Source organism: Thalassorhabdus alkalitolerans (genome assembly GCF_042656525.1).
Taxonomy (GTDB): Bacteria; Bacillota; Bacilli; order Bacillales; family Marinococcaceae; genus Thalassorhabdus; species Thalassorhabdus alkalitolerans.
Genome location: NZ_JBHSOZ010000005.1, coordinates 1 through 114,264 on the forward strand (window position 1 = coordinate 1; position 114,264 = coordinate 114,264).

A 114,264-nucleotide genomic window follows, 5' to 3' on the forward strand; every position below is an offset into this window, starting at 1 on the left:
GCGGTTACAACGACCTTCACCGTTCGGGACTTTAACCCTAGAGTTTATACCCATGCCGGGCACACAATAAAAAAAGACAGTGATGCTCATCACTGTCTTTGCGATTATGTAATTAAATCATCATTATAATTGGCGCGCCTACCAGGATTCGAACCTGGAATACGAGAACCGGAATCTCGCGTGATATCCCTTTCACCATAGGCGCAGATTTTTTAAGACAATGACAATTGTATCTAATTCTCTTTGTTGTGTCAATCATTGTTTTTAAGGTGAAAAGGACTGGCACCTATACCAGCCCTTTTCCGGTCATTCTTTTTCTGCTGTCGCAGTGTCTTCTTCTAACATTTCTTTAAACCTTGCCCCAATTTCCTCATCATTATAACCAGCATCATGAAGACGCTTTGTGAAATGCTGGGCATATAGCTTAGTACGTTTGGCCATACGCTTGTATTTCTTTTGTTCCTTTGTCGTATCAGCATGTTTGGCTCTATTTTGGGCGTTGGACATAATACTTTCAACAACAAATAGAGCTTTCCAGACATCTTCCTCAGATAAATCTGCAGATTCTTTATCCAAATATTCGAGTACCTGCTGATAATATTCATTAAACTCTTTAAAGTCAATTTCTTCTTCCATATTAAGGTATTCTTGAACTTGTGCGTAAAATTTATCCATCAAATTTCATCCTTTGTTAACAGTCCTTATACGTTTTTTGGCGATTACAAGTTCTCATCGAAAGCTTTTTCCAGCTTTTGAACAACATGAATAGGTTCATGTCCTTCGATTTCATGGCGCTCAACCATGGTTTTGATTTCTCCGTCCTTAATTAAAGCAAAGGAAGGGGAAGAAGGAGCATAACCAGTAAAGAAAGAACGGGCTTTTTCAGTCGCTTCCTTATCCTGGCCAGCGAAAACTGTTACATAACGATCAGGCTGCTTTTCGTAATTTCTCATATAGGCTGCTGCAGGACGAGCAATGCCTCCGGCACAACCGCAAACAGAGTTTACCATAACAAGTGTGCTGCCTTGCTTTGATAAAGTCTCCTCTACTTCTTCAGCAGATGTTAATTGTTCATAACCTGCCTCATCCATATCCTTTCTCGCTGCCTGAACTACATCATTTATCATAAAATTAAAATCCATCTCTAACCATCCTTTCTTTTCCTAAACCCATGTACTACTTCTATTGTAAACAATACCAGAGTGTATTCACAAGTAAACCAGCTTCTTTTTATTTTTAAAAGAGCCAACAACTTTATCTTCAAGGAGCCTGAATGAACACCTTTTTCTATTCACTTATTACTTTGAAAACAAGTGAATAGCTCTGGCTTTGTTAGTACAAGGACTCGCTCTCCGGATCAAAAGACTCCAGGCGCGTTTTAATACTTGAAAGAAAACGTCCGCATACTAATCCATCCAGCACCCTATGATCTAAAGACAGGCACAAGTTGACCATGTGGCGTATCGCAATCATGTCACCTTCCATCACCACAGGCTTTTTCACAATGGATTCTACGGAAAGGATAGCTGCCTGAGGGTGGTTAATAATAGGCATCGACTGAACTGAGCCAAAGGATCCTGTGTTGTTTATCGTAAAGGTTCCTCCTTGCATTTCTTCACCTTTCAACGTGCCATTTCTCACTTTACCCGCCAAGTCCTGAACAGACCTGGCAAGTCCTTTTATGCTTTTTTCATCAGCATGCTTTACCACAGGAACAAACAGAGCATCCTCCGTGGCAACTGCAATAGACAAATTGATGTCTTTCTTGCGGATGATCTTATCTCCTGCCCACGTAGAATTAAGCTCTGGGTATTCTTTTAATGCCTCCACAACAGCTTTCATAAAAAATGGGAAGAAGGTAAGACTGATGCCTTCTTTTTCTTTAAATTTCTTTTTGTTTGCTTCCCTGAACTTTGCAATGTTTGTAACATCCACTTCAACCATCGTCCAGGCATGAGGGATTTCATGTTTGCTTCTTACCATGTTAACGGCTATCGCTTTTCTAACTCCGCTCACAGGTATTTCTTGATCACCAGACTCACTTTTCTGCTTCTCTTCGATCTGTTGCTTCTGTTCAATGGAGGGAGCTCTCTTCTTTGGTTCTTCATAAGTATCATGCTTTTCTTCCCTTGCAGGTTTTGCACCTTTGTTTACAAGAGAAAGTACATCTTTCCGGGTAATTCGGCCTCCTCTCCCGCTTCCTTGCACAGTGGATAGATCAATGTCATTTTCCTGAGCAAGGCGGAGAACGGCTGGCGAATAGCGCGTTTTCATTGACTGGGCCGAAGAGTCTGTACTTTGCTTTTCTTCTTCTTTTGGAGGTTGAACATTTTCTTTACTGCGTTGATCAGTGCTGCCTTTTCCTTCAACCTCCATATAGCATATTAGATCGCCTACCTGGATTGTCTCATCTTCCCCTGCTACTAATTCGGTTATTGTCCCTGTAAAAGAAGAGGGGACTTCTGCATTCACTTTATCTGTCATTACCTCGGCAATAGGATCATATTTATTTACCTTGTCGCCAGGCTTTACAAGCCATTTACTGATCGTCCCTTCTGTTACACTTTCTCCGAGCTGGGGCATTGTAATTTTTTCAGCCATGAACAAACACCTCCTTTAAAATTCTGCTAAATCTTTTATCGCAGCCTCTACTTTTTCCGGGTTAACCATAAAGTGCTTTTCCATTGTAGGGGCGTAAGGCATGGCTGGAACATCTGGACCTGCCAATCTTTGAACAGGAGCATCAAGGTCAAATAAACAATTCTCGCTGATGATTGCAGACACTTCACTCATGATGCTTCCTTCTTTGTTGGCCTCAGTTATTAAGAGAACCTTACCTGTTTTGCTGGCTGCTTCAATTATTGCTTCTTTATCAAGGGGATACACCGTCCTCAAATCAAGTATATGAGCAGAAATCCCTTCTCCGGCAAGCTTTTCAGCGGCTTGCAGAGCAAAATGAACACAAAGGCCATAGGTAATGACGGTCACATCTTCCCCTTCTCTTTTTATATCTGCTTTCCCAATTGGAAGGGTGTAGTCTTCTTCGGGAACCTCACCTTTAATGAGGCGGTATGCTCGTTTATGTTCAAAAAACAAGACTGGGTCTTCATCACGGATCGCCGCTTTTAATAGCCCTTTTACATCATAAGGAGTTGATGGCATTACAATTTTCAAGCCAGGTACGTTTGCAAATAGAGCTTCTACGGACTGAGAATGATACAATGCACCGTGAACACCTCCGCCGTAAGGCGCACGAATCGTTATCGGGCAGCTCCAATCGTTATTTGAGCGGTAGCGGATTTTTGCGGCTTCAGAAACAATTTGATTGACTGCCGGCATAATAAAGTCAGCAAACTGCATTTCGGCAACAGGCCTCATGCCATACATCGCTGCTCCAATCCCCACACCGGCAATAGCTGATTCTGCAAGAGGCGTGTCAAGAACCCTCTCTTCACCGAACTCCTCATAGAGTCCTTCGGTAGCTCGGAATACTCCACCTCTTGCCCCCACATCTTCTCCTAAAATAAACACTTTTTCATCCCGCTGCATTTCTTCTCTCAGCGCACGTGTTACTGCTTGTATATAGGACATCATTGTCAATGTTCTTCACCCCTTTCTATTGTTCTTTATATACATGTTTAAAAAGATCATCCGGATCAGCATAAGCCGCTTCTTCAGCAGCATCAGTAGCTTCATCTACTATGCGTTTGATTTTTTCAAGGAGCACATTTTCTTCTTCCTCTGTCATTACGTTATTTTCTTTTAAATAAGTGCTGAAAGTAAAGATAGAGTCCCGCTTTTTTGCTTCCTCTACCTCCTCTCTTGATCTGTAAGAACGGTCATCATCATCACTTGAATGAGGGGTGAGTCTGTAGGACACTGTTTCTATCAAGGTAGGCCCCTCACCCTTCCTTGCACGATCCGCTGCATTTTTCACTGCTTCATAAACAGCAAGGGGATCATTTCCATCTACCGTAAAGCCAGGCATCCCGTACCCTATCGCCCGATCGGAAACCTTTTCACACGCTAGCTGTTTTTCTATAGGAACGGAAATAGCATATTTGTTATTTTCGCACATTAAAATGACAGGAAGCTTATGAACACCGGCAAAGTTTGCTCCTTCATGAAAATCGCCCTGGTTGGAAGAGCCTTCTCCAAAGGTCGTGAAGGTAACGAAATCTTTCTTTTCCATTTTGGCTGCCAAAGCAATCCCAACGGCATGCGGCACCTGGGTTGTTACAGGGGATGAACCAGTTACAATCCGATTTTTCTTCTGTCCAAAATGCCCTGGCATTTGTCGTCCGCCTGAATTTGGATCCTCTGCTTTAGCAAATCCTGACATCATTAAATCCTTTGCCGTCATCCCAAAGGCAAGGACCACTCCCATATCACGGTAATACGGGAGCGCATAATCCTTTTCACGATCTAACGCCATGGCTGCTCCGACTTGAGCGGCCTCCTGTCCTTGACAAGAGATCACAAAAGGTATTTTTCCAGCACGATTTAAGAGCCACATTCGCTCATCGATCTTACGGGCCATAAGCATTTGTTCATACATTTCAATTACCTGCTCTTTTGAGAGCCCTAATTCTTCATGTCGTAGTACGGCCATACATATCCCCCCTAGTTATTATGAATGTATCGCTTTTCCATCCACTGCCAGAGCAGCTTCACCAATGATCTCAGATAATGTTGGATGCGGGTGAATCGCCTCAGCCACTTCAAAGCTTGCTGCATCCAGGAGCTTGGCAACGGCTGCCTCTGAGATAAGGTCTGTTACATGCGACCCGACCATATGAACACCTAGTAGATCATCAGTTTCTTTGTCAGCAATAAATTTAACGAACCCTGATGCGTCTCCATTCACTAAGGCTTTTCCTATTGCCTTAAATGGGAATGTACCTATTTTGGTATCATAGCCTTCTTCTCTGGCCTGCTCTTCTGTCAAGCCGATACTGGCCACTTCGGGACGACTGTAGGTGCAGCGGGCAACAAGAGAAAAATCTAATGGGTGAGGGTGGTTTTCTGTCATATGCTCAACGGCTATGATTCCTTCGTGAGAAGCAACATGAGCAAGCTGCATTCCTCCGATAACATCACCGATCGCATAAATGTGAGACTCTTTCGTCTGCTGCCACTTATTTGTTTGGACAAAACCTTTTTCCACCACAATATCCGTATTTTGAAGTCCAATGTCTTCCGTATTTGCTTTGCGCCCTACAGAGAGGAGAACAGATTTGGCCTGGTAAGCCTGCTCTTTCTCACCTTCCAGAGCGTATATTGTTACGTCTGTTTCCCTTTTTGTTTTCTCAGGGAGCACTTTAGCATTTGTAACGATCTTGACGCCCCTTTTTTTCAGCTGACTGGCTATTTCTTTGGATACCTCTTCATCCTCACCAGGAAGAATTCGCCTGCTGTATTCCAACACTGTTACTTCCACTCCAAAGTCAGAGAGCATTGAAGCCCATTCAATCCCAATGACGCCTCCTCCAATGATAATAATGGAAGAAGGCAGGTTTTCTAATTCCAACGCTTCGTCAGAGGTGAGAATTTGTTTCCCATCTGGATCCATCCCAGGAAGAGTATTGGGCCTGGACCCTGTAGCAATAATAACGTTTTTTGGTATAAGCATTTCATTTTCTTCTCCGCTGTCCATTTCTACAGAGATCGTACCCGGACTTGGGGAAAAAATAGAAGGACCCAGTATTCGCCCATGTCCTTTATAGACATGAATATCCCCTTTGTTCAACAAGTACTGAACACCTTTGTACAACTGGTTTACTATATTATCCTTACGTGACTGCACCTTATTGAAATCAAGAGATACCCCTTCTGTATTCACCCCGAAATCTTCGCTCGTTTTTGCTGTATGATACACTTCTGCACTGCGCAAAAAAGCTTTGCTTGGTATACAGCCTTTATGTAAACACGTGCCTCCAAGCTTCTCCTTTTCAACTACGGCCACTTTCAATCCTAATTGCGCTGCACGGATAGCTGCCACGTACCCGCCTGTTCCCCCGCCAAGGATCACTAAATCATATTCTTCTGCCATTTCTATCCCTCCTTATAACCGTAAATCTTCGGTTCTTCTTCCTTCTTTAAGACACGAAGAGCCCCTTCGGCAAGGGAACGAAGCTCATCTTCGCCCGGATACACGATCACATCTGAGATCCAGCTTACCATCTTAATAATTTCTCCAGTCAGCCATTCACTATGAGCCAGGCCTCCGGTCAAAATAATAGCATCTACTTTTCCACTTAAACAAACACTTCGGGCTCCAATTTCTTTTCCGATCTGGTAAGCCATAGCCCTCATTACTTCCTCAGCTTCATGATTGCCTTGTACTATTTGAGCTTCAACTTCCTCAGCATTATTGGTGCCAAAATAGCTTACCAGCCCTCCTTGTCCAGCGGCCTTTTTCATCATCTCTGATATGGTGTAACGCCCGGAAAAACACATGCTAATGACATCAGCAACAGGAAGCGTACCCGACCTTTCAGGAGAAAAGGGACCGTCTCCATTTAAGCCATTGTTTACATCTGCAACTTTCCCATCTTTATGGGCACCGACAGTAATTCCGCCTCCTAAGTGTACAACAATCAAATTGGCTTCTTCATAAGGTTTTCCAATTTCATCTGCAGCCTTCCTTGCGGCAGACTTTTGATTCAGTGCATGAAAAATACTTTTTCTTTTTATTTCTTTTAAACCGGTCAGTCTGGCTTCAGGCATTAATTCATCCACTACCACAGGGTCAACGATATAAGAAGGAATATTTAACTGCGTTGAGATCTCAAAGGCTATCAATGCACCTAAGTTTGAAGCATGCTCTCCATATTTCCCTTCTCTCAAATCCTTAATCATCGCTCCCGATATTTCATAAGTACCGCTTTCAATCGGGCGAAGAAGTCCCCCTCTGCCGACAACAGCGTCAATTTTTGACAAGCTGATCCCTTCCACATCCAGTGACTCCAGTATTGCCTGTTTTCTAAATTGATATTGGTCAACTATGTTTGAATACGCCTTAATGTCTTCTTGACGATGACGGACGACCTTTGAAAATAAGGATGCTTTATTTTCAAATACGCCAACCTTTGTAGAGGTTGATCCTGGGTTTAACACAAGAATCCGGTGGCTTGATATTTGCTTCAAGGGCTCTGCCTCCTATTCCTGCCGCGGAAGATAAACTATCTTCTACGGCTTAAAATATGATGTTCATTACGCAAAAACTGCTTTCTTGAATTTTTCATTTTTCTGATCCGTTCCTCCGCCATGCGGTCAGCAGCTGCATAAGTCGGGATATTATCTCTTTTAGAAATGCTGATTACTTTCTCTATGTTTTGGTAAACCCCTTCCACCTTCTTTAAAGCACGCTCACTGTTATAGCCGTTCAGCTCATCAGCCACGTTAATCACTCCGCCAGCGTTGATTACATAATCGGGTGCGTAGACGATTTCTCTTTCATGGAGCATATCACCGTGCTTGTTTTCTTTTAATTGATTGTTTGCAGCGCCGGCTATCACTTTTGCTTTAATAGAAGGAATGGTTTCGTCATTTAACCCAGCTCCAAGAGCACACGGGCTGAAAATATCACATTCTGTTTTATAAATGTCCCTTGGATCCACTGCTTTTGCATTGAAATCGCTTACAGCTCTGTAGACTGCATCTTTATTGATATCGGTTACAATCAAAGTAGCTCCCTCTTCATACAGGTGCTTGCAAAGATTATAAGAAACGTTCCCGACTCCTTGCACCGCCACTTTTTTCCCGGCAAGCTCATCTGATCCAAAGGCTTCTTTTGCTGCCGCTTTCATCCCTACATAGACCCCGTAAGCTGTGACAGGCGAAGGATTGCCACTCGATCCAAAAGCAGGTGAGATTCCTGTGACAAAGTCGGTTTCTTCATAAATAATATCCATATCTTCAACCGTTGTACCTACATCTTCAGCTGTAATGTAGCGTCCGTTCAAGCCCTGAATATACCTTCCAAACGCCCGGAACATTTCTTCATTTTTGTCCTTACGTGGGTCACCGATAATTACTGTTTTGCCTCCCCCAAGGTTCAAGCCGGCTGCAGCATTTTTGTAAGTCATGCCTTTAGCCAGGCGGAGAGCATCTTCAAAGGCCGCTTCCTCAGACTCATACTTCCACATTCTTGTCCCCCCTAATGCAGGGCCAAGAGTTGTATCATGAATAGCAATGATAGCTTTTAGGCCTGATTCAGCATCCTGACAGACCACCACTTGCTCGTAATCGTATCTTTCCATATATTTGAATAATTCCATAACCTTACCTCCTTAAGCTAAGGTGCTCTGATATTCGCTGACATGACAAGCGATCGCAATAGAGTAGAGCTTACTCGCTGCAGTGTCAGCTCTTGATGTTAAAATGATTGGAGCCTTGGCCCCGGCTATAATTCCTCCTACTTTCGCTCCTGCAAAGTAGACGAGTGATTTATATAAAATGTTTCCTGTCTCCACAGTTGGAACTAGAAGAATGTCAGCTCTGCCAGCCACTTCTCCTCCTACCCCTTTATAGTTAGCAGCATCAACAGATATTGCATTATCCAGTGCTAGTGGCCCATCTATTACACAATGATTAATCTGCCCCCTTTTATTCATTTGGCTGAGAGCAGCCGCATCAATGGTAGCAGACATATCAGGGTTAACTACTTCCACCGCTGAAATAGGGGCTACTTTTGGATTTATTACCCCCATCGATCTTGCCACTTCAACAGAGTTATTTGTGATTTCCACCTTCTGTTGTAAATCAGGGGCTATATTCATGGCTGAATCAGAGACAAAAAACAAGCGCTTAAAACCTGGCACCTCAAAGGCTGCTACATGAGATAAAACCTTCCCTTTCCGCAAACCGTACTCCCTGTTTAATACCGCTTTCATCAATACACTGGTGGGAATCATACCCTTCATTAATAAATCTGCTTTGCCCTCACGGACAGACATGACAGACAATCTTGCAGATTCTTTCACATCCCTTGCCGGAATGACTTTGATAGAGCTCATTTCACTTAACCCTTTAGATGTAAGGAATGAACGAATGACTTCCTCATTCCCGTATAACCTGAATTCACCGAGCTGATTGTTTATTGCTTCCTTGACCATATCAATTACTCGTTCGTCATCTGCCGCCGCAATCGCTATGGTTTTCTTCTTATAAGCAGATGCATTTTCCATTATTTCTTGTAAGTTCATTACAATGACTCCTTCGTGACGGACTACTTATACTTTAATGCAAATATCATGCCAATTTCAAACCACACTGTGAAAGGTTTTTCTCTTCTTTCATAACGAAACACCGTGAAATATTTTTCACGGTGTGCAATTTATTGCATGCTACTTTCTTCAATACCATGTTTTTTTAACTTGTAGTACAAATTCCGAATGGAAACCCCCAGTTGTTTGGCTGTTTTTGTTTTGTTTCCTTCGTGCTCCTTCAATGCGTTCAACAACACCCGTTTTTCAAAGTTCTCTACCTGCTCTTGCAACGTTATAGTCTGTTGATGCAGATCAGTTGCAAAAGAAGGTAACTGGCTGTTAGGAGCGGTTTTGGCAACCTCCAAAGGTGGAAGATCCTTACTGTCAATAAGTGTTTGGGAAAGGGGCATTGTAATTACCGCTCTTCCCAAAACATTTTCAAGCTCTCTTACATTTCCTGGCCAGGAATAAGCTTTAAGCATTGCTATGGCCTCTTCTGTAATGCCTTCTACTGTTCTTCCAAAATCCTGGTTTATTTTTTCAATCATTCTGTTGCTAAGAACTGCTATATCTTCTCTTCTTTCCCTTAACGGAGGAATAAAGATAGGGAGTTTATTAATCCGGTAATAAAGATCTTCTCGAAACACTTTTTTGTGAATCGCTTTTTCAAGATTGACATTTGTGGCAGCAATCACTCTTACATCAACCTGAACAGCTCTTGTGCCGCCTACTCTTACGATCTCTCCCTCCTGAAGCACACGAAGAAGCTTCGCCTGTGTAGATAATGTCATTTCTCCAATTTCATCCAGAAATATGCTTCCTTTGTCAGCTTCTTCAAAAAGCCCCTTTTTCCCTCCTCGTTTCGCTCCAGAAAAAGCGCCCTCTTCATAGCCAAATAATTCACTTTCTAAGAGAGATTCAGATAATGCAGCGCAATTAACGCGAATGAATTTATTGAACTTTCTGTTGCTTTCATTGTGAATGGCGTGAGCAAACAACTCCTTTCCTGTGCCTGATTCACCTCGCAGAAGAACAGACATCGGAGCAGCCGCACTTACTTTCGCTTGTTGAATGGCCAAAAGAAACTCTTTAGAATGTCCGGCAATATCGTCAAATGTATATTTTGCTTCAAGGGTGCGTATGATCTGCCTTGCTCTTTTTAACTCCTCGGTTAACGTTTTAATTTCAGACATATCGTGGATAACCCCTACGCTTCCTTTAAGCTTTCCATCCACAATAACAGGCGCCACATTTACGATCACATCTCTTTTATTAGGGCCAACTTTCAGCCTCACCCCTCGAACGGCTTTTCGTGTTCTTAGGACTTTCAAATGCATGCTCTCTCCTTCAGAAATGTCTGCTGTAGCAGGCTCTCCAATCACATTTTCCTGCCTTAATCCCGTAATTTTTGTGTAGGCTGGATTAATCATCATTCCCCTGCCGTTTTCATCCACTACAGAGATTGCTTCCTCGGAAGATTGAATAATCGCTTCCAGCATTTTTTGAATGCTTTTTAAGTTTGTGACTTCCTCAGCCATCCGCTCAATCTCAGTAACATCTCTGAAAACAGCAAACGCACCTACACGAATATTTTCGAGCCATAATGGAATTCTGGTACTGAGTATTGAACGTCCGTTAGCAAAAGTCAGCGGCTGGTTTTCTTCCGCTTCTCCTTTATGAAGAACCCTTGGCAGCTCACTTCCTGGAATCACATCTTTTATGTACCGGCCTAACACCATTTGTTCTTTTAGATCCGTCATCTCTTCTGCAGACCGGTTAAATAAGATAATTTTTTCTTCATCATCAATTGCAATCATTCCATCATGTGTGGCATTTAATATCATACTTTGAAACTGGTCATGGGCTTTCACTTCCTCAATCAGCTGCTCTTTATCCACGAGCAGCTCATAAAGAATACCGGCTGCCTGTCCAGGAACAACTGCTGTTTCTGCCTTGGCAAATGTCTGTATTTCATGATAAACCTCTTTTTTCCCTGTAACCTCTATAATGATATCAGGTTCAGTGGAGAGCAGCGTTTTCCAATCAGCTGCTGTCTGTATGCCATGCTCCAAGGCAAGCTTCATACCGGGAGCTTCTTTATTTATATCAGCCAGTCCGGCAACCTTCATTCTCTCGTTTTCCACGAGCATTCTTAACAATGAAACTCCGCCCTTGCCTCCACCAACAATGACAGCTTTTTTCATTTTTTCCCCTCCCGTTACTCTCTCCTTACACTATCTATGAAAAACTCGTGACATTCAACCAGAACCTTTGGAAATCTTACAAAAAATAAAGTACAATGTAACTTGGAAGAAAACCATATCTGTTAGTAAATATATCGTTCCATAGTATCACTTTTATTCACATCAGCTTGTTCAAAAGAGAGGTGCAGAACATGCGCACAGTTGCTTTGATGATGCTTGTCATCCCCGGTGTGATTGCCGGCCTTGGGATAAAATTAATGAGAGACTTATTTTTTAATATTCTACACCCCCCATTTCCTTTTTTATGGGTGCAGTTTCTTGTTGGCCTTATTATCTTTGTAATGGGAATTGCCTTTATCGCCGGATTTGTCCTTCATAGAGACAGAAAGAATAATAAAGTAGGGCCCCGTTTTCAAAAGAAACAGAAAAAAGAAGTCCCCGCTGAGTAGCAGGGGCTTATTTTTTTGCTATTCCCCAACTGTCTATTCTGGAGAGGAAAGGAGAAGCCGCTATTGCCGACGTCAAGGAATGTCTTTCTGCATAAATGGTAAAAAAAAGCAGTAATCCAGAAACAACCGCTTGTAGAGCCAGGGGAGCATAGACAGCGGTTAAATAAAACAAAAGACCCCCTGATGCAGCTGCTCCATTATCCCCAAGCATCCCTTCTTCAGCAGCCTCAATATAAAACCAGACCACCATAATCAAGAGAAGAGAAGTGGTAACCGTTACTTCCTCCCTTATTACATACAACAAAAGAATCCCATAAACAAAAAATACTTTCCAAACACGAAGAGGCCTGGTATCAAGTAGATTAAACATATGGGGCCCTAGAACCAATAAGCTAAACGTAAAAAAGAGCGCCAGTGGATGTTCAAAAGGATATGCCATGGCAGCAAAGAAAGCAGCAACAACAGTAACAGTAAGCTTTAAAAGCCCGGTAGTCATTTCACCTGATTTAAAAAAATGATTTATATGCCCCTTGATTCCTTTGGGAAACGGCTTACCATAACGATCATCCAGCCAGCCTGCTATCCAAACAGCCACCAGGTAAATCATCCCGCTGATAAAGGGCAGGGTTACTTCACCCGGGACCCAGATAAAAACAAGGAAGCTAAGCACCAGCCACATCCCTGCTGTATATGGAGTCTGCTTTCCTTTAAAATTGGATACCGTCCATCCTTTATAAAACGAAAAATAAAAGATACCTTTCCATAGTCCATATAAAAAAAAGAGAATTAGTGCTGCTTTCCATAATTCCATAAGCACCGCTCCACTTCCAGCCACTGCTTTCCCCGGTGCCATGATCCCTTGACGGCTTTTCCATATTCCTTATGAGTGAATGGAAGCTCTATCTCAAGAATCTGCAGGCCATTGTTTAAAGCCTGGAGAGTCATGACCGTTTCTATGCCAAAACCAGTGGACCTCATAGATTGAAACAAAGGAAGGTGTGCTCTTTTAAAGGCTCTTTGGCCTGAAAGAGGATATTGTATATGTCTCCCTGTTTTCTTATAAATTTGAGCTTGAACCCTTTTTTTGAAAATCCCCCGGCCGCTTTGCCTTCCGGCAGGAACATTTGCAATCACCATATCTGAATCATTTTCCACAAGTGAGGTATAAAGCCTTTGACTAAAAACAGCGCTCCCTCTAAGATCTCCATCCAGACACATGATAATATCTCCTTTGCTATTTTCCCATCCTGCCTGGAGAGCTGCTGATTTTCCGGTATTCTTTTTAAAATGAATCACTTGGTCGCAGTATTTTTCCATTACCTTTCCCGTTTCATCTTTACTTCCATCGTTTACCCCAATGATTTCTTCGATCCAGTCTTCTTCATACAGGGCCTGAAGCGTCTTTTCAATGCTCTCCCCTTCATTAAATGCCGGGATAATTACGCTTGTTTTCATTTTCACCCACCTTTTTCTTCCTGGAGCATGTCCCCGTCTGCTTTCCACTTTATTCTCCTCTTAGCCCGGTGTACAAGCGGCCTTATATGATTAACAATTTTTTCAATATTGAAAGCCGGTAAAGGACTTTCTTTTAAGTAATGTATACCTTTCAAGTCTGTGACTTGACAGCCAGCCCACATTCTTAGTAAAAGTGAGGACCCCATTCCCTTTCTTCCCTTGCAAAGGTATTCTTCCATCCCTCGATGTCCGCCTACGATATATAACCTGGCTGCTTCTTCTTTGCAAGCCCATGCGATCGCGGCATCTTCACTCATACCGATAAAAGGAAGACTTTCATAAGCAACTTTCATTTCATCGAGTCTTTTCTTTCCAGGTGACTCCCCGTTTACTCTGCAATGCACCAATATTCGGGATACCTTTCTACAAGCTTGTTCACTCACAGAATCCATGTCTCCTATTAACAAGTCAGGACGAAGACTATGTTTGAACATTCCATCCGCTGCTCCATCAACAGCTATTTTATATAGCTTTTTTTTCTTCACCCATCTTTTAATAGCCTGGAGGTCTTTTTCGTAATCAGTTCCCCTTATTACTAAAAGAACTTCTTTCCCCCTTATTTCACCCTGACTCTTCCAATCGAACAAAGAATCAAGCATAGGAGAGAGATCTTTATCAGCATGGTACAAGGAGTTTTTTGCGAAGCGCCGGAATTCATTTTCATGCCGGCACAAAGCTTTCCGTTTCAAATGTGCCAATCGATCCTCGTCATAATAACGAGCTTCCCCTCCAAAGTTCCATTGGCCGTCACCAAAGGTCAAGCACTGATTATTTTCTATCTTAATTGGAAAGAAGTTTTCGACAGCTTTTCTTTTCCATTCAATATCAAACACGGGAATGTTTCTGTTTAACAAAACTCTTACTCCATCATGTTGAAATTTCCCACTCATGGAAGGCTCCACATTCACTACCGCTTGTATTTTCCGTTCCGCTAAACTTTCAGCAGCAAGAGGGTCTATATCCTGATGAGATAAAAAAGCAATATCACCGGGTTTTAATTGGGGGATTAAATGTTTAGTTTTGGCATGATACCTAGCCATGCCTTCTATTTTTGGATGTATCATAAACATCCCTCCCTTTTCCTGGTAGTATGCCCACCAAGAAAAAATAATACCCTCTTCGAATAACTGAAGAAAGTAAGAGAGATAGTATAGGTAACTTGGAAGGAGGAATCAGCATGTTTCGCTTTATTGAATCCAGACATGGATATGACGTCTATCAAGCAAATTATAATGGCCGCCATTACGTCATTCAATTTAATCCTCGTTTAAATCGCATTGAACAAATGAGACCTGCTGTAGATGGAGGAAGCGGAATAGTCAGCCACTTATTCCAATCCTACCTCTCCAGCCTTCCTGAAGAGTAGATAGAAGGTTTAATACAAAGGCTTTTTTACATTTTGTTACTGATTTTGATTACAGATCGCTTGCACCTAAAGGTACAATTGAGACATCCATTCACCCTTCACTACATTTCGCGTTCACAATGTCTTCGATGCCTCGATTTCTTAGGAAACCCATGCTTTAGGATCTTCAGCTCATGGGATCTCCATAAGTAACAAAAAACAAGCCCTCCTTTCCAGGGCTTGTTTTTTGAGATGCCATTTTTATGTTTTACATAAGGGTAAAGTGATAGTAAAGGTCGTACCTATCCCTTCGGCACTGTCTACTTTAATGGATCCATGATGCTCTTCTACAATTTTATGACAAATGAAAAGACCTAAGCCTGTTCCCTTTTCTTTTGTAGTAAAAAATGGCGTTCCTATTTTTTCTACAATGGCAGGACTCATCCCTTTTCCTTCATCTACAACTTGTATGATCGTCTGTGATAAATGTCTGGCCGCTTTAATGGTGATCCTGCCTTTATCCATTGTTTCCATGGAGTTTTTTATGAGGTTAATAAAAACTTGTTTAATTTTTGAATCCTCACAAATAATATGCATCTCTTCCTCTTTGAACTCAGATAGAATTTCTACACCAATTAATGAAGCTTGGGGTTGAAGCAGTTTAATAATACTGTCAATGATGGTCGTGATATTATGTTTTTTCAGAGCATCAGAGTGAGGCTTAGCCAGAATCAGAAGTTCTCCTGATATTTGTTCAATTTTAGTCAGTTCATCTTCGATTATTTTATAGTAGGCCTCTTCTGCCTCATGGTGTCTTAACAATTGAAAAAAACCTTTAATTGCTGTTAAAGGGTTCCTAATCTCATGTGCGATTCCTGCAGCCAGCTGGCCTGCAATCGTCAGCTTTTCCGAACGTACCATTAACCTTTCATTTATTTTTTGCTGTGTTAAGTCAACTAAAACATGAAGTTTTGCCTGGTCTCCTTGAAACCAAATCGGAATGCTTTTAATTTCAAAAGGAGTGATCTCTTCACTTTCCAACATTAACTCCATTTCTATTTTTCTTATTAAACGATTTTCATTTACCTTTTTTGTATGATCTTCTAGTTTTGACCGGGATTCGGGCGGTGCAAAATCGAGAAAACACCTTCCCTGAAAGGAATGGCCACTATTCACTTTGAAATTAATGAAAGCCTGTTTGTTTGCATAAACGATTGTATTATCTATTGTAATAACCATTGCCGTAGGAATTTCGTTTAAAAGAGTTCGGTATATTTTTTCTCTTTCTTCTATAGTTTTCTTTTGTTCATGAATTAACTTCTTTTGTACCGCCAGCTCTTTGTTTCGGCTTTTTAGTATTTTATTTTCCATCTCAATCTTTATTAATCTCTGCTGCTCTGTATAGGTTAAACTTTCCGCATGCTGTTTTTCATAAAAAGGGGAAAAAGAAACTCGATCATCCATCATTAAATACTCATGTGTTCTCATCATTTCACTTTGAATGTAAGCGGATGTTGTAAGACCATTATAGGCACAAACTACAATGAGGCGTTCTCCAAAAATTCTTTTGTCACACTGACATTCATACACTCTCAGCTGGTGCAAAACGGCTTTATCCTCCGGCCATATCACATGACCCCATACGCGAATCACTTTGTCTTTTTCCACTAACTGGTCCACTACGTCTTCGAGCTTTGCTGAATTACTTTCTGCATTAAATAAATTGTTAGGCATATAATGATATGTGTTATTAATGAAGAAAATATGATTGATTTCCTGAGATGAGTAGCCATTTTGCAAAAGCTTATTGACCAGTTTATTGAATAGTTTGTCTTCATCAATGAATACGACATGGTGGTTTTTGTCCAGACCTTCTTTAACAAAAGCAAAAGCATTTTCAATGTATTTACTTTCTTCATTGAAACTATATAGTATATGGGCTCCCTTTTTAACTTCTTCACTATTTGTAAGATCGGTGAGGGAAAATGCCCTTTCTCCTATTTTCACTCACAACTCCCCCTTGCCTTGAAAGTAAAAAACCCAATAAGCCACTTAACGCTTATTGGGAGAGGTACCATCTGTGACTGTCCATCTACCTTTAAAAGTCATACCTTTAGTAATAACGTTGGTCAGCTTACTTTATGTTCAAGACGGAGCTTGTCCGCAACCATTGCGATAAATTCACTATTTGTCGGCTTGGCTTTTGAAATGTTAACGGTATAGCCGAACATTTTGGAAATAGAGTCTATGTTTCCACGGCTCCAGGCTACTTCAATCGCATGGCGGATGGCGCGCTCTACACGGCTTGATGTTGTATTAAATTTCTTGGCGATATCCGGATAAAGGACCTTGGTGATCGACCCTAACAACTCAATGTCATTATAAACCATCGATATCGCTTCCCGCAGGTACATGTAGCCTTTTATGTGGGCAGGAACACCAATCTCATGAATAATATTGGTAATGCTCTGGTTCAGGTTAATAGGCTCAGGCTCTTTCTTAGCACGGGAAGGCATTGGGGACTGGAGAACCGCTGACTGACTTCCACTGATTTCTCTTATATTTCCTATTAACGTTTCCATATCAAAAGGTTTCAGTACATAGTATGAAGCACCCAGGTTAACAGCTTTTTTTGTTACATCTTCCTGTCCAAAAGCAGTAAGCATAATAATTTTCGGACGCTTTGTGACCGCCCCATTATTGATTTTTTCCAGAACAGCAAGACCGTCCAAGTGAGGCATAATGATGTCCAAAACGAGAACGTCCGGCTCCTTTTCTTCCACAACAGATAAACATTCTTGTCCATTAAAAGCGTAACCGGTGACTTCCATGTCCTCTTGAGAGCTAATGTATTCATTAAGCAAATTAACTAATTCACGATTATCGTCAGCCACACACACTTTAATATTTTCCACACCTGTTCCCCCTCGTTAAGTTATTCCCAAGGTATCATTTCGACGCATTCAGTGAGAGTCCTGTTCTACAACCAAATATTCCTCTCAAAGACCCAATTACTTCTCATGTATCATTAGAACTTGACAAACTACTACAATCTGTGATTTGTCGAAAAATATTGGATATTGACTAAAAAAAGAAACACGTTATGTTAAAACCCGTGTCACATTCCTTTCTTATTTTGAGCTTATCATAATTTTCAAAAATGGAAAAGACTACAAACAACAATTATTATGTAAATAACGAAAGGCATAGTCGTTAACTTGCCTTTCGTTTTTCAATGTGTGTCTCAACACCTGCTTCTTCAAGCATCCATTCAATGTGACATGCATATCCTGACGTTGCATCATTTACAAAAACATGCGTGACAGCACCAATGATTTTTCCATTTTGTATGATTGGGCTTCCGCTCATCCCTTGAACAATTCCGCCCGTTTTCTCAAGCAGTTTTGGGTCTGTAACTTTAATAACCATTCCTTTTGTGGCAGGATGTGATTGAGGAAAAGATTTTACGACTTCAATACCAAACTTTTCCACCTTCTCCCCTTCCACTACCGTAAGAATTTCTGCTGGACCTTCTTTGATTTCTTCTGCAAAAGCCACCGGTAGAGATTCATCCATAACATTATTTTTTAATTGGTGGTCATTATTTAACACTCCAAAAATACCGAATGAACTATTTTTGTTAATATTCCCTAATATTTTGCGATCTTCTGTCATTCGTGCTAATTTTTCACCTGGATCGCCATTGGCTCCTTTTTCGATGGAAGTGACTGATGATCGAACAATTTCTCCATCATGAACAACAATTGGCTTTTTCGTGTCAGTATCAGAAATAACATGACCTAAGGCACCATATTTCCCTGATTCTGGTTCGTAAAAGGTCATGGTCCCTACTCCTGCCGCGGAATCGCGTACGTATAACCCCATACGATATCCTTCGCCTTCCTCATCTTTTACTACCTTCATTTTCTTTTCAATTGTTTCCTGGCCTCTTTTAATCGTCAGGAAAATTTCTTGTTTATCATCCGCTGCTTTCTGAACAGCGTCAGCTACTTCTCCCATATGCTGGACTGTTTTATCGTTAATTTTTTTAATAACATCTCCGACTTCAATGCCTGCCTCTTTCCCAGGAGAAATTTTGCCTTTTCCCGTAGGAATTTGATGGTGGCCAACGACCATCACTCCCTCGGAATTTAATTTCACCCCAATGGATTGACCTCCTGGAACCACTTCAATATCAGGAATCACTCGGACATCCACTTTCTTTACTGGAAAGGAAGCTGCTGTGATTGTAAGTGGGATACTTTCACCAGCAGTTGTCAAATCATCTTCTGTGACTTCTAGTGATAAACCTTCTAAATCCAGTTGTTTTAAAGCTGCCTGGACCGGGCCGCCTGCTTCAGAAAATTCTTTCTCATATATAAATAAACTGTCAGGGAGCTGGATATACTTTTGAACAGATTCATTTACGCCTATGCCTATTAGCAAAATCAAAAGAAGTATCCCAATCATTCTTCGGGTTAATTGATAATTCATGTAATGTTTTCACACTCCTCGCCCCACCTCGCACCTCTCTTTCTTACTTATAATGTTGCCTTGGAGAAGAACAAATATAAGTACCAACAACTAAAAAAGCTGACCTAATTTGGTCAGCTTTTCATACTTTGGGTTTCATTTTTCCGGCCATCGTCACTAATTCTTTAGCATGATCCTTTGTGAGCTCCGTCACTTCAACGCCTGAGATCATTCTGGCAATTTCATCCACTTTCTCCTCTTCTGCCAATGGAGCAACCGAAGTAGTGACTCTCCCTTCTGATTCTCCTTTTTTAATGTACAAATGAGTATCAGCCATGGCGGCTACCTGAGGAAGATGAGTAATACACAACACTTGAGAATCGATGGAAACATGATGAATTTTTTCTGCGATTGCCTGAGCTACTCTTCCGCTTACCCCTGTATCCACTTCATCAAAAATAAGGGAAGTCATATGTTGAAATCCAGACAATATTGTTTTCATAGCGAGCATGATACGAGAGATCTCCCCTCCTGAGGCTACTTTAGCCAAAGGTTTTAGAGGTTCACCTGCATTTGGTGATAACATGAATTCAACACGGTCCGTCCCTTGCTCCGTAAATATGACTTCCTTGCTGTTAACCGTATACCTTTCTCCTTTTTGCGGGGTTCCAATTTCCACAAACAGTTCTGCCTTTTCCATATATAAGGCTTTAAGTTCTTGTTTCACCTCATAAGCAAGCTTTTCTGCCGCCTGCTTACGAAGGTCGGTTAATGTTTCAGCTTCAGCAAGCAAGTCAAGAGAAAGATCTTCAAGCTGCTTCTCATATTGCTGAATTCTTTCATCTTTATTTTCAAGAGAATCTTTTTCTTCCTCAATACGTGAAGCATATTCCAAAATTTCCGTGACGCTGTTTCCATATTTCCGTTTTAATTGCTGAATTTCGTCCAGTCTTCCTTCTATAACGTTTAACCGGTCCGGATCAAATTCTAGGGAATCAACATGATCACGTAGTGAGTAGGATGCTTCTTCGAGCATAAAGTAACAGTTATTTATCGTCTCTGATAAGCTTTGCAAGTCAGGGTCAATCGAGGCAGCTTCTTCTCCATGATTCATGGCAAGTCCTGCCCAGTCCAGTCCCCTGCCTTCCCCATGCAGACTTTCATATGCTTCTTTTAAAGATCGGAAAAGCTTTTCACTATTAGCCAATTTATACTTTTCCTTTTCAAGCTCTTCGTCTTCTCCTGGCTGTAGCTGCGCTTCTTCTATTTCTTTTAGCTGATATTCAATAAAATCCAGACGATGAGCAACCTCCTGATCGTTTTCTCGGAGCTGCTTGACCTTTTTTTCAACACTTCGAAAAGTAGTATAAATGGTTTGATATTCCCGAAGGGCCTCCTGGAGTTTTTTTCCTGCAAATCGATCCAGCATACCCGCATGTTTTTCAGCTTGCATTAGTTCCTGGTTATCATGCTGTCCTTGTATATCAACGAGACTTTGGCCAACCTCACGGAGAATTGCCAGAGTGACAAGCTTGCCGTTTATACGACAGATGCTCTTGCCCTGCTTCGTAATTTCTCTTCGAAGAACAATCATCCCTTCTTCGATATCAATGCCAGCCGATTCGACCTTTTCTTTTGCAATTTGTCCAGCGTCTATATGAAACAACCCTTCAATTTCTGCCCGTTTTGCTCCATGCCTTACATATTCAACAGAGCCGCGTCCGCCAATTAATAAACCAATGGCATCAATGATTATGGATTTCCCGGCACCAGTCTCTCCAGTCAGCACAGTTAATCCGCTTTCAAAAGACACTGATAATTGTTCTATGATAGCAAAGTTTGTAATTGAAAGTTCTGCAAGCATGAAAACACCTTCCTGCCATGAAAATGTAATTACAGCATATCAAGAAATCGGTCAGAAATGTGTGAAGTTTGTTCTTTCTCACGGCAAATAAGGAGGATCGTATCGTCCCCGCAAATGGTTCCCATAACTTCCGGCCAATCTAAATTATCAATCAGAATTCCAATCGCATCTGCGTTACCCGGGAGCGTTTTCATAACAATCATGTTTTCAGCATGATCAATGCTCACAAAAGAGTCAACCAGAGCTCTTCTCAGCTTCTGGAGCGGGTTAAAGCGCTGGTCAGCAGGCAGGCTGTATTTGTACCTTCCATCTGCCGTTGGTACTTTTACAAGATGAAGTTCTTTGATATCTCTTGAAACGGTTGCCTGAGTTACATTAAAGCCAGCATTCTTCAAGCGGTCAACTAATTCATCCTGCGTTTCAATTTCATTATTCGTAATAATTTCTCGTATCTTTATATGACGTTGTCCTTTGGTCATTTTGATCCTCCTAAAAACACAGTAAACATTCTCTGGCACTTAAAAAAGATACACAGAGCTGGCATGTTTTGTTTTCTATTGTTAAACAAATTTCTACAAATATCATAACTGATTTTCAATATTCATACAAACGTATTTATAAATTAATAATGAGAAACCCTTGTGAATTTAAGTGTTTATGACTTGTCTTCACTTTCACCTTCACTTTTTTTGAATAAAAACCCCTTAGTTTATTCAGCTTCCTAACGAAAAAAGGGTGTCCCAAAAAAGTCTGTTTTTGGTGACACCCTCACGTCATCTCTAGCTATGTAAAAAAACCGGTCTCCTCTTCGCAATGAACCAGGCGGTCTTTGGAGACCCTACACGTTCTACATATGGTGATGTGCATTATAAACGATTTGTTCAATTTTCTCCTCATTTATCTCCCGGCTTGCGGCAGCCCCTTGATCCCAAAGAAGATGAAGTAAAAACTCAATGTTCCCTTCTCCTCCTTTAACTGGTGAGTAATCAAGGCCAGACGGATGATACCCGATACCTTCAGCAAACTCAACAATGTCTTGAATCACCTTCTTGTGAATGGATGGCTCTCTCACAATCCCCTTTTTCCCAACTTCATCCCGTCCCGCTTCAAATTGGGGTTTAATTAACACACATACATTGCTTTCCGGCTGTAGAATCTCCTTTAAAACCGGGAGGATAAGACGAAGAGAAATAAATGAAACGTCTGCCGTTGCAAAATCAGGAGCTCCTTGTGAAAAATCTTCCTTTGTGACGTAACGGAAATTAGTTCTTTCCATAACGACAACACGCTCGTCGTTTCTCAGCTTCCAGGCCAGCTGATTATAGCCTACATCCAAAGCATACACAAGCTTGGCTCCGTTTTGAAGAGCACAGTCTGTAAAGCCTCCTGTAGATGAACCAATATCAAGCATCACTTTATCTTTTACCTCAAGATTAAATGAACTCAATGCCTTCTCGAGCTTTAAACCTCCTCTGCTTACATAAGGGAGAAGCTCCCCTTTAACTCGAAGGGGAGCTTGTACATCCACTTTCATGCCAGGTTTGTCCACCCGTTCATCATTTACGTAAACAAGCCCGGCCATAATGGAACGCTTGGCTCTTTCCCGGGATTCGAAAAAGCCCTGCTCCACTAATAAAACATCTAATCTCTCTTTTTTCATACGTTTACGCCCTTTGTCTCTTTCTTGGAACCATTGTTAGTACCTTATCCCTGACTCTTGCAGGTGTCAGCCCGATTTCTTCGTACAATTCAGGCACGCTTCCATGCTCAATATAACGATCAGGAATTCCCATTCTCTCAATGATCATTCCATGGCTGTCATGGTCATGATAATACTCGAGCACTGCGCTTCCGAAGCTCCCTTGAAGAGCAGCTTCCTCCAAAGTCAGTATTGGTTTTCCTTCTTCCTTTAATTCCTCGAGAAGCGATTCATCAAGAGGCTTGGCAGAGGTTGCATTTACCACTCGGACAGAGACCCCTTGGCTTTCAAGTGATTCGGCTGCTTCCATGGCTACTGGAATCATCGTCCCAAAAGTGAGGATGGTTAATTCACCGCCGTCACGCAGAACTTCCCACTTTCCAATCGTAAGTTCTTTTAACTCTTTATCCATCTTAATACCATAACCGTTTCCTCTAGGATAACGGACTGCTACTGGCCCATCATCATGCTGTACTGCTGTAAAAATCATATGCTGAAGCTCATTTTCGTCTTTCGGCATTAATATTTTCATATTCGGCAGGTGGCGCAAATAAGCAATATCAAATACACCTTGGTGGGTTTCTCCATCAGCCCCTACCAGGCCTGCTCTGTCAATTGCAAAGATAACATTTAAATTCTGACGGCATACGTCATGAACCAGCTGATCGTAGCCCCGCTGCAAGAATGTGGAATACACCGCAAACACAGGCTTCATCCCTTGGGTTGCAAGTCCGCCAGCCATAGTTGTTGCATGTTGCTCTGCAATCCCCACATCAAACATTCGGTCAGGAAATTCAGCTGCAAATTGATCAAGTTTCGTTCCTCCAGGCATAGCTGCAGTAATACCCACCACCCTTTGATCGTCCCGGGCAATTCTGCGCAAGGTATTACTAAAGACACCGCTGTAGCTGGGAGGTCCTGGTTTTTTTACAACTTCACCAGATTCGATCTTATATGGCCCAAGCCCATGCCATGTCCCCTTTGCATCATTCTCAGCAGGGGCATACCCTTTTCCTTTTTTGGTAATAACATGAACCAGCATCGGGCCTTTTGTTTTCTTGGCATAGTTGATGTTTTCAATTAAGTCATCATAATCATGGCCATCTACCGGGCCTAAATACGTAAAGCCCATTTCCTCAAAAAACATGCCGGAAACAAGCAGATACTTGAGACTGTCTTTCACACGTTCAGCGGTTGTTGCAAGTCTTCCACCAAAGGCAGGAATTTTTTTGATTAGATACTCAAGTTCTTCCTTGGCCTTCTGATATTTCCCGGCAGTCCTCATTCTGCCCAGCATGCTGTGAAGGGCTCCGACATTGGGGGCAATCGACATTTCATTATCATTTAAAATAATCGTCAGATCCGTTTGCTCATGTCCAATATGGTTAAGAGCCTCAAGAGCCATACCGCCTGTTAAAGCACCATCCCCGATTACCGCCACAACGCTCTCATCCGTCTTTTTTAAGTCGCGAGCCAGTGCCATCCCCATCGCAGCAGAAAGAGATGTTGAGCTGTGGCCAGTTTCCCATACATCGTGGTCGCTCTCACTCCGTTTAGGAAACCCGCACAACCCCTGGTATTTGCGGAGCTGGTCAAATTGGCCGGCACGTCCTGTTACTATTTTATGCACGTAGGCCTGGTGTCCCACATCCCAAATAATTTTATCCTTAGGGCTTTCATACAAGCTATGAAGAATTAATGTCAGCTCCACAACACCTAGATTGGGACCCAGGTGTCCTCCTGTAACTGATAATCGCTGGATTAAAAAATGGCGGATATCCTCTGCCAGCTTTTCCATTTCTTCACGGGAACAGCTTTGAAGAAACCCGGGGTCCTTTATCGTTTCCAAATCCATCTAAAGTGCCCTCACTTTCTCACTGGTGATTTTTACTTTTCGTTTTTTTCTTGCTTTTTCGTTTTCCGTTGTCAGGAAACACCTTTATTTTTAATTTTACTTCTAAAACATACAAAATTCTACCGACATGGTAAATGATCGGTGTGGAAAAGTGAATAGCTAACGTTTTCCCGATGGATTTACCCCCGACTGTTAATGCTGCTATCACACTGGTAAATACAACCGATACGACAAATTGTACTAGGCTTCCTTCTCCATGTCCAAAGGATAACGCTAATTGAAGGACAACAAACGCGGAAGCGGTTCCACTTATTATCCCGGAAATATCGCCAATTACATCATTACAAAAGCTGGCAAACCGGTCAGCGTTTCTTGTAATCAACATCGCATGCCTTGCCCCAGGGAGCTTCTTGGCAGACATGGAATGGAAGGGTGTTTCGTCAGCAGCGGTAGCAGCGACCCCGATTGTGTCAAAAAATATCCCCATGAACACAATAATAAAAACAATAAGCATCCCTATGGCCCAGCCAACACCAGCCAGGATCCACGTTGATATAATTGAAAAAATAGCCGCTAACACCAAGGTGATAACGGCAATTGTTAAGCTGAAATTTATTGATTTCTTCCAAGAATTCCTCATCTATTATCATCGACACCTTGTTTTTCATTCCGTCCACTCATATGTAAGTCGAGTGGTCATTTAAAGAGTAAACATTGTGGCATAGGTCCAGTAGGATTTCCCAGCCGGCTGCCAGAGCGTCGCCGCCCTGGCGGTTTCCCTTTAAAGCCGGCTTAGCGCCGTCACCGGACGCTAGACTGGATTACCACTTAGCGCACACCGTAATCCCCTTTAAATGTCCAAACGAGGAACAGTCTAGGAGTTTTCCTCAGCGGTCCCTTGCCATTCTCTTAGCCTCTTTTGCAGAGCAGGTTTCAGATGGATAAGAATTGCCGTTGGCCGACGGCTCATTCTCCAGAAATCATCTTCCCCGCTGCTCCACTCAAGGCAGGCTACGCTGCAGACAAGATCCCTTAGGCTTGTCGTGCAGGTCTTACCCTGTCTCTCTCTTGCCGTACGTCGCCGGCAAGGAAAGAACAGGGCCTCCGCGGCGGGAGGGTCAACGCCCACATGCCATTGTGGATCGCCCCCACCGCCTTAACTCCCAGCTTTGACCCAGGGCTGGGCGCCTCGAGCCAAAACCAGGAACTTCATCGATGTGCCCTTCAGCGGATTTTTAGGCCCGCCCTCGAGAATGGAGAACCGACTAGAATACTGCACCACTCGGTAATGTAAGCTTATTATATCATAGAGAATTCAAGATCAGCAATATTAACACTTTGGGTTAACTACTAATTTCAACCTCTAATGGTCACGTTCGACAATGTAATCAGTAAGCTCATTTAACAGTGCCATATTGCCGCTTACTTTCGACAAGGTTTCCTTTGCTTCTTGAGCATGATAGGCAAGTTTCTTCTTTGCTCCCTCTAATGTTAAGAGGCTTGGATAAGTGCTCTTGTCTTTGTCATCATCGCTGCCAACCGGCTTCCCAATTAAAGAAGCATCTCCCTCGACGTCAAGAATATCATCTTTAATTTGAAAGACCAGTCCCAAAGCTTTTGCAAAGCTTCGAAGCTTTTCGATGTCCTGCTCAGGGGCATTTGCCATAATTGCTCCAGCTACTATGGAATAAGTAAGCAAGTCCCCTGTTTTATGATGATGAATGTACTCCAACTCCTCCAGGGACAAGCTCTTTCCTTCTCCGTTTAAATCAGCAGCCTGGCCTCCCACCATACCTTCGGGACCTGATGCTTTTACGAATTCTGATATTAAACGAATTTTCACCTCGGGAGAGAGGCTGTTTGTTTCAGAAGCCATTATTTCAATGCTTCTTGTAAATAAAGCATCTCCTGCAAGGATCGCTATGGCCTCTCCAAATACTTTGTGATTGGTCGGCTTCCCTCTGCGAACATCATCATCATCCATAGCAGGAAGGTCATCATGGATAAGAGAATATGTATGCACCATTTCAGCAGCGCATGCAATATCATAAGCATCGTCAAACAACGAGTCATACGCTTTTAACACAGCAAGCATAAGAAGGGGCCTTATCCTTTTACCGCCGGCGTTTAAGGAATAAATCATAGATTCTTTTAAGTTAGGAGGTGTCTCTAATGAATCAATAAGCTCTGGCAGGCGCTTATCAATGATGTCTTTGTATTTCTGAATAAAAGCTTGCAATGATTCTTCGGTCACTCTTCTTCCTCCTTAACTTTTAAAAGTTCTATTTCCCCATCCTCGCTCATCATTTGATCCATTTGTTTTTCAACTCTTACAAGCTTGTCATGGCAAACCTTGGACAAATTCATGCCTTCTTGATACATCTCAATAGCCTTTTCCAAGGGCACGTCGCCCTCTTCAAGTTTTTCTACAATGCCCTCCAGCTCTTCCATTGCCTTTTCAAACGTTATCTGTCTGTCCTGCTCTTCAGCCATCAGCTTCTCCTCCTTTACTTTGCACACTTTCTGTTTTCACCAATGAAGGACCGGTACTTTCAACCTGGCAGTTGATGCTGCCGTTTTTCACCTGTATAGATACCCGGTCTCCAGCTTCAACGTCTTCCACTCGCTGAACGAGCTTTTGATTCTCATCATACGTCACATTATATCCTCTGTTCATTACTTGAAGTGGATTTAATAAATTAAGCTTAGAGATATTGTTTTGGAGTTCTTCCTGCTTTTTGGCCAAGATTCTTAAGATCTCTTTCTTAAGGGCTGCATCCCCTTGCTCCAGGCGTGTACGGCTTCTTTCAGCCAGTTGAGAAGGGTGGGACCTAAGAAGGCGTGCATACAGTCTCTCAGCTTGTTCAGCAGATTTATGCAGCGATCTTGTCGATCCTTTAGAAAGTCGTTCTATCAGCCTGTCTAGTTCTTGTTCCTTTTGTCTGAGAAGCTGCTCCGGATATTTAAACGCATAGGATTTCTTTAATCGCTCAAGCCTTTCTCTTTCAGAAGCAACTCTTCCTCCGGCTGCTTTAATAAGACGGTCACTAGCCCGCCTTAAGCGTCCTTCCACTTCAACGATATCTGGAACAATTAGTTCTGCCGCCGCAGTAGGGGTGGCTGCTCTGACGTCTGCTACAAAATCGGCAATGGTAAAGTCAGTTTCATGACCAACTGCAGAAACAACCGGCACGCTGAGTTCAAACAGAGCTCTAGCAACAATCTCTTCATTAAACGCCCACAGGTCTTCAATTGATCCTCCGCCGCGCCCTACGATTAAGACATCAAACATTGACGTTTCATCCGCTTGTTTTATCGCGTTTGCTATACTAGGTGCTGCGTCCCTGCCTTGAACAAGCACAGGAAAAAGTGTGACACGAGCAAGGGGGAAGCGTCTTTTTAAAGTAGTAAGGATATCTCTGATCGCCGCTCCGGTTGGTGAAGTGACAACGCCGATTTCTCTGGGCATTTTAGGCAGCTGTTTTTTAATCTCTGGTCTAAAGAGCCCTTCTGTTTCAAGCTGTTTCTTTAATTGTTCAAACCTTAAGTATAACTGCCCAATACCATCTGGTTCCATTTCCCTCACGTACAGCTGGTATTGGCCAAAGGGTTCATAAACAGAAACCTGCCCTTTAATCAGGACCTTCATTCCGTTTTCAGGCTCAAAAGATAACTGTCTGTTATTACCCGCAAACATAACAGCTGATATTCTTGATTTATCATCCTTTAAGGTGAAATACATGTGACCCCGGGAATGCTTCTTAAAATTTGATATTTCTCCCCGCAGCCAAACATGCTGCAGGCCGTCATCCATTTCCAGTGCAGCTTTTATCTGCCTGGTTAACTGTGATACGGAAATCCACCGGCTTTCGAGCCCGTTCATTAGGATGATGCTCCTTCTAGCGTCCGTTTAGCTGATTCTACTGTATTATATAGAAGCATTGTAATCGTCATTGGTCCAACACCGCCAGGAACCGGGGTAATGTAAGAAGCCTTTTCAGCTGCTTCCTCAAATAAGACGTCTCCGTATAATTTTCCGTCTTCCTTTCTGTTTACACCGACATCAATCACTACTGCATCTTCTTTTATGTAATCTTTCCCAATAAATCCGGCTCTTCCAACTGCTACTATCAATATGTCCCCCTGCGTAGTGATCTCTTGCATATTTGCCGTTTTGGAATGGCAATATGTAACTGTCGCATTTTCATTAAGTAAAAGCTGCCCTACCGGCTTCCCGACAATATTGCTTCTTCCTACAATGACAGCATGTTTGCCTGATAGAGATATTCCCTGGGATTGAATCATTTTGATAATTCCATGGGGCGTACATGGAAGAAAGGCTTTCTGGCCGGTCATCATTCGTCCAATGTTTACCGGATGGAAGCCATCTACATCTTTTTCTGGTGAGATGGTTTCAATCACTTTTGTCTCTGATATATGGTCAGGGAGAGGAAGCTGAACAAGGATACCATGAATGGTCGGATCGTTATTCAAATTCTCGATTCTTTGAAGAAGTTCCCTTTCCGATACTTCGCTTGTGAGCCTTGTAACACTGGAAAAGATGCCCGTCTCATTACATGCTTTTTCCTTTCCACGTACATAGGAGTGAGATGCTGGATCATCACCTACTAAAAGGACAGCTAAACCCGGAGTAATTCCTTGTTCCTTTACATTTTTCACTTCTCCTTTGAGTTCTTCTCTAATTTGCGCAGCGACTTCCTTCCCGCTGATAACTTTGGCTGTCATATGAAATCCTCCCCTTTACAGTCTTTTACAGTCTTCCAGTACTTTTGATAATACTCCGTTGACAAACTTCCCGGCCTCCTGGCCGCCAAATGATTTAGCCAGTTCGATAGCTTCGTTCACACTTACATGAAGAGGAATTTCTTCCACGAACAGCATTTCATACACAGACTCACGCATAATAGCACGGTCTACATTACCTACCCTTTCTAACGTCCAGTTTTGCAAATGGTTTTTTAGATGGGAATCGATCTCGTCTTTGTGGTCAAGTGTCCCTTTGACCGTTTCTGTTAAAAAGGCATCTGCCTCTTCCCCTTCATCCAGGGTGTTTTCTATCGCTTCTTTCCATCCAGCGTCTGTAAGATCCACCTGGTATAGAGCCTGTACTGCCCTTAGTCTCGCTAGTCTCCGATTCATGGTCTTTTCTCCTTTGTTTCAATCTATCACTGATCATAGCATATATAAATTGCTTAAAACAGTATGATCCTCGTGCTCTTGATCACATTAAACGATACAAACAGTCTTTCCTCTTTATTGGTAATTTACCACTATTATTAGGGGTTTCTATTGCTTTTAGTAATAAAAAATAAAAGATGCTTGAGGACTACCCCAAGCATGGTCTTTTATTCTATTTCTTCTTTTTCTGCTTCTTCCATGTTTTCAAACTGAATACCTACAACATGGACATTAATAGCTTCAAGATCAATCGATGTCATTGTTTGAAGCGTCTGCTGAATATTTGTCTGCACCTGTTTAGCGGTTTCAATGACTGATGCTCCATAAAGAATAACAATGGAAATCTCAATGGTAACCCCATCTTCACTAAGTTCCACCTTCACGCCTTTTCCGTGGTTTTTCCTTCCTAGAAATTCCCCCACGCCTGAAGCAAAATTCCCACGAAGAGTTGCTACCCCTTCCACCTCAGAAGTGGCAATTCCCGCTATCACTTCAATCACTTCAGGAGATATCTCAATACGTCCCAATTCATTCTTTTGTTCTTCAATATCTAATACTTGGTTTTCGTTCATTTACTCCACCTCCGAGTTAACTATTCATATCTATGACTATTCCTCGTTAATTTCTCTTATCCTTCATTTTCTTCTTTAGAGACATAATCATTTTTGTATTGACGAAAAACAGGAAACTCAGAAAGATTATCCGGTATCTTGCCATTTTCAAGAAGGATAATCTTTACGATATTTTTGTTGCGAGCCATATGATATCGTTCACCGTACTCATTGTGCTGGGTAAATTTCTTGAGATTTTGGTAATCCTCCTCCTGAATGGACACCGTATAGCCGCTTTCTTCATCCCCGAATCTCTGTTCATAGCCAACCTCAAATTCAACAATTTGAATTTGGTCGTTTTTTAAATTTCTTGTTTGTTCCAGGACCGCCTTGGCCCCTTCTGTCAGATCATTCCATTCCATGTATGACAACTCCTTATTCCGTGCATTCCAGCATACGAAAAATGCTTTAGATACTTGTTGATTATACCATGAGTGCCTTTATTTTTCATTACGATCTCATATTCCTGTGATAAATACGGTAACTTTCCCATGATTTTCTTCATCTAGCTTATCATTTACCAAACGAAAGAAGAATATAGATAAAGCTTCAAAAAAACTCTGCGAGCCTAAAAATAAAAAAAAGCAAATGAAAAATCATTTGCTTTAAGGTGCTACATGATAACCAACAGCTATGTCTTTCTTTCCTAAGTGTTCTGCTGCCAGCTTATTTATTTCTACAACTTCTTGTTCAGTTAATTTTTCAGCCTGGACAATGATCTTTACCTGGTCCTCTTCTGTAATGACTAATGCGTCTTCGTACCCTTGAGACTGAATTAATGTTTCAAGCATACTTTCTTGCTGTGCTGTTTTTTGAAGATTTTCCTTTTTTTCATGTGCATCATTTTTTTCAGCAGCTGACATGTCTTCTGAAGCTATAGTATTCGTATAGTCCTCTCTTAAGCGGCTTCTTGTTTCTTCTCTTTCCAGCCTGAGCGCACTGAACATACCTTCTGCTGCTGCAGGTGCAGCAATAGTAGAAGCTTCTTCTGCTTCTGTTTCCTGCATTTGAGCTGGGGCTTCCTCTTCCTCTTGCTCTTGCCCTTCCTCAGCTTCCTCTCCGCCTGCTTCTCCCTCTTCTTCTCCACCTTCTTCTCCCTCTTCTTTCCCTGGTGTTTCCTCTTCTGCCGACGGCACTTCTTCACCCGGCTCCTGTTCGTCAATTAAAATGTCAACTTGTCCGTCCTCAAGCCATTCCACCCATTCCTCATCGGTGAGTTCTGTACCTGGAACCTCTTCTTCTTGAGAGGCCTGTTCCACTGCCGGAGGTGCAGTCATATAGTACACTCCAAGTACCACTATTAAACTTACCATCGTTACCAGCCAAACGGTTTGTTTTTTCAGCACCATCTACTCATCTTCCTCCTTCATTTTCTTGGGAAGGACAGAAACACGGTGTGGAGGCACATCCAGTACTCTTGTCACAGCCTCTACCACCCATTCCTTAACCTTCATATTTTCCACTCCTTGAGCAACTACCAGGACTCCTCGCACTTCAGGCTTTTCTGTTTTCACGATTAATGGCTCTTCTTGATCTCCCTGACGGATAATAACCACTTGCTCCTCACTGCTTCCATCCTCAACCTTTCGCTTTCCGCCCTCGCGATCAGTTTCATCGGTAATCTGCTGGCGAATGGTTCTATTCTTTTCAATAACCTTGTTCTCTGTCGCGTCAAGGTTGACCATTATTGTTACGTCAGAAACCCCCGTGATGGCCTCAAGAGACTCGCGCAGCTGGTTTTCGTAAAGTTCCTCATACTTAGAAATGCTTCCTGGTTCTTTTTTGTCTTCACCTTTAAATGCCTCCTCTGCAGGCTGACTTTCACTATAAGCAGGCTGAGAAGCGTCCTCCTTTTCGTTTCCTGCCGTGCCTAAAAACATAAGGGAAACACCAACTATCAGAACTCCTCCCACATACACCATGGAGATTTTTTTCTTGTCTTTTGTTTCATTCTTACGCAGCCATTTTTTAAAGCTTTCTTTTAAGCTTTCATTTTTATTTTCTGTTATGGGAACCGCCCCCCTTCCATTTCTATGGAGAGGTTTTGTTCCTCAACCTCCCAGTTAGAGGCTAAGAACCTTTCGATTTCACGAAGGCTCGATGGAGGGGATGATTGTTCATTCTCGGACTCTGTTTGTATATGAACTGGGGCGATGGCTTCTACGGCTCCCTCCTGCTTTTTTTCATTTAATGTGACATGTACAAAAAAAGCCTGACTAGGATCAATAGTGTCTGCGTTAACGTCTTCCAAAAATTCCACCTCCACTCTGCTCAATTCCATATTCCATTTCTTCTCTACTTCCTCTGCTACTTGCAGTTCCATTTGTTCAGCCATCTGTTCTGAAATATATGCATCTTGTCCGGCTTGTATTTCTGTTTTCTTTTGAATCATTTTTTCTTCCATCCATTCAGCTGAGACAATCTCTCCTTCGTAATATTCAGGGAGAAAAGAATGAATATCTCTTTGAAATAAATCGAATAAAGGCTGGAGAATAATTACCATTAATGTAAGGGACAGACAAAGACGAATATACCGCTGAAATTTTGAGGAAGGCATCAGCATCTCTATAAGAACAGCTACCAGGATAAAAACAATCAATGTGGTAACCCAGTCGGTCAAATACTCCATAATTGCTCCCTCCTTACCTGACCATTAGTGATAAATTCCCAGACGCAACTACCATCGTTATAGCTAAGAAAAACATTAATCCTACAATTGCCAGGGCTGCGAACATATATAAAACTGTACGTCCAAGAGTGGATAATGCCTCCAGAAGTTCACCAGCACCTAAAGGCTGCAAGACAGCAGCTGCTGCATGAAATATAAGAGCAATAGAGAGAACTTTAATAGCTGGAAAAGCACATATCATAAACAATACCGCCACTCCTGCCATACCTACTGTATTTTTTAATAGTAAAGAAGCCCCCATCACTGTATCCGCTGCATCTGTAAATACTCGTCCCACAACTGGGACAAAGTTACCCGCAATGAACTTTGCCGTTTTTACAGCTACTCCATCAGTTACGGCCGCAGTCGCTCCCTGAACAGAGATCACTCCTAAAAATATTGTAAGAAATACCCCGAGTGCCCATAGCGCAATGGAGCGAAGAAGAGTAGCCAGCTTCGTTACCTGGATGTACTCACTTAGAGAACTTACGATGCTTAACAGGGCTGAAAAGAAAAGAAGAGGGAGAACAAAATACTGAATCATCAGTCCGCTCGTATTTACAAGAAACATGATCAGCGGATGAAATAAGGCAACGGTAGTAACGGCTCCCATAGATGCAAGGAGGGCCATAAGCAAAGGAAAAAGGGCAATCATAAAATGAACCATATTTGAGACGGATTCCTGCACATAGATCATCGCAACGTAAAAACTGTTAAGTGCAATCACTATAAGAACGATAAATGTAATACTATAGGCAACCCGGCTGACCGCATCATGTTCAAAAGCGTTTTGCAAGGCTCTTAACATCGTGCTGAAAATAGAAAGGAGAATTAAAGTTCCGAGGAGCTTTCCGTTTGCAATGAGTTCGTGAAATAAAAAATTTAGAAAAGCATATCCCCATTCTTTAGGAGAAAATGTTTTTTCTCCTTTTACAAACTCAAGCAAGGATCCTTTTTGACTTTCCGGCAAAAACGCTCCATAGTCCTGCGAAATCTCCTCCCAAAACTGATGTATATCCTCGAGTCCTAATTTATCCAGTTGATATTCAGCTATCTCACGCTGTTCTAATCCAGGTTCTTCTTCCGCAAGTACTGGCTGTGCTGCCCAGAGGAAAGCAAGGATAATCAAACATATAGCTGCCGCGGCTTGTCCTTTTTTAATAGCCCATCACCTCTTTTCACCCTGGTATGAGGGACAACACTGTTTCCACTAGCACGTTAAATATAGGAATGGCCATTACTACAATCAGCACTTTTCCGGCAAGCTCTATTTTTGAAGCCATCGCTCCCTGTCCGGCATCCTTTGCAATCTGTGATCCAAATTCAGCAATATAAGCAATCCCGATAATTTTTAAAATCGTATGCAGGTATATCATATTAATACTTGCCTGACCGGCTAAATTTTCAATTAACTGGATGGCTGTACGAATATGTTCAAGTAAAAAAAGAAAAATGACGGCTCCTACGAACAATGTCAGTAAAAAAGCAAAGACCGGTTTCTGCTCTTTCACCACAAGCGCAAGAAATGTGGCGATGAGTCCGAAACCGACGATTTGGACGATTTCGATAATTCATCGCCTCCTTTCATCCTTGAAACAGGAACACGCTTCTTATTTTTTGAAAGAGGTCGTCCACTATCGTTGCGACCATATATAAAACCACGACAAATCCTATCAATGTTACCCAATGGGCCCAGTCTTCTTTCCCCATTTGTTTTAAAACGGTATGAATCATTGCGACAATAATACCTATACCAGCAATTTGAAAAATCGTGTTAACATCATAGCCCATTACTCACCCCCCTTTACGTTTAGATCATGAGCACGATGACAAGCATACCTGTTAAAAACCCAAGAGATTTTGCCATGCTTTCAAACCGTTTTTGACTTTCCTTTGCATCCTGCTCCTCTCTTGCAAGGTGAGAAAGGGCCAGTCTTATCTGCTTTTGCTGTTGAATCCGGTCATGCTGTCCCAGCGTAGCGCCAAATTGTTTCATTACTTCAAGTTCATTTTGCTGAAGAGCGGTAAGAGGCCACGTATCTGATAAACAAGCATCCCAGGCCTTTTCTGCGCTCTCTTCCCCTTTTTGTAAATAATAGGCAAATTGAGCAAACATATAAGATATGGGCTTTGGAATTTGCCTGCTTAATTTCAAGCTCGCTTCCATCAGTGGAGTCAGCCCATACATCATTTCAGCCTCGAATGACTGAAGAGCTGAAACGAGCATTCGAAGCTGGCGGGGCCTGTCACTTAAACGGCGGGCAAAAGCGAAACCTGCCCAAGTACAAGCAGAAAGAATCAATATTGCCCCAAGCCACTTCATCGTTCTTTCACCCGAAACCGGTCAGTTAAGTAACTAACTTTTCCTTTCCGACCGCCCCTGCCTTCAGAACTGATTTCCAAAATGCATTCGAAGATTCCCTCACTGACAAGCTGTGTAATCATCGGTCTCTTCAGTACCTCTTCTTTGCTCCTTCCATGGGCAGTTGCAAACACAGTAACCCCCGCATGAATTGCTTCAAAAATCGCTTCTGCGTCTTCCTTTCGACCAATTTCATCCACTACAAGAACTTCAGGACTCATAGAACGAATCATCATCATCATCCCCTCTGCTTTCGGGCAGCTGTCAAGAACGTCTGTCCTTACTCCTACTTCATGACGTGGAATGCCTGACCGGCAGGCAGCAATTTCTGATCTTTCATCAATAATCCCCACTTTGGAAGAAGGTATATTTTCCTCTGGTTCCCCAGAGCTTGCAATTCTAGCTAGATCACGCAAAAAAGTGGTTTTGCCCGCTTGTGGCGGCCCGATAATTAAGGTGGTAAGCCAACGCCTGTCATATAGGTACTTTACGTATGGACGAGCTACTCCCTGTTTTGCCGAAGCTATTCGAACGTTGAAGAAGCTTACTCCGGTTATCGTCCTTACTTTTCCGTTTTCTACAAGGACCTTGCCTCCCACCCCGACACGGTGTCCACCTTCTAATGTGATAAACCCTTGACGCAGTTCTTCTTCAAATGCATAAATGGAATAATGGCTTAGTTGATTCAATACGTAACGAGCATCCTCTTTCGTAAATTCAACTGCTTCTCCAGTTTTTTTTGTAAGAAACAGCGGTCCTGCACGAAATAGCAATTCAACGGGCATCCCCACCCGCAGCCGGATTTCTTCAAGGTCGTTTTTTGTGTCAAGGAAAGATCGGACGATTGATTGAAGGGGCTGGGGAAGTATCGAAAATACAGGCAAGGCAGTGTCCCCCTTTTTTTCAAGCTTTATCCCTTATTAAAGCCATAGTTCATAAGGCAAATGCCGCCAAGAAGACATACAAGCTGACGAAAGGATAAACGATCAGAGATAGAAACAAGTCCAATGCTCATGGTTATGAGTGACACGACTGGCCCTGCGACTGAGGGAATAACGTTTTAGATAAGTATTTGCCCCATCTTTTGCACTTTTGCCATGAGCAGGGCTATAGCATTTCTTCATAGCACCCTCCCATTGATACTTGTTTGTACAACCTTATTCACCAGCAGGAAGTTTAGAACTAAGGGGGACAAAAGCTTCCGCGTTCTTGACGCAAAAAAACCTCTGGCACGCAGCCAGAGGTCATTCTTTCTTAATATACCTATCTCTTATAGAGGGTGGAATTTTAACAGGGAAAATCATTTAAAGAGGTTCTTTCAGGTCACATATCCTTAAAAAAAGAGGTGCACCTAAGCTTTTAGCACCCTCTCTCATAACTTTTCAATTACGCCCGGGATACATACTCTCCCTTACGAGTATCAATAATTAACCTTTCCCCTTCATTAACGAAAAACGGAACTTGCACGGTTAATCCTGTTTCAAGGGTAGCCGGCTTCGAACCTCCGGAAGCAGTGTCCCCTTTAATTCCAGGTTCAGTTTCGGTAACTTCCAATTCTACTGTATTCGGCACCTCAACACCGAGAGTTTCACTTCCGTAAGTCATGATTTGAACTTCCATGTTTTCTTTAAGAAAGTTAAGTTCATATTCAATTTGCTTTCCATCTAATTCAAGCTGATCAAAAGTTTCATTATCCATGAAAGTATGTACGTTCCCGCTTGCGTATAAATATTGCATCCGTCTTTTTTCAATGTGCGCTTTTTCTACTTTCTCACCAGCTCTGAACGTCTTCTCCTGTATCGCTCCTGTGCGAAGGTTACGCAGCTTAGAACGAACGAAAGCCGCCCCTTTTCCAGGCTTGACATGCTGAAAATCAACAACCTGCCATATTCCATTATCCACTTCAATTGTTAGTCCTGTTTTAAAATCATTAACTGAAATCATCTATGAATTCCTCCATGTTTAAATATTCGCTTATTGCATAATATACTACATAACCTTTGTTACTCTCCTAATATAATCAGTTCTTTTGGGGAATGGGTAAGAGAACGGTTTCCATTCTCCGTGATTACTATATCATCTTCAATGCGTGTGCCCCCAAGACCAGCCACATATATACCAGGCTCCACTGTGACAACCATACCTGGTGTTAATTCCTTATTGCCTTTAGGAGATAGTCTGGGCTCTTCGTGAACCTCCATCCCTAGTCCATGGCCGAGCCCATGACCAAATTTGTCTCCAAACCCATTTTTCTTTATATGCTCTCGTGCAACAGAATCGGCTTCGACACCTGTCATGCCCGGTTTGATCTCTTCCATTGCCTTCAGCTGGGCTTCATAGACTGTCTGATATATTTTCTTTAACTCCTCATCAGGCTCACCGACAGCAACTGTTCTGGTGATATCTGAACAATAGCCTTTGTAATAAGCACCAAAGTCTAATGTAACAAGCTCTCCACTTTGAATTTTCTTTTCGCTTGCTACACCGTGGGGCAGAGCACTTCTTTCACCTGAAGCAACAATGATGTCAAAAGAAGAGGAATCGGCACCTTTTTTCCGCATAAAGAATTCTAATTCGTTGCTTACCTCTATCTCTGTAACTCCAGGCCTTATGTAAGTAGTAATATGATCAAAAGCAGCGTCGGCAATGTTAGCTGCTTCTGCTAAAATGTTCAGCTCTTCTTCGTTTTTATTTAAGCGAAGTTCTTCTATGATACCTGAAACCGGGACTAACGTTCTGCTTACTTTGCTTTTATACAGCTCATATTCTTGATATGTGGTTTGATGTTTTTCGAAACCCAGCTTTTTAATACCTAATTCGTTTGCCTTTTCTCCGATCATTTCAGGCATGGAAGCCTTATGCTCGACTATATCATACCCTTTCACTTGAGCCTGGGCCTGTTCAGTGTACCTGAAGTCAGTAATAAAGACAGCGCCCTTTTCAGAAATCAACACTGCTCCGGCTGTTCCTGTAAATCCTGTTAGATAACGTCTGTTTACAGCACTCGTTACTAACAAGCCATCGATTTCTTGTGCCTGCAGGCCTTTTCTTACCTTTTCCAATCTTTTCATTATTGTCCTCCTCTGCTATAGCCGCCATGCCAGCCGACCGTGAAGAATATGATGTAGCTGCAGTTATAATAAGGAAACAAATCTTATGAATTAATAAATAGAATTAGGAAGCCGTTAATTCAGCTAAGGGTATCCGCTGCGTATGATTTGTAGGCAGACTCACGCCATGCCAGTGCTCAGTGAACACCCTTTATTCTATCACAGGGTTTATTATTTGAATAGATGTCAGGAGCTCTCCTTCATCGTTGTATATTCATAAGAGATTGAATAACCGATAAACACTCCATACAGAATGTACAGGCATATATTGGTGGCTATCGTATTAAAATCTAATAAGGGAAGCGGCTTTAGACCAGGAAACAGAGGATTTAAAATATAAAAAACTAAAAGCCATAATACAAAACCATATATCATGCCTGGTATGAGAGAATCCCATTTTTGAAAGATCACCTTATAAAGGTAAGCACTTAGTATAGAGAGTAATCCGATCACGAGAATACCAATCCACTGACCAAGATACCCATTTTTCCAATCCCCTAATGCCCATGGCATTAAAACAAGCGCAGGGCCTACACGGGAGAAATTTAAAAAGAAGGCTATGTAGCCTATGATGCTCCATATGATCCCACCGCATATCCCGATAAGAGCTACTTTACTCATGTAAGATAGAGACTCATCTGTGTCATTGTTTCTTGTTTTCTGCGCATTTGCCATTTCTATCACCTCTCCCTGTAGTATTGCTTACAGTTCATTCTTTCATTCTAAAAAGAGCAGGAATGTAAAAGGAATTAATGGTGTATTTTCATGAGAATAGGGAAAGATAATTTGTAAGGTTCATTATATTTTGCTCCCTGTATATCAAAGCAATAGAAACATAGGTAATGCCGCTTATTAATATAGAGGAATCAGAATTAATGATGTAGAATATAAACTATAAGAACTTCCCTTCAAACTTTTTTCCAGTTGTATATGTACTTAATGTTGATTTATTTCCTTTAACCCACTATTTTTCATAAGTTCTTCTTTTAATTTTCAGGCAAAACGGGAAGTGAAATATAAGAATCAGTTTAAGAATAGAAATGTAAACTTTGATGTTCTTTATAACATGTGAATATTTTCCTTACACTGTCTCCATTATATAAATACAAGAGGTTTCCTGCTTCCAAAAATTACCGCTAGCAGTATTAATATTTCCGGAGGTGATGAAAGGTGTCCAGACTTACTGCCCATCCTGTCTTAATTGTTATCTTTGGTCTCGCTGCCCTGGGTCTTGGTTATCAACTTATCACTAATCCTTTAGGCTTACTTACCTACCTCCTCGTTGGTGCAGCCGTAGCAGTGGGTATCTACTTCCTATTTACCAGAGTCATCCTTAAACGGATGAGCATGAATCAATATCAAGCTCAAGCCCGACCCAGCGCGTACGGCGGTAAATCAGCAGCTGGTGCAAAAGGCAAAGGGGCTCCTAATAACCGCCCTACACCCATTAAACAAAAATCGCAAAAAAAACGACCTGCCCGTGCGGTAAACAAACGGCGAAATGACCATAACTTAAAGGTGATTGAGGGGAAAAAGAACAGAAAAAAGAATCGGGCACTCTTTTAACAAAGTGCCCGATTCTTTTTTCTTATGTTTATGGTTTTGCAAAATAGTTAATATATCCAAAGCGTCTTAGAAAAAGTAAGAATTGTACTTGTGTCGGGGAGGAGGAGTCGGCATGCTACAGGTAGAAGCAACGGTATCAGAATGGTTTCAGCAATTGCAAAATCCAGTCTTTGACTGGTTGACATCTGTAATATCTTTACTGGCAAGTGAATGGTTTTACGTATTAATCATACCGCTTATATTCTGGATGTTTGATAAACACCTGGGGTTTCGGCTGCTTTACGTGTATTCTTTTTCCATGTACTTGCATGTGTTTCTTAACCAGATTATTATAATCGACCGTCCTGCCGCTGGAATTCAAGGGAACGGGCTTTCCACGTTTCCAAGCGGGCCTGTTCAGGCTGCTACGACATTTTGGGGGTATCTTATTCCAGAAGTCGCCAGGCGCTCGTTTTCTCTGCTGGCAGTCCTTATGATAGGCATCATCTCTTTTGTCACCTTATACACGGGAGCACACCTGCTTTTTGACGTACTCGGTGCTGTCTTGATTGGTTCCTTTATTGTCTACGCCGCTTATCGGTCTCTTGATTGGGTTGGGGGAATGCCTGATCCTTTCCGTTTTTCTTTTTCTCTTGTATTGCCATGTGCTCTCTTGCTTTTATTTCCTGAATCTGCTCACTATGCGGGGCTATTGCTTGGAACAGGCATTGGTTTTTCATTTGAACAGGTTAAAGTGAGAATGCTGATTTCTCCTCACTGGTCCAGGAAGTTTCTAGCAGCCATAGTTGGATTGACTGGTTTGTTTCTAATCGTGTACATTGGCACTTTCCTCTCACCAACTGTGCTTATCCACTTTCTTCATTTTACTTTTTTAGGGCTTTGGATCACTTTAATAGCACCGTATCTTTTTGTGCGTCTCCGCCTATTTGAACAGGATGGAAAGATTTATATGGATTCCTGAAATGGAGTAACGCAGCCAGCCCCCTCACTGATGAGGGGGCTATATCCATTCCTTGAGAAACAATTTCGTTTTCATCTTTCCTGCCTCCATTAATTTCTTTTTCATAATTTCATCAATGTGAAAGTCAGTAGCCTTTATTTGATGAACCGGAATGAAAACAATATTTTTTGCATGAGTTTTCGTGATATACCGCATGTCGTGAGCATTTCTCATTGTTTCAAAAAGAGACTGGTACATATCAAAGGCATTGCGGATTTTTTTCTCCCGAATTTCTTCCAGACTTGGTGTCAGCTGAAACCCTATTACCGGGCGAACGGGTTTGTCTCCTGCTTTTTTTATAAATATCCAGATAGGGAAATTACTAAGTAACCCTCCGTCCACTACTATACTGGGTTCTCTGCCCTTCCCGTAAAGCTTAACCGGTTTAAAAAAGTATGGGAGACTGCAGCTCATCCTCACTGCACGAGCTACTGAAAATGTTTCAGGAATAACTCCATAAAGTGGGAGGTCATCCGGCAGAACCAGCAGGCGTCCTTTTGTCAGATCAGAGGCAATGATTTTTAAGCTGCCATCCGGCAGGTCTCCAAACGTTTTTATGCCTTTTGCTTCTAAGCATCTATCAATCCACTTCTCCAATTCGTCTCCTTTATATAGGCCGAGTTTCCAGTAAACTGATATCCACTTCCATAAGGGTACCTTATTTTGTAACCAGGTTTCATCCAAAAACGTCTTCAAGTCCACGCTATTTAGAAGCTGTAAAATTTCTTCGCTTGTATAACCTGCTTTAATGAAGCTGGCTGTAATAGCGCCTGCACTTGTGCCGGCAAGCCGCTGAAAACAATATCCCCGTTCTTCAACAACCTGGATCGCGCCAATAAAAGCAAAGGCTTTTGCTCCTCCGCCTGCAAAGACACCGTCGATATTCATTCTTCCCCCCTCCTCTCAACAATCCTATGCAAAGGTAAGGGGAAGAAGTACGAAATTCATCGTATTTCTTACCTGTTTGTCCTTTCTTGTCTCTTTAAATTGCCCTGCTTTCCTCTAGAGCCTCCCCTGACAGAACAAAAAAGTGAGCAGCCTGGTTATATAGCTGCTCACTTTAGATTACTCGTTTTCTTCACTTATTTCGTTCTTGCGCTGGACTTCCCTTAATGCTTCTATCCTTGTCTGCTGCTCTTGAAAATACTGAACCAAGTCACCGATGCGGTCAATAGCATCCCAGCTTAAATGATGTTCAATGCCTTCTACATCAGTATAAATATTTTCCCCTTCTACCCCTATAATCCTGAGAAAATCTTCCAATAACTCGTGTCGGTACACCAGACGCTTGCCTACTTTTTTTCCTTTTGGGGTTAATACAAGCCCTCTATACTTTTCATAAATTAAATATTCTTTTTTATCAAGCTTTTGTACCATTTTCGTTACCGAAGAAGGGTGTACTTCCAGGTTATCGGCTATATCAGAAACCCGGGCATATCCTTTTTCCTCGATCAGCTGGTATATTCTTTCTAAGTAATCTTCCATACTTGGTGTAGGCATAAAATATCCTCCAATGCTCGACCTGGCGTTATGCGAAAAAAAATTGCACTATGATTATTGTACACCATCTACTTTTCTTTCACAATACAAGCAGAGCCTTGAAAATAGAAGCAGTTCTATTGTTTCCCAAGGGAAACATTTTTTCCAAAAAAGAAGCCGGGGATCACCCCAGCTTCCTTACAATCCACATTTCAGTTGCGCTCCACAGTTGGTGCACGTGTTGCATCCCCCTACATCCTCAACGGTACCTTCCCGGCATACAGGACAAGTATCTCCTATTTCATTTCCGATGTTCACTGTAGTTGAACGCACGTCCTTGATGGTATCCACAAGAACGACTTTGCCTTCATTTTCTTTTTTCTCGTTTTCATTCTCTTTGTCAAATGTATTCTCTTCTGCTTTCAAGGAAAGAACTTGAGCATCACGGCTGCCGTCTACATAGACTGTGCCGCCTTTTGCTCCGCCTTTGTAAAGTCTTTCATACACTTTTTGAACCTGTTCGACAGTGTAACCTCTTGGCGCGTTAACCGTTTTAGAAAGAGAACTGTCCACCCACCTTTGGATCACACACTGAACATCCGCATGAGCTTCAGGCTCAAGCTCCATTGCTGACACGAAGAAATCCGGCAGGTCAGTTGAATCAGCATCAGGATTACGATCCAAGTACTCTTGCACTATCTCCGCATTCACCTCTATAAACTTGCCAAGACGCCCGCTGCGGTAATATTTAAAAGAGAAATAAGGCTCTAATCCTGTGCTTACTCCTACCATCGTTCCTGTGCTTCCTGTAGGAGCTACAGTGAGAAGGTGTGAGTTTCGTATACCGTGCTCCAGAACGCCCTGCCTGATATCTTCAGGCATATTCTTCATGTACCCTGTATTGATAAAGGCTGTGCGCAATTGTTTTGTCTGCTCTTCTGTTTCACCAACAAGGTAAGGAAAGCTGCCTTTTTCCTTTGCTAATTCGATGCTTGTACGATAGGCGGTAGTAGCAATGGTTTCAAAAATCTGATCAATCAGCTGGTTTCCTTCTTCTGATCCATAAACGGTCTCCGCATAGATCAAGAGGTCATGAAGACCCATGACACCAAGCCCGATTCGTCTTTCTCCCTTTGCCTGCCTAGTATTCTCTTCAAGAAAGTAAGGTGTGGCATCTATGACGTTATCCTGCATTCGTACACCGGTTTCCACCGTTTCTTTAAGCTTGGCAAAGTCAACTTTGCTGTTTTCTTTATCTGCCATTTCCGCAAGATTAACAGCTGCCAGGTTACAGACAGAGTAAGGGGCAAGGGGCTGTTCTCCGCAAGGATTTGTCGCCACAACTTTCTGTCCATAGCTTTGGGCATTTGTCTGTTCATTTGCATTATCGATAAAGAAAATTCCCGGCTCAGCTGAGTAAGTCGCACAAATGTTAATCAGCTTCCATAATTCTCTGGCTTTGATGGTGCGGTAGGACTTTACGTTGTGACCCATTTTTTCCCATTCTCTTACATCACCGATGCTTTGCCAGTTCTCATTGTAAGCCGCCATTTCTTCCTCATTATAGTTTTCAACGTCAGGAAAGCGCAGGGTATAGGTGCTGTCACTTTCAACAGCTTCCATAAACTCCTTTGTCAAGCATACTGAAATGTTTGCACCCGTAAGAAATTCTGGGTTATTTACACTGTATGTTCCCCCAGTATGCAGCTTTTCTTCTGCTTCCTGGATAACCTTATTATCGAACCCGCCTTGGCCAGGAATACTTTTATAATTGAGAATACTTTGGTACATCGCATCTTCAACTTCTGTAAGCGGGGTAAATTTAAGCTTTTCTTTTACCAGGCTCTGTATCTGCTCATCCTCTGTATGTTCAAGCAAGAAACGTAAAATACGAGGATTTTGCATTTTTGAAATAATGAATTCCAAAATATCAGGATGCCAATCTGAAAGCATGATCATCTGAGCGCCTCGTCTTGATCCTCCCTGCTCTACTAAGTGAGTGAGCTTAGCGATATCATCAAGCCATGATACAGATCCGGAAGACTTCCCATTTACTCCCCGGGCGAGTGTATTTCTTGGACGAAGGGTAGAACCATTCGTTCCAACTCCGCCGCCGCGGCTCATGATCTCCATTACTTGCTTACGATGCTCTGATATCCCTTCACGAGAGTCCTCCATAAATGGCATAACATAGCAATTAAAATAAGTAACATCCGTTTCTGCCCCAGCTCCATACAGGACCCGTCCAGCCGGAATAAAATTCATATGAACTAACTGTTTATAAAAGTCTTGGAATGATTTCTTTTTCTTTTCTTCTGTTGTTTCTACTGAAGCAAGGCCTGTAGCATTACGTTTAGCAATTTGTTCGTAGAATATTTCTAAAGGCTTTTCAATAGAATCCAGAGACCTGCTGACTATTCCTGTCTCCGCCTCTTCCCCGTCCAGTACCCCAAGGAATTCTTTGTCTACCTGTATCTTCGCTTTATGGGCTTCCCAATCAAGCTCTTCAACAAATCCAAACCCTCTGGCCGGAAACTTAGGATCTTCTTTCACGGTTAAGACAACAAAGTCCCCTGTCTTGAGCGTTTTTTTCTCTGTATCTTTAAATGTATATCTGTCTAGCATGACAAGGCGGGAAACTCCCTTTTTTGTCATCGTCATGTCATTAGTTATCTTGTGTACTTGTGGAAACTGTTCGATGTCTTCATTTAATTTCTTTACATCAATTTTCCTTACATCCTGCATTGTTGTTGCCATGTGCAGTCCTCCTCTTCCCTTCTAAGGATTCGACAAAATCTCCCCATTACTTTCTCTCGTTCAGGAATTGAATTCTGTTTTCCTACTTTACCATACAAACAGCCGAATTCCAATATATTGTGTACAGTTTTTCTTATTCCCCACTATATATGGTAAATAAACAAAAAAAAGAAACCTTTGTCAACTAGGGAAGAAAGAGAAAAACAAAGCAAAAAAGAGGAATCATAGAGGAAATTGTCAAAATCCGCGGAATTTCATTTTTTTATTTTAAGTTTTATTTATGATTACAGTACTGTTCTTTCAGCTTCGCCCTGTAAATACGGGCTGTTTGCTGCCAAGCTGACATCATCATTCAATCGCTGTCCTTACAAAGCCTTGTATGCATCATTCAAACCGGCTCTATCACATTTTTTTTAAATGAATCCATTGTTTTTGTTTATTAAAAAAATGGTAAACTATAAGTTGTAAAGGAGGTTTTCATATGACCTATGTAATCATACAAGATGAACTTGTCCATCGACAAGATGCGACTATCTCTTTTGACGACCGGGGCTACTATTTTGGCGATGGGATCTACGAAGTCATCCCTGTTTATAATGGCCGGCCCTTTGCGTTAAATGAACACTTTCAACGTTTTTTAGAAAGTGCTCAAAAGATCGACATGCCCCTGGCTGCTCCTGTCGATAAAATTAAAAGCCTGGCTTGTTCTCTGATTGAACAAAACAATCTGGACAATGGGTATGTCTACATACAAATGACGCGAGGTGTAGCGGAACGCAACCATTTATATGAGCGTGATCTGACGTCGTTTCTGACGGGTTTTACTAAAGAAATGACCTTTCCAAGGGACAAGCACAACGGCATCTCTTTATATGCAACCGAAGACATCCGCTGGCTGCGCTGCGATATCAAAACCCTCAATCTCCTGGGCAATATCATGGCCAAAAGAAAAGCTGCTGATCACAACTGTGAGGAAGCACTGCAGCACCGCGGTGATGTCGTGACTGAAGGCTCTTCGAGCAATATCTTTATGGTAAAAAACAAAAATATTTACACTCATCCAGCAAATAACTTTATTTTAAATGGCATCACACGCCAGGTTGTCATCAGCCTGGCTGGAGACCTTAAATATAATGTTATTGAAGAAGCTTTTTCCCTCGATGATATCGAACAGGCTGATGAGGTATTTATCACTAGCACAAGTGCCGAAGTTACACCGGTCAGTAAAATTCAGGGAACGATTGAAAGTTCCTACCTTGTCGGCCCGGTCGCCAAAACGCTTCAAGAAGCATTTTACCGGACAACAAACTTATAAATGGGAAAAGAAAGAGAGGCTTAAAAAGAAGCCTCCATTTCTTTTTATTTACGAAATGTCCAATCATCTGATTTATATTTCTCTGCAAGCTCTAATACTTCCTGATGCTCTTCACTGCTTAATTTATAAGGCTCTAGGTTGATTTGTAAGCCTTTTTCAAAGCCATATTTAAAGGCCTTGCTAACTTCCTCCAGGGTAACAGGTTCATCTTTTAGTTCGTTGATTGCTACTGCCTTTTTCTTAAACGCCTTTTGCATACGCTCTCTTACACGCTCGCTAGGATAATTGAATACATCGAAAAGCATATCTTCATCATAGTCCAGAATAATGGAGCCGTGCTGTAAGATGACACCTTTTTGCCTTGTTTGGGCGCTTCCGGCAATCTTTCTTCCTTCCACCACCAGCTCGTACCAGGAAGGGGCGTCAAAACAAACAGCTGAACGAGGACTTTTTAATTCCTCTTCTTCTGCTTTTGTGCGGGGCACTGCAAAATAAGCTTCTAGCCCAAGTCTTTTAAATCCTTGAAGAATGCCTTCTGAAATCACGCGATAGGCTTCAGTTACCGTAGCAGGCATTTCAGGATGCTCCTCTGAAACAATTACACTGTATGTTAATTCTTTATCATGAAGCACACCACGTCCGCCCGTAGGACGGCGAACCAATCCCAGGTTATGATGTCTTACTGCTTCCAGGTTAATTTCTTTATGTACCTTTTGAAAATAGCCAACAGATAGCGTTGGAGGATCCCATTCATAAAAACGGACAACCGGAGGAATCTTGCCACTGCTGTGCCATTGAAGAAGCTTTTCGTCCAGAGCCATATTATAAGAAGGGGATTGCTTGCCAGAATCTATAAAGTACCATGTTTCTTTTTCCATTATATACCCTCTTCCTTTCAATTAACCTGCAAAACATAGTCTATCAAAAGCGCCAAAAAAACAAAAGAATGTTTAATCAGTGGTACAAATTGCAAATTTTGTTTTGCGTAAAGGAACAATCCTTATTATAATACATCATGTAACCTTGTCTAGGGCAAAAGGGGTGAAAAAATGATTACGTGGATTTTATGGGGGGTTTTACTAGGTATCCTTGCTTTTATGCTGGGACGCCGCTTAGTCAGCCCTAAATATTTAACGGAGCTCGATCAGGAAGAATTCCGCAGCGGTTACCGTAAAGCTCAGCTGATTGACGTGCGGGAACCGAAAGAATATAACGGTGGCCATATTCTTGGGGCTAGAAATATACCTCTCTCTCAGTTAAAGCACCGTATTACAGAAATTCGTACAGACCAGCCTGTTTACCTGTATTGTCAGTCTGGAAGCCGCAGCAGACAAGCAGCACGGACAATTCGCAAGCAAAGAGACATGAAGGACCTTTACCACTTGAAAAAAGGCTTCAGAAAATGGACAGGAAAGATCAAAAAGAAAAATTAATAAATAAAGAGTATATACAGTCAGTGTAAAAAACCCTATTGTCAGTCTTCCTTTGACAATAGGGTTTCTTTACATGCGCCTGGCTCTTTACTCGTTGAATGAAACCAGCCTCTTTTTAAATTTGATAACTCAATAACCCTACATGTTTTTCTCGTACCGAAGGATAGGTGTTCTTGCAGCCCTCGTTTCATCTAAACGGTTGACCACAGTATTAAACGGTGCTTCCTGAACTTTTTCTGGTTCCTCTTTTACTTCATTTGCGATTTGAATCATGGCTTCTGCAAATTCATCTAACGTTTCTTTCGCTTCTGTTTCCGTCGGTTCTATCATCATGCATTCTTCCACATTGATTGGAAAATAAATCGTCGGCGGGTGATAGCCAAAATCCAGAAGACGCTTGGCTATATCCAGTGTACGCACTCCCAGCTTTTTTTGAGACCTTCCCGACAAAACAAATTCATGCATGCAGTGGCGATTATAAGGAAGGTCAAAATGAGGCTCAAGCTTTCTCATTAAGTAGTTTGCATTTAATACCGCATATTCAGAAACCTTCCTTAGACCCTCTGCCCCCATCGTGCGAATATAAGCATAAGCTCGTACGTTGATCCCGAAATTCCCGTAATAAGGTTTAACTCTTCCAATCGCATCCGGTCGGTTATACTCCCAGGTGTAATGATCTTCTTCTTTTATGAGAAGAGGCTTAGGGAGGTATGGCACCAGGTCTTCTTTTACACCTACCGGTCCGCTTCCAGGACCGCCTCCGCCATGAGGGCCGGTAAATGTCTTGTGGAGATTCAAATGCACCACATCAAATCCCATGTCTCCAGGTCTGGCAATTCCCAAAATGGCATTTGAATTTGCTCCGTCATAATACAGCTTCCCGCCGGCTTCGTGAACTACTCTTGCCATTTCTTCAATATTTTCTTCAAATAGGCCCAGGGTGTTTGGATTCGTCAGCATAAGAGCAGCTGTATCTTCACCCGTCACTTCTCGAAGATGCTCAAGGTCAACAAGACCTCTTTCATCCGTCTTTACTGTGACAGCTTCAAATCCTGCTACTGTCGCTGATGCCGGGTTTGTTCCATGGGCTGAATCTGGCACTATCACTTTATTACGATGAGCTTCTCCCTTTGCTTCATGATAAGCCCTGATCATCATTAAGCCCGTCCATTCCCCGTGAGCACCGGCAGCTGGCTGCAGGGTCACTTCATCCATTCCGGTAATTTCAGCTAATGATGTTTGAAGGTTATACATGAGCTCCATAGCTCCCTGCACCTGTTCTACTGGCTGATATGGATGAATGTGAGCAAAACCAGGATAACGGGCCACGTCCTCGTTAATTTTCGGGTTATATTTCATCGTACATGATCCTAAGGGATAAAACCCTGAATCCACGCCATGATTTCTTGTAGACAATGCAGTATAGTGTCTCATGAGCTGAAGTTCAGAAACCTCTGGAAGCCCTGGTTCTTCTTTACGAATACATTCATCAGCTAAAATATCCTCCACAGGAACCTCTGGGATATCAAGCTCTGGCAGTGCATGTCCTATTCTTCCGTCCTGACTCAGTTCGAAGATTAGCTTTTGTTCGGGCTGTCTCATGATACAAACGCCTCCAACTCTTTAACAAATTGATCAATTTCCTCTTTCGTTCTCTCCTCTGTAACACATAGGAGCATCTGTCCCTTTCTTTCCTCGCTGACCAGACCTAAATCATAGCCCCCGATAAATCCTTTTTGCAGAAGCTTTTTATTTATTTCTGCCACAGGCTTATTTATTCGGATAACAAATTCATTAAAGACAGGCTGTTCATCCATAAGTTCGATACCTGATTTTTTTAATTTCTGCTTGGCGTAATGAGCTTTACGGAGATTTTGTACGGCCATTTCCTTTACTCCGTGTTTGCCAATTGCACTCATCGCAACAGAAGCTGCCAGAGCGTTTAATGCCTGGTTTGAGCAAATATTTGACGTAGCTTTATCACGGCGAATGTGCTGCTCACGAGCCTGGAGCGTCAGGACAAATCCTCGTTTTCCATCTTCATCAACCGTCTGCCCGACAAGGCGACCAGGCACCTTCCTCATCAATTTCTTTGTTGTAGCAAAATATCCGCAATGAGGCCCACCCATCTGGGCTGGGATACCGAAAGGCTGAGCATCCCCGACTACGATATCTGCGCCAAAATCCCCAGGAGGGGTAAGAACTCCTAAAGAAAGAGGATTACTGGAAACAACAAACATGGCTTTCTTTGAGTGAGCGATGCTTTCTATTTCTTTAAGATCTTCTATGTTCCCGTAGAAGTTAGGATACTGGACAATGACACAAGCTGTTTCCTCATCTACTGCTTCTTTTAAGGCAGCTCCATCCGTGCGCCCTTCTTTTAGTTCAATTTCTTTTACTTCAAGACCCGGACCGCTGACATAGGTTTTCAGCACATCAAGGGCTTCAGGGTGTATTCCTTTGGATACAACTACCTTTTTCTTTTTCATGCGGCTGTGGCCGTAGCTCATCATGGCTGCTTCTGCCAAGGATGTTGGCCCGTCATACATAGAAGAGTTTGCAATATCCATACCTGTGAGTTCACAAATCATGGTCTGAAATTCAAAGATTGCCTGAAGTTCTCCTTGTGATATCTCAGGCTGGTAAGGGGTGTATGCGGTGTAAAATTCTGACCGTCGAATAACGTGATCCACCACAGAAGGGATATAATGATCATACACGCCCGCTCCGAGGAACGATGCATGACTCTTTAGGTTCACATTTCTTTCTTCAAGCTTTTTAAATTCCTTAATCAACGCTGGTTCAGAAAGAGGAGCCGGCAGATTCATTTCTCCATTAAATCTTATTGAGGAAGGAATATTTGAAAACAGCTCCTCCACAGATTCTGCACCGATGGTGTGAAGCATATCCGTTTGGTCTTTTTCTGTCATTGGCAAGTACCGAAATTTCATAATTCTCTTTCCTCCCTTTACGATTTAGACCGCCTGTAAAAAGGCGTTTTGATGACTTTTGCTTTCAAGCGTTTTTTTCTTATTTGGACATAAAGAGTGGTGCCTACCTCTGCCCATTCTGCATTTATAAGACCGAGCCCTACGTTTTTCTTTAAGGTTGGAGACTGGGTACCGCTGGTAATATGGCCAATCTGTTCATGATTTTCATTAAAAATCTCATATCCGGTCCTCGGGATGCCCTTTTCTATCATTTCAAGACCTGCAAGCTTACGGGTCGGTCCATTCTCTTTTTCCTCTTGTAAGGATTTCTTTCCAATAAAATCCTCTTCCTTATTCACTTTAACTGCAAATCCGAGCCCTGCTTCCAGCGGGCTGATCGTTTCGTCAATCTCCTGGCCGTATAACGGGAGACGTGCTTCAAAACGAAGAGTGTCTCTTGCACCAAGACCACAAGGCAAGAGCCCGTCTTGCTCGCCAGCTTTCATAAGTGTTTTCCAAAGTGCTTGCGCATCTTCAGAGGAACAATAAATCTCAAATCCATCTTCCCCTGTATAACCAGTCCTTGACAGGAGAGCTTTGACTCCTCCCAGGTCTGCCTGGTGAAGAAAACGGAAAAAGGATATATCCGAAACATTAATTTCTGTTATAGACTGTACTATTTTTTCTGCCTTAGGGCCTTGAATGGCAAGGAGGGAGTATTCGTTTGAAACATCTGTTACTGTCACTGTGTTATCAGCAAACTTATGTAACCACTTAATATCTTTGTCTGTGTTAGCTGCGTTCAAAACAAGGAAGTAGTGATCTTCAGCAAGCATATAAATCAGTAAATCATCGACTGTGCCTCCATTTTCGTAACACATGAGAGTGTACTGGGCCTTTCCTGGAGAGAGCTTGGAAACATCATTGGTTGCTATTTTCTGCAGCAGTGAAAGGGCCCCCTTGCCTTTCACCTCAGCTTCTCCCATATGAGAGACATCAAAGAGACCAGCATGTTCCCTGACAGCAAAGTGTTCTTCTTTGATACTGGAGAATTGGACAGGCATATCCCAGCCCCCGAAATTTACAGTCTTTGCGCCATATTCAGAATACAAAGGATACAAGGCTGTTCGTTTTAATTGACTCATAACTCATCCTCCTTTTATTTGCTCTTAAGTAAGTATTACCTTTTTAACGGAGAGGCTGGTTTTTAGCAGTGTACCAGTGAACCGATCAAACGGTGCTTTAAGGGTCTTTCAAGTTCCCTTCCTCCCTGATATTGTCCTTTCTCGCACTCTTACGAAAATTCAGCTTACTTCTTGGAACTAAAAAAGGACAGATGGATTCCAGCTGTCAGCTGAAAATCCCTCTGTCCTGTAACCAGAAAGTTTCTTCCTTGCCTGCCCTGGCAAGGAATGTCTTCGTGGGTGGTCTTGGCAATTGCCAGACACTCTCCAGAGACGCGTCAAGCAAAAGTCTGTTTGCCTGAGAGATTCATACCTCTTTGGTACTTGCTCCTTCGGCGCCGCCTTTCGCGGTCTCTCCCTTTGCCTTCATCCGCTTACCTTATTCTTATACTCTTGTATAAGGTGGTATATGTATGTTGAATACTAGTAACAGATCTATTTTACCATTAGTGAACTTTCTTTGACAATGCTTTTATTATGGAAAGGGCGAACAATATGTATATTGATATTCACTTCCCTTCGGATTGGGAACAAGAGTGGAACAATAAAATGCAGGAAAACAAGGGATGGTCCTCATGGGAACAATTTCAACTTGCATTTAAATCCGAACAACACACGATCGTTTCCTCCTTTTCCGGTCTCGTATCACCACCTCACCTTCCTCACTTGCAGTTTCATTCCTATCAGGTGGAAACTGCTCAACGAGTTATTGAAGAGATGAACGGAAAAGCAATTCTTGCTGATGAGGTAGGGTTGGGTAAGACAATAGAAGCGGGTTTAATTTTAAAAGAGTATATGATCCGGGGGCTCGTGAAAAAAGCTTTAATCTTAGCTCCCGCTTCTTTAGTAAATCAATGGGCCCGAGAATTAAACGAAAAGTTTTTTATTCCCGCAGTTCCACAAAAAAAAACATATGTATGGGAACAATGTGACGTGGTAGTGGCATCGATTGATACAGCAAAAAGAGCCCCTCACCGAGAGATTGTGCTTAATCAGGATTACGATATTGTTATCATTGATGAAGCTCATAAACTTAAAAACGCAAAAACAAAAAATTATCAGTTTGCCAAGGAACTGAAAAAAAGATTCTGTCTGCTGCTTACTGCCACCCCTGTCCAAAACAAAATAGATGAAGTCTTTCATCTCGTTTCCCTGCTCAAACCTGGTCACCTTGGTAACGAAGAATCCTTTAAAGGAATGATGAAACAGGCAGAACAGGAAGACCTTGCTCACATTCAAGCCCTTATTAAAATGGTGATGGTTCGAAACAAAAGAAAAGAAACAGGCCTGAATTGGACAAAAAGGAAGATTTCCTCGATCTCTATTGAGTTTAACAAAGAAGAACGAGAATTATATGAGGCCATTTCTTTGTTAAAGAAAAGAAAGGATAACACGATGCACGGTTTCTTAACCACCACCCTCCAGCGTGAAGCATGCAGCAGCCGCGAGGCAGTCTTTATGACCCTTCAAGGATTGGCAAAACGTGAAGGAGAACTGAGCCCAGGCCTGGAAAACGTGAAGTCGAAGATTGAAAATATTACCCAAAACAGCAAAGCTGAAAAAGCTCTGGAAATTATCAAGGAACATGATGATAAAGTAGTTATTTTCACCGAGTACAGAGCGACCCAGCTCTACCTTCAGTGGTTTCTCGGTCAGCACGGCATTAAGTCTGTACCTTTTCGCGGGGGTTTTAAAAGAGGGAAAAAGGACTGGATGCAGCAGCTCTTCAAGCAAAATGCCCAGGTTCTCATTGCCACAGAAGCCGGCGGGGAAGGAATCAACCTTCAGTTTTGCAACAAAATCATTAACTATGACCTCCCTTGGAATCCTATGAGAATCGAGCAGAGAATCGGCCGTCTTCATAGATTGGGCCAGGAGAGGGATGTTCTTATATATAATTTTGCTGTCAACAACACGATTGAAGAACATATTCTTTCTCTTTTATATAACAAAATTAACCTTTTTGAAAATGTAATTGGCGAACTTGACGAAATATTAGAAAGGCTCTCTTTATCCTCTGTGGAAGAGTATGTTGAAGACGCTGTTCAGAATTCTGAAAGCGAAGGTGAAGTTCAGCTAAAGCTCCGTCACTTATCTGAGATGATTGAAATGGAAAAAAATGAGGAGAAAGGAGATGACTTATTTGCAGCAACATGAAATCCATCACTTCTTAAAAAGATACTTCACCTCTAACGGCTGCTCTTTAGTAGAAGATGAGATGGAAAAGCTTTCTGTACAGCTGAATATTGAAATGGACAAGGAACTTATGAACCGCCCCTTTTACTGGCACTATTTAGAAAAAACAGGGGGAACTCCTAGACCGATGTCCTTAACCTTTTTAACCAGAGGGCAAAAAAATGATCCCAAAGAAAAAGGAGAAGTTATTCATTTTGGAGCTCCGCGGCTTCACCAGATTTTCCATTCGGCCAGAAACAAAGGAAGAATGACAAAATTATATGAAGAAATTCCCGGACTGGTTCGGTCTGCCCCATTATACCCTTGGCTTGTTTTGAATATAAAAGTTTCCTGCCAGGCTCATCAAAGAAAAGACAAGATCTTTTCCTTTGGCCTTCAGCTCATTAACGGCCAAATTGTTGAAAATTTTATGAGCAAGCTTTCAGATAAAACCATTCATTCCTCTATTCCTGATCTTACCTTTACGATGGCTGCTTTAATTAAACCAGAAACAGGAATTCAAAGAATCAAAAAAATCGTGCTGCAGGATATTCAGATGCAAGAACATAAGTGGGCTGAAGAGGCTGTTGAACGCATGAACGCAGACCTGGATCTTTTAGAAAAATTTTATGAAAACAACGAGGATAAACCAGCTAGTTATGAAGCAGAGCGAGAAGCCATCAAAATGCAATACTCCCCTTCCATTTCTATTACGATCATTAATGGAGGTCTTTTTTACCTTCAAGACCAGTTCTTTTAAGGGCATTGCTTTGCACGAGTCCTGAGTAAATCACGAACATTTACCTTTCACATAGCTACTTGTAAAGAAAAATAAAAACCGACGCCAATGGCATCGGTTTTTATTCTTTTCTTATGCTGGAGCCCCGCTGACGAAAATGGTCATAACAGAGAACCATCCAAATACAGCTAGCGAAAGAGCAGCAAAGGCTACGCCAAAGAAATTACGACGTTTTGTTTCCCGGATGACAGCAAGTAGTGACAAAATAGCTACAAACAATAGTGTAATACCTAAAGCCATGGTAAACTCCCTCCTTTTATGTATGATTCATTCTTGAAAAAAAGGGCCATTCCTGGTGGTCTTGTACATTGTACAATTGACTGTAAGAATGAGAACAAAAATATTTTCCGACCCTTATTATACCCTTGTTTTCAATGAAATGCATCTTCATTTTCGAAACCTATTTGAACTTTTGAAAATAACGGTTTCATTTTACCTTTATTCTTCCTTTTTGTCGAGTTTCTATCTCTCATTATTCTTTCCTTTCATTTGTTGTCTTTTCAATTTTTCTCAGTGTAAAATGAAAGGATGAATACAGTAAGGAGGAATTAATGTGGAATGGAAACAGATGCCTCTTGGTCCTTTACAGACAAATGCCTATATTCTTATCAATACAAAAAAAGAAGCTGTTATATTTGATCCTGGCGGGGAAGGCGCTTCCTTGAATGACTGGCTTCAAAAACAACAAATCACTCCGGTAGCTATATTATTAACACATGCCCACTTCGATCACATTGGAGCAGTTGACGAAGTCAGGGATGAATGGTCTATTGATGTCTATCTTCACGATAATGAAAAGGATTGGCTGTCTGATGGGACTAAAAATGGTTCTTCCTTTTTTATGAGCGGACAGACAATTACTGCTCGTCCTGCCGAACAATTGATAACAGAGGAAGGAACACTCCAGATAGGTGATTTCACCTTTTCGGTATTCGAAACACCTGGTCATTCCCCAGGCAGCATCTCTTTTTATCACAAGGAAACGAACACTGTGTTTTCCGGTGATGCTCTTTTTGCCGGAAGCATTGGACGGACAGACCTCCCTGGAGGAAGCCAGGAAGTGCTGCTACAAAACATTCACGATAAGCTGCTGGAGCTTCCAGAGAATACTCAAGTGGCATGCGGGCATGGTCCTGTGACTTCCATTGGCAAAGAGATGGACAGCAACCCTTTCCTAAGCGGCTTTTAAACATAACTTATAAAGCCCCAGGCGCTTATTTACGCCTGGGGCTTTATAAATTGCGACAAAAAAAATAGACCTCCCGGGGGAGGAGGCCTAACAAGGGGAGTAAATCGTATTGAAAAATGAACTATGAGGGGGAGGGGGACTCCCTATCATCATTGTTCTAACAATATACGTAAAGTATATTATCCTTTTAACACTATGTCAATAGTATTAACATTTTTTCCTATCTAAAGCATGCAATAAAAAAACAATGAGGAGCCCTCCTCATTGTTTTTTTCGTCTATGTAAGACGCCGGGTATTTCTTAGTGACCCCCGAATTCTGGAACCATCAAGAAAGTTGTGTAGTATGTGAAACCTACCATAAATAAAGTTAAGTAAGCGCCAAAGATATAAATATACATGCGTTCTGTCAATTTCATATACCCTAAAGCCAAGAACGCAGCTGTTTGTGCAAAGAACAATAGCGCCATGTTAAACATGTCCCCTACGAAAAACAAGACAGCAAAAATACCAGTCCAAAAACTAATCATTCGATACATGCGATCCATTTACTTTTCCCCCCTCTTCTACGGATGTCATTTTCTGCTTCACATTATTAGACAAAAAAAAGCAGACAGAAAAAGCGATAAAATAGACATAAGGCCTTAAACCATACTACCCCTATTATATAGAGGGTGATTATGCTTGTAAATGCTTAAGGTCATCTTTCCTTTCTATGTTAACACAATGTTCAACTTAATTGGACTGCAGTATAGGAGCATGAAGAATTTCTGCTCCCATCCATTAAGGATTGCTCTGTAAAGCTGACGTCTTGAAACACCCCTTCAAACATGCCTTTCATTAAGGCATGATGCATCTTGCACAGGGATCCGGAATGTGAAGGCAGCAATTCTTTAAACGGACAATTATAAATTTGAAAGTGAATCACTTTTTCTTCAGCATCATACGACAGTTCAGGATTTAACCCCTGCTGTGCAGCCACCATCTCCACGACATTCATCTTCTCTGAAAGGTCCAGTGACTCCCCAATTGTATTTGTGTCTTTTAAATAGGAAAGGACTGCTTCTTTTCCAAAAGAGTGCCCGAGACGATTTAATGCAAGCTGCCCTTCTTCTCCAAACGAAGCCAGAGACTCCATCGCCAAGACAGCCAGCCGGTGATAATCCCGAAATGGAAACTGTATGTGAACACCTTGATCCGAAATATAATAACAACGGCTTGGTCTTCCACCCTTGCCCGTCTTTTTTGTCTCAGATGCAAGCAGAGACACACTTTCTAACTTTGTAAGGTGAAGCCTGGCTACGTTTACATGAATGTCAAAAACCTCTGCCACTTCTTGTACAGTAACTTCCCTGTGCTGTTTTGCAACGTATTGGTAAATTGAAAAACGTGTAGGATCTGCCAGGACACTAGTAACTTTCAATGTATTTTGTTCCATAGGCATTCCCTCCTCGCCTGAACTCTGTATACTGATCTATTATAATACAGCTTCGGTAAGGAATAAATGCTTTTCTTTTTATTAAGGTCTATTGTTCGTCTACGCTCTATGACACACTATTTATGTGGTTCTTCTTAAACGCCTTTTTTGTTTCTGAAAAGTCACCTTTATGGCTGTAGGCAAAAGGCCAAACCAGCGAAAAAGCAGTGGGGGCCTTTCTTCCTTCCTCTTTATCTTTCTTTGTTTCCTCGTGTCTTCCGGTTCTTCGATTGCTTCTACAAAACGTTCAATAAGATATTGAATAAACGGGTTAGGCTGCATGGTCATCCCTCCTGTCTTTATTCTGGTCAAATAAAGACAACTTTACTCAGTTTTATAATATGTAAGGAAAAGTCTTTCTCATAAAAACACAAAAAAAGCTGGGACAAAACCCAGCTAACGAGAAGAACCCTCGTCATCGGTAAGAGCTCTTTTTTGTCTCCAGTATGTCGTTGCTTGTTCAAAAATACTCACTTGTACCTGAAGGCACAAGTGCGACATCCGCTCATGCTTCATTTCATTCGCTTTCACGGTGTCTTCTATGCACCTAAAGGGACAAGTGCGCCATCCGTTCAAGATCATTTCATTCGCTTTCACGGTGTCTTCTATGCCGCTGGCAAGGCATCAGCTAACCAGCGAGGATCGTCCTCATGGATCTAAAAATAAGGCTCCAATTATCGTCATTTGATAATTGGAGCCTTATTTACTTAGCTGAGGCCGTTTTGTCCCAGTTTCCTTTCTACTCTGATCCTAACTCTCAATCATAGCCTTTGCTTCTGCTGCTTTTTCAGCTTCTTCTTTAAACCTTTTTACTGCATCCTGGGCCGCTTGAGTTAAACTGATGCTGGCACCTACACGCAGGCATTCCCGGACAAATTCTTCATCGCTGTCCCTGGCAGGAAGCCCCTGAGAATGGAGACGCCAATGAACCAGCTCATGGAGAAGAGTAGCAAGCACCTCTTCTTTTTTTCTTCCGCTGTTTCTTTTCTTGCTCATTCGGATAAAACGTTCCTCTGTCCCTCTGTCATAAATAAAACAACCATTTCTTGCTGCCCAGTTTCTACTAACAAGTTCAATTCTACCTGTATATGTTATTCCCCAATGCTCCATGCACAGTCTGTTTGCGTGCTCATAAAGCTCTTCGAGACTTAAATTACCGTCCTTTACCATCCATGTCCCTCTCCCATCCGGCTTTCTTTGCCAGCACTAATGATGCATTATTTATGCCTATGTCCTTTTCGACTTTCCTATTCCGTAAAAGCAGCCCTTTCTCATTAGAAAAAGCCAGCTTATGTGACCCCATAAAAAATGTTAATTCTTTCATTATTTGTATTATGCATAATTCGACAAAATATTTCAATATGTTTTTCCTTCGTTGTATCCTTCATTGCGTTAACGCTGGGATATGTTACACATTTTATCACATTTTTCATGTTTCCAGAAAGTACATTATGGGTAAAGAAGAGAATTATACTTGTGTTATTTTTTGGATCGCAGTGAAGAATGATTATTGATGGGGCCTCCTGCATTCATTGCTGGGGCTGTTTAATCTTTAGTTGCTGTCTTTAAGCTTACCTTCAGAAACTCCATACTCGTTCTAAGCGATTTCGTTCTCATAGTAAGCACACACGTATATGATTATATGTTTTACAGTTGGGTTGGATCATAAGCTAGAGGTGAGGACATGAATACGACGAATATAGAAGCCCTTCAGGAATATTTAGAGAATCAAGCAGGACACATTGTGACTGAATGGCAGCAGATCGCCAGCAAAAAGTCTGGTACAGGGGAGATATTTTCTAATCACGAAAAGGATTTTTACAAAAACGATGAAGAATTTGTACGCACAGCGAGCCAAGGACTGCTTGAAGAAACCAATTTTAAAGACTGGACTGAGCGTACTGCAGCTAAAAGGATTAAATTAGGAACACCCTTATATCACTCCATTCAGAAGTTTAAAACCTTTCGTATGCTTATGAATAAGAAGGTTCAAGACTTTGTGTCTGTCTATTCTTCTGAGGTTAATCCAATAGAAGTGCTGACTTGGATACAGAGGCTGGATCAAACACTTGATGAAGCAGCAGAACTTTTTATTCGCAAGTACCAGGAGTTTGACACAGAAAAAACAGAAGCTCAACAGCAGGTCATTTTGGATTTGAGTGTACCCATTATACCAATATCAGACAGTATAGGGGTTCTTCCTATTATTGGGGAAATCGATACATATCGAGCAAAAATTATTCAGGAACAAGCTTTAAAGAAAAGTTCTGACCTGGAAATTGAGCATTTAATTATTGATGTTTCTGGTGTTCCATTTATGGATACGATGGTTGCCCATGAAATTTTCCAGCTTCATAAAACTCTCACCATACTCGGTATAGAAACAATTATTACAGGAATCAGGCCAGAAATAGCCCAGACAGCAGTCCATCTTGGGATTAAATTTAACGGCTTAACAACCTATGCTCATTTAAAACAAGCAGTATTCACGTTGTTAGAAGAAAAAAATAAATAACAAACTGTGCCTCTTCAGAAGGGGCACAGTTTTTCTGGTTTTATGGCTCCGTATCAGGCAAGTGATAAAATATATAGTGCTGACGTTCCTGACCGCTGTCTGTTTTTGCAACCCAGCGAACATGGACAAGAGAAGAGGTAAGCTCAGTGCTTTCATACGTGATACTGCCTGCAGGGTAAGTGATTGTTTTTTGTACCACTTTCTGCTTTGGGTCCCACTCTTCCCACCAGTCCCTTTCTCCTTCTATAATCATTCGGTCAAGTAAAAACGAGGAGCCTGTCTCTTTCATCATCATTTTCTCATTTCCAAATAACAACAGGTGATGTACAATCACCCCTCCCAGCAAAAGAGAGAAGAATAATACGGCTGGCATTACTGCCCCCTGCTGATCCATCCTTCATGCACTCCCTTCTCAAACTGAGATGGTCCAATATGAACAAAGCCGGAAGCCCCGCTTTCTGCTGTAACTACGACTTTTGCCCCCTCTCCAACCATTTCAGCTTCAAAGTCAGAAACATGTTGAAGGACAATCTCATACCCCTTTTGATTTACCTTTCGTACAATATTGGTCCCTATTAGTTCATAGGTGATTATCTCTGTTTCTTCCTCAAGTTCAATTCTTTGCACTCCAGTAGTTATCATGCCAGTATATTTTGTATCAAGTCGCAGTTGCTGAAAAAAAATATCTTTCTCCTGTTCACTTTTCATTCTTTCAATAGAGCCGGTACCGTCTAAGGAAGAAATGGCCAGGGGAAGAAAGGCAGCGATGGCGGTTACAATCACAAGACTTATCAATGTCTCTATTAAGGTAAATCCTTTATTTAAAATAGGCACAATGCTCACCGGGCCTCTGTTTTACATTTAGCCAACTGATACAAATTTCATTCCAGTCTTTTCCTTCTTTTGTCTCAATGAAAAATTCATTGTCCCCCAGCCACCTTGTTTTCTCATGATCAAAAGTAGAGGCTGCCTCATCAATAAAATACATTTCTTCCTCAAGAATAGAGAGTGCTGCTCTTTCCTGGGCGATCACTTGTCTCTCTGTCTGAACAAGAGTATAAACGGGGACAAGAACAGCTGCGATTACTGTAATGATGCTTAAGGCCCCTACGACCTCTATTAATGTAAAGCCATTAGTATTCTTGAATATAAAACCTCCCCCTACCAAGCAAAAATACTATTCGGTATTGTTTATCGCCTGCTCTTAGAAAAATAGTTCCCGGTTTAAAAATATTTCCATTCGCTAAATACCTGATTTCATCTGCATTTATCGTATGAAAGGTAAACTGAACGTCTTCCGGGATAGATCTTACTTCAAGCACCTCGCTGTATGTTCGTATTTGATATTCATTCCGGTGAGGATAAATGCGCAGAAGCACTGTTTTGTCTGTAACTAGAGCAGTCTGTTGCACTCTGAGTAAGTCGTTCTCTAGCTGTTCAATAAACTCTTTACTTTTTACCGAAGATTGAATAGTCGAAAAGTATAAGAAGGGAAGTGATAAAGCAACAGAAAGGATCGATAGAACCAAAAGCATTTCAATTAATGTATGACCTTTTTGGTTTATTGCATGAGGGAAATTACGAGGAGCCATTTCTTACAACAGTACCATTAGACAAAGTGAGAGAAGAGCCATCTGGACAAGTAATCCGATCTACATACCCCTCTTCAAGTAGATTATTTAAAGAAGAAGGTCTATCTCCATGTTCAACTTCATAGGTTGCTACTTGAGTTTGAAGCAGATCTACCGTCGCCTCGCACCCTTTTGACTGGGCAACAGAGTTATTTTTGACCATATTAGGAACAGCTATTAACAGTAAGACTGTAATGATGAGCAATACAATCATCATCTCAATCAGTGTGAAGCCTTTTTGATTTTTTATGTGTTTCATTCTATCCCTCCTGTTTTTCTTACTCTTTCAAAGCAGACCATTTCTACGAGTGACTTTACATCTTCTTGCTGGCTCGTTTCCATCTGCGAAATTCTTTCCTCTATGCCTTTTATTTTCTCTAAAAGAGTTCCCCATTCGATTTTTCCGGCTTCTTTTCTGATCATTCCCACACCTCCTTTCAAGAATTGTTTTACCCTAGAGAAGTCATCAACTGGAAAATAGGAAGAAAAATTGATAAGAATAAAGCAAGGACCAATGCACCTACAATCAGGAACAGAGAAGGCTGAAGAGCCATAACCCATTTTTTCATCAGGCTCTCGATGATCCCCATCAATCGTTGCTGATAAAAATAAAGGTCTTCAGCAAGCTTTCCAGATGTTTGCCCATGGTGGATCACAAATACCAGATCCTTAAGAAACCACCCCCTTTCATCAATCACTTTTGGAAACTCAATACCTTCTTTTAATTTCTCTTTTAATTGTTTTCCTTCTTCCTGGAAAAAAAACAAGTGATCCTGTCTTTCAAATACAGTTAAAGCATCATGAATAGTCAAGCCACCCTTTAGTAAGCTGCTTAACTGAGAAGAGAAATAATAGGTAATAATCATGCGGAAAAAATGAGAAAGAACCGGAATGCGGTACACTTTTTCCATTTGAGTGTGTGGGGATAAGCGTCTGAATACTTTCATATAGTACAAGAAACTAATAAATAAGGTTAGCACAAAAATGCCGGCTGCCAGGGGAGCCAATTCCATTATTTTGATCATAACTCTGGTAATGAGGGGAAATTCCATGTCCATAGAAGAAAACAGGAGGTTAAACTGAGGAAATAAATAATGCACCATCATAATACATAAGAGCGATAAGATCCAAATTAACAAAATTGGGTAGCGGGATAAAATTCTCACTTTCTCTTTTATTTCTTCTTTCTTACTATATAACCTTCCAGCTCCTTTAAAGCCTTCTTCCAGGCTTCCGTAATGCTCAGAAAAATACAGGAAGGCAAGCACATCTTCAGGATAATCCAGAAGACGCAGACTTTCATGAACTGAAGATCCATCTGCTATCGAGTTCATCCATTCCTTGCAGAGAAGCTGAACCTCTTCCGTTTGTTCATAGGTTAAAAATGTAATACTTTCAGGAAGTGTGTACCCCTGTTCAATCAACTGGCCAAGCTTAAGTAAGTATGCTGCTTTATCTTTTCCTTTCCATTTCTTCCGTCTCAATACCCTGGTCACCTCCATCTTTCCATGAATTCATGGGGAGATATCCAAGAGCTATTCCCTTTAACAAGTAACCAGGAAGCTTATTTCTTATATGCTTATTGTTTATTTTCGGCAGCATCTCTAAAGCACCCTCCAGCTCTTCATTGGCAAGGATATCAAAAAGAGCCGTTCTTCCTCCTCGAATGTATTGTGGACAATAAATAGAACAGTTCCCCTGACAAAACGTACATTGCTTTCTAACAAGACGCTGGGAAACAACTCCAAGGAGTGTTTCTTTTAAGTCAAGCTTATTAATGCCTAAATCCTGCAGGCGGAACAATGCTCCAACCTTATCCCTGCTGTGAAGCGTGCTGACAACAAGGTGTCCAGTCAAAGCAGCACGAATGGCAGCTGCCGCCGTCTCTTCATCTCTGATCTCGCCAATCATAATGATATCAGGGTCATGACGTAAGGAAGAGCGCAGTCCTTCTGCATAAGTAATACCAGATTTTGGATTTACTCCTATTTGCAGGAACTTATCTGTTCTCTTCTCGATCGGATCCTCAATTGTTAAGATTGTAGGCTGCTTTTTTTCATATAATTCATGAAGAAGGGAGTAAAGTGTAGTGGTTTTCCCGGAACCAGTGGGACCGGTGAATATAAGGAGGCCATAAGGATGGTGTATAAGTTTTTTTAAAAGTGTAATGGGCTGGGGAAATAATGACAGTTCGGAAAGAGAGAGGCTGTTATCCTGCGGGAGAAGACGTATGACTAAACTTTCCTTATAGGGGGTCGGAAGTGTGGAAAAGCGCAAATGATGAGGCGGCGAAAGCTGAGAATAAAATAAGGCACCATTTTGGGGCCGGCGTTGTTCACCAATGTCCATGCCGGATATAAATTTGAAATGAGCGATCAGCCTTTCAGCTCTTCGGCGGCTGATGTGTGTTCTAAAGTGAAGGTCTCCTTGAATACGAAATAAAACAGCCGTTCCATTTTCACGGGGATGGAAATGAATATCTGAAGCTTTCCTATTCACAGCATCTGTCAGCAGAGCTATGCTGTCTTGTTCTAAACTTGGCATATAACACAACCTTTCATAAGTGATGAGTATATTCATTCGACACTTTTTTTGTTTTTCCTTTTCTTTTTTTTAAATTATTGCATAAAGATTTTTTTACTGAGCACAATACTAAATGTTGATGGGATGTAGCCAAGCGGTAAGGCATCGGACTTTGACTCCGTGATGCGCAGGTTCGAATCCTGCCATCCCAACCATACATAAAAAAGCATGGGCTTTGCCCCATGCTTTTTTACATTACTTGTTTTCGACTTTTTCTTCTACTTCTTGTACCTTTTCATTCATGTCTTCTTCAGCATCACGGCGGTCGTCAATGCGGATATTCACTGCTACACGCTTCGTATCCTGATTAAATGATTCTTCATGAAGCTTTTGAATGATTTGGTATAAATCGTTTACGTCTCCCTCCAGAATCGTACTGGTAGGTGTCAGCTGGAATTTCACTTTATCCTTATAATCTTCTAGAAGCTTATGAACATCAGCTACTTCATCACTCATGCTTGTTGTTTCCTTACCAAGAGGGGTAATATTAATATCTGCAATTGCCATTTACAATTCCTCCTTTTCCGTTCTTGGTTTATTACATTCCACTATAGGAAGCTGAGGAAACTCCTGTTTTGCAAATGCCTTGTATCCATCGATTGCAGCCAGCAGGTGAATACGCTCTGGATCAGCGCAGGTTACTTTTCTTTGCAGCAAAAAAGATATTTTCAATAAAGGCTCCCTCACTCTGGCTCCTCTTCTTTTTTGAAGAATTCTGTGAGAAAAGAAAGAAGCAGGAACACTCCCATAAGCAGAAGCTGCTATTGCATTTTCCCATCCAGTAAAAAATTGAAACATTAATGTTCCCATGAGCAGAAAACAAAAGTACAGGAAAGCAATGTTTGTTGAACAATATCTGTTTGTAATAGAAGCTCTCTTAAGAGCCGTCAAATCAGCACGGTCAACATTACCTTTACAGCTGAATAGCTTGTGTTCAGCTCCGTGGAACTTTTTCCACTCTTTAGGAAACATAAAGTGGCTGCCAAAGAAGAAAAGAACAAGGATGTACCAAGGGAGGTCAGGAACATTCCAAGTCGGCCAAAGCCAAGATTGGGTTAATAAAATGGCGCTGCACAAAAAGAAGGCGGTTCCTTTGTACCACCAGGGCAAAGAACCAAAAACATAACGAACAGCCTTCCACAATGTTTTTATAGTTAAGGGAGCTGTCCATGTTTGAATCTGGCCTTCTTCTACATGAGCCCCTCCTGCAAAACGTCTTCCAAAGAATAGAATCCCCTTCTGATAAGAGAGACCTTTAGTCATTCATTTGCGCTTTCTTCATTATCTACATACCTTTCAATTACCCAGTAAGAGGAGTCACTGTCTCTCATTCCAGACAGGACAGGCTCAAAAAACCGGGCATCTGTTTTTTCTAATCCATCATGAGCCTCCCACGTATGCAGATAGCTCACAATCGCTCTCTGTGGATTGTCTTCCGTTTCTACTGTCACTTCTATGTTGCCTCTATCTCCAAAGCTTTGATGCTCGTCTGTTTCGTTCGGAAAGGAAAAGACAAAGCCATTTTCTACGCTCACCGCTTCGTCTTCATAGACGACTTCATTACCATAGGTTAAATGTATATGGCTCTCATCAGCAAGCTCGGCTTGCATCGGCTGGCCGTCTTCGTCTAAAAACGTTACCCCAATATAATCCTCGCCAGCCAATCCCTCACTTGGCATAGCTGTCCATTCCCAGGCTGCCCTGAGAGTTGTGAGGCCTTCATTCTCACCGTTATGTGTCATCAATGTTTCCCACTCCACTTCTTCATGGAGAGCTTCATTGGTAACTTCTTCAGACTGCTGCACATAAACAGCCCCGCCTACAAACAAAAAAATCATTAAAAAAACGGGCAAAATCACAACTAATTTGTTTCCATTTAACACTTTTATCCCTCCTCTTTTTACTCCCTCTCTATTAATTGCATCCGGCTGTTAAAGAAGAACCTGTAAACGATTAAAACAGCTAACATTGCGCTTAACGACACGGCTACAAAAATACTTAAAGAAATGACAATTTGAAACCGAACAGCAACTAAAGGTGAGACTCCACCCAAAATTAATCCGGTCATCATTCCTGGAAGCTGGACGATCCCAATGGTCTTTAACCCATCAATGTTTGGAATCATAGCTGAACGTATAATTCTTTTAACAAATGGCTGAGTAGCTTGAGCAGGAGAAGCACCTAATGCTAGTGAAGCCAGGATTTTTTCTTTTTCTGTTTTCATTTCGCTTTTTAGCTTATCTAGAGCAAGTCCAATTGCTACCATGCTATTGCCTATAACCATTCCGCTCATAGGGATGACCTGGTCAGGCTCAAAGTCAATAATCTGGAAGCTGAGCCATAAGGCGAGAACCATTCCTTCTATTACAACCATTATTATAAATACTACTGGCAGAATATATGGTATTCCTTTCCCCTTTTTAGCCGCATGCAAAGCCGCGGTCATAATCATAATCGCAAGCATTAGGGGAATCCCTTGGAGTGGTTCTAACCCGAATAAAAATGTAAGTATATACCCAATAAGAAGTAATTGGGAAATTCCTCTAAAAGCTGACCACAGAATTGACCGAGAGAGCCCCAAAGAATAATAATAAGATAAGCATACAGGAATAATGATAAAAACAAGTAAAAAAAACAGGGTCGTGTTTGTTATTTCAATTTCGTTCATGAAATACTATCCTTTAAAAACAATCTAAGCCACTTTGTTTTCGGTTCACTAATCAATGACTCTGGAGGACCTTCCTCAATAACCTTCCCTTTATCAATGAAGTAAGCATAATCAGCCAGTCGCCTGATTTGGTTTATATTATGACTCACCATTACAATCGTCTTTCTCTCATTTTTTACTACGTTCTTCAGAAGTTCCTCTATTGCTTCTGTGCTTTTTACATCCAGTGCACTCGTCACTTCATCAAGAAGCAGCACGTCTGGGTCATTGGCAAGTGTCCTTGCGAGAGCCACTCTCTGTTTTTCTCCCCCTGACAAGCTATCAGCTGACTTAGATAGAAATTCTGCAGGAAGCTTTACTTTTCTTAATAACTTTTCGCCATCATTAGGAGACCAGGAATGGTGTAAAGCTGGCCCGTATTTCAGGTTATCTTCAACCGTGCCTTCAAACAAAGCAGACTCTTGAAAAACCATTCCAACATCTCGTCTCAACTTCTGGACAGGTAAACTGGCAAGGGAGGTTCCACGGTAATAAATGTCTCCAGCTCCCTGGTCTGACAAACGGTTCAGCAAGTACAGGATACTGCTTTTTCCCGCTCCTGAAGGTCCAAATAAGCACGAAATTTTCCCCTCTTCCAGCGAAAGATTAACATCGTTTAAGTGTTCAGTTGAAACATTGCACAGCTCAAAAACTATCTCTGCCATGGAAAATCTCCTTCTTACTAGCTGTATCATAAGTATAAATCCTGAAAGAATGAAAGGCAAAGAGACAGCCACAGACATGGAAAAAGAGCGCACTTGCGCTCTTTTTTCCTTGATCATCCTACTTTTTTAATCGGTGGGCTGCGTGATTTGTAGGACCTATTCCTGTGCCTAACATCAAGGAATGCTCAATTGCTGCTGTAATAAATTGTTTAGCAACTGTCACAGACTCTACAAGAGAATTCCCTTTCGCAAGCTCAGCTGCAATACATGCAGCAAATGTGCATCCTGTTCCGTGTGTATGTTTTGTATTTATTCTTGGGGTTTCAAAAGGAATCATTCTCTCTCCGTCAAAAAACAAGTCTGTCGCTATCTCGTCTTCCAAGTGTCCTCCCTTTAAAACAACTGACTGTGGTCCCACACTTTTCAGCTCTCTGACTGCTTCTTTCATATCACCAAGTGTTTTAATACTGCCTGCTCCTAGTATCTTTTCCGCTTCTGGAAGATTAGGCGTAATCACTGTGGCTAATGGAAGCAGCTGAGTTGTCAGAGCTTCTACAGCCTCTTGCTGTAAAAGTTCTGATCCCCCCTTAGCAATCATTACCGGATCCACCACAATATTAGTAACGTTATATTCCTTACACAACTTGCTGACAAGCTCAATAATTTCTGCAGAAAAAAGCATCCCCGTTTTTAAGGCGTCAGCTCCAATATCAGAGAGGACCGCATGTAACTGAGCTTCAATGCTTTCAAGAGACTGGGGATACACTCCATGTACCCCCAACGTATTTTGAGCAGTTACCGCAGTGATTACGCTTGTGCCAAACACGCCTCTTTCCTGGAATGTTTTTAAGTCCGCTTGAATTCCTGCACCGCCGCCGCTGTCAGAACCGGCAATGGTTAGTGCTTTTGCCATTGTAGACATGTTTGCACCTCCTTCCACATGCAATTTTCTCTACCTAAAACCGATTGGGGTCAAAAAGATGAAGAGGAATCTCCGCTTCTTTTCCATCAATAGTATCTGCTACGATTTCTGCAGTCACCGGGCTTAATAATATTCCATTTCGGTAATGCCCTGCAGCAAAGATAATATGGGCGGCTTCTTTCTTCTTTCCAATCAGGGGATAGCCGTCTTGTGTGGCAGGACGAAGGCCGGCCCAGGAATGGAATGGTTCTTTTCCCTCAAGAAAAGGAAAGACATTTTTATTCCATTTAACCAGACGGTCAATTCCTTTTTTCGTTACCTCAGTATTAAAACCTGCAATGTCCTCAGAGGCTCCGTTAATTAATGATCCGTTTTCTTTTGGGACGAGATAGCCTTGAGGAGAGTATACAATGTGCTGTACCTCGCCGTTGTTAATCTCATAGGCGCAAATCTGTCCTCGAATCGGCACAATGGGTATATTCATCTGAAATACGTTTTCCATTTCTTTTGCCCAGGCACCAGAAGAAATGACGAGTTTGTCGGCCGTAAACGTTTCTCCGTTCTTTGCTTGAAGCAAAACAGCCGACTCCCATTCCTTGACTGTTACTTCTTCCAAGTGGTCTTTAATAGTTACTCCAAGGTTCCGGCATGCTTCTTCTAAAGCCTTTACATAACCTGGTGCATAAACATGACTTTCTTCCGGGTAACGCATGGCTGCTATAACGTCTTTTGACAGTTTAGGCTCAAGGTCAAAAAGCTCTCTTCCTTTTATTATTTCAGCCTCTACTCCGAATTCACCCTGCCAGCGCTGCCTCGACTCAAGAGACAATAAATCAGCCTCATGGTATACGACATGAAGGCTGCCTGAATTACTGAACTCAAAGTTTGTTTCCGAGTTCTTTTTTACATCTTCAATCCACTGAGAATAAAGCCTTAAGCTTCTCAGACCCAGCCTGAAAAAATCGTCGGGGTCTTCTTCAATTTCAGAAAACGGTGCCAGCATCCCTGCTGCTGCACCAGAAGCTTGTCCCCCGCAACTCACCTTTTCAAGAAGAGTAACGTCATGGCCCCGCCGCCTGCACTCAAAGGCAGCAGCCAGGCCAATTACTCCTCCGCCAAGAATAATAATTGATTCCTTCATCCCCTGTACACCTGCTTTCTCAGCCTTCATCAGCCTCTGTCTATTTTGATATGAAGGTTTCATAACCACTGCTTGCTGTTGCATACCGTTTCTTCTGAATCCTTCCGGCTTCATAAGAAAGACGTCCAGCCTCAATCGCGTGCTTCATGGCAGCAGCCATCCGAACAGGGTCCTTGGCTTTAGCTACAGGAGTGTTCATAAGCACCCCATCTGCTCCAAGCTCCATAACTTCTGTTACATCTTTGGCCGAGCCAAGCCCCGCATCGACAATAATTGGTACGTTCGCTTCTTCAATAATCAAGGAAAGGTTATAAGGATTCAACACACCCAGTCCTGTCCCTATTGGAGCAGCCCCCGGCATGACAGCAGCTGCTCCTGCTTCTTCCAAACGTTTGCAAAGTACTGGGTCATCTGAAGTATAGGGAAGAACAGTAAACCCTTCTTTAGCCAGCTGCTCGGTAGCCTTTAGTGTTTCTACCGGGTCAGGTAAAAGTGTTTTTTCATTTGCACTGATTTCAACCTTAATCCAGCTGCTCAAGCCAGAAGCCTTTGCCAGCTGAGCAATTCTAACCGCTTCTTCTGCCGTTTTGGCACCGGAAGTATTGGGAAGGTACTGAAAGATTTTTCCTTCCACATGCTGTAGAATAGCATCCTCATCCGGGGCCTCCAGATTTACACGGCGGATAGCAAATGTCAGTACTTCAGTCCCACTCTCACGTATTGCTTCATTTTGAACAAACGGATTCGGATAACGGCCTGTGCCCAGGAAGAAGCGAGAAGAAAGCTCTACATCTCCTATTACTAACTTATCCTTTTTCGTCATTGTGATCATCCTCCTCCTACAAAGTGAACCAGTTCTATTTTCATTCCAGGCTGTACTTCCGTCACGTCCCACTGATCACGGTCAATAATCTTTCCTTCAACTTCGGTGACAATCATTTTATCCTGAAGATCAAAATGCTCAACTACCTCAATTAATGTCTGTACTTGCAGGTCCTTTTTTTCTCCGTTCACCTCAATGATCATTTTTCAATCCTCCTCTTTGCATCCAATTTATCTAAAAAGCCCTGGCATGTTCCTTGAATATCTGTACTGCCGACAATCTCACTGATGGCGCAAATCCTGTCTGCTCCAGCATCAATTACCTGATCCACGTTATGAAGCTTAATGCCTCCAATCGCCACAAACGGGATAGTAATTTCATCAGCTACCTGCTTTACATAAGAGGTCGTCACTGGATCAATGACGTCCACTTTGCTTTTCGTGGCAAAAACCGGCCCCACCCCAATATAATCGGCCCCATTTCGTTCTGCTTCTCTTGCTTCTTCAATCGCATGGGTGGAAATTCCAATAATCATATCTTCGCCTACAATTTTCCTTGCCTCTGATAAAGGAAGATCATCCTGGCCTAAATGAATACCATCAGCTCCTGCTGCAAGAGCAACATCAATATGGTCGTTTACAATAAAGGCAGCCCCATAACGGGCAGTCATTTCCCTTAACTTTTTGGCTTTTTCAAACACTTCTTTTTTGCTGCTGAATTTATCCCGAAGCTGAATAATATCTGACCCGCCCTTTACTGCTTCTTCCATTACCTCAAGCATAGAACGGCCGCTATGAAATTCTTCTCCAGTTATCGTATATAAGCGAAAGTCCTTCATACTTCCGCCTCCTTTCTGATGCTAAGTCCTTTGTTGTGAAAGAGAATCTTAAAACATATAAAAAAACGTCACCCAGCGCAGTGGATGACGTCAGTTTCCTACTCATCGACTTTCCTACGCTGGCATCAACCAGATCAGGTTCAAGGGTAAAAGGACCACCTTTTTCTCAGCCGGCTTCCTGTCCGGCACCCCTAGTCATCTATAAAGGTCTATTATTTTAAAGAATACAATATAAATATTATCCCATAAATTTAATAGATAACAACCCATTTCCCTCAATCCAACGAACATATTTTGATACTTTTTTCATGGCATTCTCCCTGTTCTTCCAAAAATAAACCGCAAAAAAAGCCAGTCAGAAAAACTTCTGACCAGCTCCTTGCATTAATCAAAGATAAAACGCCCTCCAGCTATTCCTGGGTTCGTCATTTCTTTTGCATTGAGTATTTCATCAAGCTCTTCTTCGGTAAGAATTCCTCTTTCCAGGCAAATTTGCCTTACACTCATTCCTGTCTGAATAGCTTCTTTTGCAATTCTGGAGGCTGTTTCATATCCTACATGGGGATTAATAGCGGTTATTATTCCGACACTGTGCTCCACCATGTGTTTCGTTCGTTCCACATTGGCGGTCAAATCCTCCAGAGCCAGCTGCCTGAAGGAATTTAGTCCGTTTTGTAAAATGGAAAGAGACTGAAGCAAGTTAAAAACTAAAACAGGTTCCATTACATTTAACTCAAGCTGTCCTGCTTCTGAGGCCATGCATATTGTATGGTCATTCCCCATCACTTGAAACGCAATCTGATTAACCACCTCTGCCATGACCGGGTTAACTTTTCCAGGCATAATAGAGGAACCTGGCTGCCTTGGCGGAAGGTTAATCTCATTAAACCCTGTTCTTGGACCTGAACTCATTAATCGTAAATCGTTTGCAATTTTTGATAGGTTAATAGCATGCACTTTAAGAGCTGCGGATAGTTCTGTATAGGCGTCTGTATTTTGCGTGGCATCTACAAGATCTTCTGCACTGAACAAAGGGAAACCAGTTAGGTCAGCCAAATATTCTGCCACTTTTTCAATGTACTCAGGCTTCGCATTTAAACCTGTTCCTACAGCTGTCGCCCCCATGTTAATTTCAAACAAATGGTCCACAGATTTTTTAATACGGTTCAAATCCCTCGTCAGCACTCTTCTATAAGCCCCGAACTCCTGTCCAAGCCTAATGGGTACTGCGTCTTGAAGATGAGTTCTTCCCATCTTAATGACTTCATCAAATTCCTGCTCTTTTCGTTTCATGGTATCTACAATATCCGAGAGTGCCTGGGTCAGCCCTTTGGACAAAAGCAAGGAAGAAATATGAATGGCAGTAGGGAACGTGTCATTTGTTGACTGAGCCATATTAACATGAGTATTAGGACTCACCTTCAAATAATCCCCTTTTTCTCCTCCTAGCAGTTCAATTGCCCTGTTGGCGATCACTTCATTTGTATTCATGTTAAAGGAGGTGCCGGCTCCTCCTTGAATGGCGTCCACAATAAACTGATCATTATACGCTCCTTCAATCACTTCATCTGCTGCCTGGATGATAGCCTTGGCAATTTTTTTGTTAAGTACGCCCACATCTCTATTTGCCATCGCTGCAGCCTTTTTGACATAACCGAACGCGCGAATAAGCTCTGGGTGAGGTGGATAGCCAGTGATCGGAAAATTTTCTTTGGCGCGGATCGTCTGAATCCCATAATACGCATCTTTTGGCACCTTTTTCTCCCCGAGAAAATCTTTTTCAATTCGGAATTCTGTCATACAATAACGCTCCTTCTCAAATGAACTAAGTTTCATTCGTATTATAGGTATGTATACCCTTTCTCCAACAAATTATGCTATCCGCATATTCAGCCCGTGTAAAGGCATAACACGGGCTGAATGCAAATTAATTTGCATGATTCATTTTTAATGATTCTCCGGAAGAATACCTAAAGATTTAGCGGCAAGCCAAGCCGCTCCCGTTACTCCTGCATCATTTCCTAATTCTGCAATAACAAACTCTGTGCCTTTTGCTACTTTTTCCAAGGCGTAACGTTGAAAGTATTTTTGTATAGGTGACAGGAGAGCCTCTCCGGCAGCCGACACTCCGCCGCCAATAACAATTCTTTCTGGATTCAGCAATGTACAAGCATTGGCTGCCGCAAGGCCGATGTACAACGCCGCTTCCTCAATAACTGCCGTAGCAAGGGGGTCTTTCCTGGCAGCGGCCTCAAAGATTTCCTTTGTCGTCAGCTTCTCCTCGCTTGTACTTTGAAGAATGGAAGTTGGATACTCTTTATTTTCTCGTTTCTCCGTTACTGAACTTACCATTCCCGTAGCTGACGCCACTGTTTCCAGGCAGCCAGTTTTGCCACAATTACAGGTTTTCCCTCTAAAAGGGTCAACCGTAATATGCCCGACTTCTCCAGCCATCCCTTCTACGCCATGTACAATATTTCCCCCTACGATCACACCGCCGCCTACACCAGTGCCTATCGTAAAACAGATCATATCCTTTGCTGATCTGCCGGCTCCCTTCCAGTATTCTCCTGCGGCTGCCAGGTTAGCGTCATTATCCAGGAAAACCGGTACAGACAGACTTTTCGATAAAATTTTGGCCAAAGGAAAATCTCTCCAGCCAATGTTGACTGCAAATTCAATTGTTCCATTCTCTATGTCCACAAAACCAGGAACACCAAGACCAACTCCTTCAAGCTGTTCAAGTGTGATCCTTTCATTTTCCAGCTCTTTTATCACTGACCTTTCAATATCATCAGGAATATAGCTGCCTTTTTCTCGTTTATCTGTAGGAATAGACCATTTCTTAATCATTGGTCCTTCTTTCGTAAACAAAGCCATCTTTATGGCTGTTCCGCCCACATCAATGCCAAGCAGATATGTATTACTCATGAGACTCACCTCTTTTCTCTCGCGAAATTTTATTTCGTTCCTGTCTGACTATTAATAAAGCTTTTTGATATGAATCTTTATCGAGTACGCCCATGTTATAGGCTTCTTTTACTTCCTCTTCTATTAAATCAAGATCAGCCAGTGGATCCTTTGTATAGATTACTGCCCCGAAGCTTATCAGCCACTTTTTTAATTCATACAAATTATTCATTCACAAACACCCTCGCTCATTATATCAGTAAAATGACAGCAAAGAAAAGAAGGAGCATCGGTGGGAGGAATGGCAGAAAAGTAACACGAAAAAACTTCTGCTGCACAAAAAACTGACCGTATCCTCCTGCTGCATACCCTATAAAAAAGACAACTAAAATCAATCCATACCATAGGAAGTGCGAAAAAAATGCAGCTGTCTGCACCCCTGTATAGAAGAATAACATAAAAAGAAGAAACCACATGCCCTTCGCCTTTTTCGAAAAAAAGCCCCAGCCTGGCCTATACTCTGTAAACGAGAAAAATAGGAAAGCTCCTATTAAGAGGAGACGAATCACATGACTCACCCAATGCCCGGCCAGTATTTCTGTCCATTCCCACCTGCCTGTTAAAAAACCTAAATACCCAGCAGAGGCGAAAAAAAGAAAGAAAAGAAGAGCCAGCTTTTGAAAGGAATTTCTCGTATAAATGGCCATGCCGCCTATCGCAGCACCGAGTATAAGGGGTTCTACTATTATCCAAACCATTCGGGCCACCGCCTTTAGGTAAAGTAGCTTGCGAAAGCTCCACTTTTTACTCACCATATGCATACTTTAATGAAACATGCTTTGCTTCGGTGAGTTTCCTATATTTATTGATATCAAGTAGAGAACCATTATACCTGACGGTCAGGGACCACCCCTCTCCCACTAGCAGAAAAAAAGCCCTCCTGTGAAAAGAGGGCGGTTTCTATGTTGCCAATTCTGACTGTACATAATAATAAAGCAAGCCAAAGGTATGGAGGAGAGAATCTGTGTGTGTTCTTTCATGGGAATGAGAAGCATCTATTCCAGGCCCAATAAGGCCATGGGCAATATCATACCCTGCCCGAATGGCAGCAGAGGCGTCTGACCCGTAATAAGGATATATGTCGACAGCATACGAAAGCTCATGTTCTTTTGCAAGCTCAACAAGCTTGTTCCTAAGCTTAAAATGATAAGGGCCAGAAGAATCCTTGGCACAAATAGAAACACTATGTTCATCAGTTGTCTGACCGTCTCCGATCGCTCCCATATCTACAGCAAGATACTCTTCTGTTTCAGGTGAGATATTTGAGTTTCCGCCGTATCCAATCTCTTCATTGTTTGAAATAAGAAAGTGAGTTGTATAAGGCAGGACAATTCCTTCGGTCTCTATCACGTTTATCAAATGAATGAGAAGTGCAACACTTGCTTTATCATCAAGATGCCTGGATTTAATATAACCGGAAGCCGTTTTTTCAAACCGGGGTTCAAAAGCTACAAAGTCTCCTGGCTGAATACCCAGCTGTTCCGTCCCTTTTTTACTATCCACTTTTTCATCTAGACGGACTTCCATATTTTTTTCATCACGCTTGATATCTCCGGCATTTTTATAGACATGCACAGAAGCCTGGTGAAGCAAAATGGTACCAGTGTACCTTTTATCCGAAGATGTGATGACTCTGCAGTATTCTCCTTCTGCAGCATTCCAGCGAAACCCTCCTATATTCGTCAGTCTCAGCCTGCCATCTTTTTTCACTTCTTTAACCATCGCTCCCAGAGTATCCACATGGGCAGTCAGCATGCGGTGGCGTGTCTTGTCTTTCCCGGGCAGAGTAACAAGCAGGCCCCCTTTGCGGTTTCTTGTCACTATAACATTTCTGTTAAGGAGCAGTTCTTCTACCCTGGTTATAACCTCTTCCGTATAGCCTGATGGGCTTGGAATGTTAACAAGTGTTTCAATATAGTCGGTAATCGTTTGAATATTGCCTTTCATATTTTCTCCCCCCATAAAATGGTATATGTAACTGACACACTACATATCAATGGGTACAACCCTATTTACGAACGGTGGGATAAAGGTGATCAAAAAAAAGACCGTACGTATGGTCCTGGCCATCGCGGGGGTCCATCTTGTTTTCCTTTTGATCTGGCTTAACGCAGAACCCTCTGGATTAAGAGAGACTTTTTCCATATATCCGCCTGACCCAAAAGCAAGCTATGAAGCCGCTGAAACCAGCCTTGATATTTTGCACATAGAAGATGATGATGAGTACATTCTTGAGTGGTCTATTTCTTCTTCGTTAAATGAAGAAGCGAGTCTTCGCCAAGACCTTTCCCTTTTCTTTGAGAACGGATATCTCCGTGACGTGATGACCGTGTGGGAAGAAGATAGTAAAGATTTATCCTTTAAGAAAAAGCTAAAAGGGGAAGACAGCAATAAATTTGAAGTCCTTACTCTTCACCACGCAGAAATATTAAAAGATCAGGAAGGGTGGAAAAGCAGACAATCGATGAGCCATGACAGTCTGTACGTGCTTGACTCCCCTTTTACTGAGCTTCACTCCTTTAAGAATAATCCTTCAAGCAGTGAAGATCAGGATTCAAAAGAGGTACTTGATTATATTATGGATCAACAGCTCAACCATGTAGAAAAGGGTCTTAGAAAACACTTTTCCCTGGAAGAAGATATCGATCTTTATCCTATTACGGCCATTACGTCATGGTACGAGGAACCCCCGGCCTTTCTGCCTGAAGACCGGGTAGATGCCTTTATAGGAACAATCTGGGAAACTCTTTATCATCATGTTCTCCTGGACAAAAAAAGTGCTTCTGGAACAAAGGACGTACCCTTAGGACACTCTATGCCTTTTATAGCCTGGTCTCAGGAGGAACAATGTATATACCTTATGGTTAAGATGCAGGATGGGAGTCCCGTAAAATGGAAGCGGCCTTTTAAGATATAACCTTACTCCTCGAGGTCCTCTGCAAGGTTTTGATACAGCTCTTCGTCCGGCTCAAGTTCCAGCGCTCTTTCTACCGAATCCCGGGCCTCATCCAGTTCTCCCAGCTCTCTGTATACAAGAGCCAGATTATAGTGGGCTTCGTGAAACTCAGGACGCAGGTCGATAGCCTGCTCCAGGTTCCCGCGTGCCTCTTCATACATTTCTAAATTAGCCTCTGCGTATGCTAAGAGAAAAAAGGCTTCCGGCCGTTCTTCCCCCTCTTCAATGGCACTTTCTATTAAAGGCCGGGCGTCTTCATATTCTCCTTCTTCAAGCAATTCCTGGCCCATCTGCAGCTGCACAAGAGGGGTGCTTCCTTTATCCTCGTTAACAAACCCGTATGCAAATAACCCGGCTCCTGCCACTAAAGCAGCTGCTAAAAAAAGCAGCTGTCTTACATGTTGGCGGTGCTTAGGCAAATGAAGGAAGGCGGAAGCTATAAAACCACCAATCAAACCGCCAATATGAGCCCCATTATCAACCATAGGAACCAGGAAGCCAAACGATAGATTAATAATTAATATGACAATTACACTTGTGCCCATCGTTCGGAAAAAAAGTTTTTTGTGGATCAACCCAAAATAAAGGAGAGCTCCGAAACAACCAAATATAGCCCCTGATGCTCCAGCAGATATTTGTTCATTAAAGGCAAATGATGCAGCCGAGCCAAATAAACCTGCAGTTAAATAAATGAAAAAAAAGCGGAACGTTCCGTAAATCCGTTCCACTGCCCCGCCGAGAAAATACAGAGCCAGTGAATTCATAAACAAATGCAAAAAACCAATATGAAGAAACATGGCGGTAAGAAGACGCCACCATTCACCATCAATGATCGCCGGATTATATTTTGCTCCAAAATCAATAAGAGTCGTGATATTGGTGGAGCCTCCCTGCTGTTCCACGATAAAATACACTGAGAGGATACATATCAACAGGATAGTTGTCAGAATAGGCTTCCCATATAAAAACAAGGACCGCTCTCTTTGAGTTCTTTCTTCTGCGGTCTTCTTTACTTCCCTTATAAGGTGCTGGGTTTCCAATTCCACATCTTCACTGACGTACTCCATGTCTTTCCAATGGCTCTTTGTTTGTAAATCCTTTAACAAATCCTCCACTCGGTCACTCTCTTCCGCCGTGTTTGAAGAAGCAATGACATAAGTTGACATAGACATCCCCGGGTAATCAGCCTGTTTTTTTGCAGCATCATTCCAATTATCTATCGGCGGATATGGAGAGACATATACGTTATAAAAAGGTGCTTTTTTAGCAGCTACGAAACGCTTAGCCTTCTGAAAAGATTTTTTTGCTTTTTCGATATCTTCTTTAAGCCATTTACTCCAATCGATATCAGCCCGGAAGACCCTGATGACAGCGGGGTTTCCTTCTTGATCTTTTTCCAGCCATACCTGTTTTTGGTCAGGGCTGATCTCGATAACTCTCATTTTTTCTTCTATTACGAGGTAGTGCACGAGACGCCAAAAAAGGTAGTTCTGTCGAAGTACTTCCATCTGCTCACCCTTCTTTCAACCCTAAACGTTCATAAATGAATCCCGCTGTTTCCTTTAAGGTCTTGCATTCCAAGATTGGATGGTGCGAGGTCAAGGGCTCCTCTCCTCTGGTATTTAAAAAAATTGCATCCCACCCCGCATCAATGGCGCCAGCTACGTCTAACGACCAGGAATCCCCTATAAAAAGAGGGGAAAGATTCTTTTCCCCCATTTTTTTTAAGGCAAGATCGAAAATAGCTTTATCTGGTTTTTCCACTTGGGCCTCTTCTGAAATGATTATATGCTCTTTGGGAATGTAGCTTTCCAAACCAAGGTTGTCCACTTTCTTTTGCTGGGTTTCTATTCCGCCATTGGTGATAATTCCAAGCTTCACGTTTTCCTTTTTCAGAGTATTCAGGAAATCATACAATCCTTCAAAAGGGGTACTGAAGTTCCCCACCACTTGCTGATACCGTGCTTGAAAACGGCTGGCATCATTTTCTTTTATGGGAAGGCCGAAAATTCTCATTGTTTCTTCGTATCGCTTTTTGCGATACTCCTCGAGCGTCAACCTTTCCTCCTCTAAATCCTCCCAAAACTCATCACTATGTTTCTTAAAAAAATAGAACCATTGATCCGTTTTTATGTAAGGGACAGAAGAACTTTCACTTTTAAGTTCTTCAAATTTTTCATCAAAGCAAAAACTAATGGCTTTTTCAAAAGCCTGCTCATGACTGAAAAGTGTATTATCTAAGTCAAAACAAATGATATTCCAATGCATGGTCTCCCTCCACTATCCCTCTATTATACCAACGAGCCTTTTTGAATTCGAATATTTCTTCTTCTATACCCTATCCAGGAAATGAGGTAACAGCCCTTTTGCTTTTTGGTTGTTTAATTAGTCAAAATCAAAATAAAATATCCCAGTTTGAGTCCCGGGATATTTATATAATCGATTATGTGACTGGCAAAGAAAGCGAGCGCTGAAAAAACTTCTCTCTAACATAAGGAAGCTGTAATGCAAACGTAATAAGCATAACTCTAAGCCACCTTTGGGAAAACAGGACATTAACAATTCGCCAGCGAACCCGGTACACCATCCATAAGAGAATTACACATAATAAGGACCAAAACAAGGAACGAACCATCCAAAAAGCCCCTTTCTATTGGTTTTCCTTATATTGTGTTCTCCTTGATACGCTTATACCTTATTTGTAAAAAAGCCTTCATTACTCTTTTATTATAGATGCTGCAGCTTCTTTTAAAGTGTTTGCTGAATAGGAAAATTGCTTTTTTTCCTGTTCATTTAAAGAAAGCTCAACGACTTCCCTGATTCCGTTCCCATTAACAATCGCAGGGACCCCAATGTATACATTCTCTTCCTCGTACTGGCCTTCAAGAAGTGCAGATACGGTTAAAATTGAATTCTCGTTACGCAATATTGCTTTTGTTAACCGAACAAGGCCGAGGGCGATCCCGTAGTAAGTAGCTCCTTTTCTTTCTATAATGTGATAAGCTGCATCTCGCACTTTTAAAAATAATTCATCTAAATCCTCCATTTTGGCATGATGCTTTTCATCATTCACCAATTGTAAAATCGGCTGTCCTCCTATGTCCGCATGACTCCATAACGGAAGCTCCGTATCTCCATGTTCTCCCATAATGTACGCATGAACATTTCGTGCATCTACATTAAAATACTCTCCTAAAAGATAACGAAACCTCGCCGTATCCAGGATCGTCCCTGACCCAATTACTCTTTCAGGAGGGAGCCCGGAAAACTTCCAGGTCGCGTAGGATAAGACATCCACTGGGTTGGTTGCAATCAGAAAGATACCGTCAAAACCATTTGCCATCACTTCTTCTACAATTTCTTTAAATATTTGAGTATTCTTTTCAATTAAATCAAGCCGCGTTTCCCCAGGTCCCTGATTTGCCCCGGCAGTAATGACAACCAGATCAGCGTCCTTGCAGTCTTTGTAGCTGCCTGCCCATATTTTCATTGGAGACCCGTATGGGATTCCATGATTTAAATCCATTGCATCCCCTTCAGCTTTTTTTGTATCCCTGTCTATTAACACCATTTCGTCAACAACTCCTTGGTTCAAGCAGGCGTATGCATAACTTGAACCTACAAAGCCAGTGCCAATAAGAACGACTCTCGTGGTTTTTTGATATTTCATTTTGCTTCCCCCTTTATCCTTGGTTTGTACTTCGTTGTTATTTTCTATTTTACCTCTTATTTTAAGTTTGTGAAATAATGAGCAATGATTGTTCACAAAAAAGTGAACTCTTTATATCGTTCACTTTTTACAATCCTATATAACGAGAAAATAATGTCTTTGCTCTTGAAACATCCTCTGTTCCTTGAACAAGGACACGTCCATCCTGAAAGATAACCAGTCTTTCCCCTTCATCAAGCTCCACTCTAATAAGAAAGGGAGTTTTTTTAACTTGTCCTGCAGTCCGTAACTTATCAGCCCATTCTGCAAGATCAAAAGTGGTATTTGCCTGGATCTGAACGGTTTCCCGTCCACAAAGGGTCGTAATACTGTCCCCTTCAGACACATATAGATCAGGGTATTCTTTCTTCTGACACGTAAGACAATTTCCTTTTGGCTTAGGAAAGCCCATCTCATGGAACCTAAAATTCCATAAGTCAAATTGGACAAGGGACGTCCTCACATCTGAAAATTTCTCAGTTAGTATCTTAATAGCTTCAGCTGCCTGGAAGGAAGCTACCATGTCTACGACAGGAGAAATAACTCCCACCGTATCACATGTTTCTCCCGGGGAGCTCTGGCCATCACCCAAAAGACATCTTAAACAAGGAGTACGACCTGGGAGAAAAGGAGCAGACATACCTCTTGAACTAACCGCCCCTCCATAGATAAAAGGGATCTCATGCTTAAAGCTTGCATCGTTTAATAAGAACCTCGTTTGAAAATTATCCGTCCCATCAATGACGAGGTCCATTCCTTCAACAAGGTCTTCAATGGATGATGAGTTAACATCTGTCACTCTTGCATCCACAGTAATATCTGAATTAATGGCTGTTAATTTCTCTTTGGCAGCAACTGCTTTTGGCTTCGCCTCTTTTGCATCTTGTTCATCAAACAGCATTTGCCTTTGAAGATTGCTCGCCTCTACATAATCTCTGTCAGCAATCCTGATATACCCAGCTCCAGCTCTGGCAAGATGGTTGGCAGAAACCGTGCCTAAAGCCCCTACTCCAACAATTAACACTTTCTTGGTTGAAAGGAGGGCTTGTCCCTTCTCACCGATCTGAGGAAAAAGAATCTGTCTTGAATAGCGAGAATTCATTCTCTCACCTTCCTATCCTGTAAATAAATAAAATAAGGCTGCACTGCTGACAGCTCCAAATATGGTACATAAAAAATTAACTGTTTCATTGTTCATGGACCGCCACCCCTTTACCTGGACTGTCCGGCCATTACAATGATGAGTTCTTTCCGTCCGCAGCCCGCAAGCTGCACATTTATATTCAACTTGAATCAATGCTCCAGCTAACGTGTCTATTATATTACCAAAAAAACCTGCCGTGGCAATAATAACGACCATCATCCAGTACGGACCTTCACCTGGAAACAAAAAAGCAGTGGTTATTCCAATCATAGCAGAACCTAGAAGAGAAGCCAGCGTGCCTTGAGGGGACACGGCCCCGGATGTGCCTTTAGGAACCTTCTTACGTGTCTTGATATGAATTGGTTTTCCTTTTGCTTTTCCCCCAATTTCAGAAGCCCACGTGTCAGAGGCAGCGGCAGCCAGGGCGCCGGCAAAGCCATACACCCACAGTGTACTTGGCACAAATAAATACAGTAAGGCAAAAAAGGCGGCTGTGCCCCCATTGGCCAGCACTTGTCCCCCATCCCGCTGGCCCCCTTTTTCATTGATTTCATCCTCACCATTTCTCTTCCATTTACTCCACATGGTTGAGGTAACAAAGAAAAGGCCAAGTATGAACAAGCCAGCCAATTCAAACCCTAACGCTATCAGGATGCCAATGCATAAAGCCGCAGCCGCTCCCCCTCTGGTTAATGCTTTTAATCGATAGGCAAGGATACTGAAGAGAAGGACTCCTGCAATCATTACAAAAATCATCTAAATACTTTCTCCTCCGTTAACAATATATCTACCGGCTTATCGTGTTCTTCCCTGGGTAATTTCTCAAATAGTTGAAAGTCAAGGGCAAGTGCACATGTTGGTACTAGATGAGCTGCTAAAAATCTGTCATAGTAGCCGCCTCCGAATCCGATTCTATATCGTCCCCAATCGAAAGCCAAACCCGGCACGATCATAAGTTGGATGTCTTCAGGCAAGACAGGAGCTGCCTGGGAAGCATCAGGTTCCTGAATCCCGGCATACTGTTCTTTCAGCTGATTGAAACTTGTCAGTTTGTAAAATGTCATGGAATGAGTCAAGGGGTTAACCTTGGGTACAGCAACTTGCTTCCCTTCACTCCATGCCTTTTTTATAACGGCTCGTGTGTCGATTTCATTTTTGGTTGACAACGTAAGTGCGATCATCCGTGCCTGTCTCCATTGCTCGGTGCGATATAACTGGTTATGTACTCTTGAACACTTTTTGGTATACTCTTCAGCAGCCAGCTGGGCAAAATACTTCCGGACTGCTTTGCGAATGTCTGTTTTTGTCATCGTTATCCCCTGCCTCTACCTCCAATTCAACCACATTCTTAAAATTCCTTACCCTCTTTTAATGAGTATGATTACAAGGTTACTACTGCCCCAGTCCCATCCTAGCTAAAAGAGGACAAAGAAAAAAGAAGCAGAGGAATAAATTTCCTGCTGCTTACTTTGTTTCACGGTGAAGAGTATGTTTCTTCAAACGTGGACTGTATTTTTTCAATTCAATACGCTCAGGGTTTGTACGCTTGTTTTTTGAAGTAATATAGTTGCGGTCTCCTGATTCTGTGCAGGCTAAAGTCACTTGTACGCGCATGTTTTTCCCTCCCTACCAACAATCATTAATCATACTTTTCAATAATAGCAAATTGATGGGTGACAATCAAGTTGATATAATGAAAACTTCTTGCGAAGTTTTTCCTTTTCCCGCTATTTTGCGTGTATAATATTAGCATTATCACTTTATATTTATTGGGAGATGAAGCTTGCATGGAATGGATGATTATTATTTTACTGTCCATAGGACTTGGGTTGTTCATCCTGTCTTTCTGTGGAAAAGATACAATCAAAGAAACAGAAAAACAAATTGAGGACCTGTCCATAACTCATTTAACAGAACTTTATAAACTGAAAAAGAAAGTTAAGGTACTCGAGGAAGAGCTTTTAAGCAGCAGCGCAAATCCTGTGTTCTCAAAAGGAAGCACTGGGACTGCGAAGCTTAAAGAGGAAGCCAGCCAATTTGTAAATGAGGGACTTGACGTTCAGGATATTGCTCAAAAGATGAGACTTACCGAAGAAGAAGTTCAAAGATTATTGTGAAGGTAACGAGGTGACATAAGTGACGAAGCCTGGTATGAGAAATTTTGCTGCTGGCTGGTTTACCGTTTCGGCTTTCCTGGCTGTACTATATTTTTACACAGACATCATCCCCTCCTCTCAAGGTGACCATGCTGAAGGTTCTGCCTACCAGCCAAGCACTTTGGAAATGGTAGAAAGTCTGGAATCCAACGGCTACCTTGTTTGGGAAAAAACCGAATACGAAGAAAATCTGATAGCGCAGAATGAATCTTCTTCTGACTCTCTTGAAGAAGAGCAGATTTACATAACAATCTTACAAATAGAAAAAGGCATGAACAGTAAGGAAGTAGCTCAAACTCTTGAAGCTCTGCATATAATTCAAGATGCCGACTCATTCCAAGCCAAAATGGCCGATAAAGAGGTTACTCATTCCATTAAAACAGGAAGTTATGAACTAAAGAGTTCCATGAGTGCAGATGAAATTATAGAGGTGATTACCTGATTGTGCCTCCAAACAAATAAGCGGATACGGTAATTAAAAAGGTCGCAAACCCCATGGTGAGGTTTGCGACCTTTTTATCGTCACTGAAAGGAAAGAGGAAACGATTGAGATAGAAACTCCGTCTTTTTAAGGGGAACGTTCTTCCTCGCCCCTGTTCTTGCTCTTCTAGTTCTCAGTAGCAGTTTCTACTAGCTCTTCAAGCTCTTCAAGCTCTTCAAATTCTTCAAGGTCTTCAGGATCTTCCAGGGTTTCCTCATTAGTCTCTTCAGGTAGCTGATGAGGACGTTCTTCCTTTAATTCAAAATATGCATCCAGGGATTTACGGGCGATCGTATTGGCCAGCCCGGTGCGTCCCCCAGAAGTATCCCTTTGCACATATGGAACAATAACAGCAAAGGCTACCTCCGGGTTTTCATAAGGGGCATATCCTACTAATGCCTGATTGTTTCCTTGAACTACATTTCCTGTCCGGTCGCTCCTGACACTAATTTGGGCCGTACCTGTCTTTCCAGCCGCTACATAATTAGCAGAGATGAAGTGGGATCTTGCCGTTCCCTGTGAGCCGTTCATCACTCTCCATAAGCCTTCCTGTACTCTGTCCAGATATTCAGGCTGTATGTCCACTCGGTTTAGAACTTTTGGCTCTAACTGGCTGGAAATAGGGCCTAGTGAATCATTGTCCTCGCTTGGCTGGCGTATTTCTTTGACCAGTCTGGGCTGCATACGGTACCCATCATTTGCAATCGTCGAGATATATTGAGCCAGCTGCAGCGGCGTATAGGTATCAAACTGTCCAAAACTTAAATAGAGAAGATTACCTGGCATATTCCCGCTTCCTACAATACCGGTTGATTCTGAAGGAAGATCAATGCCTGTCTCTATACCAAGACCAAATTGATTAAAGTAATTTCTAAAGGTTTGATAAGCTCCCTCTACATCTTCCCAGCAGCATTCACGACCATAATCATAGCCTGCCATTCTCATTGCAATTTCAGCCATGTAAATGTTTGATGATCGTTCCAGAGCCGTTAATTCGTTTATACTTCCCATATTCCTTACAGACCTCATTGTAGGGGTCTGAGGAAGACTGATCGGCCTGTCATGGATAATACTTCCGGGCTGTATCACTTCGGTTTCAAGTCCAACCGCCACTGTTGCTGCTTTAACAGTTGACCCGGCTTCAAATGAACGGGAAACCGCTCCTAAATGGTCTCCGTATCCAGCAATGGATAAAATATCTCCTGTCTGTGGTTCCATCATCACTACATAAGCCTCAGGATCATTTATAAAAGTTCCCTGTGAGCTTTCCACTTCTTCTTTTATAATATTTTCTACTTCTTGCTGCAGTTCCATATCCAGTGTTAAGACTAGGTCATTCCCCCGTTTCCCCGGGTTTTCCACTGTTGCGTTAGCAAGGTTGCCAGAGCCTGCTTCCAAGACACCTTTTTGTCCTCTGAGTACCTCTTCATACTGACTTTCAAGAAAGCTGGTTCCTACTTCATCAGAACGGTCATATCCCCTGGCTAAGTAAGAATCTATGCCTTCTCTTGGAATTGAGCCAGTACTGCCAAAAAATCTTGGGAATGTGTCGCCATATACATAATTACGCTGTGCATCACGGTACAAGTCAACACCAGGAAGTTCATCCAAGCGTTCACTGATTTGGTGTGCTTCCTCCACTTCAATTCCTTGCTTAACACGGTGAGGCGAATGGTGGTATCCACCCGTCATTTCACGCCAAATAGCAGCTACTTTCATCTCAGCCTGTGAAAAAGATTCCAGCTCCCCATCAGGGATTCGTTCCAGCTGAAGCTGATAGAGTTCATTGTCTTCTAAAGCCGAAAGCTCTTCTGGAGTAATCAGCTCCTGCGCTTCTTCGTCATTTGTAATTAGCCAGAAGTCTCTAAGATCACGATCTGTAACCTTGTCTGTATCTACTTCAATAAATTCACTCAGGCGCTCTGCTACTTCAATTCGTTCTTCATTGGAAACCCCCGGCCTGTTTGTATAGGTAAGAGACAAAACTAACTCGTTATTTACAGCTACATTTCCATGTCGGTCATACATAAGCCCTCTTGGGGCATCTATGCGTGCACTTGCACTGTTTGTACCTTCAAGGTCTCTAATATAATTTTCTCCTTCAACAATTTGGACAAAGCCCAAACGAAGAATTAAAGCTGAAAATAAAATAAATACACCGAAAAACAATACATTTAAACGATACGGCACGTGGTTTTTCTTTTGCTTCAGTTTAGGCATGCCTCTTTATTTCCCTCTCCATCCTTCTCATTCTTACTGCAATAGAAAGAGACACCTGTTTTCCGGGCGCCCCATTATCTTGCAACGTATTTATTGTATCACATACCTTAAAGCATAGGTGAAGAAAGAATGGAAATTACACAGGATTTTCCCCTTCATTGTCTGGTTTCAGCACAGGGTTTTGGGGGGATGTATCAGAGGGTGAAGAATTAGTAAGAGGCACTCCCTTAATGACAAAATACATAGCAAAATGACCAGCCCCAAAGACAGCCAGCAGCCATGGAATAACTTGTTGTGCTTCCCATAAGGACACAGCTATTAAAAATACAGCTATAGAAGTAATTCTGCCTCCATTTACAAAAAATTCACGAACTAGAAGATACTCCACTCTCATTTTGGCGGCATTCCATGCCCTGCCGATGACGTCATAGGTTAAAGATACATATGGGACTAACAACAGCGGGTAAGCTGCAGAAATGATAATCCCGTATATAATAAGCCTTGTAAAACTGGGCTCAGGGATAATGAGAAAAATTGCTGCATATAAGAATAACCCGCCTATAAAGATACCTTTTTTACGGTATTCCTTTTTTATTAACCGGCTGACAAAATAATAGCAAAAAAATGATATAGAGGAGGTAATAAGGCCATATGTCCCAAGAGCCATCTCACTGCCTGAAGCAGTGTATACCCACAGAACAATGACAAATACAAAGATCCCTTCTCTCAGCCCCTGAAAATAATGAGCCCAGAGTATGCCATTCCAGCTTGTATCTTCTTTTCTTCTTTTCCAGACCTGCTTGACCCTGATTGCTCCTTTGGCTATTCTCCGACTGAGCCTCAGACTTAAAAAAACCGCTGCCAGAAAAAGCAGTAGTGAAACAGCAAAGATGACATGATATCCGGTTAATTCAGGCAGCAACGTAATGAGAGCTCCTGCACTGAAAGGTCCCACCATACCTGCAAAAGAGGATAATAGCCCGAAAAAACCGTTGAAAAAATCTCTAGTGTCCGGCTCGGTAATTTCGAAGGTCAATACATTAAATGCCATCCAATAAAATCCAAACCCGACCCCAAGGAGTCCTCCTAATAACAGAAGGTAACTGCTTGCCTGCTCCCCGATATAAAGAACGGCAAAATAAAACAAAGAAAGGATAGCAATCCCAAAACGTAATACGACAATTCTATCCACTCTCTTGGTCCACCATCCGGCAAGATAAAACGCGAACGGCTGAATAAGGGCACAAGCAAATTGATATAATGCAATATCTCTAAATTCACCAGACTGTTTCCACAAATAGACATTAACAAAAGTATTAGAAAGGGCAATCGCCAAGGCATATAACCCGCCGATAGTCAACAGCAGCGTTAGATCCTTGGAAACACTCACATTGCCCAGCAATTTCTTTTTTACCGAAGTCTTCATGGCCCACTACACCACCTTACCGGTAGTGTTTCACTAAAGAATCCGGTTATTCATTAATATCCTTTTGTAGCCCTTGAAGTCTTACAGAACGTACATATAAAAAGCCTGCCGATAAATCGGCAGGCTTCCATTAAATTATTTTGCTTCTTCGTAACGCTTTCCTACTTCTTCCCAGTTTACTACATTCCAGAATGCTTCGATGTAGTCAGGACGACGGTTTTGATACTTAAGGTAGTAAGCATGCTCCCAAACGTCAATTCCCAGGAGAGGAGTTTTTCCTTCCATGATTGGAGAATCTTGATTTAGTGTATCTTCAACCGCTAATTCTCCATTATCAAGTACGAGCCAAGCCCAACCAGAGCCAAAGCGGCCAATACCCGCATTTTTGAATTCTTCCTTAAAGTTGTCGAAGCTTCCAAACTTGCTGCTGATAGCGTCAGCTAGTGCTCCTGTTGGTTCGCCGCCGCCATTAGGGCTTAAAAGGTTCCAAAAAAGAGAGTGGTTAGCGTGACCGCCGCCATTGTTTCTTACTGCATTGCGGATGTCAGATGGAACAGAGTCCAAGTCACTGATTAACTCCTCAACGCTTTTGTTTGCAAGTTCGTCCTGGCCTTCAAGTGCAGCATTAAGTTTCGTTACGTAAGTATTATGATGTTTCCCATGATGAATTTTCATCGTTTCCTCATCAATGTGTGGTTCTAGTGCATTAGGTTCATACGGAAGTTCTGGAAGTTCATGTTTTGCCATGTTCAATCTCCTCCTTCGAATGATAACAATTATAGTCTCTTGTGTCTTGATGCCAAAACCAGCATAAGGGTTGACTCATGAAATCGGATTGTTTCATAAGTTTTCCAAATACAACGTTACCAAAACACTACTTTTTTTTCAACAAATTAGCTTGACTCTTAAGAAGTCCAGCTTATGTAACATTCCCTCTCCACCACCGTGTTAAACACAAAGTGTATGGTTTTATAATTTTTTTCTTTTTCCAAAACAAAAAAACAAACTGGTTAAGTTTGTCTGTTGTAAAGGGTATTTGTTTAATGGTGGACCCTGTAGGACTCGAACCTACGACCGGACGGTTATGAGCCGTCTGCTCTGACCAACTGAGCTAAGGGTCCTTTATCAAGACATGGGGCGATTGATGGGAATCGAACCCATGTGTGCCGGAACCACAATCCGGTGCGTTAACCACTTCGCCACAACCGCCATAATAATGATATTGGTAGCGGCGGAGGGGATCGAACCCCCGACCTCACGGGTATGAACCGTACGCTCTAGCCAGCTGAGCTACACCGCCATATGGCTCCACAGGCAGGATTCGAACCTGCGACCGATCGGTTAACAGCCGATAGCTCTACCACTGAGCTACTGTGGAATATTTGTTTTAAAAGTGGTAAGTACCTTTTCTATCACTTTCAGCGACAATGAAAATAATACCATGGATACCTAACATTCGTCAACAATATTTTAAATGTTTTTTCGGGGTATAAATTTTTCTTGGGCAAAAAGTAATATAGCATACTTTCCCCCTTCTAACAAGGGGGAGAAAGCCAGCACTGAATCATTAAATCAAAAGAGAAACACCCATAGTAAATAAACAAGGTTCATAACAAGGATCATTCCTTTTACAATCACTCCTAGTACAAAACCGACAACAGAGCTTAAGCCCACTTTCCCCATTTGACGCCACGTTTTTCCTCCTGTTATTAATTCTCCGATTACAGCCCCGGCCAGAGCGCCAACCAGGACTCCTACTACAGGGATAATAAAAGGCCCAACAATAAGACCGATCGCACTTCCCCATAAGGCGGCGTTAGATCCTCCACTCCTCTTTACTCCAAAAATGCTGATTAATGAATCAATGGCGAATAACAGAAACGCAACAAACCCTTGAATAACCCAAAAGAAAATCCCTAACGAGCCAAAACCTTCTGCCCATCCTATTAAAAGCAATGAAACTGCAAAAACAACGCCTGCTGGAATCACTGGATACACCAATCCTGCAAAGGCGAGCAAATAAAATATAGCAGCAAGCACCAGTAAAGTCCCTTCCATAAGTCTCCTCCTTTTATCTTGAATGAATAGTGTCTTTCAAACCTTAAGGCACGTCATGCTGACTGGAAACGGCATGCTGTGGTTTCCGCCATTTTCCCTTTTCAAATTCGTAATAACCTATTCTCTGCCCGGCCTGCATGACTTCAGACGTAGTAAGAGGGCATTAAAATCATAATGGAACACTTCAGAAAAAATTTGTCTGCCTGAGTAAATAAGACAACAAGGAAAATATCATAGAACACTACAGGAGCCTTTAATAAGTGTTGTTTACTACCCTTATTCACAAAGAAAAAGAGAGGGAAACCTCCCTCTCCTGACATTATTATTCATTTTCTGAAATAACCGTTTCAGCAATGTTCACGGCATGATCGCCAATCCGTTCAAGATTACTGACCAAATCTACGAAAATGATCCCTGCAGACCCTGAACAGCGTCCTTCATTTACTCTTAGGATATGTTTTTTCCTAAGTTTTCTTTCCATTTTATCAATTTCTTCTTCTTGAAGTACACATTCTTTTGCTATATCTATGTTTTCATGCTCAAGGGCAGAAAGAGAATTTTGTAATGTGTGGATCGTCAAGTCAAACATTTCCTCTAAATCATTCATCGCTTCTTCAGAAAGCGATACTTTATTAGTTAACTGATAATCAACAAGCTCCATTACATTCTCCATATGATCGCCCACGCGCTCTATATCCCGTATGGTATCCATAAGAACTGAATGAAGCCTTGAATTGTCATCAGACAGAGAGCGCTCTGATATGCGGATGAGATAATCAGTAATCTTTCGATCTAAATTATTGATAGCCTCTTCAAACTGAGTGGTCAATTCTGCATGCTTCTTTTGATTGGTCTTTACATACTGCCTGACTTCCTCGAGCCCTTTTTCAGCAAATTCACCCATACGAAGTGTCTCAGCCTTCGCCTGGGATAATGCAATAGCCGGTGAACTTTGAATAAACGCCGGATCTAAGTGCTTGGCTTTGTACTCAATTTCATATTCTTTACCTGGTATGAGCTTCACCACAATAAAAGCAAGAACGGCTACAAATGGAAGTTGAATCAATGTGTTAGACACATTAAAGATCCCATGAGCAAATGCTATCGTCATTGGCGGATTTAAATTTAGTGCCTGCTGAAGGTAAGCAATCAAACCTGTATAAGGCACCAGCAGAATCAGCACGATTGTTGTGCCCAACAGATTAAATATGACGTGGGTCAGTGCAGCTCTTTTGGCGGCAAGGGATGCCCCAATTGACGCCAGAACAGCTGTAATAGTAGTCCCGATATTATCCCCGAACAAAACAGGCAGAACTGCAGTCAATTCCATCGCGCCTTGATCATAAAGCTGCTGAAGCAGTCCAATAGCAGCCGTGGAACTTTGCACGGCCACAGTGAAAATAACACCAATAATAACTCCCAGGATAGGGTTTTCACTCATGCTGATTGTTAAATCTTCAAATGCCTGGAAATCTCTAAGGGGCCTCACGCCGTCTCCCATTAATGTAAGACCATAAAAGAGGGCTCCAAACCCAAATAAAACTTGTCCATAGTTATTTACCTTTTTATTTTTGAAAAAGAATATTAAAAAGGTTCCTAAAAAGATGATAGGCAAGGCGTATGCTGCAATATCAATCCCTATAATAAAAGCTGTGACTGTTGTCCCTATATTTGCACCCATGATGACACCAATTGCTTGTTGGAGAGTCATAAAACCAGCATTAACCAGTCCAATGGTTAATACCGTGGTTCCGGTACTCGTTTGAAGTAGGATTGTCACAAAAAGACCAGCAATTACACCCATAACGGGATTGGTCGTAAATTTATCCAAAATTTCCCTTAGTCGGTCACCTGCTACTTTTTGAAGGCCATCTCCCATAAATTTAATCCCAAACAAAAAGATGCCGAGACCACCAAAGAATGTAAACAATATCGTTTGGACATCCACTAATTCTCATCCCTTCAAGAAAAATTAAAAGCAACGTCATTCGACAATTCTTTTTTCATCCTTGTCTATTATTGAGTGAATAGCAAAGTTTGTAAAGGCATTATTCAGCTTTTTTTGCTTTCAAATATGATAATGGTCCGTAACCACCTGTTTTCGCTGTGTTTTATATATTTTTCTTAATTTTGTAAGCAGGTTCCTTTTACTTGTTCCCAGAGAATTGATGAAATACAATAATAAAGATGACTTTTACATGGAGGCCTTTCTATGAATGTGATTCAGCAATTTATACGCAGCCTATATTCACCTAAATATATTGCAGCCTTTCGCTTTTCAGGCATTGGAAAAGCTATTTCCTATATCTTTTTTCTTATGTTTATCACAAGCATACCTGCAGGAATTACGTTTACCTCGAGCATGCTCACGTTAACCTCTCAGGTTGACTCGGCTTTGCATGAGGACCTTCCTGATTTCGAGCTTCGCAACGGCATTCTCCATGCGGACCAGGAAGAGCCATTATACATAGAAGATAACGGAGATACAATTATCTTTGATGCAACTGGCACTGTTTCAAGAGAGGATATAGATACAGAACCAGCCATAGCTTTGTTAAGAGAGGAAGTAGTCGTTATAGAAGATGGAACAATAGAGTCCTTTTCTTACGGCCAGGCTGCCAACCTCCACTTAACCAAAGATGAAATTATCTCATTAATGGATACTGTCAGCGGATTGCTGCCTATCCTGATTCCAGTGTTTCTCCTTGGCCTTTATTTATTTGTCACTGCAATGAAATTTATTGGTATATTTTCTCTTTCACTTTTCGGCTTATTACTGAGGAGAAAAGTGGCTATTCGCCTGCCTTACCGTAACATTTGGATCATGAGTGCATACGCTGTAACACTTCCTACTTTGGTTCTCGCCATTATTGATGCAGCAGGTATTGCTCTTCCATTTTCCTTCACTGTTTACTGGGCCATAGCATTTATTATGCTTTTTGCAGCCTACAGGCGCCTTCCGAAACCGAAAAAGCCAGCCGCTTCATAATTCTCTGGGAAACCTGACACTGGAGCCTGAAAAAAAGAGGGCCGCTCTCAGACTATACTGGCAGGCACAAACCCTTATGTAAAAAATACCCCAAAAGGGCGGCTGTTGAGAAAGAAATTCTTAACAGCCGCCCTTTTTTAACTTTCTTTCTGTTCTTCTAGTTTCTTTACGAGAATTCGCGTACCATCCACTTCAATTACCTCTATTTCTTCCCCTGCTTTAATCCATTGGCCGCCGCTGGTAGCACTGTATTGACTGCCATCAATATCTATTGTTCCAATAGGCCGGAAATCAGTCATGGTTTTGCCTTTTTGCCCTACAAGATCCTTATATGTTTCATTTATGGAATTATATCCAAGGTCTCCTGTCATTTTGTCTTTCAAAGTAATTTTCGACCATAGCTCTCTTCTTGAGAAAACCCTCAAAAAGAAAGTTGAGGCTAATGCACCAAGGATAAAGCCCATGGCCGCCAAAGATCCATACAAAAATCCGGGAGCTGGAACAGCTATACCCATAATCATCATCAAAGCACCTAACAGTGCAATGGTGCCATCGCCAGTCACTTTTCCGTCAAAAATGATTAAACCAAGGCCCGCTCCGTATAAAAGTACGATCCACAAGCCAGATGCCGCATCTATGTGATAAGCAAAGAAAAGACTCATAAGAACTATTCCAATAACAGCGAATAAGCCTCTCATTTTCACTAACAGTTCCCCAACCAGAAACAACGTACCTAAAAAAACAACTAAAAAACCAACACTGGCATTATCTAACCAGTCCATAGAAGCACTCCTTTCTCTCCACTTATTATTGCTTCTCACTCTTACTAAAAGCATACCATGAACCATCGCAGAGACACCATTGATAGTATTTTTCTTATTTATATTATATACGGCTGGCACTCCTTTTGGTTTCGGCTGTCTGCCTCTCCCCCCTGAAAATTCAAAAGAGAGGCAGGATCTCTTCTCTTGAAGATTTCAACTGCCTCTCTTACCTATTTATTACTTATGATTCAGAGGACAACCATCCTCTTGCTGAGTCAATTAGCTGGTTAATAAAATCAAGAAAACTTGCGATAAAGGATTGAGTATCCTCTCGATTTAGAAAATCATCTAAATTGTTACGTACTTTTGAAATTTGATCCTGCACCTGGTTCCAGTCAATATTTAAATCTTGCATCCGGTCAAAAAGGGAAACCAGGCCATTAACCTCTTCTTCGTTTAAGGTAATATTCAACTCATTTGAGATATTAATAATTAAAGCCCGAAGGTCCTCTTCAGATTCGACCGACTGTCTGCCGATCTCTTCTTTAATCCTGGTGATCAATTCAGTGGCTTCTTCTGTGCCAATTCTCTCCCCAAGTTCTGCCGTCCGAACCATTTCCTCGTTAGCCACTTTCTTTTGTTCTTCAGGTATAACCACATCCGCCTGTACTTCATAGGCTTTGATAAGGCCTGTTAACGCAGCAGTTCCCGACACTTGAAATGGTGCTGTTACATAGATATCCGCATCCTTAACCCCGGCGGTAACTAAAGCATTTGCATACATGCCTTCTGAAACCCAATTGATGTTATTCGTTTCAACGTTCAGACCGCTGCCTTCCTCTGTAAGGGTAATTTTTGTGGAAGACAAAGCTCTTGTACCGATTTGACTTGCGCTGATGTAATCTCCTAAATATCTATGTTCTTCCTCATTACTTACATATATAATTGTATCATTTTCATCTGCACTCATTTCTTCAAGCAGTCTGGTTCTATCATCAGGGCTCAAGTCTTCTCCTAACGTAATAATCTCTTCCCCGGGCACAGCATCCCCCTTGGCGGTGCCAGGCATGGTAATCATTCCAATGACTAGAAGCAGCAGTGCCATCCAGCTTAATACTTGTGTTTTCATTTTTTCTCTCCTTTTCATTAGGAAGATGATTTATATATATCATCCCTATAAAAATACTTACCACATGGCGCTATAAAAGGGAAGAGAATTTCATACTTTTTCACCCTCTTTTGACTTTTGCTTTTATTTCCATATTTTATAAAGGACTTTTTAGTTATTGGAAGAATTTCCTTATTATATCCCCTGCTCACAGGTCTCCTCAATGGCTTTAAGAAAGTGTATTGGAGGTGGTTTCATGAGAAAATTATTCGGTTTTCTGCTTATTGTTATTGCTATTATAGCCGTTTATTACGACCTTACTGTCGGGACTCTTCCGACAGTCGTTGAGGAACCCGCCCCTCCTCAAGCTGAAGCAACAGAAACTGAAGAAGAAAAGAATGAGGAAGAACAAAATGAACAAGAATCTCCGCGCCCCCTGCCAGATAGTTCTTTCAATGAATCGGCTGTGGAAGTTACTGTAGAACCTGGACAAACTGTGCTTTCCATAGTGGAACAGCTTCATGAAGGGCCCGTGCCTGCGAGTATTCAGCAGGTCTCCCATGACTTTTCAAGGTTAAACAATGACATCTTGCCTGAAGAAATCCAGATTGACCAAACATACTGGTTTCCAACCTACAGCCCCTGACCTGATAAAAAGCGCCTCTTTATTTTTCTTGCCAAACAAATCATGGCGCTGATACAATAACGTTGTATTCGTTTGAAATTTTATGGCAGTATAAATAAGAATACTGACACAGAATATATCTTTGAAAATATAAAGGGGCGTATTCATTCATGACCCAGATTGTCCACCGTACGAACACCCGTCCTGTAAAGGTTGGGAACCTAGTCATTGGAGGAAACAACGAAGTTATCGTCCAAAGCATGACAACAACGAAAACACATGACGTGGAAGCAACCGTTAAAGAAATTCACCGACTCGAAGAAGCAGGCTGTCAAATTGTCCGAGTTGCCTGCCCGGAAATGCGTGATGCAGAAGCCATTCCAGAAATAAAAAAGCAAATCAACATTCCATTGGTTGTTGATATCCATTTTGACTATAAAATGGCTTTGAAAGCCATTGAAGGCGGCGCCGACAAAATTCGTATTAACCCTGGAAACATTGGAAGAAAAGAGAAAGTCGAAGCAGTAGTAAAAGCTGCCAAAGAAAAGAACATCCCTATTCGTATAGGTGTGAATGCCGGTTCTCTTGAAAAACGGATTCTGGAAAAGTACGGATATCCTACAGCTGACGGTATGGTGGAAAGTGCCCTTCACCACATTAAAATCCTGGAAGATTTAGACTTCCATGACATTATTGTGTCAATGAAGGCTTCAGATGTTAATTTAGCCATTGAAGCCTATGAAAAAGCTGCTCAAGCTTTTTCTTACCCTCTGCATTTAGGAATTACAGAATCAGGCACTAAATTTGCCGGCACAATTAAAAGTGCTGCTGGTCTGGGAGCGATCCTGAGCAAGGGGATCGGCAATACTCTTCGAATCTCCCTGAGTGCTGACCCTGTAGAGGAGATAAAAGTTGGCCGTGAGCTGTTGAAATCCTTTGGTTTGGCTGCCAATGCCGCCACTCTTATTTCTTGTCCAACTTGTGGAAGAATTGAAATCGATCTTATCAGCATAGCAAATGAGGTTGAGGACTATATCTCAACGATTAAAGCTCCCATTAAAGTGGCTGTGCTCGGCTGTGCAGTAAACGGACCAGGTGAGGCACGGGAAGCTGATATCGGGATTGCCGGGGCAAGAGGAGAAGGACTTTTATTCAGACACGGAGAAATTGTCCGCAAGGTCCCTGAAGCAACAATGGTTGAGGAACTGAAAAAGGAAGTAGACAAAATAGCAGAAGAACATTATAAAAAAGAAAAAGAGAAAAAAGAAGCTGCATCGTCTTCATCTTAAATAAAAACAAAAGTGCCCTCACGCGTGAGGGCACTGCTTATTTAGCTAGAAAAAAGGTCCGAAAAAGACAGTCATAAGAATAGAGAAGGCACCGACAGCTACCGCCCAGTATCCTAATCCTGTTGCCCCTTGGCGTGCAGCAATAAATCCGACAACGATACCTGCACCTCCAAGTAAAATGGGTAAAAAGAACAGGGAAAGAATGGAAGCAAGTAGAGCTGCAATACCTACACCCCGTCCTACAGTATCATCAGTCACGTCACTATCACGGGTTGTTACCTGCTCTTCTTCTTCTCTTTCAGGCTCAGCTAAATTTGCTCTATTGCCTACTCCCCACGTCCCCACTTCTGCAGCGGTTTCCTGGGTGTAATCCTCCTCTTCAAAGTCCGGCTCTTCATCGATGCTCTGTTCTTCATCAAAGAGCTGTTCTTCGTCAAAGAGGTCTTCTCTTGGACCCTCGTATCCTTCAGCCATTGTGTTATCACTTGGCCCTAATTGACCTTTGTTATTTTCGTTTTTCTGATTCATTTCATCCACTGTTATCCCTCCTTCCTTACTCTGTAGAGAGCAGTCTTAGTATGTGCGGAGGGAAGCTTCCTTAAAGCTGTAAAGGATGAGCATATCAGAGAATAATTAGAAATTATTTAGGAGTGAATTTCAACAAATGACTGAAAAAAAGTTAACATTTGGTTTAGATATTGACGGTACTGTCACTGACCCAGCCACTTTTGTACCTTATCTCAACAAACATTTCCAGGTTGATATTACTCTTGAGGATATCACAGAATATGATTTAACAAGCTTGCTGAATGTCAGTCAGCAGGAATTTTGGAAATGGATGAAAATTCATGAGAAAAGTATTTATTCAAATGCTGTATTGGCTCATAAGGTTGAACAAGCTCTTCTTGAGTGGAATAAGAACCATAAAATGATTTACATCAGTGCCCGCGGTCACCATCTTCATGAAGCTACCATGGAATGGTTTAATACTCACAACCTTCCATACCATCACATTGAATTAATCGGTCAGCACGACAAAATTGAATCAATCAAAAAACATCAAGTACATCTATTTTTTGAAGATAAACATGATAATGCGTGCAATATTGCCGAGGAATGCCAGATACCTGTCGTCCTCCTGGATACACCTTATAATCGCAAACCTGTGCCAGCCAATGTACAAAGAGTGCAAAATTGGCAAGAAGCAAAACTATGGGTGGACAATTGGACAAAAAACCGATAAAAAAAAGGCAGTCTCTGCTCTGTTTGCAGGCTGCCTCTTTTTGCTTATACGTTTGCTTTACTGTTATTTTTACAATCTGCACAATAACCATATACCTCAAATTTATGCCCGGTCACGCTAAATTCCTCATCGAATGGTGTGCCTAAATGTTCCATAGGACAAGCGTGAATGTGTTTTGTCTTTCCGCATTCCATGCATATGAGATGATGATGGTGATGGGGAGTAGAACAGCTGAACCGAAACTTCTTCTCTCCTTCAAGCTCAGTCGTTTCCAAAATTTCCAAGTCTGTGAATAAGGAAAGATTACGATATACGGTATCAAAGCTGACTCCAGGGTATTCCTTTTGCATGTGAGTAAGAACATCCTTCGCTGACAGGTAACGCTTTTCCTCGGCAAACAAAGAGACAATCATTTCCCTTTTCCCTGTATACTTATACCCTTGTTCTTTAAGTCGATCCAAGGCCTTTTCTAAATTCATACAAACTCCCTCCGGTTAACTCCTCGAGAAAATCATTTGCAAGCATGCAACAATGGCTAAAATAAACATCGCTGACATTACAATCGTGCCCCCTGTAGCGATATCCATATGATAAGAAATATATACGCCTGACAAAATGGCTGCTTCACCGAACAGCACTCCTAGAAGCATGACTTGTTTGAAGCTTTTTGCTACCCTGATAGCTGCAGCAACAGGCAGTGCAATTAATGCTCCTACCAGGAGGATTCCAACAACCTTCATCGACATTGAAATCACTAAGGCAACGAGCAGTGAAAATAAAAAGTTCATTCCTTTAAGAGAAATCCCTGATACTTTTGCATATTCCTGATCGAAGGATATAGAGATAAATTCCTTAAAAAAGAAGATCATAATCAGGAGCACGACGAATGCAGTTATTATAATAAATAATAAATCTTCCTGTGTAACAGAGACGATACTGCCAAATAAATAATTAAACCATTCTGTGTAGCCAGTTTGAGCAATACTGATTAAAATCGCGCTTAGTCCTATTCCCGCTGATAATATAATAGGAATGGCCAGCTCCTGAAAGTGTCTGTATTCCTGCCTTAATTTTTCAATAAGAAGAGATCCTATGAGCGCAAACAGCAGTCCGCTGTATAAAGGATTAACATCCATAAATTGCATCGTCTGCCCCATTAACACCCCCGCTGAAATACCTGTCAGCGTTACATGAGACAACGATTCAGAAATGATCGTTACTCGCCGCACCAGTAAAAAAGACCCGAGAAGCGGACAAATAAAACCTACAATCAAAGCGGCCAGAACGCCTCTTTGAATAAAGGTTAGATCCCCAAATAAAAAATCCATATTCAATTCCTACTCTCATTTAGTTCCTTCATTATTGTACAAGAGAAAGAATTCGAAAACAACGAACACCATCTACATTGTGTTCTTCACCTTCGTTACTCCTGTAAATTGCCATCCGGCCAGCCTTCTTGCTCCCATAGCCAGAAGGAGAAGAATAACAGCGATCATGACAATCGTCCCTCCAGGCGCTAAATCCAGATGGTAAGCTGACACCAGTCCCGTTATTACAGAAGTTTCTCCGAAAAGGACTGAATAAAAAAACATCTGCTTAAACCCTTTTGCAACCTGCATCGCAGCAGCGACCGGGAGTGACATAAGAGAAGAAACCAGCAATATTCCTACAATCTGCATGGATGCTGCAATAACCAATGCAACTAGAACTATAAAAATAAAATAAATGAAACGCTTTGGCAGTCCGGCTACCGTGGCCTGTTCTTCATCAAAGGAAAGAAAAAACAGTTCTTTATAAAATAAAATTAAAACAGCAGTAACTACAGCGGTTATAACTGTAATTGTCCATAGATCCCCTCTGCTTACAGCAATAACACTGCCAAATAAATAATTAAATAGATCGTTGTTAAAACCGTCTGCTAATGAAATGAATACAACTCCTAGTCCTATCCCTCCTGAAAGGATGATAGGGATGGCTAATTCTTTGTAATAAGTATAAAAGCCCCTGAGTTTTTCAATCAGCAAAGAACCGGCCACTGAAAATGCCATTCCCATATAAAGGGGGGAAAGAAGAGAAAAATATACAAAGTGATTGGCAAGTAATAAATGAAAAGCTATTCCGGTTAAGGTAATGTGTGATAAGGCATCAGCAATCAAAGACATTCTCCTGACTACAAGGAAAACGCCTAAAACCGGCGCCAGAAAACCGATCATAATACCTGTAATTAACGCATTTTGCAAAAACTCATAACGAAAAAAAACATCAAGCATGAATTAATGTCCCCCATGCCCGTGGTTGTGCGTAATCAGGTCAACCTCATGCCCGTAAAAAGCCGATAGGTTTTGCTCTTTTTCAAAATCCTGAGAAGTACCATGAAAATGCAAATACTTGTTTAAGCAGGCAACATCTGTCACATAGCTTGTCATCGCCCCTATATCATGAGTAATGAGTACAAGGGTAATATTCTTTTCTTTATTTAAATAGCTCAGCATATTATAAAAGCTCTGAACACTTTGGGCGTCTACTCCTACGGTTGGTTCATCAAGGATAAGAAGGTCCGGGTCACTGACTAAAGCTCTCGCTATAAACACCCGCTGCTGCTGCCCCCCTGAAAGTTCCCCAATGTTCTGATGGAGGTACTCTCCCATTCCCACACTCTCAATTACTTCTTTAACTTTTTGCTTATGAGCTTTGTTTAAAAAACGAAATAAACCAATCTTTCCAAACAAACCCATGGATACGACTTCAAAAACCGTAGCTGGAAATCCCGCATTAAAGCTGTTAGCTTTCTGGGACACAAAGCCTACCCGGTCCCAGTCTTTAAATTTTTCAAGAGGTTTTCCAAATAATGAAACCTCACCATGATGAGGGGTTAGTAAACCTAAGAGGCATTTAACCAAGGTGGATTTTCCAGAACCGTTTGGTCCTACTAATCCTAAAAATGTACCACGAGAAATGGTTAAAGAAATATCCTCCAATACGTTTCGTGAGCCATAATGAAAGGAAAGATTACTTATATCAATTACATTGGATTGTTCTTTTGCCTCCATTATAGAGATCCTCCTAATTTGCAGCTTTTTCGCTATACAAATATATATTTTTCGTATATGTTTCATGTGAAAGACCAGTGCCCAAATCAAACTTTAAGAACCATTACGATTTATTTACTTAAATGAGTATAACTGATTGAGTTTTTCCTGTAAACAACTGACTTTGCAGCTCAGTTTCCTCTTCTTGTCAAACATCCACTTTTTTGAGCTGTTTTTTTGATTTCTTCTCAAGAGTTACAGTCATACTAAACAATAAACAGGATATCAATCCAAGAAGGAAGTGGTAAACATGAAAAAAGAGAAGGTCGGCGTACTGGACATCGGTTCCAATTCAATTAGATTAGTGATTCACAAAATAGACGACCAAAAAAGATACCGCCAGTTACATAACTTAAAACAAGTGGCACGCCTCAGCTCCCATATTGACCTGGATGGCCGTTTAACCCCTGAAGGGTTTGAGGTACTGAAATCAGCGCTTATACAGTTTGAAGAAATCATTCAGCACCACCATGTAACCAAAGTAAAAGTTGCTGCTACAGCTGCCATTCGAAATGCGGTCAATCAGCAAGATATCCTTGATTTTATTCATAAGGAAACTTCTCTTTATGTAAGAGTATTATCGGGAAAAGAAGAAGCTTACTACGGATATTTGGCTGTTGTCAATTCCACCTCTCTGCGTGAGGGGATTACTGTAGATATCGGCGGTGGAAGCACTGAAGTCACCTATTTTCATCACCGCAGACTTATTTACTCACACAGCTTCCCTTTTGGGGCTCTGACGTTAAAAAAACAATTTTACGGGGAAGATGGAAACAGACAGGCCAACCCCCGACAGTTTTATCGTTTTTTAAAAAATGAATTTGCTAAAATACCTTGGCTGAAAAATAAAAAAGTACCTGTCATAGGCATAGGAGGAAGTGCCAGAAACATGGCACTGATTCATCAAAGAAAAGAAAAATATCCCCTTGCCGGCCTTCATCAATATTCTATGGCTCCTAAACAAGTGGAAAGTACTCTACGTCTTTTAGAACAGACCCCTTTAAGTAAAAGAGCAGATATTGAAGGATTATCGAAAGACCGGGCTGATATCATTGTTCCGGCAGTCCGGGTCATTCAGGGGCTTATGGAATACAGCAAGTCTCCTTTTTTTATCATGAGCAATAAAGGACTACGTGACGGCTTATTATTTGAAGAGATACTCCGTGATGAAGAAAACAAACTTTTCCCTAATGTAACCGAGGAAAGCTTTTATCAACTAGGCAGGGAATATGAAATTCAGCATGACCATATCTCAGAAGTGTCCCGTCTAGCTGAGCAACTATACAGTCAACTGGAAAATCACCTTCCTTATTACTTGAAACAGGAAACCAACGTTTATTTACTGAAAACAAGCGCGAAAGTGCTTTATATGGGTGAGTACATTGATGACGAAGCAAGTGTGCAGCATACATTTTACTTACTGACCAACAGATCAATTGATGGTATTTCCCATCAAGAAAGGCTGGCCATTGCGTTTATTTCTTCTTTTAAATCGCAATCATATCTTCAGCAATTTGCAACGCCGTATAAACGGTATGTATCTCAGCGATTATTACAACGGTACGAACTATTAGGAAGCATCTTAAAACTGGCTTATTCACTCAATAGGACGAGACGAAACGTTATTACTCATCTTGACACAAGGCGCGATGGAAAAAATATAGCGATTCATCTGTATTGTACACCAGGAGCCAGCCCGTATTTTGAAGAAATAAAAAGCGAGAAATACAAAAAGCATCTTGAAAAAACATTGGGGAAAAAAATCTCATTATACTTTCATAGAGAAGAAAGCTCTTATCATAAAGTATAAAAGAGGACACTATAGTCAATTGTTTCGCTGCCCTAGAAAGGTGGAGTCTGCATGCGAGAAAATAATATAGAGAGGCACACTGACTTAAATGACCCTTCCTATTATAATAACCGTGAATTAAGCTGGCTTGCCTTTAACGAACGAGTTCTCGAAGAGGCAATCGACGAAAGAAACCCTTTGCTGGAACGCTTAAAATTTTTAGCTATATTCAGCTCTAATCTTGATGAGTTTTTTATGGTTCGTGTGGCTGGTTTAAAGGATCAGGTAAAGGCAGGATTTAACAAACCTGAAAATAAAGCTGCCTATACCCCTAAAGAACAGCTGAAACGTATCGCTGATAAAAACCATTCGTTAGTTAAACTTCAGGACAATCTCTACAATGAAACCATGCTTCCCCTTCTATTTCATGAAGGCATAGAGTTCTTATCCACTGAAGAATTAACTGAAACTCAGATTCAGTTTTTAGAAAATCATTTTGATAATTATATTTTCCCTGTTCTCACACCAATGGCCGTAGATGCTTACCGCCCATTTCCAATGCTTCTTAATAAAAGTATTAATCTGGCGGTGTTATTAGAGCCTAAGGGGAAAAACCAAAAGGAATCCCTCGCTATTGTGCAGGTTCCCTCTGTCCTTTCCAGGTTTATCCAACTCCCTTCGCGTAACAGAAACAGGCAGTTTATATTACTGGAAAAGGTTATTACACACTTTATAGACAAATTATTTTCAGGTTATCAAATAAAAACGGTCTGTCCTTTCAGGATCACACGTAACGCAGACTTGACAATTTTAGAAGAAGGGGCCAGAGACCTCCTCCGTGAAATAGAAAAAGAATTGAAAAAGCGAAAATGGGGAGCGGCAGTGCGTCTTGAAGTACAAGAAGGGGTCATAAAAGATGAGGTTCTATCTTTTTTAACTTCAGCCCTGGAAATCCATGACCGGGACGTTTACATGGTTAAAGGGCCTCTTGACTTAAGCTTTTTATTTAAATTTACAAAAGAGCTGGCACCTGACTTCGAACACTTGGTTAACCAGGCTTTTATACCTCAGCCGCCTGAAGATTTATTGGGAGAAGACGATATTTTTGATGCTGTATCAAAAAAGGATATCTTTCTCCACCATCCCTATGAATCTTTTCAGCCAATAATTGATTTTATTTCAAAGGCAGCCGACGATCCTGCAGTTCTTGCTATTAAACAAACATTATACCGAGTCAGCGGTGATTCTCAAATTATTGCAGCCCTTGAACGGGCTGCTGAAAATGGCAAGCAGGTAACCGTACTAGTAGAGCTGAAAGCTCGATTTGATGAAGAAAATAACATTCAATGGGCAAAACGACTTGAAAAGGCCGGGGTTCATGTTTTATATGGTATTACCGGGTTAAAGACACACAGTAAGATCACATTAATCGTCAGGAAAGAAAAAAACAAAATCAGGCGCTATGTCCATCTCGGTACAGGAAACTACAATGATGCCACGGCAAAGCTTTACACAGACATGGGGATTTTAACTTCAGATGAAAAGTTTGGAATTGATGCCACAAACTTTTTTAATCACTTAAGCGGTTATTCTGAAAAGCCAGAGTGGCACAGGTTATCAACCGCACCTTTTGAAATTAGAGAAACGTTTTTATCTTTAATTGAAAAAGAAATCGAGTATCACAAGGAACATGGAAATGGCCGAATCATTGCCAAAATGAATTCACTGACCGATAAACCTATCATTATCAAGCTCTATGAAGCCTCCCAAGCAGGCGTTTCCATAGACCTAATTGTCAGAGGGATTTGTTCCTTACGGCCTCAAATTAAAGGAGTCAGCGAAAACATTCGTGTGAGAAGTATTGTTGACCGTTTTCTGGAACATAGCAGGATTTTTTATTTTCATCAAGGTGGCGAGGAAAAGATATTTCTCTCCTCTGCTGACTGGATGACACGGAACATGGAGAGAAGAATTGAAATTCTTTTTCCTATTTTATCCCCAGTTCTCATTTTCCGCTTAAAAGAAATTCTTTCAGTTACGTTACAAGATAATGTGAAAGCCAGGGAGCAGAATTCTAATGGTGAATATCATTATGTAGAAAAAGAAAGCAGGGAACCAACCGTTCAAAGCCAGTTGTTATTTTTTGAATGGGCTTCTCGTTTTATAGAGGAAGATGAGGAATAACGTACCCCGTCCCAAATTTATGGGAACGGGGTATGTTATTGGTAGGCAACAGCAGATTCTTGATTCTCGGCGTTTTCCTGAATTTCAACAGCATACCAGCTCTTAGCATCACCATTATCTTTAATATACGCCTGCAGGCCGCCCATTCCCCGGTGATAAGCTGTTAAGGCATGATCCCAGTCATCATATTTATCATATAAATAGTCTAAATAAAGGACTGATAACTGAATAGAGTAAAATGGGTTAAAAAGCAGATCATCCTCATAGGGCAAGTCAGCTTTTTCAGCAATCCAGGGACCAGTATTTTTCATAAACTGCCCCATACCATATGCTTTTCCATACCTTGTTTCAGGTCCCACAAGGGAAGGATCAAATGTGTCTCCAGTTTCTACCCTGAGGAGTTCAAATATCAAAAACGGGTCGATTTCTCTTTTCTTAGCTTGATGAGCCAGAAAAACCCCCCACTCCATCTTAAAGTTTTCATTAGAATCGTCATAAAGGTGTTTAGCCGTTTCTCTAGCTTCCAGCCACGTTTGGTAATTAAGATCAAACACGACTTCGTCAGAATCTTCCAAAAAGAAAAGCTCTTTTTCTACGATATTTTCAGCCTCTTGCAAGGCTTTACTTTTCTCTTCCAACAGTTCCATTCTCTGTTCTACTTGCTGTTCGTCTATGGCTGAAAAGAATAAAAGCATAACAAGGAAATGTAAGCTGCTCATATATTACCTCCATCATTACTTAAGTCGTAGTCAATTCCTATATCCTAATTGAATAGATCTTTGAAATCAACCACCAAAACTTAACAGTAAGCATGGTACAAGTAAGCTTTTTCCCTTCTTTTAGCGTGAGTAAACAACCAATCATTGATGCAGAGAAGCCTTTTCAATGAGATAGTGTCTTCCTTCATGCAAGAAATTCTGTCTTTAAAGGAAACCTTTGTAACCTCTCCTCCCCTGGTTCGAAATATGAATGAACAAGGAAACAAGAGCTGATGACTCCCTTTAAAACATAAAGAAGGCCGCAGACCTCTTGCCAGAGGATTTGCGGCCTTTTTTTCGCTGCAGAAAATTACGAAAATGAAATGAGGTGAAAGACAACAGCATTTGAAAGAAACTGCTTTTTCGTAAATTTTATGCCATATAAAAATCAAAAAATGTATAACTTACTTAAGCGTGCTGCCTAGCCCTGAAAAACTTAATAACTATGCCCTGCTTTGGAGAAAAGAGAAAGGCTAACATGAAAAAGGCAGTAGCAGCTAACACTATAGAAGCCCCTGAAGCTACATCATATACCACAGAAACAAACAATCCGACTACTCCTGCTAAAGCACCGCAAATCGGGGAGAGGATCAGCATAATTTGAAAACGGTCTGTAAGAAGGTAGGCGGTAGCTCCTGGAGTAATCAGCATGGCGACAACAAGGACAATCCCAACCGTCTGCAGGGATGCGACTGTGACAAAAGAAAGCATAAGCATTAATCCATAGTGAATATACTTAACATTTAGTCCTGTAGCTTTTGCCATGGTAGGGTCAAATGTACTTAACAATAAAGGTCTGTAAAAAACAAAAATCAAAATGAAAATGAGAATTCCAATCGAAAAAATCAACCAAAGGTCAGTTGTTGACACGGCCAGCACATTTCCAAACAGAATATGCCAAAGATCCACTCCTGTACCTCTTAGGCCGGTAATTAAAATGATCCCGAGAGCAAAGGCTGCGGTAAACATAATTCCTATTGCCGAATCATCTTTAATTCGACTGTTTTGAGATACGTAACCTATAGCCAGGGCTGTTAATACTCCCGTTATGACAGCCCCAATAAAATAGCTTACACCTATCATATAAGCAATAACCACACCAGGTAGAACAGCGTGAGAGATGGCATCCCCCATCAAGGCCATTCCACGCAAAATAATATAGCAGCCAATAATGCCGCAAATAATCCCTACAAGCACTGCAGCAATAAAAGCCTGCTGCAAATATGGATAACGAAGGAGCTGATCAATGAAATTTGCAACCTGGTTCATCAATTCCCCACCACCATGACTTTATCATCTGAGAATAAGTGGAGGCTTCCTTTATAGGCTTCACTGAGCCTTTCCGGATCGTACACTTCCTGAGAAGGGCCATATGCAATAAGTTTTTGATTGATCAACAACAGGTTATCAAAATAACTTTCTACCTTACTTAAATCATGATGAATAACAAAAATTGTTTTTCCATTCCCCTTTAAATTCCGCAACAGATTAATAATAATTTCTTCAGATTTTACATCAATTCCAACAAAAGGCTCGTCAAGGAAGAAAATTTCAGCATCCTGAACTAATGCCCTCGCTATGAACACACGTTGCTGTTGCCCACCTGAAAGCTCGCCAATCTGGCGTTTACTGTAACTTTCCATCCCTACTTTTTCAAGAGCCTCACGCGCTTTTTTCTTTTCATTCTTTCCTATTTTTTTATACCACGGAAGATGGGCATATCGCCCCATTAATACTACATCTTCAACCAGAACAGGAAAGTCCCAGTCAATGTCACTTCTCTGGGGAACATAAGCCAGTTTTTTTCTGACTTTTTCTACTTTCTCTCCTAACACTTCTATCTTTCCGCCGGTTGTTTTTTCCAATCCCAGCAATGCTTTCATCAATGTGGACTTCCCCGCTCCGTTTGGACCAATAACGCCAGTCAATATGCCTTTTTTAGATGAAAAGGAAATGTTTTGTATGGCAGGGTGATGATCATAGTATACTGAGATGTTTTCTACTTTTACTGTTTCACTCATGAGTTCACTCCCCCAATCAAGTCATAACTTTACCGAGTAAACTTTTTTTGCGCAAGACCAACTTTTCCTGATAAAAAAAAGAATACCTCTATTTGTATTTTATTATATGCGAGCATTACAAAAATGTGTTATTCAACTATAAAAAGTTTCCTTCAGGAAACTTTTTATCCATTTACATAAATTATAAGGGCAAATGATTGTTTTTGCAAACATCATTTGCCCTTCCTGTTGGTCACATATTTAATACAGCTCAGTAATTTTTCACTAAGGGAAATGTTAGAACAATACTTGTCCCAGAATCAGGATCACTTTTGATGGTAAATGTTCCATTATGATCTTGCATGATTGTTTTGCAAAGAGGAATACCTATACCTGTCCCTTGATCTTTCGTAGTGAAGAAAGGTTTCCCTGCCTCTAATTTTTTAAGGATGTCCTTCGGAATGCCATCCCCGTTATCTTTAATAACTATCCAGTATTCTCCCTTTTCAACAAAACTTTTTAAAGAGAAGCAATTATTCTTATTCTTTTGAGTAAATGCTTCCATAGCGTTGCGTAATGCGTTTAAAGCTACCTGCTTTAAAGAGGAATCATTCACTTTAATTTCTTCTGTTCCCTGATAAATATCAAAGGTAAAGTTTATTCCCTTCATTAAACACTCAGAGTGTATAATATCAGCTATACTATGGAGGAGTTTAGCAGGATTTTGTACCTCTTTTTTTATGTTCCTGCGCGCCATGGAAAGAAAGTTTTCAATGATGCCATTCATACGGTCTACTTCAGATAAAATGGTGGACGAGTATTTATCATAGCTGTTGGTTAAAGAAGAAAGCTGAAGAAAACCTTTAATCACTGACAATGGATTGCGAAGCTCGTGAGCTACACCAGCAGATAAATGTGATACAGATTCCATTTGATTTTGAAAAAGCAGCAAATGATTATAGCGCTTTTCAAAGGACTGATCATAGATGAAAATAAGTACACTATACCTTTCTGGCAGATAGATACCTTTCAGCCTGAAATAATCCCCTTTAGATTCATTATTGTAGTCTTTTACAAGAGGCTTTTTTTCCAGAAAAACTTCTTCTGCAAAGGAAGTGATATAAAAAGCACGATGATTCTCATCTTCTTTGTATGCTGACAGCCTTTTTTCTACACTATCTATGCCTAAAAAGCTTGCAAATTCATTGTTATGTTTAGAAATCATTAAATCATGATCGAGAATAACATAAGGATGGATGAAATGAGGAAGGACTTCCTGATCCCACATGCCATAGAGGGTATCTGGCTTTGGATTATGACGCAGGGATCCTAAGAGAAAAAACTTTCCGTTTTTATACTTTCCGTTGTAGGAAACTGTAAATATGTGAGAGTCGAATTGATGTGTTAAATTAAATTCAAAGATCTTTCCCTGAAGAAAAATTGACTTCAACAAAATAATTGCTTTCTTACATTCTTCTTCGTCTAAATGAAGAAAAAAGCTTTTCCCCCGTTGAAACCACCTTGCCGCCTCGTCATTTAACGATATCACTTCACCGTCATTTGCTAATACAAAACGCCACTCCGAAGAGACTTCCTTGAATTCGTCTTCAAACCCCTCAATTTCCGCTGTATATAATGATTGGTACATATTACCCCCTCCTCAATGAAACCAATCAATCATATTTCACTGCCAATTTCTTTCCATTTTATTACTCTTATTTTTGATTATACTAAATGACAGAGTGCTTGCCTACTCTTTTTGGTAAAATTTATAAACTCCGCACTAAAAAGAGCGACACTTCAAGATAACATGCATATCATATATTATTATGAATTGAAACTATAGGAGGCTCTTAATGAATCCTTTTTTTCAGCAGGTGGTTAAACAACATATTGCTCAGATGACACCTCAGGATGTTATGGCTTACGGCCAGCAATATGGGGTAACAGTAAGCAGAGAGGAAGCGGTTAAGCTCCTGACGCTTGTAAAAACAGAGCCATGGGATTTTAATGATAAGCAATCACTTCATGCTGTGCTTCATAAAGCAAAGAGCAACGTTTCACCGGCAACTGGAGAACTGCTTGAAGCCCTTTTTGCTCAGTATATCCAATAATTGTGGAGTCTTTTTCCGAAGAAAGCTTGAACGGATGTCGCACTTGTGCCTTTAGGTGTATGCGAGTGGACCTTTGAACAATCAACCAATAGAATACAAAAAAGAGCTCTCACCGTGGTGAGGGCTCTTCCCTTTTGCCGGGTTTTGTCCCGGTCTTTTTTTCTTTAAGATGATGTTATACGCTTTACTGGTTAAATACTTCGTCTTTTAAATTTTCGTTAAATGCTTTTTCCTTCAGCATATTGATTTCAAATTTGTAAGGTGGTTTTTTATTTTTCTTATCTGTTCCAACATAAGGAGTTTCAAGGATCTTAGGAACCTCTGTAAAGGAGGGGTGATGAACAATATAATTCAACGCCTCAAATCCTATATAACCGCACCCTATGTTTTCATGACGGTCCTTTGCTGCCCCGCACTCATTTTTGCTGTCGTTGATGTGAAGAACTTTTAACCGGTCAATACCGATCAATCGGTCAAACTCATCTAAGACTCCATCGAAATCATTTACAATGTCATAACCTGCATCATGAGTGTGGCATGTATCAAAGCATATGGACAATCTCTCATTATGAGTAACTCCGTCAATAATCTGAGCCAGCTCCTCAAAAGATCGGCCGCATTCAGATCCTTTTCCTGCCATGGTTTCCAAAGCAATTTGTACCTTACTCTGGGGATCAATCACTTCATTTAGTCCCTCTATAATTTTCTTTATTCCTTTGTCTGCTCCTGCTCCCACATGTGCACCCGGATGAAGAACAATCTGGGTAGCCCCAAGCGCTTCCGTCCTTTCTATTTCCGAACGAAGAAAGTTGACGCCAAGTTCAAAGGTTTCAGGCTTTGATGTATTCCCAATGTTGATTATATATGGGGCATGCACCACTACCTCGTTTACCCCGTGTTCAGCCATATGCGCTACTCCAGCCTCAATATTAAGTTCTTCTATTGGTTTTCTTCTTGTATTCTGAGGAGCTCCTGTATAAATCATCATAGCCGTTCCACCATAGGATGCAGCTTCCTCACTTGATCCTAAAAGCATCTTTTTCCCGTTCATTGACACGTGTGATCCTAAAAGCATAGTTATCTCTCCCGTTTCACTGTAAACCTGTATTATTTTTTGTTGTTTCTCTTCGTTTCAATTCTTCTTTGTCGTTTAGCCTCTTGTGCAAATTGCTGCTTCGCTTTTTTCTTATATCCAGGCTTAACCTTTTTCGGTTTTTTTGTGCCCGTGGCCGGTTTCATGCCGGCGGCCGGTGAAGCTGTTGACCTTGTCCGGTTTTTCTTTGTCACAGTCATATTTTCTACAGAGACCCATTCTCCCCGTCTTAAATCTTTATACTCAAATGAGATTCTCTTTTTAGCGAGCTTTTGCAGAGGCTCCTGCTCATTTTTTTCTACAAGAGTATACGCTTCTCCAGTATGACCGGCTCTAGCTGAACGTCCAACACGGTGGACATAAAATTCAAGCTCCTTTGGAAGAGCATAATTGATGACATGAGTGACCCCTTTAATATCGATTCCACGGGCAGCTAAGTCAGTAGCAACCAGATACTGAACGGAAGCATCATTCACCCGCTTCATCACTTGTTTTCGTTGACGGGGGGCAATACCCCCATGAAGCAAGTCCACATTCAGCCCTTCTTCTACCATCGCAGCAAACACTTCATCGGCTTCTTCTTTTTTATTCGTAAAAACGATGGCAAGATAAGGATTTAACGACGCTGCAACCTTCACTGTCAATTCCGTCCGGTCCCGATGGCGGAGAGGCACTAAATAATGATCGATTTTTGATGGAGTGGCTTCCTCGGGCTTCACGTGCACATGACGTGGCTGGCTCATATATTTTTTTAAAAATGGCTGAAGCTTTTCAGGAATAGTAGCTGAAAAGACCATCATCTGTAAATCTTCTGGCATATTGGAAGCAACCTGGTCCACCTGTTCAATGAAACCCATGTCCAGCATTTGATCAGCTTCATCTACAACATAGAATTTTGTTTTATGAACATCCAGAGCCTGGCTTTTGACCATATCATGAAGACGCCCTGGTGTACCAATAACGATATGGGGCTGATTTTTCAATTTATTCATTGTACGAAGTCGGTCAGTTCCGCCTACCACCAGCCTTGATGTAATTTCCTCCTCCTTGTCTTCTCCAAGAAGCTTCAGTAATTCATCGTACAGCTGGCCGGCAAGCTCTCTTGTCGGAGCTGTGATCACAGCTTGAGTGTAATTTTTTTTTGTATCAATTCCAGATACAAGCGGAAGCAGAAAGGAAAGGGTTTTTCCTGACCCCGTCTGCGACTGCCCTATAACATCCTTGCCATTTTTGATAGCAGGAATCAGCCTCTCTTGTATTTCGGTCGGTTTTTGAATGTTTTGTTTTTGTAATGCTTGTATAAGAAATGGGGGTAAGCCAAATCGTTCAAATGCTTTCACTTTGTTTCCGCCTTTCTTTTTCAATACCTATATTTCTCACTATAACCAGGTCATGTCACGTTCCTGTAGGCATCATCATATTTTATCATAAACCATCTTTAAACACAGCAATTGTCTACGTAATCTGTAACTTGAAAGGGTGAAATTCATCATGTACCCGTCACCATTTTATTTTCCCTCGCCGTTTCCTGCCTCCCCGGTGACTTCACCTCATACAATGGCAGGGTTTTTACCTCCAGCAGCAAGGTCCCTTCCTTTTGGAAAATTGCTTTCTGGTCTTGGCTTTAATCCAGCTATGGGTGGAGGAATGATGGGCGGTGGAGGGATGGGACCCGCAATGATGGGAGCTGCTCAAGGCGGAGGGATCATGCCTTGGATTCAATCTGCCCAAAAGATGTTAGGTATGATGCAGACTGTAACTCCGATGGTCCGCCAGTACGGGCCGATTGTCAGACAGCTTCCTGCCATTTGGAAGGTAATGAACAGCAGTCCTCCTGCAAACCCATCCGAAGAAGCAGAGCCTATAGATAAGGAAGAAACCACTTCTTCCCCAGTGACACCAACGACACAAGAAATACCGGTAAAGTGGGAAGAGAAAGAAGACTCCTCTTCTTATTCGTCTACTGTGCCCCGGCCTAAGTTATATATTTAAGTTTTTAGCCTGATCCTTAATTTTGTGCGGCACCATAACCAGGTAGAATCCACGACTGAACAGAAGAAAAAAGACAATTTTCTCCTTATAACTTTCTTTCAGCCTCTATCCTTTCATTTTTATTATGCAAATAGTATAATGACCCTAGTCTAAAAAGGATAACTCTTTTTAAGAGGAGGCAGTTATGAAAGTACTAAAAATTTCTCCCCGCGGATATTGTTATGGTGTGGTAGATGCAATGGTTCTCGCACGCCAAACAGCTAATAACCTGGATTTGCCAAGGCCCATCTATATTCTGGGGATGATTGTTCATAATAAGCACGTTACTGATGCTTTTGAAGAAGATGGCATTATTTCTCTGGACGGACCTAATCGCTTAGAAATTCTTCAAAAAGTTGACAAAGGCACTGTAAT

Annotated in this window: 122 protein-coding genes, 6 tRNA genes and 2 riboswitches (1 of these 130 only partly in view); of the genes, 23 read left to right on the top strand and 105 right to left on the bottom strand. The window is 41.6% G+C overall.

What is annotated here, in order from left to right; translation table 11 throughout:
• Positions 1-130: 130 nt before the first annotated feature.
• From ACFPU1_RS10755 to ACFPU1_RS10805, 11 genes are all read right to left on the bottom strand, one after another.
• Positions 131-205 (bottom strand) — tRNA-Arg (locus tag ACFPU1_RS10755).
• Positions 206-306: 101 nt separating this feature from the next.
• Positions 307-675, bottom strand: a complete 369-nt coding sequence (locus ACFPU1_RS10760; RefSeq protein WP_054636444.1) for a DUF1129 domain-containing protein — start codon at positions 673-675, stop codon at positions 307-309.
• 44 nt (positions 676-719) lie between these two features.
• Positions 720-1,142 (bottom strand): BrxA/BrxB family bacilliredoxin, encoded by a 423-nt coding sequence (locus tag ACFPU1_RS10765; protein WP_100398420.1) that lies wholly within the window; start codon positions 1,140-1,142, stop codon positions 720-722.
• Between the two features lie 190 nt (positions 1,143-1,332).
• Positions 1,333-2,601, bottom strand: a complete 1,269-nt coding sequence (locus tag ACFPU1_RS10770; RefSeq protein WP_385940948.1) for a dihydrolipoamide acetyltransferase family protein — start codon at positions 2,599-2,601, stop codon at positions 1,333-1,335.
• A gap of 15 nt (positions 2,602-2,616) precedes the next feature.
• Complete coding sequence (locus ACFPU1_RS10775) at positions 2,617-3,600, bottom strand: alpha-ketoacid dehydrogenase subunit beta (protein ID WP_385940951.1); 984 nt, start codon at positions 3,598-3,600, stop codon at positions 2,617-2,619.
• 16 nt (positions 3,601-3,616) lie between these two features.
• The gene (locus ACFPU1_RS10780) at positions 3,617-4,612 is read right to left on the bottom strand and encodes a thiamine pyrophosphate-dependent dehydrogenase E1 component subunit alpha (protein WP_385940954.1); all 996 of its coding nucleotides are present in this window, start codon (positions 4,610-4,612) and stop codon (positions 3,617-3,619) included.
• An 18-nt stretch (positions 4,613-4,630) separates the two neighbouring features.
• Positions 4,631-6,052 (bottom strand): dihydrolipoyl dehydrogenase, encoded by a 1,422-nt coding sequence (gene lpdA, locus ACFPU1_RS10785; RefSeq protein WP_385940957.1) that lies wholly within the window; start codon positions 6,050-6,052, stop codon positions 4,631-4,633.
• Positions 6,053-6,054: 2 nt separating this feature from the next.
• Positions 6,055-7,149 (bottom strand): butyrate kinase, encoded by a 1,095-nt coding sequence (buk, locus tag ACFPU1_RS10790; RefSeq protein WP_385940960.1) that lies wholly within the window; start codon positions 7,147-7,149, stop codon positions 6,055-6,057.
• Between the two features lie 35 nt (positions 7,150-7,184).
• Positions 7,185-8,282, bottom strand: a complete 1,098-nt coding sequence (gene bcd, locus ACFPU1_RS10795; RefSeq protein ID WP_385940963.1) for a branched-chain amino acid dehydrogenase — start codon at positions 8,280-8,282, stop codon at positions 7,185-7,187.
• A gap of 12 nt (positions 8,283-8,294) precedes the next feature.
• A complete protein-coding gene (gene yqiS, locus ACFPU1_RS10800; protein ID WP_385940966.1) occupies positions 8,295-9,209 on the bottom strand; it encodes a phosphate butyryltransferase in 915 nt (304 codons plus the stop codon).
• A 131-nt stretch (positions 9,210-9,340) separates the two neighbouring features.
• A complete protein-coding gene (locus tag ACFPU1_RS10805; RefSeq protein WP_385940969.1) occupies positions 9,341-11,416 on the bottom strand; it encodes a sigma 54-interacting transcriptional regulator in 2,076 nt (691 codons plus the stop codon).
• Positions 11,417-11,607: 191 nt separating this feature from the next.
• On the opposite strand from ACFPU1_RS10805, the gene ACFPU1_RS10810 reads away from it, so the two are divergent.
• Positions 11,608-11,865, top strand: coding sequence for a DUF2627 domain-containing protein (locus ACFPU1_RS10810; RefSeq protein ID WP_100398411.1), 258 nt, complete (start codon positions 11,608-11,610; stop codon positions 11,863-11,865).
• A 7-nt stretch (positions 11,866-11,872) separates the two neighbouring features.
• Here the strand turns inward: ACFPU1_RS10810 and ACFPU1_RS10815 are convergent, their stop codons facing one another.
• From ACFPU1_RS10815 to steA, 3 genes are read right to left on the bottom strand one after another with little or no spacing between them, the layout of a single operon-like run.
• Entirely contained in the window at positions 11,873-12,676 is an 804-nt protein-coding gene (locus ACFPU1_RS10815) for a hypothetical protein (protein WP_385940972.1), read from the bottom strand.
• Entirely contained in the window at positions 12,652-13,320 is a 669-nt protein-coding gene (locus ACFPU1_RS10820; protein WP_385940975.1) for a glycosyltransferase family 2 protein, read from the bottom strand. The genes ACFPU1_RS10815 and ACFPU1_RS10820 overlap by 25 nt, the downstream gene beginning before the upstream one ends.
• Positions 13,321-13,322: 2 nt before the next feature.
• Positions 13,323-14,444 (bottom strand): putative cytokinetic ring protein SteA, encoded by a 1,122-nt coding sequence (steA, locus tag ACFPU1_RS10825; RefSeq protein ID WP_385940978.1) that lies wholly within the window; start codon positions 14,442-14,444, stop codon positions 13,323-13,325.
• Positions 14,445-14,557: 113 nt separating this feature from the next.
• On the opposite strand from steA, the gene ACFPU1_RS10830 reads away from it, so the two are divergent.
• Positions 14,558-14,746, top strand: a complete 189-nt coding sequence (locus ACFPU1_RS10830) for a hypothetical protein (RefSeq protein WP_054636454.1) — start codon at positions 14,558-14,560, stop codon at positions 14,744-14,746.
• A gap of 240 nt (positions 14,747-14,986) precedes the next feature.
• On the opposite strand, the gene ACFPU1_RS10835 is transcribed toward ACFPU1_RS10830, so the two are convergent.
• From ACFPU1_RS10835 to ACFPU1_RS10965, 27 genes are all read right to left on the bottom strand, one after another.
• Positions 14,987-16,732, bottom strand: a complete 1,746-nt coding sequence (locus ACFPU1_RS10835) for an ATP-binding protein (protein WP_385940981.1) — start codon at positions 16,730-16,732, stop codon at positions 14,987-14,989.
• 122 nt (positions 16,733-16,854) lie between these two features.
• Positions 16,855-17,640 (bottom strand): sporulation transcription factor Spo0A, encoded by a 786-nt coding sequence (gene spo0A, locus ACFPU1_RS10840; protein WP_385940984.1) that lies wholly within the window; start codon positions 17,638-17,640, stop codon positions 16,855-16,857.
• A 298-nt stretch (positions 17,641-17,938) separates the two neighbouring features.
• Positions 17,939-19,219 (bottom strand): SpoIVB peptidase, encoded by a 1,281-nt coding sequence (spoIVB, locus tag ACFPU1_RS10845; RefSeq protein ID WP_385940987.1) that lies wholly within the window; start codon positions 19,217-19,219, stop codon positions 17,939-17,941.
• A gap of 121 nt (positions 19,220-19,340) precedes the next feature.
• Complete coding sequence (recN, locus tag ACFPU1_RS10850; RefSeq protein WP_385940990.1) at positions 19,341-21,062, bottom strand: DNA repair protein RecN; 1,722 nt, start codon at positions 21,060-21,062, stop codon at positions 19,341-19,343.
• A gap of 29 nt (positions 21,063-21,091) precedes the next feature.
• Positions 21,092-21,541, bottom strand: coding sequence for a transcriptional regulator AhrC/ArgR (ahrC, locus tag ACFPU1_RS10855; RefSeq protein WP_054636457.1), 450 nt, complete (start codon positions 21,539-21,541; stop codon positions 21,092-21,094).
• Between the two features lie 368 nt (positions 21,542-21,909).
• Positions 21,910-22,722 carry a TlyA family RNA methyltransferase gene (locus tag ACFPU1_RS10860; RefSeq protein WP_385940993.1) on the bottom strand — a complete coding sequence of 271 codons (813 nt, stop codon included), beginning with the start codon at positions 22,720-22,722 and terminating at the stop codon, positions 21,910-21,912.
• Positions 22,723-22,726: 4 nt separating this feature from the next.
• Positions 22,727-24,616 (bottom strand): 1-deoxy-D-xylulose-5-phosphate synthase, encoded by a 1,890-nt coding sequence (gene dxs / locus ACFPU1_RS10865; protein ID WP_385940996.1) that lies wholly within the window; start codon positions 24,614-24,616, stop codon positions 22,727-22,729.
• A 19-nt stretch (positions 24,617-24,635) separates the two neighbouring features.
• Entirely contained in the window at positions 24,636-25,256 is a 621-nt protein-coding gene (locus ACFPU1_RS10870) for a hypothetical protein (protein ID WP_385940999.1), read from the bottom strand.
• Between the two features lie 723 nt (positions 25,257-25,979).
• A complete protein-coding gene (locus tag ACFPU1_RS10875) occupies positions 25,980-26,870 on the bottom strand; it encodes a polyprenyl synthetase family protein (RefSeq protein ID WP_385941002.1) in 891 nt (296 codons plus the stop codon).
• Positions 26,867-27,109, bottom strand: coding sequence for an exodeoxyribonuclease VII small subunit (gene xseB / locus ACFPU1_RS10880; RefSeq protein ID WP_054636460.1), 243 nt, complete (start codon positions 27,107-27,109; stop codon positions 26,867-26,869). The genes ACFPU1_RS10875 and xseB overlap by 4 nt, the downstream gene beginning before the upstream one ends.
• Positions 27,102-28,499, bottom strand: coding sequence for an exodeoxyribonuclease VII large subunit (gene xseA / locus ACFPU1_RS10885; RefSeq protein ID WP_385941005.1), 1,398 nt, complete (start codon positions 28,497-28,499; stop codon positions 27,102-27,104). Before xseA ends, xseB begins: the two co-directional genes overlap by 8 nt.
• The gene (folD, locus tag ACFPU1_RS10890) at positions 28,499-29,362 is read right to left on the bottom strand and encodes a bifunctional methylenetetrahydrofolate dehydrogenase/methenyltetrahydrofolate cyclohydrolase FolD (RefSeq protein ID WP_054636461.1); all 864 of its coding nucleotides are present in this window, start codon (positions 29,360-29,362) and stop codon (positions 28,499-28,501) included. The genes xseA and folD overlap by 1 nt, the downstream gene beginning before the upstream one ends.
• A gap of 15 nt (positions 29,363-29,377) precedes the next feature.
• Complete coding sequence (gene nusB, locus ACFPU1_RS10895; protein ID WP_385941009.1) at positions 29,378-29,776, bottom strand: transcription antitermination factor NusB; 399 nt, start codon at positions 29,774-29,776, stop codon at positions 29,378-29,380.
• Positions 29,777-29,982: 206 nt separating this feature from the next.
• Entirely contained in the window at positions 29,983-30,387 is a 405-nt protein-coding gene (locus tag ACFPU1_RS10900; protein WP_385941012.1) for an Asp23/Gls24 family envelope stress response protein, read from the bottom strand.
• Positions 30,388-30,443: 56 nt separating this feature from the next.
• On the bottom strand, positions 30,444-30,788 hold the full coding sequence (locus ACFPU1_RS10905; RefSeq protein WP_385941015.1) for a hypothetical protein: 345 nt from the start codon (positions 30,786-30,788) through the stop codon (positions 30,444-30,446).
• A 243-nt stretch (positions 30,789-31,031) separates the two neighbouring features.
• Positions 31,032-31,775 (bottom strand): SpoIIIAH-like family protein, encoded by a 744-nt coding sequence (locus ACFPU1_RS10910; RefSeq protein WP_385941018.1) that lies wholly within the window; start codon positions 31,773-31,775, stop codon positions 31,032-31,034.
• On the bottom strand, positions 31,776-32,435 hold the full coding sequence (gene spoIIIAG, locus ACFPU1_RS10915; RefSeq protein WP_385941929.1) for a stage III sporulation protein AG: 660 nt from the start codon (positions 32,433-32,435) through the stop codon (positions 31,776-31,778).
• Positions 32,432-33,055: a stage III sporulation protein AF gene (spoIIIAF, locus tag ACFPU1_RS10920; protein WP_385941021.1), complete on the bottom strand. Its 624-nt coding sequence runs from the start codon at positions 33,053-33,055 to the stop codon at positions 32,432-32,434. Before spoIIIAF ends, spoIIIAG begins: the two co-directional genes overlap by 4 nt.
• 13 nt (positions 33,056-33,068) lie before the next feature.
• Positions 33,069-34,256 carry a stage III sporulation protein AE gene (gene spoIIIAE, locus ACFPU1_RS10925; RefSeq protein ID WP_417851951.1) on the bottom strand — a complete coding sequence of 396 codons (1,188 nt, stop codon included), beginning with the start codon at positions 34,254-34,256 and terminating at the stop codon, positions 33,069-33,071.
• 16 nt (positions 34,257-34,272) lie between these two features.
• Positions 34,273-34,662: a stage III sporulation protein AD gene (spoIIIAD, locus tag ACFPU1_RS10930; protein ID WP_100398390.1), complete on the bottom strand. Its 390-nt coding sequence runs from the start codon at positions 34,660-34,662 to the stop codon at positions 34,273-34,275.
• Between the two features lie 16 nt (positions 34,663-34,678).
• Positions 34,679-34,885, bottom strand: coding sequence for a stage III sporulation protein AC (spoIIIAC, locus tag ACFPU1_RS10935; protein WP_054636469.1), 207 nt, complete (start codon positions 34,883-34,885; stop codon positions 34,679-34,681).
• Between the two features lie 19 nt (positions 34,886-34,904).
• A complete protein-coding gene (spoIIIAB, locus tag ACFPU1_RS10940; RefSeq protein ID WP_385941024.1) occupies positions 34,905-35,417 on the bottom strand; it encodes a stage III sporulation protein SpoIIIAB in 513 nt (170 codons plus the stop codon).
• Positions 35,414-36,340 carry a stage III sporulation protein AA gene (spoIIIAA, locus tag ACFPU1_RS10945; protein WP_385941027.1) on the bottom strand — a complete coding sequence of 309 codons (927 nt, stop codon included), beginning with the start codon at positions 36,338-36,340 and terminating at the stop codon, positions 35,414-35,416. Before spoIIIAA ends, spoIIIAB begins: the two co-directional genes overlap by 4 nt.
• Before the next feature lie 26 nt (positions 36,341-36,366).
• Positions 36,367-36,510, bottom strand: a complete 144-nt coding sequence (locus ACFPU1_RS10950) for a DUF2619 domain-containing protein (RefSeq protein WP_385941936.1) — start codon at positions 36,508-36,510, stop codon at positions 36,367-36,369.
• A 332-nt stretch (positions 36,511-36,842) separates the two neighbouring features.
• Positions 36,843-37,400 carry an elongation factor P gene (gene efp / locus ACFPU1_RS10955; protein ID WP_054636470.1) on the bottom strand — a complete coding sequence of 186 codons (558 nt, stop codon included), beginning with the start codon at positions 37,398-37,400 and terminating at the stop codon, positions 36,843-36,845.
• Positions 37,401-37,459: 59 nt separating this feature from the next.
• Positions 37,460-38,527 carry a M24 family metallopeptidase gene (locus tag ACFPU1_RS10960; RefSeq protein ID WP_385941030.1) on the bottom strand — a complete coding sequence of 356 codons (1,068 nt, stop codon included), beginning with the start codon at positions 38,525-38,527 and terminating at the stop codon, positions 37,460-37,462.
• Between the two features lie 225 nt (positions 38,528-38,752).
• Positions 38,753-39,241, bottom strand: a complete 489-nt coding sequence (locus tag ACFPU1_RS10965; protein WP_054636472.1) for a YqhR family membrane protein — start codon at positions 39,239-39,241, stop codon at positions 38,753-38,755.
• Between the two features lie 495 nt (positions 39,242-39,736).
• Between ACFPU1_RS10965 and ACFPU1_RS10970 the strand changes: the two genes are divergently transcribed.
• Together ACFPU1_RS10970 and ACFPU1_RS10975 are read left to right on the top strand one after the other, a co-directional pair.
• A complete protein-coding gene (locus ACFPU1_RS10970; protein ID WP_054636473.1) occupies positions 39,737-40,132 on the top strand; it encodes an SA1362 family protein in 396 nt (131 codons plus the stop codon).
• A gap of 112 nt (positions 40,133-40,244) precedes the next feature.
• Positions 40,245-41,093, top strand: a complete 849-nt coding sequence (locus ACFPU1_RS10975; protein WP_385941034.1) for a phosphatase PAP2 family protein — start codon at positions 40,245-40,247, stop codon at positions 41,091-41,093.
• Between the two features lie 39 nt (positions 41,094-41,132).
• On the opposite strand, the gene ACFPU1_RS10980 is transcribed toward ACFPU1_RS10975, so the two are convergent.
• From ACFPU1_RS10980 to ACFPU1_RS10990, 3 genes are all read right to left on the bottom strand, one after another.
• A complete protein-coding gene (locus tag ACFPU1_RS10980) occupies positions 41,133-42,020 on the bottom strand; it encodes a patatin-like phospholipase family protein (RefSeq protein ID WP_054636475.1) in 888 nt (295 codons plus the stop codon).
• Positions 42,021-42,197: 177 nt separating this feature from the next.
• On the bottom strand, positions 42,198-42,632 hold the full coding sequence (mntR, locus tag ACFPU1_RS10985; RefSeq protein ID WP_385941037.1) for a transcriptional regulator MntR: 435 nt from the start codon (positions 42,630-42,632) through the stop codon (positions 42,198-42,200).
• A gap of 177 nt (positions 42,633-42,809) precedes the next feature.
• Positions 42,810-45,368 carry a vitamin B12-dependent ribonucleotide reductase gene (locus tag ACFPU1_RS10990; protein ID WP_385941040.1) on the bottom strand — a complete coding sequence of 853 codons (2,559 nt, stop codon included), beginning with the start codon at positions 45,366-45,368 and terminating at the stop codon, positions 42,810-42,812.
• 481 nt (positions 45,369-45,849) lie between these two features.
• On the opposite strand from ACFPU1_RS10990, the gene dat reads away from it, so the two are divergent.
• Complete coding sequence (gene dat, locus ACFPU1_RS10995) at positions 45,850-46,683, top strand: D-amino-acid transaminase (RefSeq protein ID WP_385941043.1); 834 nt, start codon at positions 45,850-45,852, stop codon at positions 46,681-46,683.
• Between the two features lie 44 nt (positions 46,684-46,727).
• Here dat and ACFPU1_RS11000 read toward each other — a convergent pair whose 3' ends face one another.
• Positions 46,728-47,561, bottom strand: a complete 834-nt coding sequence (locus tag ACFPU1_RS11000; RefSeq protein WP_385941046.1) for a lipoate--protein ligase family protein — start codon at positions 47,559-47,561, stop codon at positions 46,728-46,730.
• A 171-nt stretch (positions 47,562-47,732) separates the two neighbouring features.
• Here ACFPU1_RS11000 and ACFPU1_RS11005 point away from each other — a divergent pair, with 171 nt between their 5' ends.
• Complete coding sequence (locus tag ACFPU1_RS11005; RefSeq protein ID WP_054636479.1) at positions 47,733-48,116, top strand: rhodanese-like domain-containing protein; 384 nt, start codon at positions 47,733-47,735, stop codon at positions 48,114-48,116.
• A gap of 138 nt (positions 48,117-48,254) precedes the next feature.
• Here ACFPU1_RS11005 and gcvPB read toward each other — a convergent pair whose 3' ends face one another.
• The 3 genes from gcvPB to gcvT are packed head-to-tail and all read right to left on the bottom strand — an operon-like array spanning position 48,255 to position 52,191.
• Positions 48,255-49,718 (bottom strand): aminomethyl-transferring glycine dehydrogenase subunit GcvPB, encoded by a 1,464-nt coding sequence (gene gcvPB / locus ACFPU1_RS11010; protein ID WP_385941049.1) that lies wholly within the window; start codon positions 49,716-49,718, stop codon positions 48,255-48,257.
• Positions 49,715-51,067: an aminomethyl-transferring glycine dehydrogenase subunit GcvPA gene (gcvPA, locus tag ACFPU1_RS11015; RefSeq protein ID WP_385941052.1), complete on the bottom strand. Its 1,353-nt coding sequence runs from the start codon at positions 51,065-51,067 to the stop codon at positions 49,715-49,717. The genes gcvPB and gcvPA overlap by 4 nt, the downstream gene beginning before the upstream one ends.
• 17 nt (positions 51,068-51,084) lie before the next feature.
• On the bottom strand, positions 51,085-52,191 hold the full coding sequence (gcvT, locus tag ACFPU1_RS11020; RefSeq protein ID WP_385941055.1) for a glycine cleavage system aminomethyltransferase GcvT: 1,107 nt from the start codon (positions 52,189-52,191) through the stop codon (positions 51,085-51,087).
• Between the two features lie 315 nt (positions 52,192-52,506).
• Positions 52,507-52,600, bottom strand: a riboswitch (glycine riboswitch).
• 125 nt (positions 52,601-52,725) lie between these two features.
• Between gcvT and ACFPU1_RS11025 the strand changes: the two genes are divergently transcribed.
• Positions 52,726-54,387 (top strand): DEAD/DEAH box helicase, encoded by a 1,662-nt coding sequence (locus ACFPU1_RS11025; RefSeq protein WP_385941057.1) that lies wholly within the window; start codon positions 52,726-52,728, stop codon positions 54,385-54,387.
• Complete coding sequence (locus tag ACFPU1_RS11030) at positions 54,365-55,165, top strand: YqhG family protein (protein WP_385941060.1); 801 nt, start codon at positions 54,365-54,367, stop codon at positions 55,163-55,165. The genes ACFPU1_RS11025 and ACFPU1_RS11030 overlap by 23 nt, the downstream gene beginning before the upstream one ends.
• Before the next feature lie 111 nt (positions 55,166-55,276).
• On the opposite strand, the gene ACFPU1_RS11035 is transcribed toward ACFPU1_RS11030, so the two are convergent.
• Positions 55,277-55,444: a DUF2759 domain-containing protein gene (locus tag ACFPU1_RS11035; RefSeq protein ID WP_100398374.1), complete on the bottom strand. Its 168-nt coding sequence runs from the start codon at positions 55,442-55,444 to the stop codon at positions 55,277-55,279.
• Positions 55,445-55,757: 313 nt separating this feature from the next.
• Here ACFPU1_RS11035 and ACFPU1_RS11040 point away from each other — a divergent pair, with 313 nt between their 5' ends.
• On the top strand, positions 55,758-56,393 hold the full coding sequence (locus ACFPU1_RS11040) for an MBL fold metallo-hydrolase (RefSeq protein ID WP_385941063.1): 636 nt from the start codon (positions 55,758-55,760) through the stop codon (positions 56,391-56,393).
• A gap of 300 nt (positions 56,394-56,693) precedes the next feature.
• Here the strand turns inward: ACFPU1_RS11040 and ACFPU1_RS11045 are convergent, their stop codons facing one another.
• The 4 genes from ACFPU1_RS11045 to ACFPU1_RS11060 form a co-directional block, all read right to left on the bottom strand.
• On the bottom strand, positions 56,694-56,939 hold the full coding sequence (locus ACFPU1_RS11045; RefSeq protein ID WP_054636482.1) for a DUF2626 domain-containing protein: 246 nt from the start codon (positions 56,937-56,939) through the stop codon (positions 56,694-56,696).
• Positions 56,940-57,121: 182 nt separating this feature from the next.
• Positions 57,122-57,829, bottom strand: coding sequence for a helix-turn-helix transcriptional regulator (locus ACFPU1_RS11050; protein WP_385941067.1), 708 nt, complete (start codon positions 57,827-57,829; stop codon positions 57,122-57,124).
• A gap of 120 nt (positions 57,830-57,949) precedes the next feature.
• Complete coding sequence (locus tag ACFPU1_RS11055; protein WP_054636484.1) at positions 57,950-58,150, bottom strand: YqzE family protein; 201 nt, start codon at positions 58,148-58,150, stop codon at positions 57,950-57,952.
• Positions 58,151-58,618: 468 nt separating this feature from the next.
• Entirely contained in the window at positions 58,619-59,038 is a 420-nt protein-coding gene (locus tag ACFPU1_RS11060) for a hypothetical protein (protein ID WP_054636485.1), read from the bottom strand.
• A 514-nt stretch (positions 59,039-59,552) separates the two neighbouring features.
• Between ACFPU1_RS11060 and ACFPU1_RS11065 the strand changes: the two genes are divergently transcribed.
• On the top strand, positions 59,553-60,383 hold the full coding sequence (locus ACFPU1_RS11065) for an STAS domain-containing protein (protein ID WP_385941071.1): 831 nt from the start codon (positions 59,553-59,555) through the stop codon (positions 60,381-60,383).
• A 40-nt stretch (positions 60,384-60,423) separates the two neighbouring features.
• On the opposite strand, the gene comGG is transcribed toward ACFPU1_RS11065, so the two are convergent.
• The 8 genes from comGG to comGA are packed head-to-tail and all read right to left on the bottom strand — an operon-like array spanning position 60,424 to position 64,558.
• Positions 60,424-60,756, bottom strand: coding sequence for a competence type IV pilus minor pilin ComGG (gene comGG / locus ACFPU1_RS11070; RefSeq protein WP_385941074.1), 333 nt, complete (start codon positions 60,754-60,756; stop codon positions 60,424-60,426).
• Entirely contained in the window at positions 60,756-61,226 is a 471-nt protein-coding gene (locus ACFPU1_RS11075; RefSeq protein ID WP_385941077.1) for a competence type IV pilus minor pilin ComGF, read from the bottom strand. The genes comGG and ACFPU1_RS11075 overlap by 1 nt, the downstream gene beginning before the upstream one ends.
• Positions 61,201-61,551 carry a prepilin-type N-terminal cleavage/methylation domain-containing protein gene (locus ACFPU1_RS11080; protein ID WP_385941080.1) on the bottom strand — a complete coding sequence of 117 codons (351 nt, stop codon included), beginning with the start codon at positions 61,549-61,551 and terminating at the stop codon, positions 61,201-61,203. Before ACFPU1_RS11080 ends, ACFPU1_RS11075 begins: the two co-directional genes overlap by 26 nt.
• On the bottom strand, positions 61,517-61,975 hold the full coding sequence (comGD, locus tag ACFPU1_RS11085; RefSeq protein WP_385941083.1) for a competence type IV pilus minor pilin ComGD: 459 nt from the start codon (positions 61,973-61,975) through the stop codon (positions 61,517-61,519). The genes ACFPU1_RS11080 and comGD overlap by 35 nt, the downstream gene beginning before the upstream one ends.
• Positions 61,962-62,273, bottom strand: a complete 312-nt coding sequence (gene comGC, locus ACFPU1_RS11090; RefSeq protein ID WP_054635428.1) for a competence type IV pilus major pilin ComGC — start codon at positions 62,271-62,273, stop codon at positions 61,962-61,964. The genes comGD and comGC overlap by 14 nt, the downstream gene beginning before the upstream one ends.
• Positions 62,270-62,437: a hypothetical protein gene (locus ACFPU1_RS11095; protein WP_385941086.1), complete on the bottom strand. Its 168-nt coding sequence runs from the start codon at positions 62,435-62,437 to the stop codon at positions 62,270-62,272. The genes comGC and ACFPU1_RS11095 overlap by 4 nt, the downstream gene beginning before the upstream one ends.
• Positions 62,438-62,463: 26 nt before the next feature.
• Complete coding sequence (comGB, locus tag ACFPU1_RS11100) at positions 62,464-63,498, bottom strand: competence type IV pilus assembly protein ComGB (RefSeq protein WP_385941089.1); 1,035 nt, start codon at positions 63,496-63,498, stop codon at positions 62,464-62,466.
• On the bottom strand, positions 63,467-64,558 hold the full coding sequence (comGA, locus tag ACFPU1_RS11105) for a competence type IV pilus ATPase ComGA (protein ID WP_385941092.1): 1,092 nt from the start codon (positions 64,556-64,558) through the stop codon (positions 63,467-63,469). The genes comGB and comGA overlap by 32 nt, the downstream gene beginning before the upstream one ends.
• A gap of 119 nt (positions 64,559-64,677) precedes the next feature.
• Here comGA and ACFPU1_RS11110 point away from each other — a divergent pair.
• Positions 64,678-64,752 (top strand) — tRNA-Gln (locus ACFPU1_RS11110).
• A gap of 40 nt (positions 64,753-64,792) precedes the next feature.
• Here the strand turns inward: ACFPU1_RS11110 and ACFPU1_RS11115 are convergent.
• From ACFPU1_RS11115 to ACFPU1_RS11185, 15 genes are all read right to left on the bottom strand, one after another.
• Complete coding sequence (locus ACFPU1_RS11115; protein ID WP_054635432.1) at positions 64,793-65,104, bottom strand: MTH1187 family thiamine-binding protein; 312 nt, start codon at positions 65,102-65,104, stop codon at positions 64,793-64,795.
• Positions 65,105-65,860: a DUF1385 domain-containing protein gene (locus tag ACFPU1_RS11120; protein WP_385941096.1), complete on the bottom strand. Its 756-nt coding sequence runs from the start codon at positions 65,858-65,860 to the stop codon at positions 65,105-65,107. It lies immediately after the preceding gene.
• Positions 65,857-66,480, bottom strand: coding sequence for a hypothetical protein (locus ACFPU1_RS11125; protein WP_385941099.1), 624 nt, complete (start codon positions 66,478-66,480; stop codon positions 65,857-65,859). The genes ACFPU1_RS11120 and ACFPU1_RS11125 overlap by 4 nt, the downstream gene beginning before the upstream one ends.
• A 17-nt stretch (positions 66,481-66,497) precedes the next feature.
• Positions 66,498-67,265 carry an ABC transporter permease gene (locus ACFPU1_RS11130; RefSeq protein WP_385941102.1) on the bottom strand — a complete coding sequence of 256 codons (768 nt, stop codon included), beginning with the start codon at positions 67,263-67,265 and terminating at the stop codon, positions 66,498-66,500.
• Positions 67,262-67,969 (bottom strand): ABC transporter ATP-binding protein, encoded by a 708-nt coding sequence (locus ACFPU1_RS11135; protein ID WP_054635435.1) that lies wholly within the window; start codon positions 67,967-67,969, stop codon positions 67,262-67,264. The genes ACFPU1_RS11130 and ACFPU1_RS11135 overlap by 4 nt, the downstream gene beginning before the upstream one ends.
• A 118-nt stretch (positions 67,970-68,087) precedes the next feature.
• On the bottom strand, positions 68,088-68,891 hold the full coding sequence (thiD, locus tag ACFPU1_RS11140; RefSeq protein WP_385941106.1) for a bifunctional hydroxymethylpyrimidine kinase/phosphomethylpyrimidine kinase: 804 nt from the start codon (positions 68,889-68,891) through the stop codon (positions 68,088-68,090).
• A gap of 34 nt (positions 68,892-68,925) precedes the next feature.
• A complete protein-coding gene (gene thiO / locus ACFPU1_RS11145) occupies positions 68,926-70,032 on the bottom strand; it encodes a glycine oxidase ThiO (RefSeq protein ID WP_385941109.1) in 1,107 nt (368 codons plus the stop codon).
• Between the two features lie 40 nt (positions 70,033-70,072).
• On the bottom strand, positions 70,073-70,855 hold the full coding sequence (locus ACFPU1_RS11150) for a thiazole synthase (protein ID WP_385941112.1): 783 nt from the start codon (positions 70,853-70,855) through the stop codon (positions 70,073-70,075).
• 5 nt (positions 70,856-70,860) lie between these two features.
• Positions 70,861-71,058 carry a sulfur carrier protein ThiS gene (gene thiS, locus ACFPU1_RS11155; RefSeq protein ID WP_054635436.1) on the bottom strand — a complete coding sequence of 66 codons (198 nt, stop codon included), beginning with the start codon at positions 71,056-71,058 and terminating at the stop codon, positions 70,861-70,863.
• On the bottom strand, positions 71,055-71,693 hold the full coding sequence (thiE, locus tag ACFPU1_RS11160; protein WP_385941115.1) for a thiamine phosphate synthase: 639 nt from the start codon (positions 71,691-71,693) through the stop codon (positions 71,055-71,057). The genes thiS and thiE overlap by 4 nt, the downstream gene beginning before the upstream one ends.
• Positions 71,694-71,787: 94 nt before the next feature.
• Positions 71,788-71,896, bottom strand: a riboswitch (TPP riboswitch).
• A gap of 181 nt (positions 71,897-72,077) precedes the next feature.
• Complete coding sequence (aspA, locus tag ACFPU1_RS11165) at positions 72,078-73,493, bottom strand: aspartate ammonia-lyase (protein ID WP_385941118.1); 1,416 nt, start codon at positions 73,491-73,493, stop codon at positions 72,078-72,080.
• 147 nt (positions 73,494-73,640) lie between these two features.
• Positions 73,641-74,624 carry an ROK family glucokinase gene (locus ACFPU1_RS11170; protein WP_385941121.1) on the bottom strand — a complete coding sequence of 328 codons (984 nt, stop codon included), beginning with the start codon at positions 74,622-74,624 and terminating at the stop codon, positions 73,641-73,643.
• On the bottom strand, positions 74,617-74,835 hold the full coding sequence (locus ACFPU1_RS11175; protein WP_054635439.1) for a YqgQ family protein: 219 nt from the start codon (positions 74,833-74,835) through the stop codon (positions 74,617-74,619). The genes ACFPU1_RS11170 and ACFPU1_RS11175 overlap by 8 nt, the downstream gene beginning before the upstream one ends.
• A 19-nt stretch (positions 74,836-74,854) precedes the next feature.
• Positions 74,855-75,361, bottom strand: a complete 507-nt coding sequence (locus ACFPU1_RS11180) for a hypothetical protein (RefSeq protein WP_385941125.1) — start codon at positions 75,359-75,361, stop codon at positions 74,855-74,857.
• Between the two features lie 202 nt (positions 75,362-75,563).
• On the bottom strand, positions 75,564-76,610 hold the full coding sequence (locus ACFPU1_RS11185; RefSeq protein WP_385941128.1) for a M42 family metallopeptidase: 1,047 nt from the start codon (positions 76,608-76,610) through the stop codon (positions 75,564-75,566).
• 85 nt (positions 76,611-76,695) lie between these two features.
• On the opposite strand from ACFPU1_RS11185, the gene ACFPU1_RS11190 reads away from it, so the two are divergent.
• The gene (locus ACFPU1_RS11190) at positions 76,696-77,580 is read left to right on the top strand and encodes a hypothetical protein (protein ID WP_385941131.1); all 885 of its coding nucleotides are present in this window, start codon (positions 76,696-76,698) and stop codon (positions 77,578-77,580) included.
• Positions 77,581-77,582: 2 nt separating this feature from the next.
• On the opposite strand, the gene ACFPU1_RS11195 is transcribed toward ACFPU1_RS11190, so the two are convergent.
• From ACFPU1_RS11195 to rpmG, 7 genes are all read right to left on the bottom strand, one after another.
• Positions 77,583-79,127 (bottom strand): rhomboid family intramembrane serine protease, encoded by a 1,545-nt coding sequence (locus ACFPU1_RS11195; RefSeq protein WP_385941134.1) that lies wholly within the window; start codon positions 79,125-79,127, stop codon positions 77,583-77,585.
• 4 nt (positions 79,128-79,131) lie between these two features.
• Positions 79,132-79,887: an HAD family hydrolase gene (locus tag ACFPU1_RS11200; RefSeq protein WP_054635442.1), complete on the bottom strand. Its 756-nt coding sequence runs from the start codon at positions 79,885-79,887 to the stop codon at positions 79,132-79,134.
• 448 nt (positions 79,888-80,335) lie between these two features.
• Positions 80,336-81,289 carry an L-lactate dehydrogenase gene (locus ACFPU1_RS11205; protein WP_385941137.1) on the bottom strand — a complete coding sequence of 318 codons (954 nt, stop codon included), beginning with the start codon at positions 81,287-81,289 and terminating at the stop codon, positions 80,336-80,338.
• Between the two features lie 127 nt (positions 81,290-81,416).
• Positions 81,417-82,430, bottom strand: a complete 1,014-nt coding sequence (locus ACFPU1_RS11210) for a ThiF family adenylyltransferase (RefSeq protein ID WP_054635444.1) — start codon at positions 82,428-82,430, stop codon at positions 81,417-81,419.
• 12 nt (positions 82,431-82,442) lie between these two features.
• Positions 82,443-83,228 (bottom strand): DUF92 domain-containing protein, encoded by a 786-nt coding sequence (locus tag ACFPU1_RS11215; protein WP_385941140.1) that lies wholly within the window; start codon positions 83,226-83,228, stop codon positions 82,443-82,445.
• Positions 83,225-83,782, bottom strand: coding sequence for a 5-formyltetrahydrofolate cyclo-ligase (locus ACFPU1_RS11220; RefSeq protein ID WP_385941143.1), 558 nt, complete (start codon positions 83,780-83,782; stop codon positions 83,225-83,227). Before ACFPU1_RS11220 ends, ACFPU1_RS11215 begins: the two co-directional genes overlap by 4 nt.
• 154 nt (positions 83,783-83,936) lie before the next feature.
• Positions 83,937-84,086 carry a 50S ribosomal protein L33 gene (rpmG, locus tag ACFPU1_RS11225; protein ID WP_100398341.1) on the bottom strand — a complete coding sequence of 50 codons (150 nt, stop codon included), beginning with the start codon at positions 84,084-84,086 and terminating at the stop codon, positions 83,937-83,939.
• A 173-nt stretch (positions 84,087-84,259) separates the two neighbouring features.
• On the opposite strand from rpmG, the gene ACFPU1_RS11230 reads away from it, so the two are divergent.
• Both ACFPU1_RS11230 and ACFPU1_RS11235 read left to right on the top strand, forming a co-directional pair.
• On the top strand, positions 84,260-84,589 hold the full coding sequence (locus ACFPU1_RS11230) for a hypothetical protein (RefSeq protein ID WP_054635447.1): 330 nt from the start codon (positions 84,260-84,262) through the stop codon (positions 84,587-84,589).
• Between the two features lie 19 nt (positions 84,590-84,608).
• The gene (locus ACFPU1_RS11235; protein ID WP_385941147.1) at positions 84,609-85,070 is read left to right on the top strand and encodes an endolytic transglycosylase MltG; all 462 of its coding nucleotides are present in this window, start codon (positions 84,609-84,611) and stop codon (positions 85,068-85,070) included.
• Between the two features lie 165 nt (positions 85,071-85,235).
• On the opposite strand, the gene ACFPU1_RS11240 is transcribed toward ACFPU1_RS11235, so the two are convergent.
• The 9 genes from ACFPU1_RS11240 to ACFPU1_RS11280 form a co-directional block, all read right to left on the bottom strand.
• Complete coding sequence (locus ACFPU1_RS11240; protein WP_385941150.1) at positions 85,236-87,329, bottom strand: peptidoglycan D,D-transpeptidase FtsI family protein; 2,094 nt, start codon at positions 87,327-87,329, stop codon at positions 85,236-85,238.
• Between the two features lie 136 nt (positions 87,330-87,465).
• On the bottom strand, positions 87,466-88,755 hold the full coding sequence (locus ACFPU1_RS11245) for an MFS transporter (RefSeq protein ID WP_385941153.1): 1,290 nt from the start codon (positions 88,753-88,755) through the stop codon (positions 87,466-87,468).
• 135 nt (positions 88,756-88,890) lie between these two features.
• Positions 88,891-89,502 (bottom strand): superoxide dismutase, encoded by a 612-nt coding sequence (locus ACFPU1_RS11250; protein WP_054635449.1) that lies wholly within the window; start codon positions 89,500-89,502, stop codon positions 88,891-88,893.
• A gap of 297 nt (positions 89,503-89,799) precedes the next feature.
• Positions 89,800-89,876 (bottom strand) — tRNA-Ile (locus ACFPU1_RS11255).
• Positions 89,877-89,888: 12 nt separating this feature from the next.
• Positions 89,889-89,964: transfer RNA gene (locus tag ACFPU1_RS11260), tRNA-His, on the bottom strand.
• A 14-nt stretch (positions 89,965-89,978) separates the two neighbouring features.
• Positions 89,979-90,055, bottom strand: a tRNA-Met gene (locus tag ACFPU1_RS11265).
• Positions 90,056-90,058: 3 nt separating this feature from the next.
• Positions 90,059-90,133 (bottom strand) — tRNA-Asn (locus ACFPU1_RS11270).
• Between the two features lie 194 nt (positions 90,134-90,327).
• Positions 90,328-90,813, bottom strand: a complete 486-nt coding sequence (locus tag ACFPU1_RS11275) for a DUF456 domain-containing protein (RefSeq protein ID WP_385941156.1) — start codon at positions 90,811-90,813, stop codon at positions 90,328-90,330.
• A 322-nt stretch (positions 90,814-91,135) separates the two neighbouring features.
• Entirely contained in the window at positions 91,136-92,761 is a 1,626-nt protein-coding gene (locus ACFPU1_RS11280; protein WP_385941159.1) for a Na/Pi cotransporter family protein, read from the bottom strand.
• A 264-nt stretch (positions 92,762-93,025) separates the two neighbouring features.
• Between ACFPU1_RS11280 and ACFPU1_RS11285 the strand changes: the two genes are divergently transcribed.
• The gene (locus ACFPU1_RS11285) at positions 93,026-93,802 is read left to right on the top strand and encodes a DUF1189 domain-containing protein (RefSeq protein WP_054635451.1); all 777 of its coding nucleotides are present in this window, start codon (positions 93,026-93,028) and stop codon (positions 93,800-93,802) included.
• 137 nt (positions 93,803-93,939) lie between these two features.
• Here the strand turns inward: ACFPU1_RS11285 and ACFPU1_RS11290 are convergent, their stop codons facing one another.
• Positions 93,940-94,584: an NfeD family protein gene (locus ACFPU1_RS11290; protein WP_385941163.1), complete on the bottom strand. Its 645-nt coding sequence runs from the start codon at positions 94,582-94,584 to the stop codon at positions 93,940-93,942.
• Between the two features lie 223 nt (positions 94,585-94,807).
• A complete protein-coding gene (locus tag ACFPU1_RS11295; RefSeq protein WP_385941166.1) occupies positions 94,808-95,695 on the bottom strand; it encodes a DUF1002 domain-containing protein in 888 nt (295 codons plus the stop codon).
• Positions 95,696-95,930: 235 nt separating this feature from the next.
• Here ACFPU1_RS11295 and ACFPU1_RS11300 point away from each other — a divergent pair, with 235 nt between their 5' ends.
• On the top strand, positions 95,931-96,320 hold the full coding sequence (locus ACFPU1_RS11300; RefSeq protein ID WP_054635454.1) for a hypothetical protein: 390 nt from the start codon (positions 95,931-95,933) through the stop codon (positions 96,318-96,320).
• Positions 96,321-96,478: 158 nt separating this feature from the next.
• Complete coding sequence (gene ispG / locus ACFPU1_RS11305) at positions 96,479-97,588, top strand: flavodoxin-dependent (E)-4-hydroxy-3-methylbut-2-enyl-diphosphate synthase (RefSeq protein WP_198153420.1); 1,110 nt, start codon at positions 96,479-96,481, stop codon at positions 97,586-97,588.
• 45 nt (positions 97,589-97,633) lie between these two features.
• Here the strand turns inward: ispG and ACFPU1_RS11310 are convergent, their stop codons facing one another.
• Positions 97,634-98,125, bottom strand: a complete 492-nt coding sequence (locus ACFPU1_RS11310; protein ID WP_385941169.1) for a DUF4190 domain-containing protein — start codon at positions 98,123-98,125, stop codon at positions 97,634-97,636.
• 127 nt (positions 98,126-98,252) lie between these two features.
• On the opposite strand from ACFPU1_RS11310, the gene ACFPU1_RS11315 reads away from it, so the two are divergent.
• Positions 98,253-98,831 carry a hypothetical protein gene (locus tag ACFPU1_RS11315; RefSeq protein WP_385941172.1) on the top strand — a complete coding sequence of 193 codons (579 nt, stop codon included), beginning with the start codon at positions 98,253-98,255 and terminating at the stop codon, positions 98,829-98,831.
• A 44-nt stretch (positions 98,832-98,875) separates the two neighbouring features.
• On the opposite strand, the gene ACFPU1_RS11320 is transcribed toward ACFPU1_RS11315, so the two are convergent.
• The 4 genes from ACFPU1_RS11320 to ACFPU1_RS11335 all read right to left on the bottom strand — a co-directional run bounded on the left by ACFPU1_RS11320 (position 98,876) and on the right by ACFPU1_RS11335 (position 101,881).
• Positions 98,876-99,310, bottom strand: a complete 435-nt coding sequence (locus ACFPU1_RS11320) for a Fur family transcriptional regulator (RefSeq protein WP_385941175.1) — start codon at positions 99,308-99,310, stop codon at positions 98,876-98,878.
• Positions 99,311-99,325: 15 nt separating this feature from the next.
• Entirely contained in the window at positions 99,326-100,159 is an 834-nt protein-coding gene (locus ACFPU1_RS11325; protein ID WP_385941178.1) for a metal ABC transporter permease, read from the bottom strand.
• Positions 100,160-100,231: 72 nt separating this feature from the next.
• Complete coding sequence (locus ACFPU1_RS11330) at positions 100,232-101,101, bottom strand: metal ABC transporter permease (RefSeq protein WP_385941181.1); 870 nt, start codon at positions 101,099-101,101, stop codon at positions 100,232-100,234.
• 3 nt (positions 101,102-101,104) lie between these two features.
• Positions 101,105-101,881: a metal ABC transporter ATP-binding protein gene (locus ACFPU1_RS11335; protein ID WP_054635460.1), complete on the bottom strand. Its 777-nt coding sequence runs from the start codon at positions 101,879-101,881 to the stop codon at positions 101,105-101,107.
• A 289-nt stretch (positions 101,882-102,170) separates the two neighbouring features.
• Here ACFPU1_RS11335 and ACFPU1_RS11340 point away from each other — a divergent pair, with 289 nt between their 5' ends.
• Positions 102,171-103,730, top strand: coding sequence for a Ppx/GppA phosphatase family protein (locus ACFPU1_RS11340; RefSeq protein ID WP_385941183.1), 1,560 nt, complete (start codon positions 102,171-102,173; stop codon positions 103,728-103,730).
• A 51-nt stretch (positions 103,731-103,781) separates the two neighbouring features.
• Entirely contained in the window at positions 103,782-105,893 is a 2,112-nt protein-coding gene (locus tag ACFPU1_RS11345) for an RNA degradosome polyphosphate kinase (RefSeq protein WP_385941186.1), read from the top strand.
• Between the two features lie 35 nt (positions 105,894-105,928).
• On the opposite strand, the gene ACFPU1_RS11350 is transcribed toward ACFPU1_RS11345, so the two are convergent.
• The 4 genes from ACFPU1_RS11350 to ACFPU1_RS11365 all read right to left on the bottom strand — a co-directional run bounded on the left by ACFPU1_RS11350 (position 105,929) and on the right by ACFPU1_RS11365 (position 110,299).
• Complete coding sequence (locus ACFPU1_RS11350; RefSeq protein WP_385941189.1) at positions 105,929-106,612, bottom strand: lytic transglycosylase domain-containing protein; 684 nt, start codon at positions 106,610-106,612, stop codon at positions 105,929-105,931.
• Between the two features lie 447 nt (positions 106,613-107,059).
• The gene (locus tag ACFPU1_RS11355) at positions 107,060-107,920 is read right to left on the bottom strand and encodes a metal ABC transporter permease (RefSeq protein WP_385941192.1); all 861 of its coding nucleotides are present in this window, start codon (positions 107,918-107,920) and stop codon (positions 107,060-107,062) included.
• Entirely contained in the window at positions 107,920-108,672 is a 753-nt protein-coding gene (locus ACFPU1_RS11360; RefSeq protein WP_385941194.1) for a metal ABC transporter ATP-binding protein, read from the bottom strand. The genes ACFPU1_RS11355 and ACFPU1_RS11360 overlap by 1 nt, the downstream gene beginning before the upstream one ends.
• 250 nt (positions 108,673-108,922) lie before the next feature.
• Positions 108,923-110,299 (bottom strand): two-component system sensor histidine kinase NtrB, encoded by a 1,377-nt coding sequence (locus ACFPU1_RS11365; RefSeq protein WP_385941196.1) that lies wholly within the window; start codon positions 110,297-110,299, stop codon positions 108,923-108,925.
• A gap of 208 nt (positions 110,300-110,507) precedes the next feature.
• On the opposite strand from ACFPU1_RS11365, the gene ACFPU1_RS11370 reads away from it, so the two are divergent.
• Complete coding sequence (locus ACFPU1_RS11370) at positions 110,508-110,765, top strand: DUF2624 family protein (RefSeq protein ID WP_054635466.1); 258 nt, start codon at positions 110,508-110,510, stop codon at positions 110,763-110,765.
• A 184-nt stretch (positions 110,766-110,949) separates the two neighbouring features.
• Here ACFPU1_RS11370 and ACFPU1_RS11375 read toward each other — a convergent pair whose 3' ends face one another.
• Both ACFPU1_RS11375 and ACFPU1_RS11380 read right to left on the bottom strand, forming a co-directional pair.
• Positions 110,950-111,840 carry a deoxyribonuclease IV gene (locus ACFPU1_RS11375; protein ID WP_054635467.1) on the bottom strand — a complete coding sequence of 297 codons (891 nt, stop codon included), beginning with the start codon at positions 111,838-111,840 and terminating at the stop codon, positions 110,950-110,952.
• Positions 111,841-111,872: 32 nt separating this feature from the next.
• Positions 111,873-113,198, bottom strand: coding sequence for a DEAD/DEAH box helicase (locus tag ACFPU1_RS11380; protein WP_385941199.1), 1,326 nt, complete (start codon positions 113,196-113,198; stop codon positions 111,873-111,875).
• A gap of 151 nt (positions 113,199-113,349) precedes the next feature.
• On the opposite strand from ACFPU1_RS11380, the gene vrrA reads away from it, so the two are divergent.
• Positions 113,350-113,850, top strand: a complete 501-nt coding sequence (vrrA, locus tag ACFPU1_RS11385; RefSeq protein ID WP_054635468.1) for a VrrA/YqfQ family protein — start codon at positions 113,350-113,352, stop codon at positions 113,848-113,850.
• A 184-nt stretch (positions 113,851-114,034) separates the two neighbouring features.
• Positions 114,035-114,264, top strand: partial view of a 4-hydroxy-3-methylbut-2-enyl diphosphate reductase gene (locus tag ACFPU1_RS11390; RefSeq protein WP_385941203.1) — the beginning only. 715 nt of this gene lie beyond the right edge of the window; only the first 230 of its 945 coding nucleotides appear in the window; it begins with the start codon at positions 114,035-114,037; the stop codon falls past the right edge of the window.

Bases quoted from the DNA above. Each gene is read 5' to 3' on its own strand.
- ACFPU1_RS10760 (WP_054636444.1), bottom strand. From the start codon at position 675: ATGGATAAATTTTACGCACAAGTTCAAGAATACCTTAATATGGAAGAA.
- ACFPU1_RS10765 (WP_100398420.1), bottom strand. From the start codon at position 1,142: ATGGATTTTAATTTTATGATAAATGATGTAGTTCAGGCAGCGAGAAAG.
- ACFPU1_RS10770 (WP_385940948.1), bottom strand. From the start codon at position 2,601: ATGGCTGAAAAAATTACAATGCCCCAGCTCGGAGAAAGTGTAACAGAA.
- ACFPU1_RS10780 (WP_385940954.1), bottom strand. From the start codon at position 4,612: ATGGCCGTACTACGACATGAAGAATTAGGGCTCTCAAAAGAGCAGGTA.
- lpdA (WP_385940957.1), bottom strand. From the start codon at position 6,052: ATGGCAGAAGAATATGATTTAGTGATCCTTGGCGGGGGAACAGGCGGG.
- bcd (WP_385940963.1), bottom strand. From the start codon at position 8,282: ATGGAATTATTCAAATATATGGAAAGATACGATTACGAGCAAGTGGTG.
- yqiS (WP_385940966.1), bottom strand. From the start codon at position 9,209: ATGAACTTACAAGAAATAATGGAAAATGCATCTGCTTATAAGAAGAAA.
- ACFPU1_RS10805 (WP_385940969.1), bottom strand. From the start codon at position 11,416: ATGAAAAAAGCTGTCATTGTTGGTGGAGGCAAGGGCGGAGTTTCATTG.
- ACFPU1_RS10810 (WP_100398411.1), top strand. From the start codon at position 11,608: ATGCGCACAGTTGCTTTGATGATGCTTGTCATCCCCGGTGTGATTGCC.
- ACFPU1_RS10815 (WP_385940972.1), bottom strand. From the start codon at position 12,676: ATGGAATTATGGAAAGCAGCACTAATTCTCTTTTTTTTATATGGACTA.
- ACFPU1_RS10820 (WP_385940975.1), bottom strand. From the start codon at position 13,320: ATGAAAACAAGCGTAATTATCCCGGCATTTAATGAAGGGGAGAGCATT.
- steA (WP_385940978.1), bottom strand. From the start codon at position 14,444: ATGATACATCCAAAAATAGAAGGCATGGCTAGGTATCATGCCAAAACT.
- ACFPU1_RS10830 (WP_054636454.1), top strand. From the start codon at position 14,558: ATGTTTCGCTTTATTGAATCCAGACATGGATATGACGTCTATCAAGCA.
- spoIVB (WP_385940987.1), bottom strand. From the start codon at position 19,219: ATGAATTATCAATTAACCCGAAGAATGATTGGGATACTTCTTTTGATT.
- recN (WP_385940990.1), bottom strand. From the start codon at position 21,062: ATGCTTGCAGAACTTTCAATTACAAACTTTGCTATCATAGAACAATTA.
- ahrC (WP_054636457.1), bottom strand. From the start codon at position 21,541: ATGACCAAAGGACAACGTCATATAAAGATACGAGAAATTATTACGAAT.
- ACFPU1_RS10860 (WP_385940993.1), bottom strand. From the start codon at position 22,722: ATGAAAAAAGAGAGATTAGATGTTTTATTAGTGGAGCAGGGCTTTTTC.
- dxs (WP_385940996.1), bottom strand. From the start codon at position 24,616: ATGGATTTGGAAACGATAAAGGACCCCGGGTTTCTTCAAAGCTGTTCC.
- ACFPU1_RS10870 (WP_385940999.1), bottom strand. From the start codon at position 25,256: ATGAGGAATTCTTGGAAGAAATCAATAAATTTCAGCTTAACAATTGCC.
- xseB (WP_054636460.1), bottom strand. From the start codon at position 27,109: ATGGCTGAAGAGCAGGACAGACAGATAACGTTTGAAAAGGCAATGGAA.
- xseA (WP_385941005.1), bottom strand. From the start codon at position 28,499: ATGAACGGGCTCGAAAGCCGGTGGATTTCCGTATCACAGTTAACCAGG.
- folD (WP_054636461.1), bottom strand. From the start codon at position 29,362: ATGACAGCCAAAGTTATCAGCGGGAAGGAAGTCGCTGCGCAAATTAGA.
- nusB (WP_385941009.1), bottom strand. From the start codon at position 29,776: ATGAATCGGAGACTAGCGAGACTAAGGGCAGTACAGGCTCTATACCAG.
- ACFPU1_RS10900 (WP_385941012.1), bottom strand. From the start codon at position 30,387: ATGAACGAAAACCAAGTATTAGATATTGAAGAACAAAAGAATGAATTG.
- ACFPU1_RS10905 (WP_385941015.1), bottom strand. From the start codon at position 30,788: ATGGAATGGAATGATCTGACAGAAGGGGCCAAGGCGGTCCTGGAACAA.
- ACFPU1_RS10910 (WP_385941018.1), bottom strand. From the start codon at position 31,775: ATGGTGCTGAAAAAACAAACCGTTTGGCTGGTAACGATGGTAAGTTTA.
- spoIIIAF (WP_385941021.1), bottom strand. From the start codon at position 33,055: ATGGAGTATTTGACCGACTGGGTTACCACATTGATTGTTTTTATCCTG.
- spoIIIAC (WP_054636469.1), bottom strand. From the start codon at position 34,885: ATGGGCTATGATGTTAACACGATTTTTCAAATTGCTGGTATAGGTATT.
- spoIIIAB (WP_385941024.1), bottom strand. From the start codon at position 35,417: ATGAAGTGGCTTGGGGCAATATTGATTCTTTCTGCTTGTACTTGGGCA.
- efp (WP_054636470.1), bottom strand. From the start codon at position 37,400: ATGATTTCAGTTAATGATTTTAAAACAGGACTAACAATTGAAGTGGAT.
- ACFPU1_RS10960 (WP_385941030.1), bottom strand. From the start codon at position 38,527: ATGAAAAGATTGGAAAAGGTAAGAAAAGGCCTGCAGGCACAAGAAATC.
- ACFPU1_RS10965 (WP_054636472.1), bottom strand. From the start codon at position 39,241: ATGGCAAATGCGCAGAAAACAAGAAACAATGACACAGATGAGTCTCTA.
- ACFPU1_RS10975 (WP_385941034.1), top strand. From the start codon at position 40,245: ATGCTACAGGTAGAAGCAACGGTATCAGAATGGTTTCAGCAATTGCAA.
- ACFPU1_RS10980 (WP_054636475.1), bottom strand. From the start codon at position 42,020: ATGAATATCGACGGTGTCTTTGCAGGCGGAGGAGCAAAAGCCTTTGCT.
- mntR (WP_385941037.1), bottom strand. From the start codon at position 42,632: ATGCCTACACCAAGTATGGAAGATTACTTAGAAAGAATATACCAGCTG.
- ACFPU1_RS10990 (WP_385941040.1), bottom strand. From the start codon at position 45,368: ATGGCAACAACAATGCAGGATGTAAGGAAAATTGATGTAAAGAAATTA.
- dat (WP_385941043.1), top strand. From the start codon at position 45,850: ATGACCTATGTAATCATACAAGATGAACTTGTCCATCGACAAGATGCG.
- ACFPU1_RS11000 (WP_385941046.1), bottom strand. From the start codon at position 47,561: ATGGAAAAAGAAACATGGTACTTTATAGATTCTGGCAAGCAATCCCCT.
- ACFPU1_RS11005 (WP_054636479.1), top strand. From the start codon at position 47,733: ATGATTACGTGGATTTTATGGGGGGTTTTACTAGGTATCCTTGCTTTT.
- gcvPB (WP_385941049.1), bottom strand. From the start codon at position 49,718: ATGAGACAGCCCGAACAAAAGCTAATCTTCGAACTGAGTCAGGACGGA.
- gcvPA (WP_385941052.1), bottom strand. From the start codon at position 51,067: ATGAAATTTCGGTACTTGCCAATGACAGAAAAAGACCAAACGGATATG.
- gcvT (WP_385941055.1), bottom strand. From the start codon at position 52,191: ATGAGTCAATTAAAACGAACAGCCTTGTATCCTTTGTATTCTGAATAT.
- ACFPU1_RS11025 (WP_385941057.1), top strand. From the start codon at position 52,726: ATGTATATTGATATTCACTTCCCTTCGGATTGGGAACAAGAGTGGAAC.
- ACFPU1_RS11030 (WP_385941060.1), top strand. From the start codon at position 54,365: ATGACTTATTTGCAGCAACATGAAATCCATCACTTCTTAAAAAGATAC.
- ACFPU1_RS11035 (WP_100398374.1), bottom strand. From the start codon at position 55,444: ATGGCTTTAGGTATTACACTATTGTTTGTAGCTATTTTGTCACTACTT.
- ACFPU1_RS11045 (WP_054636482.1), bottom strand. From the start codon at position 56,939: ATGGATCGCATGTATCGAATGATTAGTTTTTGGACTGGTATTTTTGCT.
- ACFPU1_RS11050 (WP_385941067.1), bottom strand. From the start codon at position 57,829: ATGGAACAAAATACATTGAAAGTTACTAGTGTCCTGGCAGATCCTACA.
- ACFPU1_RS11055 (WP_054636484.1), bottom strand. From the start codon at position 58,150: ATGCAGCCTAACCCGTTTATTCAATATCTTATTGAACGTTTTGTAGAA.
- ACFPU1_RS11060 (WP_054636485.1), bottom strand. From the start codon at position 59,038: ATGGTAAAGGACGGTAATTTAAGTCTCGAAGAGCTTTATGAGCACGCA.
- ACFPU1_RS11065 (WP_385941071.1), top strand. From the start codon at position 59,553: ATGAATACGACGAATATAGAAGCCCTTCAGGAATATTTAGAGAATCAA.
- comGG (WP_385941074.1), bottom strand. From the start codon at position 60,756: ATGCCAGCCGTATTATTCTTCTCTCTTTTGCTGGGAGGGGTGATTGTA.
- comGD (WP_385941083.1), bottom strand. From the start codon at position 61,975: ATGGCTCCTCGTAATTTCCCTCATGCAATAAACCAAAAAGGTCATACA.
- comGC (WP_054635428.1), bottom strand. From the start codon at position 62,273: ATGAAACACATAAAAAATCAAAAAGGCTTCACACTGATTGAGATGATG.
- ACFPU1_RS11095 (WP_385941086.1), bottom strand. From the start codon at position 62,437: ATGATCAGAAAAGAAGCCGGAAAAATCGAATGGGGAACTCTTTTAGAG.
- comGA (WP_385941092.1), bottom strand. From the start codon at position 64,558: ATGCCAAGTTTAGAACAAGACAGCATAGCTCTGCTGACAGATGCTGTG.
- ACFPU1_RS11115 (WP_054635432.1), bottom strand. From the start codon at position 65,104: ATGGCAATTGCAGATATTAATATTACCCCTCTTGGTAAGGAAACAACA.
- ACFPU1_RS11120 (WP_385941096.1), bottom strand. From the start codon at position 65,860: ATGACTAAAGGTCTCTCTTATCAGAAGGGGATTCTATTCTTTGGAAGA.
- ACFPU1_RS11130 (WP_385941102.1), bottom strand. From the start codon at position 67,265: ATGAACGAAATTGAAATAACAAACACGACCCTGTTTTTTTTACTTGTT.
- ACFPU1_RS11135 (WP_054635435.1), bottom strand. From the start codon at position 67,969: ATGGCAGAGATAGTTTTTGAGCTGTGCAATGTTTCAACTGAACACTTA.
- thiD (WP_385941106.1), bottom strand. From the start codon at position 68,891: ATGTCTACAATGGCAAAAGCACTAACCATTGCCGGTTCTGACAGCGGC.
- thiO (WP_385941109.1), bottom strand. From the start codon at position 70,032: ATGAAGGAATCAATTATTATTCTTGGCGGAGGAGTAATTGGCCTGGCT.
- ACFPU1_RS11150 (WP_385941112.1), bottom strand. From the start codon at position 70,855: ATGACGAAAAAGGATAAGTTAGTAATAGGAGATGTAGAGCTTTCTTCT.
- thiS (WP_054635436.1), bottom strand. From the start codon at position 71,058: ATGATCATTGAGGTGAACGGAGAAAAAAAGGACCTGCAAGTACAGACA.
- thiE (WP_385941115.1), bottom strand. From the start codon at position 71,693: ATGAAGGACTTTCGCTTATATACGATAACTGGAGAAGAATTTCATAGC.
- aspA (WP_385941118.1), bottom strand. From the start codon at position 73,493: ATGACAGAATTCCGAATTGAAAAAGATTTTCTCGGGGAGAAAAAGGTG.
- ACFPU1_RS11170 (WP_385941121.1), bottom strand. From the start codon at position 74,624: ATGAGTAATACATATCTGCTTGGCATTGATGTGGGCGGAACAGCCATA.
- ACFPU1_RS11175 (WP_054635439.1), bottom strand. From the start codon at position 74,835: ATGAATAATTTGTATGAATTAAAAAAGTGGCTGATAAGCTTCGGGGCA.
- ACFPU1_RS11180 (WP_385941125.1), bottom strand. From the start codon at position 75,361: ATGGTTTGGATAATAGTAGAACCCCTTATACTCGGTGCTGCGATAGGC.
- ACFPU1_RS11185 (WP_385941128.1), bottom strand. From the start codon at position 76,610: ATGAAAGGCAATATTCAAACGATTACCGACTATATTGAAACACTTGTT.
- ACFPU1_RS11195 (WP_385941134.1), bottom strand. From the start codon at position 79,127: ATGGAAGTACTTCGACAGAACTACCTTTTTTGGCGTCTCGTGCACTAC.
- ACFPU1_RS11200 (WP_054635442.1), bottom strand. From the start codon at position 79,887: ATGCATTGGAATATCATTTGTTTTGACTTAGATAATACACTTTTCAGT.
- ACFPU1_RS11205 (WP_385941137.1), bottom strand. From the start codon at position 81,289: ATGAAATATCAAAAAACCACGAGAGTCGTTCTTATTGGCACTGGCTTT.
- ACFPU1_RS11210 (WP_054635444.1), bottom strand. From the start codon at position 82,430: ATGAATTCTCGCTATTCAAGACAGATTCTTTTTCCTCAGATCGGTGAG.
- ACFPU1_RS11215 (WP_385941140.1), bottom strand. From the start codon at position 83,228: ATGATTTTTGTAATGATTGCAGGAGTCCTTCTCTTCAGTATCCTTGCC.
- ACFPU1_RS11220 (WP_385941143.1), bottom strand. From the start codon at position 83,782: ATGACAAAAACAGACATTCGCAAAGCAGTCCGGAAGTATTTTGCCCAG.
- rpmG (WP_100398341.1), bottom strand. From the start codon at position 84,086: ATGCGCGTACAAGTGACTTTAGCCTGCACAGAATCAGGAGACCGCAAC.
- ACFPU1_RS11230 (WP_054635447.1), top strand. From the start codon at position 84,260: ATGGAATGGATGATTATTATTTTACTGTCCATAGGACTTGGGTTGTTC.
- ACFPU1_RS11240 (WP_385941150.1), bottom strand. From the start codon at position 87,329: ATGCCTAAACTGAAGCAAAAGAAAAACCACGTGCCGTATCGTTTAAAT.
- ACFPU1_RS11245 (WP_385941153.1), bottom strand. From the start codon at position 88,755: ATGAAGACTTCGGTAAAAAAGAAATTGCTGGGCAATGTGAGTGTTTCC.
- ACFPU1_RS11250 (WP_054635449.1), bottom strand. From the start codon at position 89,502: ATGGCAAAACATGAACTTCCAGAACTTCCGTATGAACCTAATGCACTA.
- ACFPU1_RS11275 (WP_385941156.1), bottom strand. From the start codon at position 90,813: ATGGAAGGGACTTTACTGGTGCTTGCTGCTATATTTTATTTGCTCGCC.
- ACFPU1_RS11285 (WP_054635451.1), top strand. From the start codon at position 93,026: ATGAATGTGATTCAGCAATTTATACGCAGCCTATATTCACCTAAATAT.
- ACFPU1_RS11290 (WP_385941163.1), bottom strand. From the start codon at position 94,584: ATGGACTGGTTAGATAATGCCAGTGTTGGTTTTTTAGTTGTTTTTTTA.
- ACFPU1_RS11295 (WP_385941166.1), bottom strand. From the start codon at position 95,695: ATGAAAACACAAGTATTAAGCTGGATGGCACTGCTGCTTCTAGTCATT.
- ACFPU1_RS11300 (WP_054635454.1), top strand. From the start codon at position 95,931: ATGAGAAAATTATTCGGTTTTCTGCTTATTGTTATTGCTATTATAGCC.
- ACFPU1_RS11315 (WP_385941172.1), top strand. From the start codon at position 98,253: ATGACTGAAAAAAAGTTAACATTTGGTTTAGATATTGACGGTACTGTC.
- ACFPU1_RS11320 (WP_385941175.1), bottom strand. From the start codon at position 99,310: ATGAATTTAGAAAAGGCCTTGGATCGACTTAAAGAACAAGGGTATAAG.
- ACFPU1_RS11325 (WP_385941178.1), bottom strand. From the start codon at position 100,159: ATGGATTTTTTATTTGGGGATCTAACCTTTATTCAAAGAGGCGTTCTG.
- ACFPU1_RS11330 (WP_385941181.1), bottom strand. From the start codon at position 101,101: ATGCTTGATGTTTTTTTTCGTTATGAGTTTTTGCAAAATGCGTTAATT.
- ACFPU1_RS11335 (WP_054635460.1), bottom strand. From the start codon at position 101,881: ATGGAGGCAAAAGAACAATCCAATGTAATTGATATAAGTAATCTTTCC.
- ACFPU1_RS11340 (WP_385941183.1), top strand. From the start codon at position 102,171: ATGAAAAAAGAGAAGGTCGGCGTACTGGACATCGGTTCCAATTCAATT.
- ACFPU1_RS11345 (WP_385941186.1), top strand. From the start codon at position 103,782: ATGCGAGAAAATAATATAGAGAGGCACACTGACTTAAATGACCCTTCC.
- ACFPU1_RS11350 (WP_385941189.1), bottom strand. From the start codon at position 106,612: ATGAGCAGCTTACATTTCCTTGTTATGCTTTTATTCTTTTCAGCCATA.
- ACFPU1_RS11355 (WP_385941192.1), bottom strand. From the start codon at position 107,920: ATGAACCAGGTTGCAAATTTCATTGATCAGCTCCTTCGTTATCCATAT.
- ACFPU1_RS11360 (WP_385941194.1), bottom strand. From the start codon at position 108,672: ATGAGTGAAACAGTAAAAGTAGAAAACATCTCAGTATACTATGATCAT.
- ACFPU1_RS11365 (WP_385941196.1), bottom strand. From the start codon at position 110,299: ATGTACCAATCATTATATACAGCGGAAATTGAGGGGTTTGAAGACGAA.
- ACFPU1_RS11370 (WP_054635466.1), top strand. From the start codon at position 110,508: ATGAATCCTTTTTTTCAGCAGGTGGTTAAACAACATATTGCTCAGATG.
- ACFPU1_RS11375 (WP_054635467.1), bottom strand. From the start codon at position 111,840: ATGCTTTTAGGATCACACGTGTCAATGAACGGGAAAAAGATGCTTTTA.
- vrrA (WP_054635468.1), top strand. From the start codon at position 113,350: ATGTACCCGTCACCATTTTATTTTCCCTCGCCGTTTCCTGCCTCCCCG.